107 protein-coding genes (2 of these 107 cut by a window edge) are annotated in these 115,343 nt (G+C 28.0%); 72 read left to right on the top strand and 35 right to left on the bottom strand.

Annotation, left to right across the window (positions count from 1 at the left end):
- A protein-coding gene (locus tag BVAVS116_RS00815; protein WP_006068292.1) for an SH3 domain-containing protein crosses the window boundary here: on the top strand, window positions 1-804 show its final stretch. It extends 1,203 nt beyond the left edge of the window; the window shows 804 of its 2,007 coding nt (coding positions 1,204-2,007); its start codon lies beyond the left edge, outside the window; the stop codon is at window positions 802-804.
- Between the two features lie 47 nt (window positions 805-851).
- Here the strand turns inward: BVAVS116_RS00815 and infA are convergent, their stop codons facing one another.
- The gene (gene infA, locus BVAVS116_RS00810; RefSeq protein ID WP_002556767.1) at window positions 852-1,073 is read right to left on the bottom strand and encodes a translation initiation factor IF-1; all 222 of its coding nucleotides are present in this window, start codon (window positions 1,071-1,073) and stop codon (window positions 852-854) included.
- A gap of 166 nt (window positions 1,074-1,239) precedes the next feature.
- On the opposite strand from infA, the gene BVAVS116_RS00805 reads away from it, so the two are divergent.
- The gene (locus tag BVAVS116_RS00805) at window positions 1,240-1,617 is read left to right on the top strand and encodes a TraR/DksA family transcriptional regulator (protein WP_006068557.1); all 378 of its coding nucleotides are present in this window, start codon (window positions 1,240-1,242) and stop codon (window positions 1,615-1,617) included.
- 11 nt (window positions 1,618-1,628) lie between these two features.
- Here BVAVS116_RS00805 and BVAVS116_RS00800 read toward each other — a convergent pair whose 3' ends face one another.
- Window positions 1,629-2,798, bottom strand: coding sequence for an OmpA family protein (locus BVAVS116_RS00800; RefSeq protein WP_006068677.1), 1,170 nt, complete (start codon window positions 2,796-2,798; stop codon window positions 1,629-1,631).
- A gap of 141 nt (window positions 2,799-2,939) precedes the next feature.
- Here BVAVS116_RS00800 and malQ point away from each other — a divergent pair, with 141 nt between their 5' ends.
- From malQ to BVAVS116_RS00780, 4 genes are all read left to right on the top strand, one after another.
- A complete protein-coding gene (gene malQ, locus BVAVS116_RS00795; protein ID WP_006068716.1) occupies window positions 2,940-4,466 on the top strand; it encodes a 4-alpha-glucanotransferase in 1,527 nt (508 codons plus the stop codon).
- 120 nt (window positions 4,467-4,586) lie between these two features.
- Window positions 4,587-6,431, top strand: a complete 1,845-nt coding sequence (locus BVAVS116_RS00790) for a putative glycoside hydrolase (protein WP_006068836.1) — start codon at window positions 4,587-4,589, stop codon at window positions 6,429-6,431.
- 27 nt (window positions 6,432-6,458) lie between these two features.
- Window positions 6,459-7,445 carry a calcium/sodium antiporter gene (locus tag BVAVS116_RS00785; protein ID WP_006068993.1) on the top strand — a complete coding sequence of 329 codons (987 nt, stop codon included), beginning with the start codon at window positions 6,459-6,461 and terminating at the stop codon, window positions 7,443-7,445.
- Between the two features lie 81 nt (window positions 7,446-7,526).
- Window positions 7,527-9,278, top strand: a complete 1,752-nt coding sequence (locus tag BVAVS116_RS00780; protein WP_006068516.1) for a hypothetical protein — start codon at window positions 7,527-7,529, stop codon at window positions 9,276-9,278.
- Between the two features lie 26 nt (window positions 9,279-9,304).
- Here BVAVS116_RS00780 and BVAVS116_RS06370 read toward each other — a convergent pair whose 3' ends face one another.
- A complete protein-coding gene (locus BVAVS116_RS06370; RefSeq protein WP_006068210.1) occupies window positions 9,305-9,472 on the bottom strand; it encodes a hypothetical protein in 168 nt (55 codons plus the stop codon).
- 78 nt (window positions 9,473-9,550) lie between these two features.
- Here BVAVS116_RS06370 and BVAVS116_RS00775 point away from each other — a divergent pair, with 78 nt between their 5' ends.
- Entirely contained in the window at window positions 9,551-11,152 is a 1,602-nt protein-coding gene (locus tag BVAVS116_RS00775) for a hypothetical protein (protein WP_006068576.1), read from the top strand.
- On the opposite strand, the gene alr is transcribed toward BVAVS116_RS00775, so the two are convergent.
- From alr to BVAVS116_RS00745, 6 genes are all read right to left on the bottom strand, one after another.
- On the bottom strand, window positions 11,144-12,262 hold the full coding sequence (alr, locus tag BVAVS116_RS00770; protein ID WP_095456314.1) for an alanine racemase: 1,119 nt from the start codon (window positions 12,260-12,262) through the stop codon (window positions 11,144-11,146). The two genes, BVAVS116_RS00775 and alr, sit on opposite strands and share 9 nt — an antisense overlap.
- A 48-nt stretch (window positions 12,263-12,310) precedes the next feature.
- Window positions 12,311-12,985 carry a S2/P23 family protein gene (locus BVAVS116_RS00765; RefSeq protein WP_006068909.1) on the bottom strand — a complete coding sequence of 225 codons (675 nt, stop codon included), beginning with the start codon at window positions 12,983-12,985 and terminating at the stop codon, window positions 12,311-12,313.
- Window positions 12,986-13,008: 23 nt separating this feature from the next.
- A complete protein-coding gene (locus BVAVS116_RS00760) occupies window positions 13,009-13,746 on the bottom strand; it encodes a S2/P23 family protein (RefSeq protein WP_006068632.1) in 738 nt (245 codons plus the stop codon).
- Window positions 13,747-13,895: 149 nt separating this feature from the next.
- The gene (locus BVAVS116_RS00755) at window positions 13,896-14,312 is read right to left on the bottom strand and encodes a hypothetical protein (protein ID WP_006068269.1); all 417 of its coding nucleotides are present in this window, start codon (window positions 14,310-14,312) and stop codon (window positions 13,896-13,898) included.
- 3 nt (window positions 14,313-14,315) lie between these two features.
- The gene (locus BVAVS116_RS00750) at window positions 14,316-14,744 is read right to left on the bottom strand and encodes a hypothetical protein (protein ID WP_006068336.1); all 429 of its coding nucleotides are present in this window, start codon (window positions 14,742-14,744) and stop codon (window positions 14,316-14,318) included.
- A 27-nt stretch (window positions 14,745-14,771) separates the two neighbouring features.
- On the bottom strand, window positions 14,772-15,908 hold the full coding sequence (locus BVAVS116_RS00745) for an LIC_12708 family protein (RefSeq protein WP_006068902.1): 1,137 nt from the start codon (window positions 15,906-15,908) through the stop codon (window positions 14,772-14,774).
- Window positions 15,909-15,969: 61 nt separating this feature from the next.
- Between BVAVS116_RS00745 and secA the strand changes: the two genes are divergently transcribed.
- Both secA and BVAVS116_RS00735 read left to right on the top strand, forming a co-directional pair.
- Window positions 15,970-18,669 carry a preprotein translocase subunit SecA gene (secA, locus tag BVAVS116_RS00740; protein WP_006068441.1) on the top strand — a complete coding sequence of 900 codons (2,700 nt, stop codon included), beginning with the start codon at window positions 15,970-15,972 and terminating at the stop codon, window positions 18,667-18,669.
- Window positions 18,670-18,683: 14 nt separating this feature from the next.
- Window positions 18,684-19,295: a superoxide dismutase gene (locus BVAVS116_RS00735; protein WP_006068873.1), complete on the top strand. Its 612-nt coding sequence runs from the start codon at window positions 18,684-18,686 to the stop codon at window positions 19,293-19,295.
- Between the two features lie 25 nt (window positions 19,296-19,320).
- Here the strand turns inward: BVAVS116_RS00735 and nagB are convergent, their stop codons facing one another.
- Both nagB and nagA read right to left on the bottom strand, forming a co-directional pair.
- The gene (gene nagB / locus BVAVS116_RS00730; protein ID WP_006068631.1) at window positions 19,321-20,127 is read right to left on the bottom strand and encodes a glucosamine-6-phosphate deaminase; all 807 of its coding nucleotides are present in this window, start codon (window positions 20,125-20,127) and stop codon (window positions 19,321-19,323) included.
- A gap of 26 nt (window positions 20,128-20,153) precedes the next feature.
- Window positions 20,154-21,359, bottom strand: coding sequence for an N-acetylglucosamine-6-phosphate deacetylase (gene nagA / locus BVAVS116_RS00725; RefSeq protein WP_006068253.1), 1,206 nt, complete (start codon window positions 21,357-21,359; stop codon window positions 20,154-20,156).
- Window positions 21,360-21,514: 155 nt separating this feature from the next.
- On the opposite strand from nagA, the gene fliD reads away from it, so the two are divergent.
- The 5 genes from fliD (at window position 21,515) to BVAVS116_RS00700 (ending at window position 27,735) form a co-directional block, all read left to right on the top strand.
- Window positions 21,515-23,512, top strand: coding sequence for a flagellar filament capping protein FliD (gene fliD, locus BVAVS116_RS00720; RefSeq protein ID WP_006068846.1), 1,998 nt, complete (start codon window positions 21,515-21,517; stop codon window positions 23,510-23,512).
- 137 nt (window positions 23,513-23,649) lie between these two features.
- Window positions 23,650-24,660, top strand: coding sequence for a flagellin FlaB (gene flaB, locus BVAVS116_RS00715; RefSeq protein ID WP_006068485.1), 1,011 nt, complete (start codon window positions 23,650-23,652; stop codon window positions 24,658-24,660).
- Between the two features lie 151 nt (window positions 24,661-24,811).
- Entirely contained in the window at window positions 24,812-25,930 is a 1,119-nt protein-coding gene (locus BVAVS116_RS00710; RefSeq protein WP_006068232.1) for an ATP-binding cassette domain-containing protein, read from the top strand.
- Window positions 25,931-25,936: 6 nt separating this feature from the next.
- Window positions 25,937-26,836 (top strand): ABC transporter permease, encoded by a 900-nt coding sequence (locus BVAVS116_RS00705; RefSeq protein ID WP_006068358.1) that lies wholly within the window; start codon window positions 25,937-25,939, stop codon window positions 26,834-26,836.
- 14 nt (window positions 26,837-26,850) lie between these two features.
- The gene (locus tag BVAVS116_RS00700) at window positions 26,851-27,735 is read left to right on the top strand and encodes a glycine betaine ABC transporter substrate-binding protein (RefSeq protein WP_006068552.1); all 885 of its coding nucleotides are present in this window, start codon (window positions 26,851-26,853) and stop codon (window positions 27,733-27,735) included.
- Here the strand turns inward: BVAVS116_RS00700 and yidD are convergent.
- Window positions 27,724-28,014 carry a membrane protein insertion efficiency factor YidD gene (gene yidD / locus BVAVS116_RS00695; protein WP_051008147.1) on the bottom strand — a complete coding sequence of 97 codons (291 nt, stop codon included), beginning with the start codon at window positions 28,012-28,014 and terminating at the stop codon, window positions 27,724-27,726. The genes BVAVS116_RS00700 and yidD overlap by 12 nt on opposite strands.
- A 188-nt stretch (window positions 28,015-28,202) precedes the next feature.
- Between yidD and BVAVS116_RS00690 the strand changes: the two genes are divergently transcribed.
- The 5 genes from BVAVS116_RS00690 to BVAVS116_RS00670 all read left to right on the top strand — a co-directional run bounded on the left by BVAVS116_RS00690 (window position 28,203) and on the right by BVAVS116_RS00670 (window position 36,364).
- Window positions 28,203-29,378: a TolC family protein gene (locus BVAVS116_RS00690; protein ID WP_051008154.1), complete on the top strand. Its 1,176-nt coding sequence runs from the start codon at window positions 28,203-28,205 to the stop codon at window positions 29,376-29,378.
- Between the two features lie 21 nt (window positions 29,379-29,399).
- Entirely contained in the window at window positions 29,400-30,365 is a 966-nt protein-coding gene (locus tag BVAVS116_RS00685; protein WP_006068231.1) for an efflux RND transporter periplasmic adaptor subunit, read from the top strand.
- Between the two features lie 18 nt (window positions 30,366-30,383).
- Window positions 30,384-33,596 (top strand): efflux RND transporter permease subunit, encoded by a 3,213-nt coding sequence (locus BVAVS116_RS00680; protein ID WP_006068321.1) that lies wholly within the window; start codon window positions 30,384-30,386, stop codon window positions 33,594-33,596.
- A 1-nt stretch (window position 33,597) separates the two neighbouring features.
- The gene (locus BVAVS116_RS00675) at window positions 33,598-33,906 is read left to right on the top strand and encodes a PG0541 family transporter-associated protein (protein ID WP_006068382.1); all 309 of its coding nucleotides are present in this window, start codon (window positions 33,598-33,600) and stop codon (window positions 33,904-33,906) included.
- 565 nt (window positions 33,907-34,471) lie between these two features.
- A complete protein-coding gene (locus BVAVS116_RS00670) occupies window positions 34,472-36,364 on the top strand; it encodes an AMP-binding protein (RefSeq protein WP_006068927.1) in 1,893 nt (630 codons plus the stop codon).
- On the opposite strand, the gene BVAVS116_RS00665 is transcribed toward BVAVS116_RS00670, so the two are convergent.
- Window positions 36,365-38,254, bottom strand: coding sequence for a penicillin-binding protein (locus tag BVAVS116_RS00665; protein WP_006068619.1), 1,890 nt, complete (start codon window positions 38,252-38,254; stop codon window positions 36,365-36,367).
- Window positions 38,255-38,385: 131 nt separating this feature from the next.
- Here BVAVS116_RS00665 and hisS point away from each other — a divergent pair, with 131 nt between their 5' ends.
- Window positions 38,386-39,759: a histidine--tRNA ligase gene (hisS, locus tag BVAVS116_RS00660; protein ID WP_006068637.1), complete on the top strand. Its 1,374-nt coding sequence runs from the start codon at window positions 38,386-38,388 to the stop codon at window positions 39,757-39,759.
- A 44-nt stretch (window positions 39,760-39,803) separates the two neighbouring features.
- Here hisS and BVAVS116_RS00655 read toward each other — a convergent pair whose 3' ends face one another.
- Window positions 39,804-40,931, bottom strand: a complete 1,128-nt coding sequence (locus tag BVAVS116_RS00655; RefSeq protein WP_006068466.1) for a tetratricopeptide repeat protein — start codon at window positions 40,929-40,931, stop codon at window positions 39,804-39,806.
- Window positions 40,932-41,113: 182 nt separating this feature from the next.
- Between BVAVS116_RS00655 and BVAVS116_RS00650 the strand changes: the two genes are divergently transcribed.
- From BVAVS116_RS00650 to rseP, 16 genes are all read left to right on the top strand, one after another.
- Complete coding sequence (locus BVAVS116_RS00650) at window positions 41,114-42,058, top strand: tetratricopeptide repeat protein (protein ID WP_040351326.1); 945 nt, start codon at window positions 41,114-41,116, stop codon at window positions 42,056-42,058.
- A gap of 36 nt (window positions 42,059-42,094) precedes the next feature.
- Entirely contained in the window at window positions 42,095-44,797 is a 2,703-nt protein-coding gene (gene greA / locus BVAVS116_RS00645; RefSeq protein ID WP_006068915.1) for a transcription elongation factor GreA, read from the top strand.
- Window positions 44,798-44,809: 12 nt separating this feature from the next.
- Window positions 44,810-45,904, top strand: coding sequence for a recombinase RecA (gene recA, locus BVAVS116_RS00640; RefSeq protein WP_006068203.1), 1,095 nt, complete (start codon window positions 44,810-44,812; stop codon window positions 45,902-45,904).
- Window positions 45,905-45,918: 14 nt separating this feature from the next.
- Window positions 45,919-46,698 (top strand): hypothetical protein, encoded by a 780-nt coding sequence (locus BVAVS116_RS00635; protein ID WP_006068332.1) that lies wholly within the window; start codon window positions 45,919-45,921, stop codon window positions 46,696-46,698.
- Window positions 46,685-47,434 carry a pseudouridine synthase gene (locus BVAVS116_RS00630; RefSeq protein ID WP_006068608.1) on the top strand — a complete coding sequence of 250 codons (750 nt, stop codon included), beginning with the start codon at window positions 46,685-46,687 and terminating at the stop codon, window positions 47,432-47,434. The genes BVAVS116_RS00635 and BVAVS116_RS00630 overlap by 14 nt, the downstream gene beginning before the upstream one ends.
- Entirely contained in the window at window positions 47,418-48,086 is a 669-nt protein-coding gene (gene cmk / locus BVAVS116_RS00625) for a (d)CMP kinase (protein ID WP_006068690.1), read from the top strand. The genes BVAVS116_RS00630 and cmk overlap by 17 nt, the downstream gene beginning before the upstream one ends.
- A 2-nt stretch (window positions 48,087-48,088) precedes the next feature.
- Window positions 48,089-49,744 (top strand): 30S ribosomal protein S1, encoded by a 1,656-nt coding sequence (locus BVAVS116_RS00620; RefSeq protein ID WP_006068798.1) that lies wholly within the window; start codon window positions 48,089-48,091, stop codon window positions 49,742-49,744.
- A complete protein-coding gene (locus tag BVAVS116_RS00615) occupies window positions 49,744-50,358 on the top strand; it encodes a tetratricopeptide repeat protein (protein WP_006068917.1) in 615 nt (204 codons plus the stop codon). The genes BVAVS116_RS00620 and BVAVS116_RS00615 overlap by 1 nt, the downstream gene beginning before the upstream one ends.
- 93 nt (window positions 50,359-50,451) lie before the next feature.
- A complete protein-coding gene (locus BVAVS116_RS00610; RefSeq protein ID WP_095456327.1) occupies window positions 50,452-51,141 on the top strand; it encodes a hypothetical protein in 690 nt (229 codons plus the stop codon).
- An 18-nt stretch (window positions 51,142-51,159) separates the two neighbouring features.
- Complete coding sequence (locus tag BVAVS116_RS00605) at window positions 51,160-51,438, top strand: hypothetical protein (protein ID WP_006068313.1); 279 nt, start codon at window positions 51,160-51,162, stop codon at window positions 51,436-51,438.
- Window positions 51,439-51,660: 222 nt separating this feature from the next.
- On the top strand, window positions 51,661-52,449 hold the full coding sequence (gene rpsB / locus BVAVS116_RS00600; protein WP_006068431.1) for a 30S ribosomal protein S2: 789 nt from the start codon (window positions 51,661-51,663) through the stop codon (window positions 52,447-52,449).
- Window positions 52,449-53,285, top strand: a complete 837-nt coding sequence (gene tsf / locus BVAVS116_RS00595) for a translation elongation factor Ts (RefSeq protein ID WP_192810716.1) — start codon at window positions 52,449-52,451, stop codon at window positions 53,283-53,285. Before rpsB ends, tsf begins: the two co-directional genes overlap by 1 nt.
- Before the next feature lie 40 nt (window positions 53,286-53,325).
- Window positions 53,326-53,880: a ribosome recycling factor gene (gene frr / locus BVAVS116_RS00590; protein ID WP_006068344.1), complete on the top strand. Its 555-nt coding sequence runs from the start codon at window positions 53,326-53,328 to the stop codon at window positions 53,878-53,880.
- A gap of 4 nt (window positions 53,881-53,884) precedes the next feature.
- Window positions 53,885-54,577 carry a polyprenyl diphosphate synthase gene (gene uppS / locus BVAVS116_RS00585; RefSeq protein ID WP_006068855.1) on the top strand — a complete coding sequence of 231 codons (693 nt, stop codon included), beginning with the start codon at window positions 53,885-53,887 and terminating at the stop codon, window positions 54,575-54,577.
- On the top strand, window positions 54,567-55,424 hold the full coding sequence (locus BVAVS116_RS00580; protein ID WP_192810715.1) for a phosphatidate cytidylyltransferase: 858 nt from the start codon (window positions 54,567-54,569) through the stop codon (window positions 55,422-55,424). Before uppS ends, BVAVS116_RS00580 begins: the two co-directional genes overlap by 11 nt.
- A gap of 18 nt (window positions 55,425-55,442) precedes the next feature.
- On the top strand, window positions 55,443-56,744 hold the full coding sequence (gene rseP / locus BVAVS116_RS00575; RefSeq protein WP_006068699.1) for an RIP metalloprotease RseP: 1,302 nt from the start codon (window positions 55,443-55,445) through the stop codon (window positions 56,742-56,744).
- On the opposite strand, the gene trhA is transcribed toward rseP, so the two are convergent.
- Window positions 56,737-57,441 (bottom strand): PAQR family membrane homeostasis protein TrhA, encoded by a 705-nt coding sequence (gene trhA, locus BVAVS116_RS00570; protein WP_006068224.1) that lies wholly within the window; start codon window positions 57,439-57,441, stop codon window positions 56,737-56,739. The genes rseP and trhA overlap by 8 nt on opposite strands.
- A gap of 203 nt (window positions 57,442-57,644) precedes the next feature.
- Between trhA and BVAVS116_RS00565 the strand changes: the two genes are divergently transcribed.
- From BVAVS116_RS00565 to dnaB, 6 genes are all read left to right on the top strand, one after another.
- A complete protein-coding gene (locus tag BVAVS116_RS00565) occupies window positions 57,645-59,339 on the top strand; it encodes a PTS transporter subunit EIIC (RefSeq protein WP_006068408.1) in 1,695 nt (564 codons plus the stop codon).
- 140 nt (window positions 59,340-59,479) lie between these two features.
- A complete protein-coding gene (rpsF, locus tag BVAVS116_RS00560; RefSeq protein ID WP_006068237.1) occupies window positions 59,480-59,905 on the top strand; it encodes a 30S ribosomal protein S6 in 426 nt (141 codons plus the stop codon).
- An 11-nt stretch (window positions 59,906-59,916) separates the two neighbouring features.
- Entirely contained in the window at window positions 59,917-60,366 is a 450-nt protein-coding gene (locus BVAVS116_RS00555) for a single-stranded DNA-binding protein (protein WP_006068343.1), read from the top strand.
- A 14-nt stretch (window positions 60,367-60,380) separates the two neighbouring features.
- Window positions 60,381-60,671, top strand: a complete 291-nt coding sequence (gene rpsR / locus BVAVS116_RS00550) for a 30S ribosomal protein S18 (RefSeq protein WP_004792283.1) — start codon at window positions 60,381-60,383, stop codon at window positions 60,669-60,671.
- A gap of 15 nt (window positions 60,672-60,686) precedes the next feature.
- On the top strand, window positions 60,687-61,187 hold the full coding sequence (gene rplI, locus BVAVS116_RS00545) for a 50S ribosomal protein L9 (protein WP_006068207.1): 501 nt from the start codon (window positions 60,687-60,689) through the stop codon (window positions 61,185-61,187).
- Window positions 61,188-61,211: 24 nt separating this feature from the next.
- A complete protein-coding gene (gene dnaB / locus BVAVS116_RS00540; RefSeq protein WP_006068775.1) occupies window positions 61,212-62,579 on the top strand; it encodes a replicative DNA helicase in 1,368 nt (455 codons plus the stop codon).
- Between the two features lie 9 nt (window positions 62,580-62,588).
- On the opposite strand, the gene BVAVS116_RS00535 is transcribed toward dnaB, so the two are convergent.
- A complete protein-coding gene (locus BVAVS116_RS00535) occupies window positions 62,589-63,953 on the bottom strand; it encodes a hypothetical protein (RefSeq protein WP_006068493.1) in 1,365 nt (454 codons plus the stop codon).
- Window positions 63,954-64,093: 140 nt separating this feature from the next.
- Here BVAVS116_RS00535 and BVAVS116_RS00530 point away from each other — a divergent pair, with 140 nt between their 5' ends.
- The 7 genes from BVAVS116_RS00530 (at window position 64,094) to BVAVS116_RS00500 (ending at window position 71,517) form a co-directional block, all read left to right on the top strand.
- On the top strand, window positions 64,094-65,287 hold the full coding sequence (locus tag BVAVS116_RS00530) for an acetyl-CoA C-acyltransferase (RefSeq protein ID WP_006068929.1): 1,194 nt from the start codon (window positions 64,094-64,096) through the stop codon (window positions 65,285-65,287).
- 79 nt (window positions 65,288-65,366) lie between these two features.
- Window positions 65,367-66,377 carry a peptidylprolyl isomerase gene (locus BVAVS116_RS00525; protein ID WP_006068801.1) on the top strand — a complete coding sequence of 337 codons (1,011 nt, stop codon included), beginning with the start codon at window positions 65,367-65,369 and terminating at the stop codon, window positions 66,375-66,377.
- Window positions 66,378-66,417: 40 nt separating this feature from the next.
- A complete protein-coding gene (nusB, locus tag BVAVS116_RS00520; protein ID WP_040351358.1) occupies window positions 66,418-66,846 on the top strand; it encodes a transcription antitermination factor NusB in 429 nt (142 codons plus the stop codon).
- A complete protein-coding gene (locus BVAVS116_RS00515; protein ID WP_006068961.1) occupies window positions 66,833-68,500 on the top strand; it encodes a tetratricopeptide repeat protein in 1,668 nt (555 codons plus the stop codon). Before nusB ends, BVAVS116_RS00515 begins: the two co-directional genes overlap by 14 nt.
- The gene (map, locus tag BVAVS116_RS00510; RefSeq protein WP_006068661.1) at window positions 68,493-69,248 is read left to right on the top strand and encodes a type I methionyl aminopeptidase; all 756 of its coding nucleotides are present in this window, start codon (window positions 68,493-68,495) and stop codon (window positions 69,246-69,248) included. Before BVAVS116_RS00515 ends, map begins: the two co-directional genes overlap by 8 nt.
- A 66-nt stretch (window positions 69,249-69,314) precedes the next feature.
- Window positions 69,315-70,742 carry a DegQ family serine endoprotease HtrA gene (gene htrA / locus BVAVS116_RS00505; protein ID WP_006068583.1) on the top strand — a complete coding sequence of 476 codons (1,428 nt, stop codon included), beginning with the start codon at window positions 69,315-69,317 and terminating at the stop codon, window positions 70,740-70,742.
- 181 nt (window positions 70,743-70,923) lie between these two features.
- Complete coding sequence (locus tag BVAVS116_RS00500; RefSeq protein WP_006068415.1) at window positions 70,924-71,517, top strand: phosphoribosyltransferase; 594 nt, start codon at window positions 70,924-70,926, stop codon at window positions 71,515-71,517.
- Here BVAVS116_RS00500 and BVAVS116_RS00495 read toward each other — a convergent pair.
- Complete coding sequence (locus tag BVAVS116_RS00495; RefSeq protein ID WP_006068887.1) at window positions 71,514-72,023, bottom strand: hypothetical protein; 510 nt, start codon at window positions 72,021-72,023, stop codon at window positions 71,514-71,516. The two genes, BVAVS116_RS00500 and BVAVS116_RS00495, sit on opposite strands and share 4 nt — an antisense overlap.
- 22 nt (window positions 72,024-72,045) lie before the next feature.
- Window positions 72,046-73,434 (bottom strand): asparagine--tRNA ligase, encoded by a 1,389-nt coding sequence (asnS, locus tag BVAVS116_RS00490; RefSeq protein WP_006068606.1) that lies wholly within the window; start codon window positions 73,432-73,434, stop codon window positions 72,046-72,048.
- Window positions 73,435-73,597: 163 nt separating this feature from the next.
- Here asnS and murI point away from each other — a divergent pair, with 163 nt between their 5' ends.
- From murI to BVAVS116_RS00420, 14 genes are all read left to right on the top strand, one after another.
- Window positions 73,598-74,380: a glutamate racemase gene (gene murI / locus BVAVS116_RS00485; RefSeq protein WP_006068926.1), complete on the top strand. Its 783-nt coding sequence runs from the start codon at window positions 73,598-73,600 to the stop codon at window positions 74,378-74,380.
- The gene (gene rsgA / locus BVAVS116_RS00480; protein ID WP_006068987.1) at window positions 74,377-75,300 is read left to right on the top strand and encodes a ribosome small subunit-dependent GTPase A; all 924 of its coding nucleotides are present in this window, start codon (window positions 74,377-74,379) and stop codon (window positions 75,298-75,300) included. The genes murI and rsgA overlap by 4 nt, the downstream gene beginning before the upstream one ends.
- On the top strand, window positions 75,290-77,626 hold the full coding sequence (locus tag BVAVS116_RS00475) for an endonuclease MutS2 (protein ID WP_006068539.1): 2,337 nt from the start codon (window positions 75,290-75,292) through the stop codon (window positions 77,624-77,626). Before rsgA ends, BVAVS116_RS00475 begins: the two co-directional genes overlap by 11 nt.
- 5 nt (window positions 77,627-77,631) lie before the next feature.
- Window positions 77,632-78,018 (top strand): hypothetical protein, encoded by a 387-nt coding sequence (locus tag BVAVS116_RS00470; RefSeq protein WP_006068400.1) that lies wholly within the window; start codon window positions 77,632-77,634, stop codon window positions 78,016-78,018.
- A gap of 190 nt (window positions 78,019-78,208) precedes the next feature.
- Complete coding sequence (locus BVAVS116_RS00465; protein ID WP_006068551.1) at window positions 78,209-78,808, top strand: V-type ATP synthase subunit E; 600 nt, start codon at window positions 78,209-78,211, stop codon at window positions 78,806-78,808.
- 9 nt (window positions 78,809-78,817) lie between these two features.
- Window positions 78,818-79,363, top strand: a complete 546-nt coding sequence (locus tag BVAVS116_RS00460) for a hypothetical protein (protein ID WP_006068258.1) — start codon at window positions 78,818-78,820, stop codon at window positions 79,361-79,363.
- Between the two features lie 12 nt (window positions 79,364-79,375).
- The gene (locus BVAVS116_RS00455) at window positions 79,376-81,103 is read left to right on the top strand and encodes a V-type ATP synthase subunit A (RefSeq protein ID WP_006068411.1); all 1,728 of its coding nucleotides are present in this window, start codon (window positions 79,376-79,378) and stop codon (window positions 81,101-81,103) included.
- A 21-nt stretch (window positions 81,104-81,124) separates the two neighbouring features.
- A complete protein-coding gene (locus BVAVS116_RS00450) occupies window positions 81,125-82,429 on the top strand; it encodes a V-type ATP synthase subunit B (protein ID WP_006068708.1) in 1,305 nt (434 codons plus the stop codon).
- Window positions 82,430-82,431: 2 nt separating this feature from the next.
- A complete protein-coding gene (locus tag BVAVS116_RS00445) occupies window positions 82,432-83,028 on the top strand; it encodes a V-type ATP synthase subunit D (RefSeq protein ID WP_006068896.1) in 597 nt (198 codons plus the stop codon).
- A gap of 10 nt (window positions 83,029-83,038) precedes the next feature.
- Complete coding sequence (locus BVAVS116_RS00440) at window positions 83,039-84,865, top strand: V-type ATP synthase subunit I (protein WP_006068933.1); 1,827 nt, start codon at window positions 83,039-83,041, stop codon at window positions 84,863-84,865.
- Window positions 84,866-84,885: 20 nt separating this feature from the next.
- A complete protein-coding gene (locus BVAVS116_RS00435; RefSeq protein WP_004790144.1) occupies window positions 84,886-85,320 on the top strand; it encodes an ATP synthase subunit K in 435 nt (144 codons plus the stop codon).
- Window positions 85,321-85,390: 70 nt separating this feature from the next.
- The gene (locus BVAVS116_RS00430; RefSeq protein ID WP_006068594.1) at window positions 85,391-86,371 is read left to right on the top strand and encodes a hypothetical protein; all 981 of its coding nucleotides are present in this window, start codon (window positions 85,391-85,393) and stop codon (window positions 86,369-86,371) included.
- 3 nt (window positions 86,372-86,374) lie between these two features.
- Complete coding sequence (gene lepA, locus BVAVS116_RS00425) at window positions 86,375-88,201, top strand: translation elongation factor 4 (RefSeq protein ID WP_006068294.1); 1,827 nt, start codon at window positions 86,375-86,377, stop codon at window positions 88,199-88,201.
- A 118-nt stretch (window positions 88,202-88,319) separates the two neighbouring features.
- Window positions 88,320-89,270 carry an L-lactate dehydrogenase gene (locus BVAVS116_RS00420; protein WP_006068353.1) on the top strand — a complete coding sequence of 317 codons (951 nt, stop codon included), beginning with the start codon at window positions 88,320-88,322 and terminating at the stop codon, window positions 89,268-89,270.
- Between the two features lie 29 nt (window positions 89,271-89,299).
- On the opposite strand, the gene BVAVS116_RS00415 is transcribed toward BVAVS116_RS00420, so the two are convergent.
- From BVAVS116_RS00415 to BVAVS116_RS00405, 3 genes are read right to left on the bottom strand one after another with little or no spacing between them, the layout of a single operon-like run.
- Window positions 89,300-90,835 carry a YifB family Mg chelatase-like AAA ATPase gene (locus BVAVS116_RS00415; RefSeq protein WP_006068372.1) on the bottom strand — a complete coding sequence of 512 codons (1,536 nt, stop codon included), beginning with the start codon at window positions 90,833-90,835 and terminating at the stop codon, window positions 89,300-89,302.
- Window positions 90,832-91,260: an iron-sulfur cluster assembly scaffold protein gene (locus BVAVS116_RS00410; protein ID WP_006068259.1), complete on the bottom strand. Its 429-nt coding sequence runs from the start codon at window positions 91,258-91,260 to the stop codon at window positions 90,832-90,834. The genes BVAVS116_RS00415 and BVAVS116_RS00410 overlap by 4 nt, the downstream gene beginning before the upstream one ends.
- A 59-nt stretch (window positions 91,261-91,319) precedes the next feature.
- Window positions 91,320-92,588, bottom strand: coding sequence for a cysteine desulfurase (locus tag BVAVS116_RS00405; protein WP_006068568.1), 1,269 nt, complete (start codon window positions 92,586-92,588; stop codon window positions 91,320-91,322).
- 178 nt (window positions 92,589-92,766) lie between these two features.
- Between BVAVS116_RS00405 and BVAVS116_RS00400 the strand changes: the two genes are divergently transcribed.
- On the top strand, window positions 92,767-93,087 hold the full coding sequence (locus BVAVS116_RS00400) for a hypothetical protein (protein WP_040351356.1): 321 nt from the start codon (window positions 92,767-92,769) through the stop codon (window positions 93,085-93,087).
- Entirely contained in the window at window positions 93,077-94,375 is a 1,299-nt protein-coding gene (locus BVAVS116_RS00395) for a hypothetical protein (RefSeq protein WP_095456313.1), read from the top strand. The genes BVAVS116_RS00400 and BVAVS116_RS00395 overlap by 11 nt, the downstream gene beginning before the upstream one ends.
- 9 nt (window positions 94,376-94,384) lie before the next feature.
- Here the strand turns inward: BVAVS116_RS00395 and BVAVS116_RS00390 are convergent, their stop codons facing one another.
- The 13 genes from BVAVS116_RS00390 to BVAVS116_RS00330 all read right to left on the bottom strand — a co-directional run bounded on the left by BVAVS116_RS00390 (window position 94,385) and on the right by BVAVS116_RS00330 (window position 108,935).
- Window positions 94,385-95,638, bottom strand: a complete 1,254-nt coding sequence (locus BVAVS116_RS00390) for an ABC transporter permease (protein ID WP_006068573.1) — start codon at window positions 95,636-95,638, stop codon at window positions 94,385-94,387.
- Complete coding sequence (locus BVAVS116_RS00385) at window positions 95,635-96,315, bottom strand: ABC transporter ATP-binding protein (protein ID WP_006068306.1); 681 nt, start codon at window positions 96,313-96,315, stop codon at window positions 95,635-95,637. The genes BVAVS116_RS00390 and BVAVS116_RS00385 overlap by 4 nt, the downstream gene beginning before the upstream one ends.
- Window position 96,316: 1 nt before the next feature.
- Window positions 96,317-97,570 (bottom strand): ABC transporter permease, encoded by a 1,254-nt coding sequence (locus BVAVS116_RS00380; RefSeq protein WP_006068856.1) that lies wholly within the window; start codon window positions 97,568-97,570, stop codon window positions 96,317-96,319.
- Entirely contained in the window at window positions 97,571-98,599 is a 1,029-nt protein-coding gene (locus tag BVAVS116_RS00375; RefSeq protein WP_040351325.1) for a hypothetical protein, read from the bottom strand. It lies immediately after the preceding gene.
- Window positions 98,596-99,441: a signal recognition particle-docking protein FtsY gene (gene ftsY, locus BVAVS116_RS00370; protein WP_006068658.1), complete on the bottom strand. Its 846-nt coding sequence runs from the start codon at window positions 99,439-99,441 to the stop codon at window positions 98,596-98,598. The genes BVAVS116_RS00375 and ftsY overlap by 4 nt, the downstream gene beginning before the upstream one ends.
- A 32-nt stretch (window positions 99,442-99,473) precedes the next feature.
- A complete protein-coding gene (locus BVAVS116_RS00365) occupies window positions 99,474-100,883 on the bottom strand; it encodes a hypothetical protein (protein ID WP_006068641.1) in 1,410 nt (469 codons plus the stop codon).
- Window positions 100,865-101,942, bottom strand: a protein-coding gene (prfB, locus tag BVAVS116_RS00360) for a peptide chain release factor 2 (RefSeq protein WP_148271167.1) whose coding sequence is annotated in 2 segments (ribosomal slippage) — window positions 100,865-101,884 and window positions 101,886-101,942 — 1,077 coding nt in all. Because the reading frame shifts where the segments join, the coding sequence is not laid out codon by codon here. Before prfB ends, BVAVS116_RS00365 begins: the two co-directional genes overlap by 19 nt.
- Window positions 101,943-101,957: 15 nt before the next feature.
- Entirely contained in the window at window positions 101,958-102,518 is a 561-nt protein-coding gene (locus tag BVAVS116_RS00355; protein ID WP_006068437.1) for a hypothetical protein, read from the bottom strand.
- Entirely contained in the window at window positions 102,515-104,833 is a 2,319-nt protein-coding gene (locus BVAVS116_RS00350) for an RnfABCDGE type electron transport complex subunit D (RefSeq protein WP_006068728.1), read from the bottom strand. The genes BVAVS116_RS00355 and BVAVS116_RS00350 overlap by 4 nt, the downstream gene beginning before the upstream one ends.
- 7 nt (window positions 104,834-104,840) lie before the next feature.
- Window positions 104,841-106,313 carry a hypothetical protein gene (locus BVAVS116_RS00345; protein WP_006068638.1) on the bottom strand — a complete coding sequence of 491 codons (1,473 nt, stop codon included), beginning with the start codon at window positions 106,311-106,313 and terminating at the stop codon, window positions 104,841-104,843.
- 15 nt (window positions 106,314-106,328) lie between these two features.
- A complete protein-coding gene (locus tag BVAVS116_RS00340; protein WP_006068914.1) occupies window positions 106,329-106,790 on the bottom strand; it encodes a divergent PAP2 family protein in 462 nt (153 codons plus the stop codon).
- Between the two features lie 15 nt (window positions 106,791-106,805).
- On the bottom strand, window positions 106,806-108,044 hold the full coding sequence (locus BVAVS116_RS00335; protein ID WP_006068956.1) for an aminopeptidase: 1,239 nt from the start codon (window positions 108,042-108,044) through the stop codon (window positions 106,806-106,808).
- Window positions 108,045-108,053: 9 nt separating this feature from the next.
- Window positions 108,054-108,935, bottom strand: coding sequence for a Cof-type HAD-IIB family hydrolase (locus tag BVAVS116_RS00330; protein ID WP_006068360.1), 882 nt, complete (start codon window positions 108,933-108,935; stop codon window positions 108,054-108,056).
- A gap of 113 nt (window positions 108,936-109,048) precedes the next feature.
- Between BVAVS116_RS00330 and BVAVS116_RS00325 the strand changes: the two genes are divergently transcribed.
- Genes BVAVS116_RS00325 through BVAVS116_RS00305 form a run of 5 tightly spaced genes read left to right on the top strand, consistent with a single transcriptional unit; the run spans window position 109,049 to window position 114,048 of the window.
- Window positions 109,049-110,827 carry an aminopeptidase P family protein gene (locus BVAVS116_RS00325; protein ID WP_006068293.1) on the top strand — a complete coding sequence of 593 codons (1,779 nt, stop codon included), beginning with the start codon at window positions 109,049-109,051 and terminating at the stop codon, window positions 110,825-110,827.
- Window positions 110,824-111,510 (top strand): hypothetical protein, encoded by a 687-nt coding sequence (locus tag BVAVS116_RS00320; protein WP_006068218.1) that lies wholly within the window; start codon window positions 110,824-110,826, stop codon window positions 111,508-111,510. Before BVAVS116_RS00325 ends, BVAVS116_RS00320 begins: the two co-directional genes overlap by 4 nt.
- Before the next feature lie 36 nt (window positions 111,511-111,546).
- Window positions 111,547-112,044, top strand: coding sequence for a peptide deformylase (def, locus tag BVAVS116_RS00315; RefSeq protein WP_006068440.1), 498 nt, complete (start codon window positions 111,547-111,549; stop codon window positions 112,042-112,044).
- Window positions 112,041-112,991 (top strand): methionyl-tRNA formyltransferase, encoded by a 951-nt coding sequence (fmt, locus tag BVAVS116_RS00310; RefSeq protein ID WP_006068906.1) that lies wholly within the window; start codon window positions 112,041-112,043, stop codon window positions 112,989-112,991. The genes def and fmt overlap by 4 nt, the downstream gene beginning before the upstream one ends.
- Before the next feature lie 49 nt (window positions 112,992-113,040).
- Window positions 113,041-114,048, top strand: coding sequence for a PASTA domain-containing protein (locus BVAVS116_RS00305; protein WP_006069002.1), 1,008 nt, complete (start codon window positions 113,041-113,043; stop codon window positions 114,046-114,048).
- 56 nt (window positions 114,049-114,104) lie between these two features.
- On the opposite strand, the gene BVAVS116_RS00300 is transcribed toward BVAVS116_RS00305, so the two are convergent.
- Complete coding sequence (locus BVAVS116_RS00300; protein ID WP_006068746.1) at window positions 114,105-114,821, bottom strand: 16S rRNA (uracil(1498)-N(3))-methyltransferase; 717 nt, start codon at window positions 114,819-114,821, stop codon at window positions 114,105-114,107.
- Between the two features lie 72 nt (window positions 114,822-114,893).
- Between BVAVS116_RS00300 and trxA the strand changes: the two genes are divergently transcribed.
- Window positions 114,894-115,247 carry a thioredoxin gene (trxA, locus tag BVAVS116_RS00295; protein WP_006068853.1) on the top strand — a complete coding sequence of 118 codons (354 nt, stop codon included), beginning with the start codon at window positions 114,894-114,896 and terminating at the stop codon, window positions 115,245-115,247.
- Window positions 115,248-115,331: 84 nt separating this feature from the next.
- Window positions 115,332-115,343 carry the start of an rRNA maturation RNase YbeY gene (gene ybeY / locus BVAVS116_RS00290; protein WP_006068488.1) on the top strand. It continues 456 nt past the right edge of the window, so only the first 12 of its 468 coding nucleotides appear in the window; the start codon lies at window positions 115,332-115,334; its stop codon lies beyond the right edge, outside the window.

Raw genomic sequence — 115,343 nt, 5'->3', positions numbered from 1 at the left:
TATTATTTACTTTTGATTCCAGGATTTTTATTATCTTTAGCTATTTTAATTAGCTATAAAAAATTTTTTGCAGCATCAAGTTTTGGGCTAGTTATTTTAATATTGGCTGTTGGCATTAGTTTAAATGCTGTAAATGATGGTCTATTGTCAGAAAAAAATATAAATGATTTGATTGAAAATTATAATACTAAAAATTATGATGCTGCACTTATTAAGATTGATAATATTCTTAAAAAATATCCAAATTATTCAGGACTTTGGTTAAACAGAGCTCTTGTTTTGAGTAAAATGGATAGAGATTTTGATGCTATTTATTCAGCTTATAAAGCATTTTTGGCTTCTCCAAATAATGAAGCCCCCTATAAGGTTATTGATTTGATTGAAGCTAAAAATGGAGTTACAGACAGTATTCGTAACAATAGTTTTATTTTTTCTAATATATTTTTTATTATTAGCTTATTTTTGATAAATTTTTTAGTGGTATCTATCTCTTATAGATTTTTAGCAAAAAATTTAAAAAAAATAATTATATTTTTGCTTTTTTCTGCTGTTTGTTTTACTATGTTTGAAACATATTATTTTTATTCTGAGCAACAATCTGAGGTAGGAATAATTAAAGGTGATTTAGTCTCTCTTTATAAAGTTCCTGACAACTTTTCAAGGAGTTGGAGATTTTTAAAGGGGAATGCAAGTGTTTATATCCTTGACAGCAAAGACGATTTTGTTCTTATTGAAACAAGTTATGGACTTCAAGGCTGGATTCACAAGAACTTTGTTGTGTCTTTGAAAGACAATTTAATCTAAAAAGTAAATATTTATAATATTTTAAAATTTTTTAAAAGGGTTTAATTTTATTTTTCTCTGTATACTATTCTACCTTTTGTAAGATCATAAGGGGATAGTTCAACTTTTACTTTATCTCCAGGAACTATTTTTATGAAATGTTTTCGCATTTTGCCAGATAGATGGGCAAGTACAATGTGCTTGTTTTTAAGTTCTACTCTAAACATGGTATTTGGAAGAGATTCTTTTACAATTCCTTCAGTTTCAATAGCTTCTTCTTTAATATTCAAGACAACCTCCATATTTTTCTCTAATAGGATAAATTTTACATGATTAAACATATCATTTCAATTATTCTTTTTAAGAAATAAAAGCATTATTTTTTGTTTACATTATAAAAAATTGTGTATATAATTACACGGAGTTTTTTAAAAATGTAATTTATAGGGAGGTATCATGCAAAAAGCTAGTTCTGAATATGAATTTATTGAAGAAATAAAAAAATTTCTTTCTGCTGAAAAAAAGGAGATATTGGATTCTATTAAGTCTGTAGAAAATAGCAAAAAGGAAATAATTAATAATGATATGTATCCAAAGGATGTTGTTGATATTGCTTTTGATAATATGGATGGAAATAATCTTGAAGCGTTGGGTTTTGTTGAAAAGAAAAAGTTGAATTTAATAAATCAAGCTCTTTATAGAATTTCTCAAAATTCTTATGGCAAGTGCTTGGCTTGTGAAAAAGAGATTGCTAGGGAGAGACTTTTGGCAATTCCTTATGCTTTTTTATGTATTAGTTGTCAGACAAAAAAAGAAAAAAAGAGCAGAAGATGATACATCTTAAGCTAGTTATTTAATATTGTAATTTCTACTCGTCTATTTTTAGCCTTTAATGGGGACGATTTAGGATATTTTGGTTTTTTAGATCCCCATCCTTTAAATAGTATTTGGTCTTTGTTTTTTACTCTCATTTTTATCAAATAATTTCCAATTGCACGAGCCCTTTTTTCAGAGAGTTCGTGCATCTCTTCTTCCAATCCAAAGTGTTCAGTATGTCCTTCTATTAGCAGGTTATTTTTTTTAAATTTTTCAAGAAGCTCGGCTATAATGTCAAGTTTTTTATATTCTTTTTGCAGTATTTGGAATGAGTCAGGATAAAATTCAATATCAAAACTTAAATTAATTCCCTTATTATTTTTTTCAACGTTAATAGATTTTATTTGTTTTTCTTGGAGGTAATGTTCAACTTCAGTTTCAATGAAATTATCATTTGGAAGTTCAATTGAAACTACTCTTCCAAAGGAGTTTCCAATCATTTTAAAATGTTGGTTGTTGTTCTGTGTTATTTCAAATGTATATTCATCGTTGTATTTATATGTATTGCCAATTTCATTATCAAAATAAATTTTTTGGTTTACTTTTTGATAGAAAGAGATGTTTTTTATATTGTATTGTGATTCATAATTTGAGAAAATTATGTGGTAATGTTTACCGTTATGCTCTTCTTTTCCTTTATATTCGTAGTTAACATTAAATTTTACAACGAAATCTTTTATACTTCTATCTATTTTTGACGCTTCTATATATTCTTCTGCAGGATATGTCCATTTTTCATTTATTTTGATAGGTGTTTTTGGAAATCTTGGAATGCCTCTAACAGAGGGTCTTTTTTGATTTGCTCCTATTATATATTCCCCTTGCTTATTTACGCTGAAGGTTTCTTCAAATTCTTCATTTAATAGGTAAGGTTCATTAATATTTTCTCTTTTTAAGATTCTAAAAAAAGCTTTAATTTTTGCAAAGTTTTCTTGTGTGTCTTTTATTTCGCTTGAAATTTGAATATTGGTTGTAGAATTTGAATTATAATGACCGTTGAAATGTATTTCTTGATTATCTGTACCTTCTAATCTAAACTTTGCACCTTTAATGTATTTAAATGCAAACATTTCAGAAGACAAAGCTAAGTTTTGAACTAAAAATAATAGCAACAATGGCATAGCTGCTTTGGTACCCATTAATAGATTCTATCATAAAAGTATTTAATTTATAAATTTTTCTTAAAATTGCTATTTTATATTTTGTTCTTATCTGATATTGATTATAATTTATAGCACAGCGAGCAATTGTTTTAAATTATTAATTAATAGAGGTTTTATATGAAAAATAAAAAAATAAGGATTAATTTAAATTTAAAAAGAAAAAGCGGTATTTTGCTTAACATAAGCTCTTTGCCATCTAAATATGGCATTGGAGATTTGGGCAAGGGAGCTTATAAATTTATAGATTTTTTGTTTGCATCTTCGCAAAGTTATTGGCAAATGTTTGCTTATTCTCCTATTGATTTTACAAGATCCCCTCCTTATTCAATTTTTTCGGCTTTTGCTGGCAATGTTTATTATATTGATCTAGAAGCCCTTGACAAATTTATAGATTCGGATTTGAATCTTTTAAAGGAAAATGAAACTAGATACTCTGATTTAAAAAAATTAAGCTTTAAAGATAAATTTCTTAAAGAAGCTGCTTTAAATTTTATTAATAGAGCTTCGGTTGATGAGGTTAGAAGTTTTGAAAAATTTAAAAAAAAGTCTTCTTATTGGCTTTTAGATTTTGCAAGTTTTGTTGCATTTAAAGAATATTTTTTAAAAGAATCAAAGGATGCTTTTAATGTGCTTTTTAATAGAGGAATTCTTAAAAGAAATGAAAAAGACTTATTTAAATTGAGAAATATTCTTTCAAAAGAGATTAAAATACAAGAGGTATTGCAATATTTCTTTTTTTCACAGTTTCAAGCTTTAAAACGCTATGCAAATGATAAGGGAATTGAGCTAGTTATGAACGTACCTCTTTTTATAGCGTATGATTCTGCTGATGTTTGGGCACATCAAAAATATTTTAAGTTGAGATTTGATGCAAGCAAAGATAAGGTTGCAGGAATTTCTCCAAATTATTTTTTAGAACAAGAGCAAGCTTGGGATAATCCAGCTTATAGCTGGAATGTTTTAAAGAAAGTTAAGTATGAATGGTGGGTAAAAAGGATCGGGATTTTAAGAAAGTATGTAGATGTAATTAAAATTGATCATTTTAGAGGTTTTGTTTCTACTTGGGAAGTTAGTGTTGGTGAGGTTTATGCTTTTAATGGATTGTGGGTAAAGTCACCGGGACGAGATTTTTTTAATTTTATTTTAAGTGAAATTAAAGATTTAAAAATTTGGGTTGAAGATTTTGAAGATGATCTTGAAGATGTTTCAAGACTAAGAGATTTTTTTAATTTTCCAGGAATGAGAATAATGAAGTTTGCCTTTGATTTTGATTCGAGCAATCAGAATCTTCCTCATAATTATATTAAAAATTGTATAGTTTACACAGGAATTAATGATAATGATACAATACGAGAATTTGTTGACTCTTTAGATGATTTGCATAAAAAGTATATTTTTGATTATTTAAATACAAATGAAGATTTTGTTGTTTGGGACATGATAAGAAGTGTTATGAGCAGTGTTTCTGACAATGTAATAGTACCAATGCAAGATTATATTAATTTAGGAGTAAGAGATGAATTTAGGACAAAACCCCCAAAAAGCACTTTAAATAGTTGGATTTTTAGATTATTAGAAAGTGATTTAGATACTACTTTGAGTAAAAATATAAGTTTTATTACAAGGCTTTATGGCAGAGCTTAAGATTTTTAAGAGGAAATTATGTTATAAAATTTCAACATTTTTGAATTTAATTGAGATTCAATTTTTCAAATAAAAATCATTATTATTTAATATTTTTTGATTTGCAAGTATCATATATTAATGTATATGAAAATTTTTATCTATTGGATAGTTATTTTCTCCTTTTTTGTTTTTAAAGTTTTTAGTACATATGCATTAACTGATGAAGAATTTTTTAAAAAATATAGTTTATTTTTTGTCCATAAAGGATTTTTGAGTAAAAACATTAATGGAAAAATAACTAAAGTTCAAGTTAACGGGATAGATTCCAGGTGGATTTACCCTTTTCATAAGCCTGCTCCTAGTCGAATTACTTCTATTTATGAAGATGTTTATTCTTCAAATTCATTGTTGACTACAAGCAATAATCTATACGTTTCTTATGATTATTCAAAAAATTTTAGAAAATTAGTGGGAATTAACAAATTTAACAGTAGTGCATATATTACATCAAGTGCCTTTTCTCAAGGAGAGTATAAGCGTATTGCTATTGGAACTGCGATTCATGGCATTTATATTAGTGTTAATGGAGCTGTTAGTTTTAAAAATTTAAATAGTTTGATTCCACAAATTTATTTAGGTGCAGGGTATTACGACATTATTAGTGCTGTTGAATTTTCAAAAGAAGATATAAATAATTTATATTTTTCTTCTGGAGTTTATGGAGATATTTTTTTAATTAGTCAAAAAAGTGGATTTATGAAAAAAATTTCTTTTCCTTTTAAAAAACAAATAATACGTATTTTAGATTTGTCTAGCAAGAATATGGAAAAAATTTTGGTGAGAACGTATGACAATCATTTTTATTCTTATTTTAATGGGCAATGGGTATTTATTGGAAAATTATCTTTACAAGATCAAGATTTTTTTGAAAAATCACAAAGGATGCAGCTTGCTAAAAATAAAGGGTCTATTTATTTAACAGCATATACATTGCGTAATAACAAGGCAGTTGATAAAAGATTTAAATTTATTAAAGATTCAGGTATGAACGCTGTTGTAATTGATTTTAAAGATGATAATGGTAATTTAACTTATTCTAGTAAACTTTCTTTGCCCAATAAGTTGGGATCTTCTAAAAACTTGATTGATGTTTCTTATATCCTTAAAAAAGCTAGAGAACTTGGAATTTATGTTATTGCTAGATGTGTTGTATTTAAAGATGCAAAATTGTATCATTATGACAATTTTAAGCATGCTCTTTGGAATAAAAGGACCAATAAACCTTGGGCCCATTTTATTAAAAACGTTGATTCTAACGGTCTTGTAAAACATGTGCAAGTAGAGCATTGGGTAGATATTTTTTCTCCTTCTACTTGGGAGTACAACATTTCTATTGCAAAAGAAATACAATCTTTTGGAGTTAATGAAATACAATTCGATTATATTAGATTCCCATCAGATGGTCCTGTATCTCTTGCAACTTCAAGAATAAATAAGTATGAGATGCAACCCGTTGATGCTCTTGAATCTTTTTTGATTATGGCAAGAGAACAGCTTCATATTCCTATTTCTGTTGATATTTATGGGTACAATGGTTGGTTTCCTACTAATAGTATTGGGCAAAATATTGCAATGTTATCAGATTATGTTGACGTTATATCCCCTATGTTTTATCCTTCACATTATACTAATGATTTTTTGTCGAGCAATTCTTATTATACAAAAAGAGCTTATAGAATTTATAAAGAGGGAAGCGATAGAGCATTTATGTTTTCTTTAGATGGGGTTGTCATTAGACCTTATGTACAAGCTTTTTTGTTGGGAAAAGAAAAGTTTGTGGATGACGAGATTTATTTGAAGTATTTAAAGTTTCAGCTTAAAGGGGTCAAAGAGTCATTGAGTAGTGGCTTTAGTCTTTGGAACGCATCTAATGTTTATTATATGGTTAAAGGTAGTTTAAAAGAATATTTAGATTTTTTTTAAATACTGTTTCTTGTAAAGGAGATTTATTTGGAACATTTAATTCAATTTTTTTATGTAGGATTTGGTATTTTTTTATTGTATCTTGGTGGTGATTTACTTTTAAAAAGTTCAGTTGGCATTGCTAATTATTTAAAAGTTCCAACACTTTTAATAGGAGTTACAATAGTATCTTTTTCAACAAGTGCTCCAGAGCTTTTTACAAGTTTAGTGGCGGCTTTTAAGGGTAAAAATGAAATTGTTGTTTCTAATGTGATTGGCAGTAATATTATTAATATGTTACTTGCTCTGCCTTTAGCAGGATTCTTTTTAAGAATTAAGGCAGATTATAAAAGACTTAAACTTTCTTTTATGTTTTTGTTTTTATTAATGTTTCTTCTTTTGTTGCTTTCATTTGATTTTAGATCTTACTCTTTTTTTGCAACACCTTATAATCGTTTCAGCTCATTGAGTATTTTAATTTTGTTTTTATCCTATCTGTTCTTTTTTTATAAAGAAGAAAAAGCGCATGCTGGCTTTGAAAATTCTTTTCATGAAGGTGCAAACAATTTAAATCAGAGTTTAAATTTCATATTTTTAAATACGTTAAGCTTTTTTATTAGTATGTATTTTCTTTATTTGGGGTCGAAATTATTAGTGGATGGGGCTCTTTATATTGCTAATAATGTTTTTAATGTTAGTGAAAAGTTGATTGGGATTATAGTTGTGGCTTTTGGAACAAGTGTTCCCGAGCTTGTTGTATCTCTTTTTGCAATAATTAAAAAAGAATCAGACATTGCATTTGGGAATATTATTGGTAGCAATATTTTTAATATTGGATTTATTTTAGCTAGTAGTAGTTTTTTCAGTCCTATCTTATTGAAAGATATTTATATTTTAGATTTTAGTATAATGGTGTTTATAACTTTAGTTTTATTCTTAGTGGTTAAATTTAAAGGAGTTTTTAGTAGAGGTATTTCTTTAATTTTTCTGCTTTTATATATTTTGTATAATTTAATGCTGTTTAACTTTTATTGATTATGTAATCTTAATTTTAGCTTGTTTAATATATTTTTATGTAATATGCTTTATTATTTTAATGTAATATAAGGGAACAATATGAAAAAATTACCAGAAATTTTTTATATGAGTAGCAAAGAAGTAGATATTTTAATTTCTCAATTAGGAATATCTTCTGATACCCAAAAATCAATTTTGAAAACGATTTTGTCTTATAAAAAGGATGCCATAGATTACTCTTCTTTTATAGAAGAGCATTCTGTAAAAATACGAGGTTTAAAAGGGGAGCTTGATTTTTTATTTCGCAAACTTTATGAAGTTAAAAGAGGAATAATTACTAATAAAATAGCAACGGATGGAGAATTTTTGCCAGATAGCATAATTTTGACCGATGAAGCTAGTTATGATTTTTATTATTATTCTATTGACGATTTATTTTTGAAAACTTATATAGGAATAGAGCTTTTTAGTTCTCTGCTTACTGTTAAGAATATAGAATCTAGTTTATTGGTTTTTCGAAATGAATTTATAGCTATTGCAGATTCAGATATTAACTACAAATTTTTTGAAATAAAATCACAACTGAAAGAAATATTGGTTTGGAAATCATTAATAATTCCATCGAGCAGGGCTTTATATTTTATTGAGTTTGTTAAAAAGATATTTTTTAATATTGCTTCTAATAATATTGTAAAAGATGTTTTCGTTAGAGTAAAAGGATTAAAGCTTGGTGATTATGAAAGGGCTTTAGAAGAAGGTAAGAATGTTATTGGCGCTATTTCTAAGATTCTCTCTGGCATTATTGAAATTAAGGATGAAGTTCTTGGCAAGAAAGGAATCACTTTTTCAAAAAATTATTTTGTTTTTTTGGATTTTCTTAATCTTTTTATTAAAAATGAAAAAGACTTAGAAGAGCTTAAGGCTGTAGAAGCTATTAAAATTGATGAATCTTTAAAAGCAATTGAAAAGACTTTGGAGTTTAAGAAAGGTCCAATTGATACAGGAGAGTTTTTTAGTATTCTAAAAGTTTATTCTGAAGGTCTAAACGATCCTGAAAATTTTTTATTAGTTGCTAATACGTACTTCTTTGAATCTAAAATTCATGATATTTTGCCAAAAATATTTCAAGTAAAAGAAAATTTTTATTTGTACAAACCTTTTGCATATGAATTTTTTCTAGAAGAATATGAAAAGGTTTTACAATTTCTTAATAGTGAATTGAGAGTTAAGATATTTAAAATTCTTAGTTTTGGAGATGATCCTTCTTCTATTTTCACAGAAGAAGGTTTAGAAGAAGTTATCAATAGATTAGTAGTATCTCGGTATATTATGAACGAGTATTGTTTAAAAAATAAAGTCAAATTTCTTGACCTTATTGTTTCTCATTACAGAAGAATTTATAAAACACAAAGTGTTCAAGTTCATATTAAAGATTTAATTAAAGTTGAAGCAGCGAAATATTTTAAGAATAGTAATGAGTTGCTACCTTTATATAAAATATATAAACTTGATTTGTATTCACTTTTGAATGCTGCTTATAAAGATTTGAGTTTGTTTAAAAGAATTGTTTTGTTTTTGACAGGTAAGCATCAAAGTTATAAAGAGGCTTTATCCAGATTGGATTTTAGAGCTGGTTTGAATAGAAGTGGAAGTGGTCTTTTTGATTCAAACGAAAGAGTTAAAAGACAATTGGAAAAAATTAGAAGACAAAGAGAGGAAATAAAAGCACAAGTTAGAAATTCTTTTCCCAAAAAAGGCACAACGCCTAAGCAGGCAGTAAATAAGAACTATACAAAACAGGAACAAGACGAAGCATGGGTCAAATTTGGGGATAGAATACAAAAAAAATAGTGTTTATAAGTAAGTGGATTTATTTGTTAAAATAAATCCCTTGGCTTTCTTGCTGTATTTTTTGAAGTTTGACATTCTGCATAATGTTTTATTTTTCCATTTTCAAATTTTGATTTCATTACAATTTTTCCCCCCCATCGACTTATTAGTTCTTTTGAACCCATTCTTTGCGCGTTTTTAGAAATTTTTGCCATTTTAAAGCTCCTTTTGATGGATTTTTATTGTATAATAAAATCTATCAAAATAAAGTTGATTTATCAAGGAATTTATTCATGTTATTTATAATATTTTTTGTCAGTGCTTCTCTTTTTTCAAAAGAAGTTTACTATAGGTTTGCAGATTATTCTGTTAATTACAACATAGTAGGTAAATATGAGATTACAAAAGAAGAGTCTGAGGAAGAGTATGGATACAAATTTACTTATGATCGCAATAATAATCTTATTTTAGTTGATTATATTGGTAAGCTTAGCATTTTAATGCCTTCTTTTTTTAATGCAAACCAAATTAAAATAGAAAGATCCAGGCACAGTGAAAGGCGCATATTTTTAAATAGGGGACTTGCTTTTAAAAATAACAATGGTGTTTACATTGAACATATAGAGTACATGAGTGATGGCAGGATTAAAAATATTTTTAATTACAATAGATCCAATGAAATGGTTAGGGATAGATATGACGTTTCTTATTATCATTTTTTATACGATAATGAGAGAGAGTTTAGTGTTTACAGATTTAATGAGTCAGGAATTCAAATTAAAGATTTAAATAATGTGTATTTTACAAAGATTACTTATGATCATGGCAAATTTGTTAAAACGGTTTTGTATTACGATGAGAATGGTTACATTGTAAGATCAAAAAATGGTACTTGTGGGTTTAGATTGACTTATGATGCTAATCATAATCTTATTAAAGAGGAATTTCTTGATAATTCAGCTTACGTTGCTTCAAATCCATTCTCAGTAGCTACTAAAATATATCATTATGATGTTGATGGAAAAGTTATTGAGATTTTAAATTATGATATTAATAATAACTTAACTCCTGATGAAAATAATGTAGCAATCTATCGTTATGAATATTATTTTAAAGACAAAGATTGTTATTATAAAGAATATAATTATGACAATAATAATAATTTAACAATCAGTCAAAACGGTTATGCCATGAAGAAAACCATTCTTTATATTCAAAATAATGAAAAAAGGATAATAAACTATAGTAATAAAATTAATAAAAACTATAATAGAGATATTCCAACTGTTTATGAGGAAAAGTATGAAATAATGGATAATTTCAAAGGAATTGCTATTTATAGTTATAAATATGATGATAACTTTTATCTAATAGAAAATATTTTTTTTGATAAAAATTTTAACTTAATAGCTGATGTTAAAGGTGTGATGATTTACAGGTACTCTTACGACAAAGAAGGATTTTTGATTGCTCAAGAACATTTTGGTGGGGATTTTGTTAATCCAATAGATAATTTTGAAGGAGTTTCAAAGTATAAATTTAGTTACGATTCTAATGGCAATATGATTTCAAAGAAAAATTTTTCTAAGGATGGGGTTTTGGTTGCTGATTGTAATTTTGTTTTTGAATATTTATATGAATATGATAAACAAAATAGGCTTATTTCCCAAAAAAATTTTGGCAGCTTAGGACAATTGCAGGACGATATTCATGGAGTTAGTGTTTATAAATATGAGTACAATAAATTTGGAAAAATATCAAAACAGTCAAATCATGGTCCGGATTTAAGATTAAGAGATGATGTTGGGGGATTTTCAATTTATAAGTGGATTTATGATGCTAGGGGCAATTTAATAGATTTTCAAAAATTTGACTCTTTAGGTACTTTAATCTAAGTATTTTTTGTTCTCATATTTTCCTATATTACATAGTAATTCATAATTACTTCTTTTAGAAAACTTACTCATTTTATCTATACTTAATTTTTCTGATACAATTTCTACTTTTGAACCCGTTTTAACTTTTAAGTCTTTGGGGATTTCTACTATTGTTATATTCATGCAAACTTTTCCTCTTATTTTACATTTTTTGTTGTTTATTAGAAAATAAAAATTATTATTTATATTTTGAGGTATTCCATCAAAATATCCAATTGGAATAATGCCCACTTTCATATCCTTTTTGGCTTGAAATATACCCGAATATGAAATTTTTTCACCCTTTTTTACATTTTGAATAAATATTACTTTTGAAAATAAATTTAATACGGGTTTAAAATTTAGAATAGTTTTTTTGTTTTTTGGAAATGGGGAATAACCGTAAAGAATAAGGCCTGGTCTTACCATATTAAATTGTGGGTTTAATTTGTAGTTGAGAATATGGCCTGAATTAGAAATATGAACAAATTTTGGATTTATGTTTTTTTGTTTAAGTGTTTCCAAAAAGAATAAGAATTGTTCTATTTGTTTTTGTGTGGTTTTAAAGTTTTCTGTTGTTGGGAGGTGTGAGCAGACTCCTTCTAGTTCTAGAAATTTTGAATTTTGAATATATGTGGCTATTTCAAGGGCACTATCTATTTTTATTCCATATCTATTCATACCAATATCAATTTTTAAGTGAACTTTTATTTTCTTTTTTTGTAATGCACATTCTTTTTCTATTAAAAATAGATATTCAAAATCAGCAACAAATGGTAATAATTCAAGTTTAATCAAATTTTTAATTTCTTTTTTATCCACTTTAATATACATCAATATTTTTATACTTTTATCAATTTTTTTAAGTTTTTTGGCATCTTCAATATTGGAAAGTCCAAAATAATTTATTTTTTTTGATTTTAAAAATTTAAAGATATTAATAAGTCCGTGGCCATATGCGTCGGCTTTTAAGGTAGCCACTATTTCTTTTTCACCAATTTTATTTTTAATTAAATTTAAGTTATGCTCTAAATTATTTAAATTTATTATTATTGTTTTGTTGCTGATCATTGTTTTATTATCATATATTTAGCTTTCTTAGAGAAGTAAAAATCTTTTTTTCTATTAATTTGTGATTTATTTTATGATGGGTATTGGGAATTTTTTTATTTGGTTGCTTTTAAAATGTAATCTCAATTTTTTTTGGAAATCGTTATATATTTTAGGGTTAATTCTAATTTCATATCTTTTAGTTTCTTTATTTATATTATTTTCTACTGTTATTTTTGCTAAAATATAATGCCAATTGTTATCCTTGTAATATTCTGCAATTGTTTTTGAGAGAGATTCGGGTTTTAATGTGCCAAATGAATAGGCGTCTTTTGAAAGCTCTTTTTTTGATTGTTGCTTTCCACTAGTGAGGATGCTTATATTATTAATAAAATTTCCTTTATCTGGAGTTAAAAATTCTAATTTTGTAATTTTATATTTCCTAGAAGCTTCGTTTGATAGGTCAAACGAAATAATAGCAGAAGATCCAATTTTTGAAAATACATTTATAAATGAATAGCTAACCCCAACGAGTTCTTTTATTGGGGCTCCATTCAAATCTACTAATTCCATGTAAGGCTGACTAACGGCAATATCGACAGATGCAAGTAAAAAACTTTGTTTTAGTTTTTTAATTTTTGTTTTTATATTTTCTTTTACAATATAATTTTCATTCTCGAAGATATTAATTTCGTTTTGAGAAAAAATATTTTTAGCTAGAGAAATAATTATTACAGTTAAAATAAATTTTTTAATGATCATACAATATTTCCTTTTGTTTATATTTATATATCTTCAAATAAATCTCCATTTGTTTCTTTTAAGATGGGATTTTCTTTTAATACTTCTTTTATAAAGTCAATAATTAATTTTGAATTAAGAGAAATTTTATAAATTTCAGTTTTTTGAGTAATCTTGTTTTTAACGGTTAAATTTGCAAGCATATAATTCCAATGACCATTTTGATATGTTAATTGAAAAGCTTTTCTAAGTTCTTCGTCCATCAAGATTCCAAATGGATATGCAGTAACATATCCTTCTTCTTGTGAATTTTCAACAACTAGAAGAGGATTTTTAAGTTCTAGGTTGGAACCAGCTGTGATAAGTTTAATATCCTCAATTTCATATTCTTTGTCTCCATTTTTAGTTGTTTCAAAAAGTATTAATAGTGATGTGAAACTACTATATTCATCATTCATTTTTATAGGAGATAGTATATAAGAATATCCAAATTTGTTTTTAAATTCTGGCATTGCTTGTCCATATTCATCTAAGATTGTCATTGCCTTTGTTTTTATCCAAGTTACGTCACGATTTTCATTTACTACTGGCAATTTTTTATTCAAAATTTTGCCTGATAGTAAATGTAATTTTCCATCGTTTAAGGGCAATTTTTCATTGCTTATTGGTTTTCCAATTTTGCCGTCTTGTTGTACAGGTTGTGGCTTTTTAAAAAAAGCGCAACCCAGCATTAACATAAGCACTGCCATTAATTTTAAACGTTTATGTATTCTAAATAGCATTATATCTTCTTCCTTTATACCATTTATGATTTTTATTGAGAGGTGATTAAAATCATATCATATTAAATTGTAATAATGATATAGAATACTTATGCCAAAGTCAAGTTGCTTTTTAATAGTTTTATTCTTTAAGAATTATATTTGTAATCTTACAATAAAGGTATTTCTGCTGCTAAAAAATGAATTATTCCTATAATGATTGATATAATGCCAATTAACTGTTGATTATTTTCAAGTATTGATTGAAATTTGCCATATTTGTTATTATTTTGAACTTCTGTAGGCAATTTTTGTTTTAAAAACAAGATAAATCCAATTAAAAATAAACTTATAGCTGGAATTAAATTTCCAATTATTGGCAATTTGTAGGGTTTAATTATTTCAAGTGTACTAGTTATTAAAAATAATAATCCAAAAATGTTTTTTACCTTTTTGTTATCGTTTATTAAATTTACAAAATCTTCAAAAATTTTCAAAAATTTTATTTTTTCTATTAATATTGGGAATGCAAGTATTATTCCCCCTAAGATGTTAAGCAAAACAGACATGAAGTATATTTGCATCATATTTTATCCCCTAATTTTTATTCTTTTACTATAAAAAACATTATTATTACCAGTGCTTTTTAGTATTATACTTAATAAACTTTCATTTTGATAGATTATATTAGCATATGTTGTAAAGTTTTTATTGCTTATATAAAGCATATTGCTTTCAATTAATCTGTTATCCAGGTAAATATCTAGCTTAGCTTTTCCCAGGTTAGAGATTTTTTTCGTTTTTATGTTTATTTTTAGGGATAATTTGCCTTTGTCTTGCTTGTAGCTTATTATCATTTTGACATTGTCTTTATTATTTTCGTAATTTTGAACTCTAGGAATTAAAAAAAATTTAAAAAATAAAAGAATTATAACAAAGATTATTCCAATAATGACATGTTTTTTCAATTTTTTTTGGTATTTAATTTCTATTTGTTGATTGCAATCAATCTTTTTCATTAGATTTGCAAATTTAACCTTTTATAATTATAGCTTTAATAACGTATTTAAGTTCCACCAGTAAACACTAACACCAGTTTTTCCGCCATAAAGTATGCTAAGTATTCCATCTTTAGATAAACTTTCAGAGAGAAATATTAAATTCGAAGGCTCAATTAAAGCTATTTGGTCTTTAATTAAACCTTTGTTGTCTAATTTCCATATTAAATTATTAGATAAATTTTTCATATTAGTAGATGCTATTATTTTATCTTTTTGTATTTTTATAATGTTGATAAAGCTTTCTTGTTTATCATCTAATAAGTTTTTAGGAAGAGCAATTTTACTTATTACTTCCAGTTCTTTGTTTTTTTTTAAACTCATTTTATAGATATATTGATCTTTAATTTTAATTCCAAGATCGTTTATGTTTTCATTATCACCAATGTTTTCATAGTAAGTGATCTTTACATAAAGAGTTTTTTTGTTAACTTCAAAAAAAACCTTGTCTATTGAAATATTGTATTTTTTATTTTGGTTGTCTACCATATTTAGTAGGTTGTTATTAACGTAAATTTTATAAAGCGGAGAAAATTCTTTATTATAAGAATATACTATATAGCCTTCGCTATATATTGATATTATTGCAATGTTTCCATTTTCATCAACGTTAACATCGTAAATTTGCGGAAATGGCGTGCCGTTTAAACCTTCCTGGCCCAAAACTTCTACAGACGAGTTTTTGTTTAATATTAGTATTCTCATAAAGTAGGCAATATTTTCTTTTTGATTGAACTTTGATTTTTTATTATTTAGCTTATCTGCAACAATAATAAAATCTTTTAGCGGATATATTGCTTGGATTCCTTCAAAATCTATTTTTTTTATTTTTAAATCGGGGTTTGTTTTAAATATTCCATTTTGATAAGTTTGTATTAGTTTTCCGTATGAGTTAAAAATCATTAATTTATTTGTTTTTATTTCTGCAATGTATACTAGTCCATTGTATGTTTTGATATCAAATTTTGAATTTGTAAATTTGTCATCCAAAGGCATTATTGCGCCAGGAAGTGTTCCAAATGGTATTTTGAATTGTTCTTCTCCCAGTTCGTTTAAAGTTTTAGTGTTACATGATATAATTGCAAAAAATAAGCTGAATGTAAAAGTTTTATAGTGCTTTTTCATATTTTTATATTATTATTTAAAATGACTTTAAGTCAATTATTTAGGAGAATTAATACCTACCATGTTAAAAGCAGTACTTGAGACAACCATTGGCTCAAAAAGTAAAAGAGATTTAAAAGATTATCTTCCAACGTTAAGAAATATTAATAAACTTGAGCGTTGGGCATTATTGTTAAAAGATGAAGATTTTTCAAAAGAGACTGAAAAGCTTAAAAATGAATTAAAATCGGGGAATTCTTTAGAAAATATTTTAGAGCGAGCTTTTACTCTTTCTAGAGAAGCTGCTAGAAGGCGTCTTAAAGAAAGGCCTTATGATGTTCAAATCATTGCAGGACTTGCTCTTCACAAAGGTAAAATAATAGAGATGAAAACAGGAGAAGGAAAAACCCTCTCATCAGTTCAAGCAGCTTATTTGAATAGTTTGACAGGAGATGGGGTTATCATTGTTACTGTTAATGATTACCTTGCTGAGCGTGATTCCAATTGGATGAAGCCGGTTTTTGATCTTTTGGGTGTCAGTGTGGGGGTTGTTCTATCTAATATGGATTATGAGCTAAGAAAGGCTCAATATGCCAAAGATATTACTTATGTTACAAATAATGAACTTGGATTTGATTACTTAAGAGATAATATGCGTTATGACTTGAATGAAAAGTCTTTAAGAAAGTTCAATTATTGTATTATTGATGAGATCGATTCTATTTTGATCGATGAGGCAAGAACCCCTTTAATTATTTCGGGGCCTACTGATGGCAACACCAATGCTTATCTTGAGGTTAATTCTCTTGTATCTTTTTTAAAAGAGTGTTCCAAGGATTCCAAAACAGGTGATTATCCTTTAGAAATAGATGATCTTGATGGTGATTATACTGTTGATGAAAAATCCAAAAGAATTTCTTTTACTGCCAAAGGACTTAATAATCTTGAACAGCTTTTAATCTCTAAAGGCATTATTAGTGGGTCTATGTATACCGATTCAAATTTTAATTATGTTCATTATATGACTCAAGCCTTGAAAGCGCATTTACTTTTTTTAAAAAATAGAGAATATATTGTTGGTGATTCTGGTGTTGAGATTGTAGATGAATTTACTGGTCGAGTTTTAACAGGGCGAAGATATTCTGATGGACTTCATCAAGCTATTGAGGCTAAAGAAGGAGTTAGAGTTGCTAATGAAAATAAGACCATGGCAACCATTACTTTTCAAAATCTATTTAGAATGTTTGATAAAATTTCTGGCATGACGGGTACAGCTGATACAGAAGCTAAGGAGTTTCATAAAATATATAATCTTGATGTAGTTGTAGTTCCAACAAATAGATTGTTAGCTCGAATAGATGAGGATGATACTATTTATTATACGGAAGAATTTAAGTTTAATGCAATTACAGATGAGGTTTATAAAACTTACAAAAAGGGGCAACCGGTTTTAGTGGGAACTGTTTCTATTGAAAAATCTGAGATTTTATCAGCTATGTTTAAAGATAGAGGGATTAAGCATGAGGTTCTTAATGCAAAAAATCATTCTCGAGAAGCATTTATTATTGCTGAAGCTGGAGCAAAACACGCAGTTACAATAGCAACAAATATGGCTGGTCGTGGTACTGATATTAAACTTGGAGGCAATATTGAACACAGGGTTAGAAAAAAAATTGGAACCAATGTAAGCCTTGAAGAATTTCAAGAGGCTGTTAAAAATGAAAGAGAAAATTATTTAAAAGATTATAATGAGGTTAAAAGTCTTGGGGGGCTTTACGTTATTGGTAGTGAACGCCACGAATCAAGGCGAATAGACAATCAACTTCGTGGGCGTAGCGGAAGACAAGGTGATCCTGGGCGTTCAAGATTTTATGTTTCGCTTGAAGATGATTTAATGCGTCTTTTTGCTGGAGACAACCTAAGGTCATTAATGGGCAAGCTTGGAATGGCAACGGGAGAGCCTATTACGCATTCTCTTTTAACTAAATCTTTAATTAATGCCCAAAAAAGAGTAGAAGACAGAAATTTTGAAATTAGAAAACATTTGTTAGAGTATGACGATGTTATTACAAAGCAGAGAGATTTTATTTATGCCCAGAGAAATTCTATTCTTGAAGATACAGCTATTAAGGATCGTATTCTTATTGCTTTAGAAGAATATCTTAGTTTTTTGCTTGAGGGGACAAAAGGCGGCTCAGTTTCAAATGTTTTTTTAAATGAAGTAAATTTAATTTTTGCCTATATGCTTGAAAGTCTTGGCCCTATTGAAAATATTAATTCTCTCGACTTAAAGGCTAAGTTAATGCAAATAGCAAAGGCTAATTTAGACGAGAAGGAAAATTTAATTGGTAGAGATCTTTTTAATGGATTTTTAAGATATGAATATTTGAAAAATATTGATTTTAAATTCCAAGAGCATCTTGCAAATTTAGACTCTTTAAGAGAGGCTGTTTATCTAAGGTCTTATGCTAATAAAAATCCAATTACAGAGTACAAAGAAGAGGGGTTTTCTATATTTAGCGAGCTTATTAAAGATATTAAAGTTTCTACCATAAGGCGAGTTCTTCAGTTAAAATTGGATAGTAATCCTTCTGATTTTAAGTCAGTAAAGAAGTCTAAAAATCTTAATTCAATCCACAAAGAGCTTTCAGAAATTGTTATTAATGAAAATAAAAACGTTTCTAACGTTCAAGTGGTTAGAAGTTCCCCTAAAATAGGTAGAAATGAGCCTTGTTATTGTGGAAGTGGAAAGAAGTATAAAAATTGTCATGGTAAAAGTTAAAACGGGAGGTTTTTATGTTTAAATTGCCAGAACTTGGTTATAATTATGATGCTGTTGAGCCTTATATTGATGCTAAAACTATGGAAATTCATCATAGTAAGCATCATAACGGTTTTGTAATGAACTTGAATTCTATTTTGGAAAAAATGGGAAAAAGCCATTTAAAAGATGTGTCAGACATATTGAAAAATATTCATGATTTTCCAAATGAATTTCAAACTCCAATAAGGAATAATGCTGGGGGCTATTCGAACCATACTTTGTATTTTAGAACTTTAAAGCCAGGAAATAAGAATAATCTTTTAGAAAAGTTTGCAAATGATGTTAATACAACTTTTGGAGGTCTAGATGTTCTTAAGGCTAGCTTGAAAGATACTGCGATGAAAATTTTTGGAAGTGGTTGGGCATGGTTAGTATTGTGTCCTGACAGTGGACTTAAAGTGATTTCAATGCCTAATCAGGATAGTCCTATAATGATGTCTTATAAGCCAATTTTGGGTATTGATGTTTGGGAGCATGCTTATTATCTTAAATATCAAAATAGAAGAATTGAATATGTTGATGCCTTTTTAAAGGCTTTAAATTGGGAAGAAGTTTCTAAAATTTATAATGAAGCTAACAATTAGCTTTTATTTTAAAATGTTAAGTAACTTATTTTAAGTCATTTTTAAAATTTTCTTTTTCTATGTCGTTAAAGTATTCTACTGTTCCTACTTTTAATTCATAAGTTGCATTTTTGTCAGATACTATGATTGCATTTTTATGCAATTGAAGTGCGCTAATTGTCCACATATGATTAACACCTTTTTCAATAGCATGCTTTAATGCTCTTGCTTTGTTATGTCCATTTACTATTATTAAAATTTCTTGTGAATCCAAAATTGTTCCAATTCCAACAGTTAGCGCACTTTTGGGAACTTTGTCCACATTGCCTTCAAAAAATCTTGAATTAGCAATGATTGTATCTTGGGTTAAAGTTTTGATTCTTGTTCTTGATGTTAAAGAGGAGCCCGGTTCGTTAAAAGCAATGTGACCGTCAGGTCCGATTCCACCTACAAAAAGCATGATCCCCCCCAAAGATTTGATTTTTTTTTCATACTCTTCACATTCTTTTTTGAGATTTAAAGCATTTCCATTTAGTATATTTATATTTTCTTTTTTAATATCAATGTGAGAAAAAAAATTTTCCCACATAAATGAATGGTAACTTTTAGGATGATTTTCTTCAATTCCTATGTATTCATCCATGTTGAAAGTTATGACATTTTGAAATGAAATTTTTTTATCTTTATTTAATTTAATTAAATTTTTGTACATGCCGATTGGAGAGCTGCCTGTTGGAAGTCCAAGGACAAACGGCTTTTCTTTTGTTGGAGAAAATTCTTTAATTTTTTGTGCTACATGATTGGCTGCCCACTTTGATATGTCTTCATACGTAGGTCTGATTATTAGTCTCATTGTGATCTCCTTAAAATGGTTTAAAGTTAGAGATTGTTAAAAATTATTTTAGATTCTATCATTGTTAATTTTAGGTTAAAATCTTTATCTAAAACATTGATGTTTGCATCATATCCATGGCATATTAACCCTTTGTTATCAATATTGAGAATTCTTGTTGGATTATAGGAGCTTGCTTGAACAGCATCACTTAAGCTGTATCCGAATTCTACTAAATTTTTAAGACCTTGTATCATTGTAAGTGTTGATCCAGCTATTGTGTTGCTTTTTACGCTGTGGAATAATCCATCTTCTGCAATATAAACTTCATCTCCGTTTGCAATTAATTTTCCAGAAGTTTGAAAATTCGGAGTAAGTCCATCAGTTACAAGCACTATTTTACTTATATCCTTAAGCTTTCTAAGCATTAAAACTAATTTTGGGTGTATATGATGACCATCTGCAATAATTTCACAAGAAACATCACCGTGTATTAATACCGCTCCTATTGCATTTGGATTTCTGTGGTCAAGCTTTGACATTGCGTTGAAAAAATGGGTTGTGTGAAGTATTCCAACTTGAAATCCTTCGATCATATTTTCATATTTTGCGTTTGTGTGTCCTGCTTGAAGGTTTATATTATTTTCAAGGCAAAATATTGCAAGCTCTCTCATGCCTTTAAGCTCAGGAGCAACAGTCATTGTACTTATGTGTGTTTTTTTTTTACCGTTTGATCCTGTAAATATTCCACCAGCTGCGTCTATTAGTTTTTGCATAACTTTAATACTAGGTTCGTGAAGATAAGAAACAGGGTGTGCGCCTCTTTTTTCAGGGGAGAAAAATGGCCCTTCAAGGTGAAGCCCTAGAATCTTAGATCCCTTTTCTTTGCCAATTGCTGCTGTGCAAGCTTTTATTGTTTGAATCATTTCGTCTATTGGTCTTGGATAAAGAGTTGGTAAAAATCCTACTACACCGTATTGTGCTAAATGCTCTGACATTTTAAGTATTGATTCTGTTGAACATTGATCTGTACCGTAACCGTGAAATCCATGAATATGATTGTCGTAAAGTCCAGGAGTTATATAATTGCCTTTTGTATCAATCATTTGGTATTCTCCTAGATCCATTTTTTTAAGCCTGTCAGATGTAACAATATCAAAAATTTTATTATCTTTAATTAGGACTGCTGAATTATCCAGTTTGTCATTTCCAGTTAAAACGGATTTTGAGTTGAATAAGCAAAAATTTGGCATTTTCATGTTCCTTTTAATTTATTTTACTATAAATATTAATCTTTTTAAAAGATTTTGCTTTTTAAAATTTTTATTTTAAAGCTTTTGGATGTTTTGAAGCTTATGTTTTATTTTCAATTTTATTAATGGTATAATGTGCTCTGGAGGGCATTATTATGGCGTCAGGATTTTTTGTTCCTGGACTTGAGAGCAAATATAATACTAAAGAAATTCGTGAATCCATGCTGAAGCCCGATAAGGCCAAAATTGATTCTTCTTCTAAGAAACTTAAATCTTTAGAGCAAGAAAAAAGTGCTTGGCTTTCAATTAATAGGAAAATTTCTACTTTAAATTCTCTTGCAAAAGAAATTACATCACTTAACAGTCCTTTTAATCTAATGTCAGGAAATTCTAGCAATAGCGAAATTTTAACTCTGTCTACTCGATATGGATCCAAGAATGAAACTCACAAGTTAATTGTTGATCAAATATCGTCAGCTGATGTGTTTCTGTCTTCAAACTTTGATCCTAAAAAAATTACAATTCCAGAGGGTGATTATATATTTTTAGTTGGCAAGAAAGAAATTAATGTAAAAAGTAATGGTAACATTGATTTACTTGTTAAGGATATTAATAACAAGGGAAAGGGCTTTTTATCTGCAAAAATAGTAAAAAGTGATAAAAACGGGAATAGTCGTTTTATTTTAGAATCCTTGAAGGAAGGTAAAGATAATAAACTTATTATCAAAGGGGAAGGATTGTCTTTTGCCAAGCAAATTGGCATTTTAAGTGAGCTGAAAACCAATTTTAATCCGATTCTTTCAAATATTGTTGTAAATCAATCTAGTAGTAATAATAGGCTTGCTTTTGAAAATAATAACCTTGTTTTAAATCCACTTTCAGAGATATCGATTGAAATTCCTGAAGATATTGAAATTACATCTAGGAGTAAAATTAAATTTGAAGTTAAGTATTTTGATACAGGCTTGGAAGAGCCTGATAGTAAAATTATTTTTAATCCCGGAGAAGCTACATTTAAGGATGCAAAAGTTGACAGTGAAGATAGTGTGGTTGACCTTGGATCTGATTTAAAAACTCCTTTGGAAAAAAAATATATTCAAATGAATATGGTTAAAATATCTAGCAAGGAAGGTTCTTTAGAGCTTCCCTTAATAAATATTTCGAATAACTTTGAGGAAGTTGAAGTTGATATTGGAGCTCTTTCTAATCTAGAAGAAATAAATATTGAAAATAAAGCAAATAATAAAGTAATTGTGATTAGTAATGTCGAAGTTTTTGATCCAAAAAATAGAGATGGGCATTTGCCAATAAATGCTAAAAGTTTTGCTGAGAATGCAAAAATTAAATTTGATGGAGTAGATGTTGAGAGGGATTCAAATGTTATTAATGATTTAGTTCCGAATGTAACATTAAGTCTAAAAAAAGCTTCAAGTGATGTGGTTGAGGCCAAAGTTGAACCCGATTATGAAGGGATTAAGAGAGTTCTTTTAGATTTTATTGGCGCTTATAATGAAGTTCTTGCTGAGATTAATATTGTAAGTTCCAATGAAGATCAATTTGATAATCAAAAGTCTAATATAGTTGAAGAACTGACTTATCTTAGTGAGTCTCAAAAAGAAGAGGCTTATAAAAATTTAGGCATTCTAAGATCTGAATTTTTATTAAAAAATCTTAAATCTAGACTAGAATCAATAATTTTTAAGCCTTATGTTACTAGTGATCCTAATTTTTCAATAATTAATCAGATGGGAGTGTTTACTAATTCTATTTCTTCTTCTGGTGGGCTTTCTAGATATTTGAGACTTGATGAGAAAAAGTTTGATGAATCAATTCGCAATAACATCGATAATGTTAGAGAACTTTTTTTATTTGACCTAAATGGTGACAGAGTATATGATAATGGGATTGCCAAAATGCTAGGAGATTGTTTGTCGCCTCTTGTGACTTCTGGAGGAGTTATTTATAATAAAATAAAAAATTACGACTTAAAAATTGTTAATCAAAAAAATAAAGTTGAAGATTATAAAAAGAAGTACGATGATAGAGAGAGAAAAGTAGAAGGCGAGCTTAATACCTTAGATTTTACCGTTAAGCGCATGAAAGATCAGGAAAATACATTAAAGGCTTTTGATTTTAATCAAAGAAATAGATAAAATGATTATTTTTACTGCTATTTTTAATGCTATTGCTATCTGTGTTTCTTTTTTTTAATTTTTTGTGCTATTCTTTTTAAAAGGCGAAAGGATTTGCCGAAAATAAATAATTAAACTTTATCATGGAGGAATGATATATGATTATAAATCATAATACATCAGCTATTAATGCTTCAAGAAATAATGGTATTAATGCTGCTAATCTTAGTAAAACTCAAGAGAAGCTTTCTAGTGGGTACAGAATTAATCGAGCTTCTGATGATGCTGCTGGTATGGGGGTTTCTGGTAAAATTAATGCTCAAATAAGAGGTTTATCACAAGCTTCTAGAAACACTTCAAAAGCTATCAATTTTATTCAGACAACAGAAGGGAATTTGAATGAAGTAGAAAAAGTTTTAGTAAGAATGAAAGAATTAGCAGTTCAATCAGGTAACGGCACATATTCAGACTCAGACAGAGGTTCTATACAGATTGAAATAGAGCAACTTACAGACGAAATTAATAGAATTGCTGATCAAGCTCAATATAACCAAATGCACATGTTGTCAAACAAATCTGCTGCTCAAAATGTAAAAACAGCTGAAGAGCTTGGAATGCAACCTGCAAAAATTAACACACCAGCATCACTTTCAGGATCTCAGGCTTCTTGGACCTTAAGAGTTCACGTGGGAGCAAATCAAGATGAGGCGATTGCTGTAAATATTTATGCAGCTAATGTTGCAAATCTGTTTTCTGGTGAGGGAGCTCAAACTGCTCAGGCTACACCTGTTCAAGAAGGTGCTCAACAGGAAGGAGCTCAACAACCAGCACCTGCTACAGCACCTTCTCAAGGTGGAGTTAATTCTCCTGTTAATGTTACAACTACAGTTGATGCTAATACATCACTTGCTAAGATAGAAAATGCTATTAGAATGATAAGCGATCAAAGAGCAAATTTAGGTGCTTTCCAAAATAGACTTGAATCTATAAAGGATAGTACTGAGTATGCTATTGAAAATCTTAAAGCATCTTATGCTCAAATAAAAGATGCTACAATGACAGATGAGGTTGTAGCAGCTACAACTAATAGTATTTTAACACAATCTGCAATGGCAATGATTGCGCAAGCTAATCAAGTTCCCCAATATGTTTTGTCACTGCTTAGATAAAATTTTAATGTAATTAGTATAAATTATTACCAAAAGATCCTTTAAGGGATCTTTTGGTTTTTTATTGCGGATCGGCAAAAATTTAATAATTTTAGTATAATTTATAATAATGTGTTATAAAGTATAATGCAGGCTTATTGAGGAGTTTGCTTTGAGTAGGGTTACTGTTAAAATTAAAGATTGTTATAAAGTATTTTCTTATTATGTTGACAAAAAGCAGATAAGTCAAGCTATAAAAGACTATGAAGGCGGCAAAGATAGAATGCAAATTTACAAAGAATCTTCTATTTTTATTGCAAATGCCAATATTAATCTTAATGTTTATGAAAATGAAATTTTAGTTATTATGGGCATGTCAGGTTGTGGCAAGTCTACTTTAGTTCGATGCTTAAATGGTATTTACAAAATAGATTCAGGATCTATTTTGGTAAATAACATGGAAATGAATGCTATAAATCGAAAAGATCTTTCTAATTTAAGAAAAGATAAATTTGCAATGGTTTTTCAAAACTTTGGACTTTTCCCTCATATGAATGTATTGAGAAATGTTACTTATGGACTTGAGGTTAAGCATGTTCCCAGGAAGATTAGGGAAGAGCGCGCTATTGAGGTATTAAATCTTGTGGGGCTTGAAGATTCAAAATATAAGTATATTAATGAACTTTCTGGAGGGATGAAACAAAGAGTTGGAATAGCAAGAGCATTGGTGGTTAATCCAGATATTCTTTTAATGGATGAAGCTTTTTCGGCACTTGATCCTTTAATTAAAGGAGAAATGCAGGAAGAACTTTTAAGGTTGGTAGCTAAGCTTAAAAAAACAGTTGTGTTTATTACTCACGATTTAATCGAAGCTTTTAAATTAGGTCATAGAATTGCTTTTATGAGAGATGGAAAAATTATTCAAGTTGGCAAACCTTTGGAGATTTTAACCAATCCTAGTACGGATTTTATATCTAATTTTATTAAAAATTTGCCTGTTTTAAATATTTTAAAAATAAAAGATATTTTAAAAGATGATTTTGATTTAAACTCCGGTAGTGATAATGATTTAAATGTTGTTATTAAATATCAAGATGAAAATTTTAGTTTATACAATAAAGTTCTTAATAAAAGATATGATAATCTTATATCTTTAAATTTAGAGCTAAATGATGAAATAAAAAAAATTGTTGAATATTTAAATAAGCAAGATTATTTAATAATAAAAGAAAGAGGAAGTATTGTCGGATATATTAATTTAAATGAAATTTCCGATTTATTGTCAAGATAGGAATTTATGAGTAAAGATTTTTTTATATTAAAAATAGATAATTTTTTTGATTTTTTGGTTGATAATTTTTCAATTTCTGATGGGGTAGGTTTTTCTAAAAGTATAATTTTTTTATATGAAAATTTAAAAGATTTATTTCTTTTTGTTAATCCTATTCTTTTTATTTTGATTGTATGCCTGTTAAGTTTTGTTTTCTTGAAAAAAAGATTAATATTTTTGATTTTGCCCGGATTCTTTTTTATTTTGTATTTTAATCTTTGGGAGGCTTCAATGGATACAATCGCTATTATATTTGTTTCTGTTTTTGTTTCTGTTATTTTGGGAATTCCTATAGGTATTTTTGGGGGATATTTCCCAAGATTTTATGTTTTTTTAAAACCTATTCTAGATTTAATGCAAGCTATGCCTCCATTTATTTATTTGATTCCCGCTATTCCTTTTTTTGGAATGGGTACAGCTTCTGCTATTTTTGCTACAATAATTTTTGCTATGCCTCCTGTTATTAGATATACAAGGTTGGGAATTGTTCAAGTCTCAGATGAAGTAATAGAAGCGGCCAAGTCTTTTGGCAGTAGTAATTTACGTATTCTTTTGCAGGTTCAGCTTCCTCTTTCTCTTCAGAGTATAATTGAAGGTATTAATCAGTCAATAATGATGGCGATATCTATGATAGTAATTGCTGCAATGGTTGGATCGTCCGGTTTGGGTAGGACTGTGATTTACTCTATAGAAAGATTAAATTTTGGTGAAGGGTTAATATCTGGATTAGCAGTTGTTATTATAGCTATTATTTTAGATAGGATTATGCAGTCTATCTTTATTAAATTTAGTTATTTGAATACAGATCATTATGGAGGAAAGAGAGAAAATAAATTTAAAAGATTTTTAGAAATATATAATAAATAAATGGAGGATATTTTATGAACTTTATACATAAATTATTCATTGGATTTTGTATTTTTCTTATTTTTTTGTCTTGTGATGAAAAAAAGAGTTCAAAAAATTTAAAATCGGTAAAAATTGGATATGTAAATTGGGGTGGGGAAACAGCAGCTACAAATGTATTGAAGGTTGTTTTTGAAAAAATGGGTTACAATGCAGAAATATTTTCAGTTACCACATCCGTAATGTATCAATATTTAGCGTCTGGAAAAGTAGATGGTACGGTATCTTCTTGGGTTCCTACAGCTGATAAATTTTATTACGAAAAACTGAAAACAAAATTTGTTGATCTTGGTGCAAATTATGAAGGAACCATTCAGGGGTTTGTGGTGCCAAGTTATGTTCCAATTTCTAGTATTAGTGAGCTTAAGGGTAAAGGGGCTAATTTCAAGAACAAGATGATTGGCATAGATGCTGGTGCGGGAACTCAGATTGTTACAGAACAAGCACTTAATTATTATGGATTAAGTAAAGAGTATGAATTAGTTCCCTCAAGTGAGAGTGTTATGCTTGCAAGTTTAGATTCTTCAATAAAGAGAAACGAGTGGATTTTAGTGCCTTTATGGAAACCTCATTGGGCCTTTTCTAGGTATGATATTAAGTTTCTCGATGATCCTGATTTAATTATGGGGGGGATTGAGAGTGTGCACACTCTTGTTAGACTTGGTCTTGAAAATGATGATATTGATGCATATTATGTTTTTGATCATTTTTATTGGAATGATGATTTAATATTGCCTTTAATGGATAGAAATGATAAAGAGCCTGGCAATGAGTATCGCAATGCAGTTGAATTTGTTGAAAAGAATAAAGAAATTGTAAAAATGTGGGTTCCAGAAAAATATAAGGCTTTATTTGATTAATCTTTTTTGAAATTCTTTTAAAGATGTTGAAATAGGATTGTATTTAGGAATAAAATCATTTCCCCCTTTAAATAATGCATTACACCTTATTATTCTTAGCGTCATTAATATTAAAGCTGTTGGAAAATTGTATTTTTTAAGGCATTCAATTGAATATTTTGAGCAAGTAGGTTTGTATATACATTGTAGTCCAAATACTTTAGAAAAAGTGTTTTGGTAAATTTTTATTAAAAAAATAAGAGTATAATTTAAGATAAAGAAAATCTTGAAAATGTTCATATTTAGAATTGTATTGTATTATAATAATTAATCAAACAGATTGAAAATATTAATTAAGTTTTAAACTTTTAAACTTTTAATTTTTATTATAAAGGTGGTTTCAAATTAAAAAAATTTTTTTGATCTTTGTAATTGTCCCTTTTTCTTTTGCTGAAATTATTCAAATATCACCCGAACAAGCTGTAAATATGGCCTTAGAAAACAGCTTGGATTCAAAAAATGCTTTATATAAGGAAAATATAAAAAAGCTTTATAAAAATAATGCATGGAATGCTTTTGTTCCAAATGTTAACCTTAGCTCGACACTTAGCAGAAATCCTTCTGCTTTAAGCGAGCTTGAGAGAGATTATTGGGGTTTGGGGTTTGGAGTTGCGATTAGTCTTTCTTTGTCACCTTCTGTTTTAAAGAGAATTGAACTTATTATGTTGGAGTATGAAAATGCAAAAATAGAAAGGGAGAGTGCTGTTCGTAATATTAAGCTAAATGTTCTTAAATCTTACAATAAATTAATAGCGCTAAAGAGTACATTGAAAGTTTTTGAGAGTCAAATACAAAATAGTAAACTTAAATTTGAACAAGCTAGAATTGCTTATAACAATGGACTAATATCAGAAATAGATTTTCTTGATGCACAGCTTAAGCATAAAAAATCGCAACCAGATTTAGATGGTCAGATTATTAATTTTGAAAAATCAAAAGAAATTTTCAAATTATTAATAGGATTGGATCCGGATCAAGATTTTGAAATTATTGGAGAATTGCCAGACGAGACAATAGATTTTTCTTTATTTAATGAGGCGTTAAATTTTAATGAATCATTAGAGATTAAAGAGTTAAATATGCGCTTAAAAATGGCAGAGCAACTTATTGGTTCGCTTTGGTTAGATACTTTTTTGCCAACTCTTTCGTTGTCGTTTTCTTATTCTCCTTACAGATCATTTCATGAAAATTCTAAAGGTTTTTCAAGTGGGTTTTTGGCATCTTTTAGCTTGAATTATGGTTTAACTGAAATATTTCCATTTTCAAAAAGTTTCACAAAAATACAAGACAACAACTACCAACTAAAAATATTGCAAAACAATATTGAGAGCAAAATTAGAAATTTAAAATCTAGTATTGTGCAAAAAAGAAAGGATATTAGAAGATATAAAGCGATTCTTGATGCTTCTAAAATTAATGTAGAATTAGCTAATAAAAATTATCAAATGGCATTTAATGCTTTTAATTCCGGTGTCATGGATCTTTCTAAATTGAATGATATTGAGCTTGTTTATAAGCAGAGCGATTTGAAATTCATTGAAGATAAATTAAATTATTCCAATTCTATACTTGAATATAAGGATTTAATAAATTCATTAGATTAAGAAGCATTAAGAGGTATTTTTATGAATTTGATTTTTAATATTAACTTATATTTAAAAAAATATTTTTTACTCTTCTCCTTAGGCTTAGTTTTAATTTTAGTTGCGTGTGTGGGTAAGAATAAGCTAGATGACAAAAATATTAATAAGGAGAAGGAAAGTTCTTATAGATTTCCAGTAATTGCCATAAAAGTCAAAAAGGGAATATTGAGTGATTATTTGTCTTTAAATGGAGATGTAGATACAAAAGTTAAGGCAGATATTTTCCCAGATGCTGCGGGTAAAATAACCTCTTTGCAAATAAAGCTTGGGACTTATGTTCAAAAGGGACAAATAGTTGCAACTCTCGATCCTTCAAGGCCCGGTTCTGTATATTTGAAAAGTCCAGTAAGAGCGCCAATCTCAGGATATATTTTAAATATTAGAAAAAAAATTGGTGAAACGGTTAATCCTCAGTCTAGCATAGCAGTAGTAGGAAGAATAGATGCAAAGCAAATTTTAACTTATGTGTCTGAGAAATACATTTCAAATATTAAAGTTGGAAATGATGCTATTATTGAGGTTGGAGCTTATCCTAATGAAAAGTTTAAAGCTAGAGTTTCAGAGATATCTCCTATTTTAGATTCTAAAAGTCGCACTATTGAGGTATATCTTACACCTATTGGTAGCAATTTAGACAAACTGATTATTGGTATGTTTTCTAAAATTAAACTTATCACTAAACGTTTTAGAGATGTAATTAAGATTCCAAGAGAGGCTGTTGTTGAGAGAGAAGGTAATAATTTTGTATTTAAGCTTGATTTAGAAGGTAAAAGTGTTCAAATGTTACCCGTTAGAGTACTTTTTGAAATAGATAACATTGTAGCTCTTTCAGGTGAGATTAAAGAGAATGATTTAATTGTAGTAGAAGGAATGTCTACTCTTTCTGATGGGACTCTAATAAATTTGGTAGATACAAGAGAAGGTCTTTCGGCTGAAAGCAATATTTAATTTATTGGGAGATGTGTTATGTTGGTAAAGAGAATAGTTGGCAAACCAATAACAATGTTAATTTTATTTTCATTGTTAATGATGATAAGTTTGTATACCTTTTCAAGATTGAAAGTAGACCTTTTGCCTGGAATTGATATTCCTCAAATAAGTATCAACACTGTTTATCCCGGTGCTTCTCCTAGAGAAGTTGAAGAGAGTGTTTCTAGAGTTCTTGAAAGTGGTTTGAGTTCAGTAAAGAATTTAAAAAATATATATAGCAATTCTTCTAAGGGAAATAGCACTGTTTCGCTTGAATTTTATCATGGAACTGATTTGGACTTGGTTCTAAATGAAATTCGAGATGCTCTTGAATTGGTAAAATCCTCATTGCCCAGTAAATCGCAGACACCCAGAATTTTTAGATACAATCTTAAAAATATTCCTGTAATGAATATTATTATTAATTCTGTAAGGCCAATTTCTGAGCTTAAAAGATATGCTGAAGAGATCATTAAACCTGGGCTTGAAAGGCTTGATGGGGTCGCAATTGTTACTGTTAATGGCGGAAGCAAGAAACGTGTTTTAATTGAAGTTTCTCAAAATAGATTAGAGTCTTATGGGCTTTCTTTGTCAAGAATATCTTCGATTATAGCATCTCAAAATTTTGAACTTTCAGCTGGTAATATATTGGAGAACAACTTAGAATATTTGGTTCAAGTGTCTGGAAAATTTAAATCAATTGAAGAGATAGGTAATGTGGTCATAGCTTATAAGATGCCCGACATTTCTTCTGGCATAAATTCATCTGCTATTGAGATAAAACTTAAAGATATTGCTAATATTAAGACCGATTTTGAAGATTTGTCAGAATATGTTGAATATAATGGTTTGCCTTCAATTTCTTTATCGGTTCAAAAACGTAGTGATGCTAATTCTATTGCAGTTTCTAATGTTGTTATGAATGAAATAGAAAAATTTAAATTATCTATGCCTAAAGATATGAGATTGGAAATCACTTATGATAGTACTAATTTTATTAAAGCGTCCATTTCAACTGTTGTAAATTCAGCCTATTTTGGGGCCGTACTAGCAATATTTGTTATTTTTTTCTTTTTAAGAAGCTTTAGAGCCACAATAATTATTGGAATTTCTATTCCAATAGCAATTGTTTTGACCTTTTGTTTAATGTATTTTGTAAATATTTCTCTTAATATTATGAGTCTTGCAGGTCTTGCACTTGGGATTGGAATGGTTGTTGACTGCTCAATTGTTGTAATAGATAATATATACAAATATAGGCAAAAAGGAGCAAAGCTTATTTCATCTTCTATTCTTGGAGCCCAAGAGATGATGCTGCCTATTACATCTTCAACTTTTACTTCTATTTGCGTTTTTGGTCCATTTCTTATTTTCAAATCAGAACTTGGAGTATATGGAGATTTTTTTAAAGACTTTTCATTTACAATTGTTATTTCTTTGGGAGTTTCTCTTTTAGTTGCGATTTTTTTGGTTCCCGTTTTATCAAGTCATTATGTAGGTTTATACACAAGTTTTCAAAAAAATATTAAGAGTTCTTTTATTAGGAAAATTGATGCTTTTTTTGCTAGTATTTATTATTTTCTAGAATTTTTGTATATCAATTTATTAAATATAGTGTTGAATCGTAAATTGATTTTTGGGCTGATTGTTTTTTTTAGTTTTATTGGCAGTCTACTTTTAGGATTATTGCTAGATGTGACAACTTTTGATAGAGGGAAAGACAACTCAATTTTTATTAATTTAAATTTTCCCCATAAAACTAATTTGGAATATGCAAAATTTTATTCTAATAGATTTTTAGAAATTGTAAAAAGTGAAGCTAAAGGATATAAAAGTATTATTTCTACTATGAATGCCGAAAGAATAACCTTTAATGTATTGTTTCCTCTTAAGGAAGAGTCAAGAGACAAGTTGATTAAAAGTATAGATTACGATGCTATTAAGTATAAAATTATGAATCGTATTGGGAATCTTTATCCCGAATTTAATATTGAGTCTTCCAGTGGTAATGCTTTGGGTGGTGGAGATTCTATTAAAATTAAAATTTCAGCAAATGATTTTGAATATATAAAAGATTATGGAAAAACTTTAGTTTCTATGTTGAAAAAGGAAATTCCGGAACTTGTAAATCCAAGACTTAGTGTAAGTGATTTTCAACTTCAAATTAGTGTTGAGATAGATAGAGCACTAGCTTACAATTATGGTATTGACATGAATACCATTTTAAATGAGTTAAAGGCCAATGTTAATGGTGTTGTTGCTGGGCAATATGTAGAAAATGGACTTAATTATGATATTGTTCTTAAGCTTGATAGAATGGATGTTAAAAATTTAAAAGATTTGGAAAAAATATTTATTACAAGTCCATCTGGAGTTAAGATTCCTTTTTCATCAATAGCCACATTTGAAAAAACCAATAAAGAGGAATCTATTTACAGAGAAAATCAAGCTTTGACTATTTATCTTAATGCGGGCATTTCTCCAGATGATAATTTAACTCAAGTCACTGCAAAAGTTATAGATTTTGTTAATAATAAGGTCCCCCATAAAGAAGGAACAGTGCTTAAGGTTGAAGGAGAATATAATGAATTTTCAAATATTATGAATCAGTTTAAAATAATCATTATTATGGCTATTATTGTTGTGTTTGGTATTATGGCTTCTCAATTTGAATCTTTTTTAAAGCCCTTTATTATTATTTTTACAATTCCTTTAACGACAATAGGGGTTGTACTCATACATTTTTTTGCAGGAGAAAAACTTTCTATTTTTGCTGCGATTGGAATGCTTATGCTTGTTGGTGTTGTTGTTAATACGGGAATTGTTCTTGTAGACTATACCGGTTTATTGATCAAGAGAGGGTTTGGCCTAAGAGAAGCAATTATTGAATCTTGCCGCTCAAGATTTAGACCAATTTTAATGTCTTCTTTGACTTCAATAATAGGACTTATTCCAATGGCATTTTCTAGTGGGAGTGGGAATGAGCTTTTAAAGCCGATCGCATTCACTTTTATTGGCGGAATGACAGCTAGTACATTTCTTACTTTGTTTTTTATTCCTATGCTTTTTGAAATTTTTTCCAATATTGTTTCAAGTTTCAAGCTTAGGTTAAAAAGAGTGGCGTCTAATGTAGATGTTGAAAAATCATTCGAAATTAATAATTCAACTAAAAGTAGTTATGATAATCTATTTGAAGAAGATAGGGATTGATATGACTAAATTTTATAGATATAGGATTGAAATAATTTCTAACTTATCTTTAGAGCTTGATGTTCTTGAATGTATGGAAAAAGTAGAACAAGAGCTAGGAGAGCCTATATATTATTCTAAGATAGAAAATGTTTATGGAAAGGGCAAGAAAGGGGAAAAACATGGCAATGGTGTTTGGCCTGAAGAAAATTTTATTCTGATTATTTATACTTCCAATCAATCTATTGTTAATAGATTGAAGGATATTGTAGATCATTTGAATCATTCTTACCCCACAGAGGGGATTAATTTTTTTGTTTTGAAAAATTAATGCTTAAGGATAAAATTTTATGTGCTGTTTTGGGTAGTAAATTTTTGAATAATAGAAATTATGTTTTAAGATTTGGGCATAAAAATATAAGTTTTAAAAGAGGCTTAATATTTGCTGCTAGGTTTGGAAAAATTTTTACCTAAAAAAATATTCTATTTATCCAAGAATATTTAATGGTTTTTTGAAGCATTAATGCGAAAAAATTATATTTCTTGTATTACTAAAAAAATAAGGAGGTTCTTCAAAAAGAGTGACTGATTATCTTAAAGGTGATAAAATAAATCCTAATAATAACATTGTTTTTATATTTATGAAAATAATTTGATGTTTTAGGTATTTTTAGGAAAAATATTATTTGTGAAAACATTAAAACGGAAATTTATTTTTAGATTCCGAATTAATTTTTATTAAGTATTTTTAAACTTTGTTTTGATTTTTTAAGTTTTTATTTTTGTTAGCTTTCTGTATGTTTTTTGCAGTAGGAGGCTTTGTAAATAATTTTTTATGAATTTATGGTTAATAATGGTATAATAAACCATGTTAATTTCGTTAAAAGGAGGATTGTATGTCAATAGCAAAGGCATTCTTTGAAGTGGCTGATCAACAAAAGGATAAGATTGCTCAAATATATAAAGTTTGCAATGGATATGCCCATGTTACTTATGGCGACTTAAAAAACAATGTTTTAAAGCTTGCTTCCTTTTTAAAGTCAATAAATGTTAAACATCAAGATAAAATATTTATTTGCTCTGAAAATAGGGCCGAGTGGGCTGTGATAGATTTTGCAATTTTATCTTTGGGTGCCGTTGATATTCCAAAAGGCTCTGATGTTACTCTTTTTGAAGCTGAAATTATTTTTAACTCTGTTCTTCCATGTGTAGTTATTTTAGAAAATTTAAATCTTCTTGATATGTTTGTTCAAATTCAATTCACAGTAAAACCTATATTTATTATTATTGAAAATTTAAACAAAGAAGATAGACTAAAGTATAGTGATTTTGAAATTTATACTTATAGCGATTGTATTTCATTTGGAGACAATTTAAGAAAAGATTCAGAAATTATTGACATTGCAAGTAAAGTTGATTCTAATGATATGGCAACAATAATATATACTTCTGGAACAACAGGTCATCCAAAAGGGGTAATGCTTAGTCATGCTAACCTTCTTTATCAAGTTTCTAGTTTTAGTTTAATGGTTGATACGCAATTGGGTCAAATATTTATGTGCATTTTGCCAATTTGGCATTCCTTTCAAAGATCTTTTTCTTACAATATTTTTCTCAAGGGTATGGTTTGTTTATTTTCTACCATTGTTCCAAGGGCAATGCTTGATGACATTAAAAATATTAATCCCCATTATATTGCAGCTGTTCCTAGGCTTTGGATTGCAATAAGGCAAAATATTTACAAAGAAGTTTCTAAGAAGCCGTTTATTTCTAGAATAATCTTCCATTTTTTTATCAAATTGGCATTTCTTAATGATATTTGCTATAGAGCGGTAATGGGGTTTTATCCGGACAGTGGGTTTAGTTTGTTTTTCCCTATAAAGAAAATTTTGGGAATGTTTGGGTTAATCTTCTTATTTCCTTTTAAAGCTTTGGGAAATATTTTAATTTTTAATAAAATAAATAAAATCTTAGGCAATAATTTTGTTGTTGGAATTACTGGTGGTGGGAGTATGCCTATATCTGTTGTTAGATTTTTTAATGCAATTGGTATTGAACTTGCTAACGCTTATGGATTGACAGAAACTTCTCCCGGAGTGGCTTCTAATAAGCATAAAAAAGTGATTATTGGAACTTGTGGTAAAATTTTGCCTGGAACTGTTGCTGAGATTAGAGATGCTGATGGAAATAAACTTAAAAAGCCTGGAAAGGGAATTTTGTTTGTAAAAGGACCTCAAGTAATGCTTGGATATTATAAGGATAGAGAGGCAACTTGCAGGATTATTGGTTCTGATGGTTTTTTAAATACGGGTGATATTGTAAAATTATCTAAGGACAATGTTGTTCAAATTATTGGTCGAGAAAAAGATACAATTGTTTTGAATAATGGGGAGAATGTTGAGCCTGCTCCAATTGAGATTAAGCTTGAAGAATCAATATTAATAGAAAAGGCGGTTGTTGTAGGGCAAGATCAAAAATTTTTAGGCGCTCTTATTCTTCCAAATTTTGAAGAAATAAATAAATATCTAGAAAGTGTTGGGCAAAAAATTTTTGATGCTAGTAATAGACGTCAAATTATTGCAAATAATATTGTTCTTAAGGCTATAAATGATGAAATAAAAAAATTAATCAATAGAACTAATGGATTTAAACCTTTTGAGCAGATATTAAAGTTTACTCTTTTAGAAAAACCATTTGAAGTTGGGAAAGAGATGTCAATTAAAATGGATATTAAACGAAACTATATTTTAAATTTTTATAAAAATGAAATTAAAAATTTATTTATCTGATTATTTTAAATATAATTCAAGCTCTGCTATATCTTCTAATTTTGTATTGGGGGATATGCTTTGCTTGTAAACAAATCCGTCGCCATTTATTTTTATTTTTATAGTATTTTTATAGTATTTTAGTATGTCTATTATTTCTCTTTTGGAAAGGTTTATAAAATTTGGTAAGTGTGTGTCGTTTTTATAATTAGCGGTGATTTTAGGGATCTTGATTTTTGATGGCATTTTGATTTTTTTATATGCGCTTGTATTTTGTTGGTATTCAATAAATTCTATTATTTCTTTTGCCATTGGAGCTGCTATTCTTGTTCCATATATTATTTTTTTTGGATATCTGTACACAATATAAATAATATATTTTGGTTGTTCTGTGGGGTATATTGCCAAGATAGAGGATGTATAGTCTTCTTCTGAGTATTTGCCTGTTTTTTTGTCAATAGCTTGCGATGTTCCGCTTTTTGCAGAAATGTCAAGATTTTTAATTTTAAGATTTGGAATTCCACCCTTATTTACAACTTCTCTCATCATTTTTAAAACTTTTTGTGCTGAATTTTTTGATATTACTCTTTTTATTTCTTCTTTATCAAATTCTTTAATGCTTTCTTCTTTATTGTTGCTTATTTTTTTTATTATTCTAGGTTTTAACATTATTCCATTGTTGCCTAGTATGCTTGCAGCTTGTAATATTTGAACTGCTGATACCCCTATTTCTTGTCCAAATCCAATTGTAGCTTTGCTTCGTCCTGACCATTTTGAATAATGATTCAAGAGCCCTTTTGTTTCTCCAGGAAATGGAAATCCAACTTTTTTCCCAAATCCAAAATCTAAAAGTTTTTTGTAAAAGTATTCATTGCTAACTTTGTCAGTAATGTAAGCTATTCCTACATTTGATGAATAAATTAAAATCTCTGTAGAGTCGATATATTTATAGGGAGGATTTAAGGTTTTGATTGTAATTTTCTCTCCCGATGGAAATTGTTTTTGATATATTCCGTTGTCTAAAAATTTTTCTTCTAAATTTAATTTTCCACTTTCTAATATTATTGCAACTGTAAAAATTTTATTGATGCTTCCAGGTTCATAGGTTAACGAAGAAGAAAGGTTTTTTCGTATTTCTTCAGGATATTCAGAATAAAAGTTTGCATCATATTGAGGAAATTGAACCATGGACAATATTTCCCCATTTTGGGAGTTCATTACTAAAGTAATTAAACTTTCAGGATTATTTTCTTCAAAGTATTTTTTAGCTATTTTGCTTACACCTTGTTGTATATTCATGTCTATTGTTAAGTAGATGTTGTTTGTTTCTAATTCTTCATTTAGAAATTGTTGTTTGGTTTTATCTTTTCCTAATATACTATTTAGAGAAAATTCAATGCCCTCAAGGCCAAGATTATCTGTTCCTACAAAGCCTGTAATATTACTTGTAGTATTACGAAAAGGATAAATTCTTGTGTAATCAGGATATAAAGCAATGTTTGAGAGCCTGCCTTCGGCTTGAATTCTTTTGATTAAATCCGATTCTTCCCTTTTTATTTTTCTTTTTATATATAAAAATCCTTTATTGGAAGAGAGCTTTTCCTTCAAAATTCTTGAATCAATTTGGAGTATTGCGCCAAGAGTTTCAGATGTGCTGACAATATTTTCTATTTTTTGAGGATTTGTTCCGATTGAGTAGGATTTTGAAGAGAATGCTATTGGTTTGCCATTTCTATCATAAATTGTCCCTCTTCTGGCAATATCATTTGACTTTAAAGATATCATGTTATCTGGAGTGTTGTTAAAGACCATTAGTGTGAAATATTTGTAAATAGTTAGCAAAGTTATACCCAAAAATATTGTTAATATTGTTTTTATTCGATAATTGTTATTAAGCATCCTTTTGGTCATGAATTTTGGACCTCTTAAATTATTTTATGACTATATGAAATAAAAAATTATTCATTTTTTTTTGTATCTATATTATTATATGTTATTATATTCTGAAAAAGTAGATACTATATAGCAGAGGGCATAATGTAATGGATATTAAAACTTTAAAAGGCTTTAAAGATTATTTGCCTAAGGATTCTTTGATTCGAATTCATATTGTTAGGCAGATATTTAGCATTCTTAATTCTTATAATTTTGATTTAATAGATACTCCGGTCCTTGAATATTCAGAGTTGCTTTTAAAAAAGGGTGGGGATGAGGCTGAAAAGCAAATTTATAGGTTTAAAGACAATGGGGGTAGAGATGTTTCCATGCGATTTGATTTAACCGTTCCTTTTGCTAGATTTATTGCCACAAATATTTCTAGTTTAAAATTTCCTTTCAGACGTTCTCAATTTGGAAAAGTTTTCAGAGGAGAAAATTCTCAAAAGGGTAGATACAGAGAATTTATGCAATTCGATTTTGATATAGTTGGAGAGGATAGTTTTAGAGGTGATGCCGAAATTCTTTCTGTTGTGTATTATGGACTTGAAGAGATTTTTTTAAATTTTATAGAAGGCATTAATAAAAAATTTATTATCCATTATTCTCATCTTGGTATATTAAATTCTTTTTTTGAACAGTTAGGAATTAAAGAAAAATCCCTTTTTATTTTAAGAAATATTGACAAAATAGATAGAATAGGAATTGATAAGGTTAAAGAGGAATTGCTTCTTGAGATCGAAGAAGAAGCTGTAGATTTAATCTTAAGTTTAATGGATTTGCAAGGTACTTTTAAAGATAAAATACAAACCTTAAAAAGTATTTTGGGCGATAACAACGAATCTATTAAGAGAGTAGAAGATGTTTTCAAGCATCTTAGTTTATTGAAAATTCAGGATTCTTTTAACTTAAATCTTAAAATAGCTCGTGGGCTTGATTATTATACAGGGATTGTTTTTGAATCTGAGGTATTTGGTAGTAATATGGGTAGTGTTTGTAGTGGGGGAAGATATGATAATTTAGTTTCTTCGTTCTCAAACTCTATTCAAAAGGTTTCAGGAGTTGGGGGATCTTTTGGTGTTGACAGAATAAAGGATATAATTGATCTTGAAAAGTTTAGTTATATTAAAATATTTGTAACTAAGGCCAGATCTAAAGTTTTAATTGTAAACTTAGATAGTGCTTTGCAAAATTATTATTATGAACTTGCTACTAGGTTTAGGAATCATGATTATTCTAAAATTAAAAATATTTCTTGTGAAGTGTATTTTAAAAATAAAAATGGTAAAAACATTAAAGAGCAAATAGAATATGCTTTAAGTAAAGAGATAAGATTTTTAGTTTTTGTTGGTCAAGAAGAATACAAAGAAAATAAAATGAAAGTAAGAGATTTGACAAAAAAAGAAGAGTTGCTACTTACTTTTGAGGAGTCAATAAATCTTATCAAGTGTAATGAAAAGTTGCTGTGCACCCCTTTTTAATCTTGAATGTTGATTGTATTGAAAATTTTGGAAAGATATTAGTATTAATTTGCATTTCTATCTATTTTTCTAATTGTTATTGCATTTAAGGTAAGTTTATTCTTTTTATATTCTATTTGTCCAAGTATTTCAACATTGTCTTTAAAATCAATATCGATATCAAAGGTTGTTTTTGTTGGGATAATTCCTGAAAGTACATTTTTATTGTATCCTACATAAAAGTCGAATTGAATTATATTGTCTTTTTTTTCGACATTATTTACTACGCCTTCCCATTTTACATATACGTTTGAATAGATTGATGGATCTTTTTTAATATCTTTTAAGCTTAGGTATTCATTAAAGCTAATAAAATCTGGTCTTGAGATAAAACTTGCAAGGTTTTTGGCTTTTAGTTTTATGGATTCTGATGCATTTGAATTTAATATTTTATTTATTTCTACTCTTGCAAAATTATCTTTTCCTGTTTTTAAATAAACTTTTATTTTTTCAAAAGAATTTTTAATTTCTTCGCTGGTTAGTATTAATATAAATTGACCCTCTTCATTTTTTATTTTTTCTTTGTTATTTATTTTAATGTCGTCAATGTAAGCAGCAATATTGTTTAAATTTTTGTTTATTTCTGCTTTTCGATTTGTAGATATTGTTATTTTTTGTTCATAAAAAATAAAATAGATTGCTAACATTGAAATAAATACAATTCCCCCAATAGCAATTATTATGATTAGCTTTGTTAGATTTTTATTAGGTATTGTTTTAATTATTGGAAACAATTTTTCATATAGATTGCTATTTTTTAAAAAAACAGATCCTTTGATTGGATTTTTTCGAATAATTTCAAGAGACAGCTCTGATCGATCTACTTCTTGATTTTCTTCTATCATTTTAAGCCATATCTGAATAGCTTTTTCTTCTTTACCTTGGCTTACTAAAAGTATAGCAATAGCTTGTTTTATATTTGGTTCGCTAGGGTTTAAAGTGTAAGCTTTTTTAAGATATGTTTGAGCATTGCCAAGGTTCCCAACACGAAGATAAGACATTCCTAAGACATAGTGATACAAATAGTAATTTTTATAGAAAAAAATTTCTTTTTCTAGAAGCTTTATTGCTTGTGAATATTTTTTTGAATTATAGTAATAAATAGCCTTGTTAATAATTTTATTAGGTTCCATATAGATAGAATTTGACCCCACAATTTTCTTTTTAATATTATAATATTAGATTTTATTTTAAAAGGATAATAAATAGAATATTGTTATTTTGCTTTAAGTTCTTGTTTGACTAAAAATTGATAAATGATATAATTACAATAAGTGTAACGGGGGTTTTTGTATATTTTTAAAATGGTGGGGATGTGTCATCAGAAAGAGTCGTTGAATTGATCAAAGAGATTTATTTAGATTTTAGAAAAGGCAATTTTAAAGAGGCTTTAGTAAAATCCGAAGAAGCTCATTCTCTTGATTTTGATAATATTGAAATTTTAACAGCTTTGAAAAGCTCTGTGTATTGGAATGGCCAAGTTGAAAGTCTTGATAGAATAGGTCAAGATTATGAAAAGGCAGAATTTTTAATAAGAGAGTGGAATAGTTTTGCAGGTCGATATTTGAAAAAAATGGGTTGTAATTTTTTGCAAGGTCGTAATTCTATAAAATATTTTGTATTTCAGACTTGTCTTTACATATATAAAAATATATACAAACTGCATCCAGAAAATTTGGATCTTTTAATAAAAATTGCTAAGTCTTATAAGGGTATGGGAAATTACGAGAGGGCAATTAATGTCTTTTTGCAAATATTAGGAGATGCTAAAGAAAACTCAGATGTTGTTGCAGAGCTTGCTGATTCTTATGCACTTATTGATGAAATTAAAGAAGCTAAAGTCTTGTTCAGAGAGGCTTTTTTTATCAATCCTCAAAAGATAGATATATATTCTCTTGAGTCTGATATGATTTTAAGATTAATAGATCTTATTAAGTCTGACAGAAACATTTCAGATGATCTTATAAAAGAATGGATTCCTGTTTATGGTTCTCTTAATGGTGTTTTTAATGTTAAAAGAGAATTAAGGCCTATAGAACTTGGACAGCTAAAGCAGTCTGTTTACAGTTTGCGCAATGAACTTAAAGAAAAGTCTTATAGATCAATAAATGAGAGCATATTACTTCCAAGGCTTATTAATAAGTATTTTTGGCTTATTGATCATTATGTAAGGATAAAAGAGGATAGAGCTCGCATTGATGAGATTTTGTTATACATAAAAGAAATAGACTTGGGAATTTATCAACAGTATGTAAATTAGTTGCTTGACACTAAAAATCAATGTTAGGAGAGTTTAATGTCTAATGTTACCATAGAAAAATTAGATAGTATTTTGCAAGAAGATAAATGGACAAGAATAGTTGTTAATAACTATTCTCTTGCTAAAATAAAAGAATTGGATGATTTGATAGATAATATAATTGATGAAGGGTTAACAGAGGATGTGCTTGATATTTGTGGCAAACATTTAAAGGATGTTAAAAAAAGTATAGCAGGTCTTTATATTTCTGGAATGCTTATATATAGTAGGCGCCCTTTAAATGATATGAATTTGCTTGCTGTTATTGATTTATTTTCTCAAAATTTAAAATGGACTCTTGTTGAGCATATATGTAATGAAATGCTTTTTATTTCTGAAAATAAGCACGCTCTTTATACTCTTGCAAAAATATATGCCCAAAATAATGAAAATGATAAGCTTCCAAGTATTTGGACTAGAATTGTTGAAGCAGATATTAATGATACTGTGTTTGTAAGACAACTTGCTACTTATTATGAAACTGTTGATTTGCAAAAATCAATTTTTTATTTTAGAAAGGCTATTTATCGTTTTATTGATAAAAAACAAATGTCAGGAATTAGAGAAGTATGGGCAAAGCTTATTCATTATGTCTCAGATGATTTTGATTCTTTTTTACTTATTTTACAAAAAATTGAAAAAGATCTTGGATTTAAAAAGGCTATAGTTCTTTATGAAGATTTATTTGATCATTATTCTTTGACTGATAATATTGATGAAACAATAGAAATTTTAAAAGGTATTTTAAAACTTGACAATAAAAATCATAAAGCAAGAGAAAATTTAGTTAAATTTTTAAGAGAAAGATATAAAGATGTAAAGAATATTGAGGATTATCTTGTAAAGTCTGATATTGAAAACTTAGATAAAAATTTTGTTGACGTATATTCAGATTTTGAAAAATATTTGTTTTTTGCAAAAGGCAACTTTGTTTATCATCAGACTTGGTCTGTTGGAATAGTAAGGGATGTAAATGATCATGGCATTACTGTTGATTTTGTTTCCAAAAGGGGTCATTTTATTGGCTTTGATATGGCAATGTCGGCTCTTTCTCCCCTTAGCAGAGAGGATATTAGGGTATTAAAGGCTATAACACCCAAAGAGGAACTTGCAGATAGAGTGAAAAAAGATATTGAGTGGGCTATAAAAGTTATTATAAAAAGTTATAAAGCCATTGATTTAAAGGGAATAAAAAAAGAGTTAGTGCCAAGCTTGATGACTCAAAGTTCATGGAATTCATGGAGCTTGAAAGCAAAGCAAATTTTAAAGGATAACCCCCATTTTGTTATGGATTCTGGGAAGCTTGATTGTTATGTATATAATGAGAGATCTTCCAATTTGAATGAAAAAATGTATGATAAATTTAAAATTGAGAAAGATTTTTATAAAAGATACGAGATATTTATAAACTATTGTAATGTTAAAGGAATTGTTAAGGATTTACATATTGAAGAAGAGATGCTCAACTATTTTTTAATTTATGTTAACAATTTTACAAAGGTTGATCATCATGTTATAAGTTCTTACGTTATTCTTAAATCTTTAGGTAATTTTTCTGAAGAGTTGTCATCAAAAGTTAATATAGAAAAAAATGTTAATTTGGAATCCCTTTTAAAGGAGTATCCAAAAGGAATAGTAGATCTTTTTGATTCAATTTTGAATGCAGAAATTAAAAAAGAATTGGTTATTTTAATTAAAAAAGAACTTAGTAATTGGATTTTGTACTATAAGGAACTTTTTCCTCATTCTGTTAATAAGAAATTGGTTGAATCACTTTACAAAGAAGATCCTAAAGAAGTGGGAAAATTATTTAATTATGTTATAAAAAATTATAAGATCTATAAAGATGCTTATATTTGGATTTTGAAGCACTATAAAACCTATTCTATTGAGCTGAGTTATTCGGATTCGGATCTTTTAGCTAATTTGATTAAGATTTTAACAGATAGTGTTATTAAAATTAATAATAAAAATAATTCTGTTGCAAGTAAAAGAATTTATAAAATGGTAATTAATCTTTTAGTTAAAGATGAATATCTTAAATCGGTCTTGGGGTATGTTAAAGATGAAGAGCTTGCAAAGAGAGTTTATATGACCTGTTTTTATGTAAAAGATTTTCCGCCAAAGGATCTTTTAGAGATTAAATCTATAATAAGGCAATTATTTGATTCAGTTGAGTTTGAAGATGAAAAAATGCAACTTACAGGCGAGAGAATGGAAATTGGATTTTTAACCATATTAAGCTCTTTGAATAAAAAGCAAAAAGAGCTTAAATATTTAAAGGAAGTTGAAATTCCAGAAAATTCAAAAGAAATTGGGAAAGCTCGTGAACTTGGTGATTTAAAAGAAAATGCTGAATATCATTCTGCTAAGGAAAAACAACAGTTTTTGACAAAAAGATTAAACTCTTTAATGTTGGAAATAGAGAATGCAAAAGTTATAGATACTAAAGATCTTCAAAGTTCTGTTGTTGGTTTTGGGACTAAGGTTATCATTTTAAATGAGGCTACAGGTAAAGATGAATCTTATTTAATACTTGGACCCTGGGAATCAAACCCTGATGAAGGCATTATTTCATATAAATCACCTTTTGGAGAAAATTTACTTGATTCTAAGGAAGGAGATAGTCTCAATTTTGTTATAAATAATACTAATTTTAGATATTTTGTAAAAAAAATAGAGCCCATAAAATTTAGCTAGGAAAAATTAAGAATGTCAAAGTTAAAGGAAAAAAGAGAAAAGGTTGTTAGTATAGAGAGAGCAAACAAAGAGGAAGCTATTGAACTTGCAAGAGTTCAAATAGAAAAAACTTTTGGAAAAGGAAGTCTTATTAAGATGGGAGAATCTCCTGTTGGAAAAGGCATAATTAGCATATCAAGTGGATCTATTGTGTTAGATGAAGCTCTTGGTATTGGTGGATATCCTAGAGGTCGCATAATAGAAATCTTTGGTCCTGAGTCGTCTGGTAAGACTACTTTGACTCTTCAAGCGATTGCTGAGGTTCAAAAAGAAGGTGGTATAGCTGCTTTTATTGATGCTGAGCATGCTCTTGATCCTGTTTATGCAAAAGCTTTGGGAGTTAATGTTGCAGAACTTTGGCTTAGTCAGCCTGACACCGGAGAGCAAGCTCTTGAGATTGCTGAGCATTTAATCAGAAGCGGTGGTATTGATTTGATAGTAGTTGATTCTGTAGCAGCTTTAACCCCTAAATTAGAGATAGATGGAGAAATGGGAGATTCTCAGATTGGTCTTCAAGCTAGGCTAATGAGTAAGGCGCTTCGAAAGATTACGGGTATACTTTCTAAATCTAATACTTGCATTATGTTTATCAATCAAATAAGAATGAGGATTGGTATTATGTTTGGCAATCCTGAGACTACTACTGGTGGTCATGCTTTAAAGTTTTATGCATCTCTTAGACTTGAGGTTAGAAAAATCGAACAAGTAACCAGATCAGGCTCAAGTGATGACGTTATTGGCAATAAGATTAGAGTTAAGATTGTGAAAAATAAGGTTGCCCCACCTTTTCGTAAGGTAGAATTAGTAATTTATTTTGGGAAAGGTATTTCAAGAGAAGCTGGTATTTTAGATGCTGCTATTAAACATAATTTAATACAAAAAACAGGGTCTTGGTATTCATTAGGAGATAATAAGTTGGGACAGGGGAGAGAGAGTGTTATTGAATATCTTAGCAAAGAAGTAGAACTTACAAATGATTTGGACAAGAGGCTTAGAAAAATAATTTTTAATAATTTTGATAAAGAAAATGTTAATTCTATTGAATTTAAGGAAAATGAATATGAGTAGTAGGGAAAGTTTAAATGTCAGAATTAAGTAGCTATTCCATCAGTCTTGATAATTTTACAGGTGGAATAGAGCTTTTTTTTGAATATGTTAACATGAATAGACGTGTCTTAAGAACTTTAAGTTTAAATCAAATAATTGAAGAGTTCATAAATGTTTCAAGCGATCTTAATATAAGTATTAGGGGACTTATTGATTTTTTTTATCTTGCTAACAATTTATTTTATTGGAAAACTCAAATTTTATTTCCATTAAAGCTTGAATACAAAGATAAAGTAGAACGCAAAATTGTAGAAAAGTTAATAGTTCATAGCAAGAATAGAGAAAATGAAAAATTACAATTAAATCAAATAAAGAATTTTAAATTTTATGACTCAAAAATGATTGAAGATTTTATTTTTGGCTATAGTGGTAATTTTGTTAAAAATATTAATACTATTGCTAATGATAAAAATAAAAATAAAAATAAAAATAAAAATTTAAAGAGAAGGCCTAGTGTATTGAAGAAAAAAGTTATTAATAAAAATTTTTTGTGCAATAAAAAATTTAAGGCTATTTGTAATAAATATGAATTGAAAATTTTTGAGAAAAAAATGAAAATTATTTCTATTTTAAATAAAGAGAGTAGTGTAATTTTTGATTCTCTTTTAGATTTTAATGCTGATAATTATTCTTTTGAGAGATTTTCTTATTTTTTAGTATCTCTTGAGTGTAATATGCTTAATATTGTGAATTTAGGATATCTAAATAATAAATTAGTATTGTATCGAGGTTGTAAAATTAATGATTGCACTTAAAACCCCTAGAGTTCAAGTGTTTTTAGCTGAAAAGGGAGTAGGGTCAAGAAGGTTTTGCGAAGAGTTGATAAAAAAGAAGCTCGTAAGAGTTAATGGCTCTATTGCTAAGCTTGGTGATAAAGTAGCTTTAGGGGACAGAATAACTTATAAGAAACAGATTTATGTTTTTACAGACTTTCAAAGTAAAAGTAAAATTTATCTGGCTCTTAACAAGCCTAAAAATTATTTATGTTCCAATTTTGATGTTAATGGAAGAAAGTTAGCAATATCTTTAGTCCAGCCTTTGTTTAAAGAGCGTATATTTTCAATTGGTAGGCTTGATTTTAAAAGCTCTGGACTTTTATTATTCACTAATGATGGTAAATTTGCAAATTATATTATTCATCCAAAAGGAAAAGTTGAAAGAGAATATATTATTGAATCAAAAAAAGATATTGATGAAAATTTGCTTATTTCTTTTAAGTCGGGTATAAAGATAAAAAAAGAATTTTTTAAATTAAAATCTTATGAAATTTTAAATAAAAATTCTGCTAGATTGATTTTAGATGAGGGGAAAAATAGAGAAATAAGAAAAGTGTTTTTAAGCAAAAATGTTTTTTTAAAAAAAATTCATAGAATTAGAATTGGCAATATTAATTTGGATAGTTTAAGGGAAGGTCAAGTAAAAATTGTTCCTTTAGTTAAGATAAATAAGTTGAAATCCAGGTTGGAGAATTCAAATGATAATAGCAATTGATGGACCTTCGGCATCAGGAAAAAGTTCAATTGCAAGAGAGCTTGGTGTAAAACTGGGCTATAAATTTATAAGCTCTGGTTATCTTTATAGGATAATAACTTTAATTGCCCAAAGATCTTCCATGAGTAGTAGCTGCGATTTTATTAGCGAGAATAGACTTTTGAATTTAATTCTTGAGAATGATATAAGTTTTAATAATTCCAGCTTTTTGCTTAATGGAGAGAATGTTGAAAATCAAATTTTAAACGATAAGATTGATTTTCAAGTTTCTTTTTATTCTTCTTATATTGGAATAAGAAATATTGTGAATAAAAAGTTAAGAGAGATTGTTAAATTTAGCGATGATAATTATATAATAGAAGGTAGAGATATTACTACTATTGTTTTTCCAGAATCTGAATTCAAAATATATCTTGATGCTTCCGTTAAAGTTAGAGCTTTGAGGCGATATAAGCAAAGAAATGGGAATGAAACTTTAGAAGAATTAGAGCGTACTCTAGAAATAAGAGATAATGTTGACAAGAGAAAACAATATGGTAAATTAAAATTATCAAAAGGGGTTTTTTACCTTGATACAAGCTACAAAGGATTAGACGATGTATGTAATATTATAATAGAAAAGTTTAATTTGAAAAAAGTAAGAGAGAGGTGAGAATGGAAAATCAAAAAGATTTACAAGAAAATTATTTGAAAGTACTTGAAAGAGTAGAGCTTGGAAGTCGTGTTTCTGGTACTATTGTTAATATTATGAAGGATTATGTTCTAGTAGATATTGGTTATAAATCAGAAGGCTTTATCAAGATTGAAGAATTTGAAAATATTCCCAAAATTGGTGATAAACTTGAAGCAATTGTTGTAAGAATAGGTGGAGAATTAGGTCTGATTTTAAGTGTTGAAAAACTTGAATCTTTAAATTTCCAAGATAAAGTAAATGAATATATTCAAAATAAAAAAATAATCAAAGGTAAAGTTTTGGCTGAACTTTCGAATGGTTATAAGATTCAAATTAATGAAAATGTTTCTGGCTTTATGCCTTTTTATTTAAGCTCTAAATCTAAGGATGAGAAATTAAAAAGAGGTCTTATTGTTGAATTTTATATTCTTGAAGCAAGTGAATCGGACGGTTTGAGGCTTATTCTTGATAGGCGTACTTTAGAAAGAGAAAGAGAGCTTGTTAAGAGAATAGAGCTAGTAAGTTCTTACAATGAAGAAGATGTGGTTGATGGCGTGGTTGATCGTATTACAGAATATGGTGCAATTGTAAAAATTAAAAATTTTGTTACAGGAATTTTACATAAAAGAAATATTGCCTTTAATCAAGTTGAAAATATTGAAGATTTTGTTAGAGTTGGCGATAAGTTAAAGTTGAAAATTATTAAAATAAATCCACAAACAGGCAAAATGGAATTGTCTCTTAAGGCCTTAAAGGCAAATCCTTGGGATTCTGTAGATGTTAAATATAAAATTGATAGCATTGTAAAAGGGAAAGTTGTAAAAATTTTACCCTTTGGAGCTGTTATTGAGCTTGACAGCGAATTGTCGGGGTTTTTGCATATAAGTAATTTTTCTTGGATAAGAGTAATAAAGAGTCCTCAAGAATTAATAAAGCTTGGTCAGATAGTAGAAGTTAAGATTTTAGAGATAGACAAAGAAAATCAAAGAATATCACTGGGTATTAAACAGATCAATGAGAATCCTTGGGAGAGATTAACTGAGAAATATCCTATTGGAAAGGTTATTCAAGGTGTTGTTACTAATATTACAAAAACGGGTGCTTTTGTAAATATTGAAGAAGGTATAGATGCTTATGTGAGTAAGTTTGATATTTCTTGGCTTGAAGAGATTGATCCTGAAGAATATTTCAAGATAGGCGATTTAGTGAATGGGAAAGTACTTGAGGTTGACAGACGTAAGAGAAATGTTAGATTAGGAATCAAGCAGTTAGAAGAGAGCCCTTGGGAAGATTTTTCTAAAAGCTATAAAAAAGGTGATGCTATTGAGGTTGAGATTGTAGAGAAAAAGTCAAAAGGCTTTCAAGTAAGAGTTTATAATAAAATAATGGGATTTATTAGTAAAATTCAACTAGGAGATACAAAAGAATCTAGTTTAGAAACTTTTGAAAAATTAAACATTGGAGATAAGCTTAAAGTGGTAATAACAAGTATTGATTCTAAAGACAAATCGGTGTTGCTTTCTTATCGGGAGTATGAAAATCAAAGATCAAGAGAAGAGATTTCTTCTTATTTATTTAAGGGCAATGATGAGGAATCTTATAAGCCATTTGAAAATTTGCTAAAGAGGGATGAATAATGGCTAAGAATGGTCTTTTAGTTTTTTTTATTGCTATTATTTTTGTGTTTGTATCTATTGTTGTTGTTGTTTTTTATAATTCTTTAGGCAAAGATTATGTAAAGAGTGGTGGAGAAATAGTAGAAAATCTTGAAAAGGATTTACATGACTATTTAAAAGAAAATGATGCTAAAGAGAGAGAAAAAATATCTCTTAAGATAAAGGAACTTATTTCAAAGGAAAAAGAAATTTCATCTTATTTTATTTCAAGGTTTTATTTAGCTAGAGCTATTTACTTGCAAAGTCAAGCACAGTATGATGAGGCTATTAAAGATTTGGATATTGTTATTAAGGCAAAAGGTATTGAAAGCGAAATTGCTTTTATTAATAAAGCTGCAGTTTATGAAAAAATGGGATTAAAAGAAGATGCTTTATTGGTTTATGAGGATCTTATTAATAGTACCAGTTTAGGTTTTTTAAAGGTGAGAGCTCTTTTGAGTAAGGCAGTATTGATAGAGGAAAAAGATAAAGATCTTGCTTTAAAAGTGTATGAAGAGATTGTTAAATTTCCTTATGAAAATAATTTATATATAAATATAGCAAATAATAAAATTTTAGAACTTAAGCAAAATTAATTTGTATTTTTGGAGGGAGGTTTTATAATTTTTTTTATCTTATATTTTATATTGTGCCTAGAGTTTTTTGGATGTGGTCTTGATAATGTTTTAATACTTCCTTCGCCAGAAAAGATTGATAATCGAATTTCTAGAGATTCTTTAGCCTTTTTTTTGCCGGCAGGCTATTTTTCTAATCAAGCAGCTGAAAATCTAAGGGGTTTTGATATATATTATAAGTTTTATCCAGAAGGCGCTAATTATCATATAAGTAGTTTTCGAAAAAGCGTGGAAAAAGATTTTGAAGCTTTAAAGGGTGTTTTTGACAATGTTAGTGCATTTAATAATAGAGGGTTTTATAAAATAAATTTGAGCTCTAATACTTATTCGGGTAAACCTGTTTTTAGATTAAATAAAGAGTGGGTCGATAGAAAATTGCCTTTATATTTTGAAATAAATTTTGGAGAATTAAGAAAAAATGTTCCTGGTGAGGCTTTTATTATTGTAAGAAATGGAAGTACTTCTTCGTCTCCCGTGATTCTTGAGAAGAAAAACATATATAGGTCCTACATTGACAAAGGGGAATATATAGGTTTTTCAAAATCTATTAAAAAGTCTAATTTTTTAGACAAAGATAAAAGACCAATTGATCTAAAGCATATAAATGACGATTTTTTTACAAAAGATATTGCCCCCAAATATAATTTGGCAATTTTTGTTATGGGTGTAGGCAGTATTGTTGACGATGCTTACAGTGTTCTTATCGATCTTGGGGATTTATCGGGATTTAGTTTATCTGACTAGTTAGTTTTAGGGGGAATTATGATAGTATTTTTTTCTCATTTAATTTTAACAAACATTGTTATTTCTTTTTTAGTAAGCTTTTTTGTTATGTTTTTAAATATATTGAATTTTAAGTTTGTAGTAGTTTATTTAATAAGTTTTTTAGGTGGCATTGTATTTTTATTTTTTATTCCTTTTTTCTATTCTGATTATTATGAAAGGCAAATAGATCTAGTTCTTTATTTATTTCCTATTTTAGGTTCAGTTGTTTTAATAGGTTTGATTAAATTCTCTGAAAGAAATAAGAACGATTTGTAAAAGAATGATTTTTAAAAGAATTAGGTAGAGTTATATATCAACTTAGCTTTTAGTATTTTTTATTAATGTGGTTTGTTGATAATTTTATTAAAGAGAAAGATGTTTGTTTTGATTTAGTGGACTTATTAATTGGATTGTTTTATTATATTCATATAAAAGATTGTATAATTTCCGCTATGTGTTGTCATAGTGAGTAAAAGAGAAGGATAATAGGAGGTTGATTTGGCAATTATTACGATGAAGAGCTTATTGGAAGCTGGGGTACATTTTGGTCATCAGGTAAAAAGGCTTGATCCTAGAATGAAAAGATTTATTTTTTCTGAGAGAAATGAAATACATATATTAGATCTTCAAAAAACTTTACAGGGGATTAAAGATTCTTATGAGCTTGTTCAAAGGGTGATAAAGGATGGTAAAAAGGTACTTTTTATTGGGACCAAAAAGCAAGCTAGTGAGATAATTGAACAAGAAGCAAGAAGAAGTGATATGCCATATGTTAACAATAGATGGCTTGGGGGTATGCTTTCTAATTTTAATACAATTAGAAAATCTGTTCAAAAATTAAAAAAGCTAGAAAAGATGGAAGTTGATGGAACTTTTGATATGATAAGTAAGAAAGAGATTTCACAACTCAATCGTGAAAAATTAAAATTAGCTAAAAATTTAACAGGTATCAAAGACATGGAGACACTTCCAGGTGCTATTTTTATCATTGATCCTAAGCGAGAACAAATAGCTATTAATGAGGCTAGAAAATTAAAAATTCCTATTATTTCTGTGGTTGATACAAATTGTAATCCGGATGTTATTGATTGCCCAATTCCCGGCAATGATGATGCTATTCGTTCTGTTGCTTTGTTTACCAAAATAATATCTGATGCTATTTTAGAAAGTGATAAAGAGGTCGGTATTCAAATAATTGAAAATTTGAATGAAGAAGATTTGATGAAAGAAATTGAAATTAAAAATGATAAAAGTGATTCTATTGAAGAGGGAGAGAGTAATTTATGATCATTATTAGTCCTCAAGATGTAAAAAAGCTTAGAGAAGAAACTAATGCTGGTTTTGGAGATTGTAAAAAAGCGTTGTCTGCTGCTGGTGGAGACTTTGAATTGGCTAAAAAAAAACTTAGAGAAATGGGAATTGCATCTGCCGAGAAAAGACTTGATCGAGACGCAAAAGAAGGCAGAGTATTCTCATATTCAAACAATATTCATGCTGGACTTTTACTTGTTTCTTGTGAAACAGACTTTGTTGCTTTAAATCATAATTTTGTTAATTTGGGCAATTCTTTAATTAAAGAATTAGTAGAGAACGGAAGAAATTCTTTAACTACTTCTCAAGAGTCAGAGCTTAAAAATTTAGCAGCTACGATAAAAGAAAATATTCAGGTTAAAAAAATTTTTATTACCGAAATTCAATCTAATGAATTTGTAAAAATTTATTTGCATGGTGAACAATCTAAGATAGGCGTTTTAGTTAAATTGAAAGTAGATGATTTTTCTAAAACTGAAGATAAAATTTTACAAAATTTTGCTATGGATTTGGCTTTGCATGTGGCTGCGTTTGCTCCTATTTATTTGAGAAGTGATAATGTTTGTCCAAGTTATATTAAAGAGCAAGAAGAAATATTTGCTAAACAATTAGAATTTAGTGGTAAGTCAGAAAGCATAGTCAAAGGTATAGTTGCTGGAAAAGTAAAAAAACATCTTGCTGAAATTTCTCTTCTTGAACAAAGTTTTGTAAAAAATGATAAAATCACTGTTAGGGAAATGTTGGAAGAAATTTCAAAAGCAATTTCAAGCAAGGTAGAAATAGTTGAGTTTAAGTATTTAGGAATAGGGTAGATAATGATGTACTGCTTTTTATCAGCAAGGAGGAGTTTATATGGAAGATTATAAGGCTTTTCTAGATGAAAAGATGAGCAAAGTTCTTTTATCGCTTGATAATGAATATAAAACTTTAAGAACAGGTAGAATTAGTAGTAATATTTTTGATAAAATTTTTATTCAATACCATGGCCAAAGAACGCCTATAACTCAAGTGTCAAGTATTAGAATTCCTGAAGCAAGGCTTGTTGTCATTCAACCTTGGGATAAAAGTATATTGAATAAGATAGAACAAGCCATACTTAATTCTGACCTTTCTATGAACCCCTCAAGTGATGGTTCGGTTATTAGAATTAAGGTTCCAGCTTTAACTAGCGAAAGACGGCAAGATATTGTAAAGCATGCTAAAAAAATAGCGGAGGAACATAAAATTTCAACTAGAAATATACGACAGGATTTAAACAATAAGGTTAAAAAGCAAGAAAAAGAATCAGAAATAACAGAGGACAGTTTAAAAAGAATTTTAGATGATATTCAGAAATCCACAGATATTTATATTAAAAAGATAGATACGATTTTAGAATCTAAAATTCAAGAAATAATGGAAGTTTAAAACCGTGAATAAAAATTCTCTTCCAAGGCACGTTGGAATCATCATGGATGGCAATAGAAGGTGGGCTTTAGGTAAGGGATTGTCTTTTTTGGAAGGTTATAAAGAAGGTCTTAAAAGAGCAAAAGAAATAGTTAAACATTCTTTAAAGGTAGGTATCAAATATTTATCCTTTTATGTATTTTCTACTGAAAATTGGAAAAGAAATGATTGTGAAATAGAAAAGTTAATGTTTTTAATTGCTAGCTATTTGAGAGCCGAATTTAATTTTTACAAAAAAAATGGGATAAAAATAATAGTTTCAGGAGATATTGATTCTTTAAGTGAAGAAGTAAAAAGTTCTATAAAAGATTCTACTAGTTTTTCTAAAAATTTTAACAACCTTATTTTAAATTTAGCAATTAATTATGGGGGTCGCAATGAAATACTTAGAGCTATTAAAAAATTTGTTTCAAGCGATTTTGATTTAGAGTCTTTAGATGAAAATACTTTTTCCAATTTTTTGGATAATCCAGAACTGCCCGATCTTGATCTTTTAATACGTACAGGTGGAAATATTAGAATAAGTAATTTTTTCTTATGGAGGATCGCTTATTCTGAATTAATTTTTTCAAATGTTTTGTGGCCTGAATATTATGGCAATGAGTATAGTAAAGATTTGGAATGTTTTCAATTTAGAATAAGAAATTTTGGGAGATGATTTATTGAGTAAGGTTACTAGATTCACTTTTTTTGCAAGGTTGGGAACATTTTTATTTTTTGTTCCTTTAATTTTATTTTTAATATTTTTAGATTTTAAAAATTATTTATTTCTTAATGTTTTAATTTTTATATTTAGTGGTTTTGCTGCAAAAGAAGTTAATGATTTATTAAGATTTAAATCGTCAGGACTTTCAGGCATATTATCTTTTTTTTTAGGGATTGTGCCCCCAATTTTAACGTATATTCATTTTAATGTTTTTTATTTAGGCATGAATGTGGTATATTACTTGGTTATAGCATTAGTGTTTAGTAATTGGATTGTTAATTTGGTTTTTATCAAAGAACATGAGATTGGAAATTTTTTGTCTCAAGCAACGTCAATACTTTTTATACTTATATATCCCGGTGTATTAATGTCTTTTATAGTTTCTATTACAACTTTGCCCAAGGCCCCATTTTTAATGTTAATACTTTTTGCTATGGTAAGTGGAAACGATACTTTTGCATATCTTTTTGGATATTTTTTGGGTAAAAACAGCTATCGTCCCACTATTATTAGTCCAAATAAAACATTAATGGGTTTTTTTGGGGGTATTTTGTTTTCTGTGTTTACTGCTATATTTGCGGTAGTTTTTAGATTAATAAATTTAAGCTATGGAGAATCTATTATTTTGGGCATTTTGATTGGAGTTTTCACCATTATTGGTGATTTATTTGAATCTGGATTAAAACGAAGTGCTGGAGTAAAAGATTCTGGAAAAATCATTCCTGGTAGAGGTGGGGCTCTTGACTCGATTGACTCTTTTCTTTTGACGGGTCCCATATTTTATTTATACTTATCTTAGTGATTTTTGGAGGAAATTATGTATATTCTTTTTAGTGTACTTGCTCTTAGTTTTATAATATTTATTCATGAGCTGGGGCACTTTTTATTTGCTAAACTTTTTAAAGTTAAGGTTGAAGCTTTTTCTGTGGGCATAGGTCCTAGCATATTAAAGTTTAAAATTAATAATACTGAGTATAGACTTTCACCGATCCTTTTAGGAGGATATTGCAAACTTAAAGGATTTGATCACTTAGAAAAAGAACTTAAGGCAAATAAAGAATTAGAAGCAGATAAAGATTCTTTGTTTGGAATTTCGCATTTTAAAAAAATTTTAATATATTTTGCAGGCCCTTTGTTTAATTTGATCTTTTCATTTATTGTTTTCATTTTTATAAGCATGATGGGTGTTACATATTTCGATCATCCTTCAAAGATTAATATTTTAAATAAAAATTCTTTTTTGAAAGATAAATTTAGAGATGGCGATGTCATATTAAAGGTTAATAATAAAAAAATTGAATATTTTTCTGATTTGAAAAATATTATTCCGGAGGAAAGATCCACAGTTACATTTGATGTTTTAAGGGAAAAAGAAAATATTTCTTTTGAAAAGACTGTTAATTTGCAAGATTTTTTAAAAGAAATTGGCCCTTGGATTGACCTTGTGGTAGCAGATGTAGTTTTAAATTCTCCTGCTGAGATTGCGGGAATGAAATCGGGTGACCAAATAATTAGCATTGATAATATTTTTTTGAAAAATAAGAGAGATTTAGATGATTTGCTTAAGAATTTAAATTCGGATGTTGTGGAGATTAAGTTTGCTAGGAATGGAGAAATTTTTTCTTCAAAATTAGTATTTCAGGATAAAAATAAAATTATCGGCATATATTTTTCACCACCTTTAAAAAGGATAATTAAAGTAGAGAATGTTTCAAGTGCTGTTAAAAATTCTTTTTTTAAGGTTGTAAATGCTTTGCAAGATATTTTATATTCTATTTTTTTATTGATAACAAATTTTTTAAATACTTCTAAGAGTGTATCAGGCCCTGTTGGAATTGTAAACATTCTCTCTTCATCATATTCTTTAGGGATATTGTATTGGATTAATAGTATTTCTTTTTTAAGCTTGATTCTTGCTGGTATGAATCTGTTTTTTATTTTAATACCTGTTTTTGATGGAGGACAAATTTTTATAACCTTTATTGAACTTTTACGTGGAAAAAGATTTAAGGCCAAAACCATTTATTCTTTTTATAGCTTTGGTATTTTTTTGGCGCTGTTTCTTTTTGGCTTAGGCCTTTTTAACGATTTGAAGGGTCTTTTACATATATTTAATTAAAATTAGAAATATATTTTAGCATGAGCCAAAAGTGAGATACTGATCCTATTATTATCAATATATGAAATACATCATGCATTTTCATGTTGATTTTTGGGTTAAATTTTTTACTTAAAATGTATACTATTCCGCCTATTGTATATACGATTCCACCAAAAACTAGCCAAAAAAATCCTTTTCCATTAAGAGCCTTATAAATGGGTTTAATTTTAAAAAGTATGATCCATCCCATGATTATAAATATAGATCCATTAAACCACCCAGGGCTATTTGTAAATATTGCTTTAAAAATGATTCCTATTATAGCTAGACCCCATACTATACATAAGATTATTAGTCCTGATTTGTTTGGTACAAGAATTGCGCATGCAGGAGTATATGTTCCTGCTATTAGAATAAATATTGAAATATGATCAAATTTTCTAAATATTTTTTTTATCTTGCTTCCTTTCGGAAATATGTGGTAAAGAGTGCTCATTGCATATAATAGAGTTGTTGAAAATCCATAAATAAAGAATACAAGTATATGTAAATCTTTTTTCTTAAGAGCGGATATTGTAATAAGAATTGTTGTTCCAATTATAGACAAAATAATTCCAAAAAGGTGGGATATAGAACTAAAAAGTTCATTTTTTGGTATTTTACTTGTGTTAACATCACTTAATGAGTAATTTTTAAGTTTGGTTTCTGTAAGCACAATTTTGCCTCCGTTTAATCATTTATTTATGAAAAATATATAATACATTACTTTAATTGTAAGTTTTTCTCAAGATTAAATTAAATCTTAAATGAATTATTAAATCTTATTATTTGGTTTGTTTTATAAGTAAAGTTTTTTTTTGCAAAAAAAGCTTTATAATAGATAGTGTTTGCTTGAATTAGCATTGGGAGAGGCTTAGCATGATTAATTTTATTAAAATAATTAACTTTTCAAGTTTGCAAAAATTTTCTAAAGCACTACGAGTGCCTATTTCTGTTTTACCAGTTTCATGTTTATTGATTGGTATTGGATCTGTATTTTCAAATTCTTCTAATATTGTTTATGTTGATAAATTTTTTTTTCAAGATATTTTAGGCCTAATGAAGGCTATAGGCAATGCTATTCTTCTCAATATGCCTTTAATTTTTTCTATTGGAATTTCTATTGGGGTTGCAAGAATAGGACAAGGAACAGCTGCTTTAGCAGGCCTTATTGGTTATTTGACATTTAATATTACTGAAAATTATTTTATTGAGACTTTCTCAGGGCTTGTTGAAGCAGATGCAATGTCTTCTATGGGGCGCATAAATTTTTTGGGCGTTCAAACTTTAAATACGGGAATTGCAGGATCTTTAGTGGTAGGTCTTGTAGTTGGTTATTTGCATAACAAATTTTATAACATAAAGCTTCCAAAGCCTTTTATTTTTTTTTCAGAGTGCCATTTTGTGCCTGTAGTAATAATTATGCCTTTTTGCGTTATTTTGGCTATATTTTTTTGTTTGATTTGGTCAAGTTTTGACAAATTAATTGCATCTTTAGGTATTTTTGTTTTTAGATTTGATTATTTAGGCAGTTTTCTTTATGGATTTTTAAATAGGCTGTTATTGCCTTTGGGATTGCATTCTATTTTATCTTTTCCCTTTGAATTTACTTCTTTAGGGGGAGTGGAAATGATTAATGGTGAGACATTTAGAGGTCTTAAGAATATATTTTACGCTCAGTTGATAGACCCATCACTTAGTAAATTTTCATCAGGCTTTGCTAAGATTAGTAGTGGATTTTATATCTCTATTATGTTTGGACTGCCTGGAGCGGCGTTAGGAGTTTACAAGGGAATTGTTCATGAAGATAAAAGTAAGGTTGCAGCTCTTCTTTTTTCTGGAGCTTTGACAGCTTTTTTGACAGGAATAACTGAACCTTTAGAATTTTTATTTATTTTCACAGCGCCATTACTTTATTTTGTTCATTCCATTTATTCGGGACTTGCATTGTTGCTTGCTAATTTTTTTGATGTTACGATTGGCAGTACTTTTTCTAATGGGTTTTTAGATTTTTTTATGTTTGGAATACTTCAAGGGAATTCTAAGACAAATTGGATTAATGTTGTGCCTTTAGGAGTAATCTTTTTTGCCCTTTATTATTTTACTTTTAGTTGGCTTTATAGATATTTTGATTTTCAGATATTTGTTGCAGACGATCCATTTTTTGAAGGTCAAGAAGGCAAGCTAGAGAGCCTTGGGATTGCGCATCTTTTAATTCAAGGTCTTGGCGGATTTGATAATATTACAAAGCTTGATGTTTGTTCTACAAGGTTGCATATAGATGTTGTTAATACTGAGCTTGTTGATAATAATTTACTTAAAGAGGCCGGGGTTTTAAAGATAGGGTTTGTTAATGGCAAGGTGCAGCTTTTTTATGGTTCTAATGCATATTATATTAAAAAGGCTATTGATACCTATTCTCCAAAAAGTCTTTTTGAGACTAGTGTTATGGTTGCGGTTGATAATGTAAAAAAGGGCTTTAAGACTTATGTTGATATGAGAGAAGACAAAAAACTTGAGAAGCAAGGCAAGTTGGGAAAAACCTATAAGCTTAGCGAATCAGAAGAAGATTAAGGTTGAGATTATTTTTTAATTACTTCTTTTGCGTTATAAATAAAGTTTTTCTTGTTGAAAAAAATTAATCTCTTTTATATACTAACTAGTAACCTTTGTTGCAAATTTTGTAATGCGATAGACCATAAGGAGTTTTAATAATGATTAAAAGATATGAGGCATGTTTTTTGTTTAAAAGTGAAGAAATTGAGTATAAAGGTTCTTTAGAAGAGGTTAAAAAATCTTTAGAATTTTTTGGTGCAACTGATATTGTTAGTAATTTTATTGGGGAGAGAGCCTTAGAATATCCTATCAAAAAGCAAGCTAGAGGTCGTTACGAAATAATAGAATTTAGTATGGAAGGTAATAATTTAAAAGAACTTGAATCAAGGCTTAAGTTAATTAAAAATTTGCTTAGGTATATGATTTTGGTCAAAATAGTTAGAAAAATCAATACTAAAAAAATTAAAAGAAGAAATTTTAGGGAATTTAGAGACAATATTGACAAAGACAAAGACAGTCTTAAAGGTGGTTCTAAAATTGAAACACCAACAGACTCTGAAAACTCAGATATTCAGGGAAAATAAGAGGGTTTTTAATGGCTGATATTAATTCATTAGTATTATCTGGTAGACTTACAAGAGATTCTGAGCTTTCTTATACAGAAAGTGGTATGGCTGTTCTTAGGTTTTCTTTAGCTAATAATAGAAGAATGAAGAAAAATGATGAATGGATTGATTATCCACAATATTTTGATTGTGTTATTTTTTCAAAAAGAGCCGAAAGTCTTAATGAGTATTTAAAAAAGGGTAAACAAGTTGTAGTAAGTGGATCTCTTAAATATGAAAGTTGGCAAGATAGGAATACGGGCGATAAGAAAAGTAAAGTGAATATATTTGTAGATAATTTACAAATGTTTAGTTCAGGTTCTAATACTTTTCAAATGCAAGATTCAGATATTAATAGTTTGTCAAGCTATAAAAAAGAAGATGCAAGTAAAGATGTTGATATTGTTGATGATAAATTTAGCGAAGATATACCTTTTTAATGGAGTTTAAGTTTATGTATAAAGATAGAGATGTAAATCAAAGAGATTCAAGATTTGAAAATCAGCAAGATGGTTTCAAAAAAAATTCAAATTTTAGATTTTTTAAGAGAAAGTCATGTAAATTTTGTGATTCTGGCAAGCATCCTGATTATAAAGATTTTGATTTTCTTAAAAAGTTTATTACCGAGCAAGGTAAAATTTTACCTAAAAGAATTACTGGAACTTCTGCTAAGCATCAAAGACGTTTGGCATTAGAAATTAAGCGGGCAAGATATATGGCCTTGTTGCCTTTTGTAAAAAAATAGTTGTTTGGGGTAATTATGAAAGTTATATTAAAGGAAGATTTTATTAACCTTGGAAGAGAGGGAGATACCGTAGAAGTAAAAGATGGATTTGCAAGAAATTATTTACTACCCAAAGGTTTTGCAGTTTTTTCAAATAAACATAATGTTGAAATTTTTAATCAAAAAAGAAGGTCAATATTAAAAAAGCAAGAGGCAAAAAAACAAGTTGCCAATGATCTGAAATCTAAGCTTGATCTTGTTAAATTAGAATTTTTTATGAAATCTAATGATTCTGGCAAATTGTTTCATAGCATTAACAGTTTGAATATTGCTGATGAACTTTTTAAACTTGGTTTTGATATAGAGAGAAAAAAAATAGATATACATCATGGAACTTTAAAGACTTTTGGAACTTATGATGTGACAATTAAGCTTTATGAAGGCATTAGTTCTATTATTAAAGTAGAGATAAAAAAAGAAAAAAAACAAGAGGATAAAAAGTCTTTAAATAAAAAGTTAAATAAGGTAGATGAGTAATCTGGAAGAGAAAGGGTGTAGTTTGTGGCTTTAGCAGCTTTTTCGAATTCTGCACTTCTTTTTAATGATGGTGCAGAAAAAGCGGTAATTTCTAGTATATTTTATAATTCAGATAAATTAGAGCAAATTGCTTTTCATGTGAGAGCTGATGATTTTTACAATGAGACCCACAAGTTGATTTTCAAAGCAATGGTTTCGCTTTATGAAAAAAGAGAAAATATTGACCCTATTACTGTTTTTGAAGAAGTGTCTAAGAACATCCCAAAAACACAGCTTTTGGTTAAAAAAGATTTAATTAATTTGCCAGATTATTTAGATTCACTTTCAGTTTATTTGCCAACAGATAGAACTATAAATGTTTATGCAAAAATTGTAAAAGAACAGAGTGTTCGTAGAAGCATTTTAAATGTTTCTAAAGAACTTAATGATTATATCAATGATTCTACGAAAACTATTAATGAGATTGTTGAAGAATCTCAACAAAAGATTCTTTCAATTGAGTTGGATTATTCTAGTAAAAACCTCTATCATGCTAAAGTTATTGCAGAACGTGTTCATAATGAGATATATGAACGTAGTATGAAAAAAAAGGAAGCAAATTTTGGCATTCCAAGTGGATTTAAAAAGGTCGACTCTCTTATTGGAGGTTTTAGAAATAGCGATTTTATTATAGTTGGTGCTCGCCCTAGTATTGGTAAAACGGCATTTGCTTTAAATATTGCGTCTGCTATAGCATTGAGAAAAGAAGGAAAGAAAAAAGTAGGATTTTTTTCGCTTGAAATGACAGCGGATGCTTTAATAAAAAGAATAATATCGTCTCAATCTTGTATTGATAGCTTTAAAGTTCAAAATAGTATTTTATCTGGACAAGAAATAAAATCATTAAATGATATTGTAAATGAGATTAGTGATTCTGAGCTTTATATTGAAGATACTCCAAATATTAGTTTACTAACTTTAGCAACTCAAGCTAGAAAGCTTAAGCGATTTTATAGTATAGATATAATATTTGTTGATTATATCAGTCTGATTTCTTTTGAAACAAAAAATCTTCCAAGGCATGAACAAGTTGCTTCGATTAGTAAATCTCTCAAAGAGCTTGCTAGAGAGCTTGAAATTCCTATTGTTGCATTATCTCAGCTTACAAGAGATACAGAGGGGCGTGAACCTAATCTTGCTAGTCTAAGGGAATCGGGAGCATTAGAGCAAGATGCTGATATTGTAATTTTACTTCATAGAGATAAAGATTTTAAATTTGAGTCTTCTACTGAGATAGAACCAATAGAAACTAAGGTTATTGTAGCAAAACATAGAAATGGTCCTACAGGTAGGGCAGATATATTATTTTTACCGCACATTACTAAGTTTGTTAACAAAGACCACCATTATTGATTAATGTTGTTATTTAATGATTACTCCAATTCCTAAATAATTAAAGTTAATAGAATGTTTTTCTAATTTTTTTTCATCCAGGCTATAGGCTAGAGGAACATAACTGATTTTTGAATATATTTTGAAAGCATACTCGGTGTTTTGGTATTTTAGCATTTTGAACAAAAATCCCAATTCGTTTTCAATTCCAGCTTGAAGAACGTTGTTTATTCTTATTGGTCTGAAGATGCTTTTAATATCTCGGTTATTTTGATTATAGGCAAAAAATAAACCCGAAATGATGTAAGGATTGAATGTTCTTTGGGGTAAAAATTCATACATGATTCCCGACGATAATCGATTTGTAAAACTATTAGTTTCATTATAATTGGTGTAATAATTTGTTGATAATGAAAAGTAATGGTTGATGTTTTCAGTTATTTTATAAAATATTAAATTTCTTATTTTAAATGGAATCATAATATCAAATCCAAAGTAAAAATTATTACTTACAATATTAAATTCATTTTTCGATTCTGATATTTTCATGTATTCTTCAGGTGTAATGATTATTCCAAATCCTCCAACACTTAAGAAATTTTCTTTGGTTGAAAAATTTTTAATATTTAAATTATTTGTTATGAAAAAATTTTTAGAGTAAAATTGATAATTTATTCCAATTCCTGTTTCTGCTTCTTGTATTTTTGAATATGTTTTAAGGCTGTTAATTTGATTTTGAATTTGTGTGTAAAATTTTATATCAAATCCAATATTTTCATTTTTCAAGGTAATTCCAATACTATTTTTGATAAAATAATCTGCAAAATAAGATAAATCCATATAATTTTCTAAATTTAAAAACCTCATGTAAGAATAATTTAGAGCAAAGCTTAGAAATCCTCTGTAATTGTAGCTATCATAGCTTTTTATACTTGGAATTGGACGGTGTTGATTTAAGATGAGGTGAATTATGCTTTGCATTAAGTGCCCTCCCCAGTCTCCAAATAATAAGTTTTTAATTCCAATCCCCAAGTCTATTTCTCCGAAATTTTTTCCATTAATTAGCAATAAAATTGGAAAGTAATACATGAAACCTATTTCAATTAAGTCTGTTCTACTAATTAAAGATTTTGGCGAGTCTTTATAGCCTCTGAAAGTTAACATATGTGCTTCTAAATTTACTATAAAATTGTATTTTGAAGTGTAGGTAAAAATTAAAGAACCACTTCTTGAGTCATCAAAAAAATCGCTTAATGAAAATCCAAATCCATCATTTAGTATTTCAAAATAATACTTATCAACACCTTCATTTTTATATTGGATTGAATGATTATAAGAGTAAGCCTTTAAAGTAGAAATTATAAATATTATGAATATTATTTTTTTAAAACGCACTACAAAATTATAACACTTTAGCTTTTTTATTAAACAATTTAGGTTAAGTAGTTTACTTTTTTTATTTAATAAACTTAGTTTTTATAGCTAGCTATTGTATAATTCAATGAAGCTTGCTAAGACTTTAAGGAGTAGTTGTAATGAAAAAGGTAGCTATTATTGATGGACTTAGAACACCTAATGCCAAATTTGGAGGTTCTTTTAGGGGTTTAAATATTATTGATGAATCTTCAAAAGTTGTTAAAGCTTTACTTGGAAGAAATAAGTTATGCAAAGTGGATGAGGTTATTATTGGAAATGTAATATCTGCGGGACTTGGTCAAAATGTTGCAAGGCAAATTGCTTTAAAGTCTGGTTTGGGCGACAGTGTGCCTGCATTTAGTGTTAACAAAGTTTGTGGTTCTGGTCTTAAAGCTTTGGAGCTTGCATTTAATTCTATTGTTCTTGGAGACAATGATATTGTTTTAGCTGGAGGAGTGGAAGATTTGACCAATTCTCCTTATTTATTACCCAGAAAGATTAGATTTGATGGTCTTAAATTTGGTAATTTTGGACTTGAAGATTCAATCCAAAAAGATGCCTTAATAGATTCTTTAAATTTTATTTCCATGGGACTTACAGCTGAAAATCTTTCAGAAAAATATAAAATAACAAGAGAGATGCAAGATGCATTTGCATATAATTCTCATTTAAAGGCATTAAAGGCAAGAGAACTTGGATATTTTGAAGATGAAATTTATCCTTTGACTGTTTTTGATAAAAAGACTAATTCTAGTAGAGTTGTCTCAAGTGATGAAGAAATAAGAGATAATTTAACTCTAAATAAGCTAGCATCTCTTAATCCTGTTTTTAAAGAATCCGGCACAATAACCGCTGGAAATTCTTCTAGTTTGAATGATGGGGCTTGTTTTTTGATTTTAGCAAATGAGGATAAAGTAAAAAGCTTAGAGGTAAAGCCATTAGCTTATATTGGAGGATTTAAAAGTGTGGGGCTTGATCCGCTTTATATGGGTTTTGGAGCTTATGTTGCTATTGAAGGTATTATTAGTAAATTAAATTTAAATCCTAGAGAAATAGATTTGATTGAGGTGAATGAGGCATTTGCAGCTCAAGCATTAAGTGTTGAAAAGACTTTGTTTAAAAAATACAATATAACTAGCGATATTATTAATGTAAATGGCGGAGCTATTGCTTTGGGGCATCCATTTGCAGTTAGTGGTTCAAGAATTTTATTAACACTTTCTCGTTCTATGAAAATGAAAAATAAAACAAAAGGAATAGCATCTGTTTGTATTGGTGGCGGGCAAGGAATTTCTAGTTTTTTGTATAGATGAAAATATTTTATTAACTAGATTTAAATGTAAAATTTTGTTAAATTAGTGTGTAAGTGATTCTTTAATAAGAGGTTATGTTATGAAGAGTTTTTTATTTTTGATAATATTAGGAACTGTAGGGATTAACTCTTTTGCCCAAAATACTCCCGTTGCTATTATTAATTTATATAAAAATGAAATTATTACTAAAACCGGTTTTGACTCTAAGGTTGATATATTTAAAAAGACCCAAGGACGAGATTTGACTGTTGCTGAGAAAAAGCAAGTTTTGCAAGTTTTAATAGCAGATGTTCTTTTTAGTCAAGAGGCTTCAAAACAAGGAATTAAAATTTCAGATGATGAGGTTATGCAAACAATTAGAACTCAATTTGGACTTGTAAATCTTACTGATGAGCAAATAAAGCAGATGATAGAAAAACAAGGTACAAATTGGGGAGAGCTTTTGTCTTCAATGAAAAGATCTCTGTCTTCTCAAAAACTTGTTTTAAAGCAAGCTCAGCCTAAGTTTTCTGAAGTCAAAACTCCTAGCGAGAAAGAAATTATTGAGTATTATGAGGCCAATAAAACTAAATTTGTAAATCCCGATATTGCAAGAGTTAGTCATGTATTTTTTTCTACTAAAGATAAAAAAAGATCAGATGTTTTAGATCAAGCAAAAAATATTTTAAGCCAAATAAGATCAAAAAAAATTACTTTTGAAGAAGCTGTAAGAAAATATTCAAATGATGAGTCTTCTAAAGCCAAAAATGGAGATCTTGGTTTTTTGTCAAGGGGCGATCAAAATGCTCAAAATCTTCTTGGGGCTGATTTTATGAAAGAGGTTTTTAATTTTAATAAGGGCGATATATCTTCGCCTATTGCTTCAAAGGAAGGATTTCATATTATTAAAGTTACGGAAAAATATGCTCAGAGATTTTTAGGCTTGAATGATAAAGTATCGCCTACTACAGATTTGATTGTTAAAGATGCAATAAGAAATAACATGATTAATGTTCAACAACAGCAAATTGTTGTTCAAGTGCAGCAAGATGTGTATGGTAAGCTTAATAAGTCTGCAAATATACAAATTTTGGATTCTAGTCTAAAATAAAACATATTTTTATTTAGATAATTTTTTGGGTATGGATTTAATGCATGAAGTTAGAGTTTTGGCTTTTCAAAAGATTTATAGTATCGATATTAATCAAAGCGCAATGGACGACATTTTTGATATTTTTAATATTGAGGATAAAGGGTTAGATATAGAAAATGAATCTATTAAGTCGTTTTATTCTTCTTTAGTAAATGGTACCTTTAATAATTTAGAACATATTGATAACTTGATTAGAGATATTTCTTTGAATTGGTCCTTAGATCGAATGGATAAGGTTGATCTTGCAATACTTAGAATGGGCGTCTATTCTTTGAAGTTCCAAAATTTTGAAAATTCAAAGCGTGCTGTAATTGATGAGGCAATTTTGATTGCCAAAAAATATGGCAGTAAAAACTCTTACAAATTTATAAATGGCATACTTGATGCTTTATTGAAAAATATGGAGAATTGTATTGAAAAAAAATAAAACTTTAGTGTTCATTTTATTATTCTTATTAACGGGTTTTTTAGGTGGTTTTTATTTCTATTTCAATCCCAATATTTTATATTTTTTTAAGGGTGAAAAAGATTTTAGCAAGCTTATTATAGAAATTGATTTTTATATTGATAGAAAAAAATTTGCTGGTGCTAAAAAAGCAATACAATTTTCATCATATTATGCTAATACTGAATTTAAATGGCTAGCTCTTATTAAAAGGGCTAAGGTTTGGGCTTTAAATACGGGCGACTTTCGTCTTATGGGGGATATAGTAGATCTTAGTGTTAAAGCTTTGCCGGGTAATTTGAAGCTGAGAGCTTTAGAAGTTTATTCTAAACTTAAAATTGGGTCTTTAAAAGACGCTTACAAAATTGCAAATAACTATCTTTTAGATAGTGAAGAATATCGGGGTCTTTATAATGAAGTTTTTATTAAAAATTTAAGTGCAGATAATCAGATTTTAGATTTTAATAAATTTATTGATAAAATCTATAGAGAAAAGGATGCTAGTGTTTTTGAAGAGATCGGTTTAAACCTTAAAAATAATGCATTTTTAGTAAATGCAATGCTTTTGTATATAGAGAAAAAAAACATGGAGGCTGCCAAGCGCATACTTTCTAAAATTAAAGAAGACAAAAACTTTTTCAAAGAGCTTGCATATATTTCTTACAATCTTAATGATTTAGATTTTACAATTTCCAATCTTAAGTTCATTGAAAATGGAAATGACCCCACTTTACTTTTTTTGCTTGCTGATGCTTATTTTAAAAAAGGAGATGTTAAGAATGCTAAAAATGAATATTTAAAGCTTTATACAAAATTTCCTGATTATAATGTTCTTGTTTATTTAAATCTTGCACTTATAGCTAATAATGAAAATGATTCTAAAAGAGCAATTTCTTATTTAAATAAGGCTAATGAGGTATTTAAAGACAATAAGATAATAAGTTATTATTTAGCAAACATCTACTTTAGAATTAAAAATTATTCTAAAGCTAATGAAATTATAGCTAATTACAAAGAAGATCCTTTATTTTTTAAAATTTATTTTGCATTAAATTATGCAAATTCTGAGTATGAGGCAAAAAAATCTTATTTGTGGCGAATATTTTACAAAACAGAGTACAATTCTAATATTGCTCAATTTTTGGCTTGGAATTTGTTGCTTTATTCAGATTTAAAGGACTTGGATTTATTTTTTAGAATTTATAGTTTTTCTGAGAATAAGCAAGATTGGTATGATTTTTATAAATTTTATTATTATTTTCTTAAAAGAGATTTTATTAGTGCAAAAAGGGTAATTCTTGATAATAAAGCTCAAAAATATATGTTTGGAAGTTATTATAATCTTGGAGTTTTGAGCTTTTCTGAAAAAAATTATAAAGAAGCAGAAAGATATTTTAATGAAGTCATATCTTTATTACCTAGCAGTTTTTATGATAAAGATGCTAGTACTCGTTATGAGCTTGAACTTGTATCAAGAATTTACTTAAAGCAAGGTATTAATTATCTTTATTTGGGTAAAATGGAAAAAGGCAAAGAAGCTATTTTAGCTTCTTATTCTTTTTACGAAACTGATGAAGGAAGGCTTTATAAAAATATGATAGATACACTTAGAGAAAGGAAGTTAAATTTTGACTAAACTGAGATTGAAATCTAAAGATGAGATTAAAAAAATAAAAGCTTCAGCTAGCTTGTTAGCGCTTACTTTGTTAGAAGTCGAAAGAAATATTGTTCCTGGTATTAGCACCAAGGAACTTGATTTGATAGCCTATGATTTTATTATTAAAAATAGAGCTAAGCCCGCTTTTAAAGGATATCATGGGTTTAAGGGTACTATTTGTGCATCTGTTAATGAAGAGGTTATTCACGGTATTCCCGGAAAAAGAAAGCTAGCTGATGGAGATATTGTTAGTATTGATTGTGGAGTTATTCTTGATGGGTTTTATAGCGATATGGCAAAGACTTTTAAAGTGGGAAATGTGGATTCTAGTATCGACAAACTTTTAGAAGTTACAAATACTGCACTTTACAAAGGCATTGCTGAGATGAAAGTGGGAAATAGAATTTTAAATATATCAAAAGCAATAGAAGAATATATAAAACCATTTGGTTTTGGAATAGTTAGAGAATATACGGGGCATGGTGTTGGATTTCAACTTCACGAAGAACCAAGTGTGCCAAATTATTATGCCCCTTTTTTTAAAAATATTAGAATTCAAGAGGGTATGGTTTTGGCTATTGAGCCTATGGTAAACTTAAAAGGGCATAAGGTTTCAATAAAAAGTGATGGTTGGACTGTTTTTGCATCTGATCTTAGTTATTCTGCACATTTTGAACACACTGTTGCTGTTGTTGATGGATTGCCTTTAATTTTAAGTGAGGTTTAAATTTTAAATTAATCAAATATTAAAATTTTGTTTATAAAATTAAGTAATTATTTGGAGGTTATAAAAGTGGAAAAAAAGTTTTTTTCTGGATTTATTCTCAGTTTTTTGGCTTTGGGTATTGGGTTTTTTATTGGAATGCATTATTTAGATTCTAATAGAAGTAACATTGTTTTTGCAGAGGAAAAAGACAATACAGTACAAGCTTTGCAAGATTCTTTTAGAGAAGTTTCCAAGAAAATTTTACCATCGTCTGTAGAAGTTCATGCAACAGGGGTAATTAAGCAGAGTTTCCCTATTCCATTTTTCTTTTTTGATATGCCAGAATTTGATTCTGAGAGAAAAAGCAATTGGGCAGGGTCTGGAGTAATAATTGGTAGAGATTCCCAAAAAAAATCATTATTTTATGTGGTTACAAATAGTCATGTAGTAGATAAGGCAACCGAACTTGAAGTTGTATCTTATGATAAGAAAAAGCACAAGGCTAAGTTAATTGGCAAAGATGAAAAAAAAGATATTGCTCTTATTAGCTTTGAAAGTGATGATGCAACTATTAAAGTAGCTGATCTTGGAGATAGTGATAAGCTTGAAATAGGCGATTGGGTTATGGCAGTAGGTAGTCCTTTCCAATTTAGTTTTACAGTTACAGCGGGTATTGTAAGTGGATTGCAACGTTCTGCAAATCCTAATTTACAATCAAGAAATTTATTTATTCAAACTGATGCTGCAATCAACAGAGGTAATTCAGGCGGTCCTCTTGTAAATATAAAAGGCGAAGTTATTGGAATTAACGCTTGGATAGCTTCAAATTCTGGTGGAAATATTGGGTTAGGTTTTGCAATTCCTGTTAACAATATTAAAAGTACTGTAGATTTTTTCCTTAAAGGTAAAAAAATTGAATCAGCATGGCTTGGAATTTCTTTTTATCCGTTAAAGACAAGAGATTCTGAAGTGCTAAAAAGCTTAGGAGTTGAAGGTAGTGATGTTTCAGCGGCAATTATTGCCTCTCTTTATCCAGGTTCACCTGCTATTAAGTCAGGGCTTAGAGCGGGCGACATTATTGTGAAGGTTAATGGGGTTTCCATGAGTGTGTTTCAAGACGTCACATCATATATTAGTGATTTTTATGCTGGTGAGAAAGTAAATGTAGAAGTTTTAAGGGGGGGTAATGTCAAAAAAAATATTGAGATTACTCTTGCTGTTAGACCTAAGGATAAAGAACTTTCTTCTTCAAAAATGCTTCCAGGCTTTGTTGTGTATCCATTAGTTGAGGATATTAAAGCTCAGCTTAATTTAAGAAATTGGATTAAAGGTGTTGTTGTTGATTATATTGATAAAAATTTAGCATCAAGTATTAAGATGAAATCAGGAGATGTAATTATTTCTGTAAATTCAAAAAGTGTTTCTAATTTAAGAGAATTTTATGATGCTCTTGAGATTGGAAAAAATACTTATAAAATTTTAAGAGGAAACGATTCTTTTAAAATTTCGTTTTAGTAAATTTTAGTTTTGGGTTAAGAGTTTGATCTTAACCCTTTTTTGTTTTATGTATAATTTGTTAAGCTTTGTTTTAGATTGTAATGTATTTATTTTGTGCAAATATTTGTGTATTTATTTTTTGAATAAAATTTTTAATCAAAATAAAATTTATTGTTATAGAAAGGAATAAGTTTGAATTATGAAAAAATATGTTTCTTATGAGGAGATAAGAATTAATGGGTTTAAGCTTGCTTATAAAATTTATAAAGATGGTTTTATTCCAGATATTATGTATGTCTCTTTGAGGGGAGGGGCCTATCTTGGTAATATTATTAGCGAATTTTTTAAATTTGTAAAAGTAGATAAACCTCTTTTATATGCGGCTGTTGTTGCTAGATCTTATGATATTTTTAATGAGCAAAAAAAAATAATGATAGATGGTTGGACTTATGATCCAAAATATTTAAGGGCAGGCGATAAAGTTTTATTTGTTGATGATATTTTTGATACAGGTCGTACTATTGTTTATTTAAGAGGTGAAGTTTTAAAAAAGGGTATAGATAATAAAAATGTTAAAATAGCAGTTTATGATTATAAGGATCATGGATTTGTAGATTATATTCCCGATTATTATGTTAATAAATATTCTAGCCAAGAAGAATTAAATACGTGGATTCATTATGGAAATCATGAGTTGACAGGATTGAATGAAAGTGAATATAAGAATAGTTTTAAATATATAGATGATGAGCTTAATGAGGTTTTAAAGTTTTTGGCAAAAAATAAATCTTAATTATTGTCCTCTATATATTCTATTAAAGTATATCCTTTTGTTTTTAATATTTTAATTATTATTCCTAGGTTATCCTTTAATATTGGGCCGATTAGCGCATGAGTTTTTTCATTTTTAACTGAAAATTTATTAATATTTGTAATTGCCTCAAAGTTATCATTTTGATAGCTAGGATAAACTTTAACATAATGATTTGTTATATAACCCCCATTATTTGCAGTTTTTTGATTGATGTTATTGTTTAAATTCCTGTCAGGGTAATTAATTTTTTTTGATTTTTGTATGTATATATTGGAATTTGTATTTTTTGTATCTTTTAAAATCGATTCTTTTTGGGTATTTTTGAGGTTTGAATTTGGAGCGTAAGTCTTAGATTTCTTTTTTATTTTTGTTTCTACGTTTGAAAATAATTCTAATTTATTGTTGAATTTTTCATCTTTTACTGGAAATATTCTTGTTGCAAAAAGAAAGAGTAATATTAATCCGTAGAGTTTTGTTAATCTCATTTCCTTGTTTCCTTTCTGTTGATTAAAAATAAAGGTTTTTAGGAGTCCTTGGGAATGGTATTGAATCTCTTATATTAGATATTCCTGTTGAGTATTGTACCAATCTTTCAAGTCCAAGTCCAAAACCAGAATGAGGAGTGGAGCCAAATCTTCTTAGATCAAGATACCAGTTTAGATGCTCAATGTTTAGATTTAATTCTTTTATTCTATTTTCTAATTTTTGTAAGTTATCTTCTCTTTCGCTTCCTCCTATAATCTCTCCAATTCTTGGAACAAGTATGTCCATTCCTTTAACGGTTTTATTGTCTTTGTTTATTTTCATGTAAAATGCTTTGAAATTTTTTGGATAATCAATAATCACTACTGGTTTTTTAAAAGTCTCTTCTGTTAAGTATCTCTCGTGATCTGTTTGCAAATCTATTCCCCAGTAAGGTTTTATTTCAAAATTTTTTTTTGATTTTTCAAGAATTTCAATTGCTTTAGTATAGGTAATAACCTCAAAATTTGAATTTATTACGTTTTCTAGTTTTTTAATTAAACCTTTTTCAATGTAATTTTCTAAAAAATCCATATCTTGCGAGCATTCGTTTAAAATTGAACTTAAAAGATATTTTAAAAGATTTTCTGCTAGGATAATATTGTCGTTAAGTTTGTAAAAAGCCATTTCTGGTTCTATCATCCAAAATTCTGAAGCGTGACGTGTGGTGTTGGAATTTTCTGCTCTAAATGTTGGGCCAAATGTATATATTTTAGATAAAGCCATTGCGTATGCTTCTCCGTGCAATTGACCGGTGACTGAGAGGAAAGCCTCTTTTCCAAAAAAATCGTCTTTAAAATCAATATTGCTAAGTGAATTGTTTGGTTTATTAAATTTTAGTGTGGAAACTCTAAACATTTCCCCCGCACCTTCCCCATCATTTGATGTAATTATTGGTGTGTTAATATAAAAAAACCCATTTTTTTGAAAATATTCATGAATTTTGTATGAAATTTTATTTCTTACCCTAGCAATAGCTCCAAATGTATTGGTTCGTATTCTTAAATGAGGTATTTCTCTTAAAAATTCAAAAGTATGTCTTTTTTTTTGTAATGGATAAGTTTTTGGATCTGTATCTCCGATTACATTAAAACTATATGTTTTTATTTCATAATTTTGTCCTTTTGCAGGACTTTCTACTAATAGGCCCGTTAACGATATACTTGCCCCTGTTGTTAGTTTTTTTAGGTCTTTTTCACTAAATTGATTTTCTTCTTCGTTTATTACAGCTTGAATGCCCTTAAGTGTTGAGCCATCATTAATTTCTATAAATCCAATCTTACCATTACTTCTTGTAGTTCTGATCCAACCGTTTATTGTAACATTACTGTTTAAAATTGGATTTTCTAAAATATCTTTAATGCTTGCAAACATTTTATTTATCATCCTAAATACTTATTAATATTGTTAAATCAATTTTATTATAGCTTAAAACTTTTTTTAAAAAAAACATTCAACAATTTTTATTTTTTTAATTCTTGAAATTAACCTTATTAATATTTATACTTTACTTTTTAGAGGTGATTATTATTTTGTAATGAAAAATTTCAAAGAAGTAATAATTGTTTTTGATTCGGGAATAGGGGGACTTTCTTATTTTAAATATATTAAAAGTAAAATAGAGGGTTACCAATATGTTTATGTTGCCGATAATAAAAATTTTCCTTATGGAGAAAAGAGCTCAGACTATCTTTTACAATCAGTTTTGTTTTTAATTGAGAAACTTAAAAAAATCTATAATATTATCGCATTAGTTTTGGCTTGCAATACAATTTCTGTTAGTGTATACAATAAGTTAAATTTTGTTTTTCCGGTGATCTATACTTTGCCAGAGGTAAGTTCAGTTTCAGAGCTTGCTTTAAAAAAAGTTCTTTTGATAGCAACAAATACTACCCTTGAAAGCAAATTTGTTAAGGATCAAGTAAATATACATGATGACTTGATTGTAAAAGCTGCTGGCGAGCTTGTTAATTTTGTTGAATATGGGGAAAAGTTCAGAAAAGACGCTCTTAGATGTTTGGAAGCTTTAAAATTTGAAGTTGTACACACCGGTAGAGAAATTGTTTTTCTTGGGTGTACCCATTATTTGCATCTTAAGGCAATGATAGAAGATTTTTTAAAAATTCCTGTTTATGAAAATCGTGAATTAGTGGTGCAAAGCCTTATTAGATCAATAAATTTTTTTGAATGTAAAGGTAACTATCATAAAAATGATGTTAATTTTGTAGATGAGTTTTACTTAACTAAAAATGAAAATTTGACTTTTTATCAAAATTTTTGCAAAAAATATAATCTCCACTTTAAAGGAATGATAATTTGAATTATCTTGAATTTGAAGTTATTTGGGGAGTTAATAATATATATTCTGTTTTAGAACTTAGTAGTAAATTAATTTATGAAGGAATTTTTAAAGGTAAGGTATTAGAAACAGGTTGTAAAGAGTACAGTCCTTTAGTTCCAGGAGATATAGTCTTGGGGTATATTTATGGTTCTCGCAAGGTATATATTGATAAGCGGTTAAACAGGAAAAATATTCTTTGGCGTTATAACAAAAAAGCAGATCTTAGACAAACAATTGTTTCTAATATTGATAATGTTTTGATTATAAATTCTGCCAACTTTCCTGAGATGAAAAATTTTTTTATTGACAGAGTTATTGTTGTTGCAGAAGAGCAAGACATTGTTCCCGTTATTGTTATTAATAAAATTGATAAAGGAATAAGCCAAAGGGTTGAAGAATTTTCTGAAATTTATAAAAATCTAGGATACAAGGTTTTAAAAACTTCCGTTAAAACTTTTGAGGGCATTAAGGAAATAAAAGAGGTTTTAAGAAATTCAAGAACTTCTTTTATTGGCCAATCTGGTGTTGGTAAATCTTCTTTAATAAATTTGATTGATTCAAGAGCTTCGCAATCAGTAAATGAAATTTCAAATAGGTATTCTAGAGGAAAACATACTACTGTTTATTCAATATCATTTCATTCTGAGAGCGGAATAATAGTTGATACTCCCGGAATAAAAGAGTTTGGAGTTGAAACATTGCCTTTTGAGAATCTTAAGTATTATTTTAAAGAGTTTGAAAATTTTGCTAGTTTTTGTAAATATAAATCTTGCTTACATGTTTGCGAACCCGGTTGTTTTGTTATGAGTTCTTTAGGTAATGGTATTTCTAAGCTTAGATACGAAAGCTATTTAAAGATTTTATCAGAGCTTAAAAATTATAAAAATTATGCAAGATAAATATTTAAAAAATATTGATTTTTATGAAATTTTATCTTTAGTATCTGAATACGTTTCTAATCCGGACACTGTTAATTTACTAAATAATCAAAAAATATTAAAAACAAGAGAAAGTTTAGAGAAAATGTTTTCCTTTGTAAATCTCATTAGAATGCTTTTTGAGAGTTGTAAAGGATATCCAAACTCTTTTATAAATAGCTTGGAATATTCCATGTCATTGTTATCAAAAGAAAATTCAAGAGTTTCTATTGAAGATTTAAGAGATATTGTAGGGTTTTTAGATGAAGTTTTGAAAATAAATTTATTTTTGCATAAAAATAGTGATACCAAACATTTTGATGTTCAAATTTTAACCGATTTATTATTTTTAAGTCCAGAGTTAAAAAAATTGCTTAGTGAATTGAAAGAATATATAGATTTCGATGCTCTTGAATTGAAAAGTGGCGTTATAAAAGAATATGATTCGGTTGAATTTGAAATTAAAAATTTAAATAGACGAGTTGAAAATCAGATAAAAAGAATAATTAGCTTAAATATAGAATATTTGGCTTCTAATTTTGTTTATTATAAATCGAATAAACATACTCTTGCTCTTAAGTCTAATTTTAAAGGTAAAATTAAGGGAAATATTATTTCTGTTTCGTCATCAGGTGAAACGTTTTATATTGAACCAAATGATATTGTAAATGATAATAATAGGTTAAATTATTTGAATTTAGAAAAAAAAAGAATAATTTTAAAAATTTTACAGAATCTTTCTGGTAAAGTTCATAGCAACATTGTTCTTTTAGATAATCTTTATAATAATTTTTTGTATTATGATTCTTTAAAAGCACGAGCAATTTATGGAATCAAAACTAAAGGAATATTTCCTGAGATCTCAGATGTATTAAATATTTTTGATGCACATCATCCTTTGTTAAAGGATCCAAAGGTAATAACTTTTACTCCTGCTGAAAGTCGTGTTGTAATTATTACTGGACCTAATGCTGGTGGAAAAACGGTAACTTTAAAGACAATTGGGCTACTTAGTGCAATGTTCCAATTTGGGATTCCTATTGTTGTTGGTGAGTCTAGTACTTTTAAAATTTTTGATAACATTTTTATTGACATTGGCGATGAGCAGTCAATTTCTAATTCTCTTTCAACTTTTTCAAGTCATATGAGTAATATTTCCTATATTTTAAAACATGCTACAAAAAATAGTCTTGTAATATTTGATGAATTTTGCTCAGGAACAGACATTGATCAAGGGCAGGCGCTTGCTATTTCAATTCTTGAATATTTAATTGATATTAATTCTTATGTTTTAATATCAACTCATTATAATGCTCTTAAATATTTTGCATATACTCATGAGGGCGTTGTTAATGCTTCTATGCGTATGGATTTAGAGACAATGCAACCCAATTATAATTTAATTTTTTCTATTCCTGGTGAAAGTTATGCGTTTAATGTTGCTAGTAAGGTTTTGATTGACAGTAGTATAGTAATTCGTGCTAATGAAATTTATTCATCCCAAAAAACAGAAGTTAATAAAATTTTAGAAAGATTAATAGAGAAAGAGAAAAATTTACTTTCAATTAAAGAAAGCATGGATAAAAAATTAATCCAAATAGAATTGCAAGAAAAAGAAATAGAAAATATTTATCAAAATCTTTTATTAAAAGAAAAAAATATTGAAATAGAGCTTTTAAATGAGCAGAATGAATTTTTAAAAAATTCAAGAAAAATTTTGGAAAATTTAGTTAGGGAAATAAAAGAGGGTAATATTGATGTTTCAAAAAATAAAGCTTTTATATCAGATTTGGAAAAAAATTTAGATCTCAAGTTAAATAAAGTAGATTCTCTTAACAATAAGAGAAATATGTTGAGAGATTTTAAAATAGGTGACAGGGTTAGAATAGTTAATTCTAATGCGAAAGGAAGAATAGTTGGGATGTCTAAAAAGAAGATTATTGTTAATGTGGGTGCTTTTAATGTTAGCGTTTCTAGCTCAGAGATATCTTTGGAGAACGTTATAGACCAGAAAAAAGAAGGTGGTAAAAATTTTAGCTTCTCAATTGATTATAATAAGGAAAGCCCGTTAAGTTTTACCGTTGATATTAGGGGTATGAGGGCTGTTGATGCTCTAGACTTTTTGAATAAGAAAATAGATAATATTATATTAAATGGCATTAATAAATTCGAGATTATTCATGGAAAAGGGGAGGGTCATCTTATGAGGGAAGTTCACAAATTGTTAAAAGAGTTGAAGTTTGTTAAAAAATATTATTTTGCTCATCCTAGTGATGGGGGGGCTGGAAAAACTATAGTTGAGATTTAATTTAAGTGAATATAGAAAAATTTAATGAATTTGAAAATGTATTGTTTCACATTTGTCTTGATGTTGATTTTGTGCTTGAAGATGAATTTGGTAGTTCGTACGATATTCATCCCAATAGACCTTTTAGGGGCAAGGCTGCAAACGGCCTATTGGATGGTCTTTTTAGTGTTACAACAACTTTTACATCAGGCTATGGATCTAAGTTTGGAAGGGGTTATTTGATTATTATTGAAATATTAACTTTAAATTTTGTTGATAGTGAATTTTGGGATAAGATAAATAGAAGAGGTATTGAAATCTTTAGAGAGGGGCTTAAAAATAAATTTCCAAGTAAAAATCTCGATATAGTGCTTGATGGTAATGTTTATAAAATTGTTGGCCCATTTTTTTAATGGTTGTATTATTTCTATTAATTGAGAATAAATATACTTTTTCAAAAAAAGTATTAGTGTGCTAATTTGATATACCTCATTAATATTATTAAATTTTTGGTATTAAGAATTTATTGTATGCTTTTTTAAAGTTTTGTTTACTAATAAGTGTTAAGTTAGTATTTGATGTTATATGTGTCAAGGAGTTTTAATGCAATTTGAAGTAAAGGATCTGATAAATAAAATTAAAAAAGATGGTCTTGAAGAAGCCGAGAGAGTATCTAATGATATTATTTTGAAGGCTAAAAGAGAGGCAGAAGAAATAGTTGCTAAAGCAGAAGAAGCTGCTAGAGTATTAAAGGCAAAATCAGAAAAAGAGGTTAATGACTATAAAAGTCATGCTCTTGAAGCTTCTAGGCAAGCAATCAGAGACTTAATTATTGGCGTTGAGAAGAATCTTAAATCTCTTTTTGAAAATACTCTAAAAGATAATGTGACGGAAGTTTTTAGTGATAATAATTTCTTAGCAGAGCTTATAATTAAAATAACGGATTCTTGGCTTAAAGAAGAAAAATTAGTTATTCAATTAAATGAATCTGATTTTTCTAGCTTAGAACAGATATTAAGACTAAAACTTAAAAATAAGCTTAAAGAAGGAATAGAAATTAAGCCTTTTAAAGGTATAAATAAAGGTTTTAAGATTCAAAAAAAGAATATTGGTTTGTATTATGATTTTTCAGTGGAAACTATTGCAGACATTCTTTTTGATTATCTTAATCCAAGATTTAAGGAAGTTATAAAAGTGGTCTAGGAGACTTTTGTGTTGGATTCATATTATTATGTTTTATCTTCTTTACCTTATATTGATTTAAAATCTTTAAAAGATTATAACGTTTCAGATTTTTTAAGTAATGTCGAAATTTCTTTAAGCAAAAAAGACTTCAATTTTTTAAAAGGGTTGCTAGAATTTAGGGTAGATAAGGGTAAATCAAGATCTGTTGATCTTTTTCTTGATTTTGAAGATACAATAAGATATACACTTGCAGCTTTAAGGGCAGAAAAGTTTGGGCTATCTAAGGATATTTATATAGAATCTTCTTATTTCTCTAGTTATTATCTGAATATTTTGAAAAATATTTGCTTAAAAGAAAATTCTTTTGAAATAGAATTGGGTTTTGACCTTCTTAAGTGGCAATTTTTGACTGATCTTGAAGTTGGGCATGAATTTGATTTTGAGAAAGTAATAATTTACTTTTTAAAGTTAAGGTTATTTTTAAGACATAATTTATTTAAAGAAAAACTGGGTATTCAAAATTTTGACAATATTTGTCAAAATTTAATTGATAAAACCAATCAAAAAGTTTAGAAAAGGAATTTTATGAGGACAAAAGGAAAAGTCGTTGGAGTGAATGGAAACTTAGTTACTATTGAAGTAGAAGGTTCAGTTTCTATGAATGAAGTTTTATTTGTAAAAACCGCTGGTAAAAATTTAAAAGCAGAAGTAATTCGTATTAGGGGCAATGAAGTTGATGCACAAGTTTTTGAATTGACAAAAGGGATATCTGTTGGAGATGAAGTTGAATTTACGGATAAGCTCTTAACAGTTGAATTAGGACCAGGTCTTTTAACTCAAGTGTATGATGGACTTCAAAATCCTTTGCCTGAACTGGCTATTCAATGTGGATTTTTTTTAGAAAGGGGGGTATATTTAAGGCCCTTGAATAAAGATAAAAAATGGAATTTTAAAAAAACCTCCAAAGTTGGAGACGTTGTTATTGCAGGAGATTTTTTAGGTTTTGTAATTGAAGGAACTGTCCATCATCAAATAATGGTTCCATTTTATAAAAGAGATTCTTATAAAATTGTGGAAATTGTAAGTGATGGTGACTATTCGATTGATGATCGAATTGCTGTAATCGAAGATGATTCTGGTATGAGACATAATATTACAATGTCTTTTCATTGGCCTGTTAAAATTCCTATTACTAATTATAAAGAGAGACTTATTCCTAGTGAACCTATGTTGACTCAAACTAGAATTATAGATACATTTTTTCCAGTTGCTAAAGGGGGAACTTTTTGCATTCCAGGCCCTTTTGGAGCTGGAAAAACGGTTCTTCAGCAGGTTACAAGTCGAAATGCTGATGTTGATGTAGTGATTATTGCAGCCTGTGGTGAACGAGCAGGAGAAGTTGTAGAAACTCTTAAGGAGTTTCCCGAGTTGACAGATCCCAAAACAGGTAAATCTTTAATGGATAGGACTTGTATTATTTGTAATACATCTTCAATGCCAGTTGCAGCTAGAGAAGCCTCTGTTTATACCGCTATTACTATTGGTGAATATTATAGACAGATGGGCCTTGATATTCTTCTTTTGGCAGATTCAACTTCAAGATGGGCTCAAGCTATGAGAGAAATGTCTGGTCGTCTTGAAGAAATTCCTGGTGAGGAGGCTTTTCCAGCTTATCTTGAGTCTGTTATTGCTTCCTTTTATGAAAGGGCAGGCATTGTAGTTCTTAATAATGGTGACATTGGATCTGTAACAGTTGGTGGTTCTGTAAGCCCTGCTGGTGGTAATTTCGAAGAGCCAGTTACTCAAGCAACTTTAAAGGTTGTTGGAGCATTTCATGGACTTACAAGAGAAAGGTCTGATGCTAGAAAATTTCCAGCTATTAGCCCTCTTGAATCTTGGAGCAAATATAAAGGTGTTATTGATTCTAAAAAGACAGAATATGCAAGATCTTTTTTAGTAAAAGGTAACGAAATTAATCAAATGATGAAAGTTGTTGGGGAAGAGGGCATAAGTAATAGTGATTTTTTAATTTATTTGAAATCTGAACTGCTTGATTCATGCTATTTACAACAAAATTCATTTGATTCTATTGATGCTGCTGTTAATTCAGAGCGTCAAAATTATATGTTTGATATAGTTTATAACATTCTTAAGACTGACTTTGAATTTTCCGATAAGCTTCAAGCAAGAGATTTCATAAATGAATTAAGACAAAATCTTTTAGACATGAATCTTTCTTCTTTTAAAGATTATAAATTTAATAAATTGGAGCTCACCTTGAGTGAGTTGGTAAATTTTAAAAAGGTAATTTAGGGGGTTTGGAGAAATATATATATGAAAAGAGTCTATAGTAAAATAGAGTCTATAGCAGGCAATGTAATAACTGTTACAGCTCAAGGTATTAAGTACGGTGAGCTTGCTATTGTGAAAGCAAAAGATACAAGTTCTCTAGCCGAAGTAATTAAACTTGATCGAGAAAAAGTTTCTCTTCAAGTTTATGGAGGTACAAGAGGTGTTTCCACGTCAGATGAGATAAAGTTTTTAGGGCATTCAATGCAAGTTTCATTTTCTGACAATTTGTTAGGTAGAATTTTTGATGGTTCTGGAAATCCTAGAGATGGAGGTCCTTCTCTTGATGATAGTTTGATTGAAATTGGAGGACCATCTGCAAATCCCACAAAACGCATTGTTCCTAGAAATATGATAAGGACAGGGCTTCCAATGATAGATGTTTTTAACACTCTTGTTGAATCTCAAAAATTACCAATCTTTTCTGTTTCTGGCGAGCCTTATAATGAGCTTCTTGTGAGAATTGCACTTCAAGCAGAGGTTGATTTGATAATTCTTGGTGGAATGGGACTGAAGCATGATGATTATTTAACTTTTAAAGATTCTTTAGAAAAAGGAGGTGCCTTAAGTAGAGCAATTTTTTTTGTTCATACTGCTAACGATTCTGTTGTTGAATCTTTAACTGTTCCTGATATTTCGCTTTCTGTTGCTGAAAAGTTTGCCCTAAAGGGTAAAAAAGTTTTAGTGCTTCTTACAGACATGACAAATTTTGCTGATGCAATGAAAGAAATATCTATAACGATGGAACAAGTACCTTCTAACAGAGGGTATCCTGGAGATTTATATTCTCAGCTTGCATATCGTTATGAGAAAGCTATTGATTTTGAAGGTGCAGGGTCGGTTACAATACTTACGGTTACAACTATGCCGGGTGATGATGTTACTCATCCTGTTCCTGATAATACTGGGTATATAACAGAAGGTCAGTACTATTTAAAGGGCGGCAGAATAGAACCTTTCGGATCGCTTTCAAGACTTAAGCAAATGGTAAATAACAAGACTAGAGACGATCACAGGACTATAATGGATTCAATGATTAAACTTTATGCATCTTCAAAAGAGTCTGTAGAAAAGAAGGCTATGGGATTTAATATGACCAAGTGGGATGAAAAATTGCTTAAGTATAGCAACATGTTTGAAAGTAAGATGATGGATTTATCTGTTAATATTCCCTTAGAAGAGGCTTTGGATTTGGGTTGGGACATTCTTGCTAGTTGTTTTAGTCCAAAAGAAACAGGAATAAAAACAGACCTTATTGAAAAATATTGGCCTAAGAAAGAGACCTATTGATTATGCCTAAAATTAAATTGACCAAAAATGATCTTAAAAAGCAAAAAGATGAACTTAAAATGTTTAAAAGATATTTGCCTACTTTGCAGCTTAAGAAACAACAGCTTTATATGGAAATTGTTAGAATTGAAAATGCTTACAGAATTAAAAATCTTGAGCAACAAAAACTTAAAGATAGTATTTTTAATTGGATTTCTCTTTTTAGCGAAAAATTTCCTTTTGAAAGTTGGATTCAAGTAAAAACAGTGGTCAAAAAGTCTGTAAATATTGCAGGTGTTGCAATTCCTATATTTGATTATATTGAATATGAAAATATAAAGCACGATTTGCTTTATACTCCTTATTGGGTGGATAAGGGGATTGAAATTCTCAAAATTGTGATTCAAATTGATGTAGAGCTTAAAATTTTAAAAAAACAGATTGATTTGCTTTCAAAAGAATTTCGAGTAACATCTCAGAGAGTTAATTTATTTGAGAAAGTTATGATACCAACAGCTAAGGCTAATATAAAAAAAATTAATGTGTATCTTGGAGATCAGCAAACTGCAGCTGTTGTAAGAGGTAAAATTGCTAAGTCTAGTTTGATGAAAAAAAAATAGGAACAAGCTTATGATTGTAAAAATGAAAAAAGTTTTACTTTTGACTTTATCAAAATATAAAAAAGAATCATTGGAGATTTTAAGAGATTTTGGAGTAGTTCATATTAATTCTTGCAATAAAAATTCAGATTCTTTAAAAAAAAGCATTGATAATCGGCGAATTTTAATACAAGCTTTTTCGTTACTTAAAGAAGATGGGGGTGTTAAGGCTTTGAAGTCTTCTAATGGAAATTTTTTAGATATTGCAAAAAGCATAGTCAATTTAGGCAATGAGATCAAAGAATTTCAAGACATTAAACGATCTTTACTACATGAAAAGAATTTGATTTCAGTTTGGGGAAATTTTTCTTTAGAATATATTAACAAATTGAAAGAATCTAACATTTATATTAACTTTTTTAAAATCCAAAAAAGTGAATATAAAAATTTATTAAGAGACCCTAATGTTAATGTGTTTTTGATTAAAAATGTAAAAAACACTTCTTATTTTGTTAGTGTAGGTGAGTTTGAGCAAAAAATTGAAATTGCTGATGAATTTAAGTTTAATTTTGATCTTGATTATATTAATAATAAGTTGAAAGTTGTTGATGAGATTCTAGATCAAAAATTGACCCAAATTTCTCTTTTTAATAAATACATTGATATTTTAAGAGATGAGATAAAAAATTACGATCAAATTGTAGAGTTTGAGCAGGTTTTAGCTGATATGCAAACCGATTTTGAAGATTTTTCGTATATTACGGGATTTGTTCCAGCTGAAAGTCAAGAATCTCTTAAAAGTTCAATTTTAAAAGCAGGTTTTGCAGTGCAATTTGCAGATCCTGAAGAAAATGATATTATTCCAACTTATATAAAAAGGAAAGGAATTGCCAATTTAGCTACACCTATTTTTAATATTTTAGAAACAATTCCTGGATATAAAGAAAGGGATATAAGTTTTATTTTTATGTTATTTTTCTTTGTGTTTTTTGGTATGATAATAGGTGATGCGGCTTATGGAGTGATATTTTTTTTGATAGGAATTTTGCTTAGCTTGAGTTTTATTCTTAAAGGGAAGCCTTTAACTTCATTTCATGGGTTAATATTTTATCTTAGTGTATCATCGATACTTTATGGTTCTATGACTGGGACTTGGTTTGGTAGTCCTTTAATTCTTGAAATGTTTCCTATTTTGAATTCATTTAAAGTTAGTTATTTGACAGATAAAAATAGTATGCAAAATATTATCTTTATCTGCTTTTCAATAGGAGTTTTGCAAATTTCATTGGCTCATGCTTGGAATTTTTTCAGGCAAGTAAAAGAAAAGCCCCATATTCATTCAATTGCACAGATTGGTTGGCTCATAGGTATAGTTGGTCTTTATTACCTTGTTTTGAATTTAATACTTGGCCAATTTCGATTTCCTATGTATAATGCTGTTTATAATACAATATATTTTGGCATTGCACTTGTATTTATTTTTGGAAAGCAAGATGGTTCGAATTTTTTTAAGTGTATATTGAAAAGTTTTGGAGGTATTATAGAGCAATTTTTAACCACCGTGTCAGGATTTGCAGATATAATATCTTATATTAGACTTTTTGCAGTTGGACTTGCTGGACTTTCAATCTCAGCAAGTTTTAATGCCATGTCAATGCCTTTGTTAAAATCTTCTAATATTGGTCTTATAGTAGTTGGAATTATTGTTATACTTTTTGGGCATGTTTTAAATATAATGTTATCTTTACTTTCAGTAATTGTTCATGGAGTAAGGCTTAATATGCTTGAATTTTCAAACCATTTAGGGCAAGAATGGAGTGGATATGCTTATAAGCCTTTTAAAAAAATAAAAAAATAAAATAAAAAAAAGGAGTACTTATGGATATAGGTTTAATAGGAGTTAATTCAGCTTTGACAATCTCAGCAATAGGTTCTGCGTTGGGCATGGGAGCAGCAGGTAGTGCTGCTATTGGAGCATGGAAGAGATGTTATATGCAAGGAAAGCCAGCACCATTTTTATTGATTGTTTTTGTTTCAGCACCATTGACTCAAATAATATATGGATATATTTTAATGAACACGTTATATGAGGTAATGATGCAGACAAATCCATGGTTGTTACTTGGAGCTGGTCTTGGCGGTGGGTTTGCGATTGCTGTTTCTGGATTTGCTCAAGGTAAAGCAGCAGCAGGCGCTTGTGATGCTTTTTCTGAGACTGGGAAAGGATTTGCTACATACCTACTAGTTTTAGGATTAATAGAATCTGTTGCTCTTTTTGTAATGGTATTTTTAATGATATTCAAGTTTGTTTAATTTTGATTATTGTTTTTTTTAACATTAAATTTTCTCGTAATTTATGAGTTAATTTAATATATTTGTTATTATGAGAAATTGGATTTTATTGTTTTTTGCTCTGCCTTTTTCTATTTTTTTGAATTCTTCAAGTAATAAAAATTTTCCGTATTGGATTTTACTTGAAAAAGGTAGGCAATTTCTTTATTCTAAATCTGAGTTTAGTAAGTCTAATCTTACGCATGCTATTAATTATTTGCAGGAAGCTTTACTTAGAAAAGGTGTTTATCCCGAAGCTAGTTATTATTTGTCCGTAGCTTATGGGATGTCTGGAAATGCTGTTCTTGAAAAATTAAACCTTTACAAGTCTTTCGAAGACAAAGATTATTTACTAGATAAATCTTTTGAAAAAAAAATACTTTTTTCTTTAGCCAAAATGGCCGAACTTGAGAATAATTATGTTGATACAATTGATTATTTAAACGAAATATTAAATAAGTTTTCAACTAAAAAAGATTATTATAGTTATCATGATTATGCTCAAAATGAAAATAACATATTAAACGATAAATTTAATGTTTCATTTTATTTGACTTCTTATTTAAAACAAGTAAGAGGGGCTTTTGGTATTGATTTTACTTTTAATCTTTACAGATTTAAGAACTACAATGTTATCGATACTCATCAATTATTGTCAAAAGTTTATTTACGCCTAAAGGCTTACAAACTTTCAATTACTCATGGACTTATAGCTGTAGTAGGGATTTTAACAAGAATGTATGATTATGTTTGTTATTATGAACCTGTGTATCAGTTTAAAAATTTAAGGTCTTTTGTTCAAAAAATTAATGAATATAAGGCAATAAAAAATGCTTTTGAATCTACAGATTTTTGGGAAATAGTTTATAATGTTGCTGTTGCTACTTATGCATATTCTAATGGCAATTATAAATTTAGGGCAATAGATACTTGGAAATTAATAGTGGATCTTGCACCAAGATTTTCTCCTTATATTGCTAAATCACGAAGTCAAATTAAAAATTCTGTATTTAAAAAAAAGGTAAATTTTTAAATCTTGATTTGTGGTTCAGGGGGAGCAAGTATTAGTATTCGTAAGAAAAATTTTTGCATTATTGCACACATTGATCATGGTAAATCAACATTAGCTGATCGATTTATTCAAAAGGCTAAAATAATATCTGATCGTGATTTTAAAAGTCAAATGCTTGACAGTATGGAGATTGAGCGAGAAAGAGGAATTACAATAAAAAGTCAAGCAGTAACAATTACTTATAAAAGTAATGACGGCAATCTTTATGAATTAAATTTTGTAGATACTCCAGGTCATGTTGATTTTTCTTATGAAGTATCAAGAGCAATTTCATCTTGTGAAGGTGCTCTTTTATTAATTGATGCAAGTCAGGGAATACAAGCTCAGACAGTTTCTAATTTTTATATGGCTTTTGAGCATGATTTAGAAATTATTCCTGTTATTAATAAAATAGATCTTCCAAATGCTAATATTGACTTTGTAAAAAAGCAAATAAAAAATGATTTAGGATTAAATGAAGAAATTGCTATTTTGATTTCTGCTAAGAATGGAATAGGAATTGATGACTTGCTTGAAGCTATTTGTAAGTATGTGCCATCTCCTAAAGGAAATATTAAGGATCCATTAAGGGCATTAATTTTTGATTCACATTACGATTCTTATAGAGGAGTTATTGTTCACTTTAGGATTTTCGAAGGACAAATAAAGACAGGTGATAAGATTAGGTTAATGCATACTGATAGTGAATATTTAATTGAGGAGATTGGAGTTTTTAAAATATCACTTGAAAGAAAAGATAGACTAGAAGTAGGAGATGTTGGATATTTTATTGCAGGAATTAAAAATATATCAGATGTGAAAATTGGAGATACAGTAACTCTTTGTGATTTTCCTGCATTATCTCCCCTTGAGGGATTTAAAGAAGTTAAGCCTGTAGTGTTTTCTTCGGTGTATCCTGTTGATGCTAATCAATATGATGATCTTTTAAAGGCAATGGATAGATTAAAACTTAATGATGCGTCGTTAACATTTGAAAAGGATTCATCGGCAGCTCTTGGGCATGGTTTTAAGTGTGGATTTCTTGGTCTTTTGCATTTAGAGGTTATTCAAGAACGCATTGAGCGTGAATTTGATTTAAATGTGATATTGACTTCTCCTTCTGTTAGATACAAAATAATTCCTAAAAAGGGAGAATCTTATTTTATTGAAAGTCCCGAACAATTTCCTGGAAATGAAGCTATTGAAAGTATTCTTGAGCCTTATATTAGGGCTAATATTATTGTTCCTACAGAATTTTTAGGAAATATTATGAGTGTGTGTTTGTTGAAAAGAGGAGTGCAGACAAACTTAATTTATCTTGATACTAAGCGTGTTGAGCTTATTTATAAAATGCCTCTTTCTGAAATCCTTTTTGATTTTTATGATAAGATTAAATCTGTGAGTCGTGGATATGCTTCTTTTGATTATGAACTTTTAGATTATGAATATACAGATTTAGTAAGATTAGATATATTAGTCAATGGGGATAGGGTTGATGCACTGTCTCAATTGGTTTTTAAAGATAGTGCAAGAACTAAAGCCATTGGGATTTGTAAAAAATTGAAAGATGAAATAGCAAGACAACAATTCAAAATAGCTATTCAAGGTGCTATTGGCTCTAATGTTATTGCTCGAGAAACAATATCTCCTGTTAGAAAAGATGTTACTGCTAAGTGTTATGGTGGTGATATTACTCGTAAGCGAAAACTTTTGGAAAAGCAGAAAGAAGGTAAAAAGCGAATGAAGATGGTAGGAAATGTTGAGATTCCACAAAGTGCTTTTCTTGCAGTTTTGAAATCTAATGATAATTAAATGTGTTTTTAATTTTTAAAGACTTTTGTTGGCAAAGCTCTTAGAAATGCGATAAAATATTTTTATCATTGATTATTTAAAATTAGTTATATTTAGTTTAAATTTATATGGAGTTTTTATGCTTAAATCTAATAAAGTTGTTCTTATTGGAGCTGGTGGGGTGGGTTCAAGCTTTGCTTATGCTTTGACAATAGACAATTCGCTTGTACATGAACTTGTAATTATTGATGTTAATGAAAATAAAGCAAAAGGTGAGGTTATGGACCTTAATCATGGCCAAATGTTTTTAAAAAAGAATATTAATGTATCGTTTGGATCTTACAAAGATTGTGTTAATGCAGATATTGTTGTAATTACAGCGGGACTTAATCAAAAACCTGGTGAAACAAGGCTTGATTTGGTTGATAAAAATTCTAAAATTTTTAAAGATATTGTAACTAATATTGTAGCTAGTGGGTTTGATGGTATTTTTGTCATTGCAAGTAACCCTGTAGATATTATGACTTATGTTACAATGAAATATTCTAAATTTCCTATTCATAAGGTTATTGGTACTGGTACTATTCTTGATACTTCAAGACTTAGATATTTTTTAAGTGATCGTTTTAACGTGAACACTCAAAATATACATTCATATATTATGGGTGAGCATGGTGATAGTTCTTTTGCTACTTGGGATGAAACAAAAATAGCAATGAAGCCTTTATCAGAATACCTTTCTGAAGGCAAAATAACTGATCAGGAGCTTGATGAAATTCATAAAAAGGTTGTTAATGCTGCTTATGATGTAATTAAGTTTAAGGGAGCAACCTATTATGCTATTGGGCTTGGTATTAAGAATATTGTAAATGCAATAATTGGAGATCAAAATATTATTCTGCCAATATCTTCTTATATTAATGGTCAGTATGGGGGATCAATTAAAGATATTTACATTGGAGCACCTGCTATAGTTTGTAAAGAAGGAGTTAAAGAAGTTTTAAACTTTAAAATAAGTCCTAAAGAGCTTGAGAAGTTTAACAATTCAGCTAATCAGCTTAAAAGCTATATTGATAAAATAGAATTTTAGTTTTAAGACCCCAAATATTTTAGGGGTTTTTATTTTTCAAGCATATTTTCTCCGTTTTTTCTATGTTCAATTGCTTCAAGTAAGGCTTCTCTTGAAATATTTTTTTCTTCCTTTAAATCGGAGATTGTTCTTGCAATTTTTAGTATTGAATGTGTTGCTCTTGAAGATATGTTGAGTTTGTTTAGAATGTAAATTAAATCATTTTTTAAGATTGCACTTAATTCGCAAAATTTTTCAATGTGATCGGAATTAAGATCGGAGTTTTTATTTATGTTTGCAAAATTTTTGTATCTTATATTTTGAATATTTCTTGCTTTTATTATTCTTTTTTTTATTTCGCTTGAACTTTCGCTTGTTTCGCTGAGTAATTTTTCATTATTAATTGCTCTTGTTGGGACTCTAATATCAATTCTATCAAGCATTGCAGCTCCGAGTTTTTTCCAATAATTTGAAATTTCTTGTTGTGAGCAAAAACAATCTGTATTTTTTTTGCCAAGATTTCCACAAGGGCAAAGATTCATTGCAAGCATTAGTTGGAAATTGGCGGGGTATTTGAATAACTTAGAACTTGCTCTTGAGATTGAAATTGATTTGTCTTCAATAGGTTCACGTAAAGATTGTAAGATGGATTTTTTAAATTCTAAAGCTTCATCTAGAAATAATATTCCATTATGGGCAAGAGACACTTCTCCAGGTAAGGGATTTGGACCTCCTCCAATTATTCCTTCTTTACTAGCAGTATGGTGAGGATTCCTAAAAGGTCTTTGTTTTATTATTTTTCTGTCTATTAATTTTCCCGATATTGACCATATTCTATTTGTTTCTATCAGCTCTTTGTTTGTAAGTGGAGGTAGAATAGATTGGGCGCACTTAATACTAAGTGTTTTACCGCTTCCAGGTGGACCAAATAACATTATGTTATGTCCCCCGGCAATTGCTATTTCAATTGCTCTTTTTGCTCTTTGTTGTCCTTTTATATTTTTAAAGTCATAATCTAAAATACAATCTTGTTCGATTTTTGGCTGTGGTTTAATGTTTGTTCTTGGGGGAAGTATATTGTCGTTTAATTGTTCTATTATTTTTACACTTTCTTTTAAATCTTTAACACCCCAAATATTCAAGCCGTCTATTAGGAGAGCTTCTTCTAAATTTTCAAAGGGAACTATTGCAAATTTTATTTCCTTTTCTTTGGCAAGAGCAATGGCTGGCAAAACCGCTTTTATTGATCTTATTTTGCCATCTAATTGTAATTCTCCCAATACTAAGATTTCTAAATTCTCATTATTTTTGCTTTCTTGGATTTTAATAATGCTAATAGCAATCGAAAGGTCAAAAGCTGTTCCAAGCTTTTTAATTCCAGCTGGTGCAAGGTTTATTAATATTCTATCTTTGAGAAGATGAAAATTTGAATTCTTGATAGCTGATTTTACTCTTTCTCTTGATTCTTTAATTTCGCTTCCAGCAAGCCCTACGATATCAATTCCAGAAATTCCTTTTTTAATATCTATTTCAATCTCAATTAGTTCTCCTTCATATCCGATTGATGAGTGTGAATAGATTTTCATCTAATAATTCTCCTTAGAGGCTTGTAGTTTTCCAAACTATCTTTTAATGATTTGTACGGCAATAAAAAACAATCTTTTCTATTTGTATTTGTAAATATGTTAAAAATTTTTAAACTTGCATCAATTTCATCTAGATTTGTAAAATCACCGTTTATCACTTTTTGCACTAAGTTTAGGATTTCGGGTTTTGGTTTATTATTGCACAATTTGTTTAAAGCGTTGGCGCTTGCAAGTAAAATCATACATCCAGATGCATGATGTTTAAAATTAAATTTTTCGTTATTTGCTTCTATTGTTTGGAATAAAATTTGATCCCCACATTTAGATTGATGTTTGAAATTTTGGGTTTTTTCTACTTCATTTATTATGTAATTATTTACTTTACTAAGCTTTAATAGTTTTTTTTTAGTTTCTTCAGTGAGCATAATTTAATTCTATTTTCTTTGATTTATTAAATCAATAATAAAAGATATTATGAAAATTTTTACGAGAGCTCTTTTATTACTTTTTTTAACCCCAATACGAAAATATCAATTTCTTCTTGTGTATTGTAAAAATAAAAGCTAGCTCTTAAAAGATGGTTTTTATTTAAATTTTCTGGAAAAAATGCTACATAGGAGCAAGTTTTTCCAGCTCTAGTTGCTATTCCCATTGTATCTAAATAGGTTTCAATATCGTGTGAATGAATATTTTTTACGGTAAATGATATTATTGAATTTCTTTTAAGATTTGTATTTAATAAGAACTCGACTTCATCAAGTTCTTGTAATTTTTTTACGCCATATTCGATTAATTGCTGATCATGTTCTAAAATAAAATCCATAGAAATATTATTGATATATTTTATTGCTTCTTTAAGTCCAATAATTCCCGCAATATTTGGGGTTCCCGATTCAAATTTATTAGGAGCATCGAATGATTTAAATTTAATTTTTTTATTTTCTATGAATATTTCTTCTACAGTATTTCCTCCTAATTTTGAGCTATTAAGCTTTTCAGCCATATTATTTGAAATATATAAAATTCCTATTCCTGTTGGAGCAAGCATTTTATGTCCAGAAAATACCAAAAAGTCACAGCCAATTTTTTTAACATCTATTTTTATATGAGGCGCCATTTGTGCAGCATCTATAAAAAGACTTATATTGTATTTTTTTGCGATTTTCCCAATAGATTCTAAATCATTAATGGTTCCCAAAGTATTATTTATTCCTGAAATACTTATGAGTTTTGTTTTTTCTGTAATAAGTTTTTCAATTTCTTCAGGGGTAATAATTCCCATTTCATTGAATTTAGCAAGCTTAATTGTTAGATTGGATAATTTTGCAAGATTTGCCCATGGCAGCAAATTACTATTATGTTCAAGAGTTGTAAGAATAATTTCATCTTTTTTTTTAAAGTATTTTGAGTAAAAAAATGAGTTTGCTATGATGTTAATTCCATCTGTAGTTCCAGAGGTAAATATTATATTTTTTGCAGATTCTGCATTAATGAAATTTTTTACAAGTTCTCTTGTTTTTTCTATTGTTATGCTAGATTGAATTGCAAATTTGTGACCGCTTCTATGTACATTTGCGTTGTAATTTTCATAATATTCTATGCTAGAGTAAATTACTTTTTTGGGTTTTTGCGAAGTTGCTGCATTGTCAAAATAAATTATATGCTTATTGTTAAATTTTTTATTTAAAATAGGAAAATCTTTTCTTAAAAACTTGACCTTTTCAGCGTTGCTTTTTATTTGTTTAAAGTCCATAATCCTTACAAGTTCCTTTGTTTTAATTTTTAGTTTTAATAATTATATCATTATTTTTTATTTCACAAAAAAATTTAAAATGATTATTAATTAATAATCATTTTTTTTAAATTAGAATTTATTTTTGTATGGATTTTGTTTATTGGCTATGTTTTTTGATTATGATATACTCGTTTATATGAAAGAAGTAATTTATAGGTTTGAAAAAGTTGAAGATTATAAATTGGTTCCTGTTAACAATATTTATGGGAATGTAACTAGCACGGGAGAGATTTTTTGTGATCTTGTTTTCGAGTCTACAGAGATTTCTGAAGAGATTGCTTACACAAAAACCAAAGAAGGTGTTTTAGAAGAGGCTTCAAAAGAATTAAAACGTGGAGAAGAGGGAAAAATAGTATTAATTAACTCTTTTATAGGAATTTCTATTACTAAGACTACTGCCAGAAATATTGCTTATTGGCTTTTAAAAAAAGTTGATGAATTAGAAGATAATGAATAGTAAAACGTCTGAAGATAGAATTAAGATTTATTTATCAAAACTTAGGAAGCATAGAAATAAAATTTTAACCAAAAAGAGTATTAAAAATATTATTGAAATATCAGGTATTTCTGATAATGATATTGAAAATATAGAACTTCATTTTAAAAGATCTTATACTCGAGTTAAAAGATTTTTTGATATGGGTAGGGTAGATGTTGCTTTTAGAGAGCTTGAATCTATTTATTTTTATTCTCTTCACGATAAATCGATGTTTAGTTCATTTTTTTTTCTTTTTAAAGAGATTACTGATAAGGTAAATACTAAAGAATCTAAAAAAAAAATGATTCATGTGAGTTTACAAGCAAAAGAATTTGGAATAAAAAACGATTTAGATTTAATCAACTATTATGAATTTAAAAAATCCAAGAACAGAATGTTAATATTAGCTTTGAGTTCTATCTTGATATTTTTTATTTCTTTGATCACTTACAGATCTTTTCAGAGTTTCATTGGTTTAAATGGGAATGGTAAAATGGCTTTAAAAGAAAAATTTACCCCTTCTTTTACATTACAAGGTCTTCCTCCTATTACTATGGCTACTGATTTAGTAGTTGAAGCTGCTAATCTTATTTCATATCCCAAAGACTTATATTACATAGAAATAGAGGACGCTAAAGTTTTAGTGTTTGAAGATGCACATTTGTATCAGCTTAAAGCAGGGGTTGTCTCAACAACGCATCCTGTTAAAAAGATTTCTTATAGAGTTACAGTTTATGATGATCTTGGCAAATCTGTGTTTAACCAAGTTTTTGACAAAGAAAGTGATTTTGCTGCAAAATGGGGTAAAAATGTTTATATTCCAATTGATGTTATATCAAGCATACCAAGAGCTATTGATGTTAATCCTAAAAAAATAGTATTAGATATTATTGAGATTGATTTTTTTGAGAATGTTGGTGATAAAATTGGTGTAGATCTTGACTCAGATTCTTTTATATTAAAATTTAAATATATTGGAAGTTATTTTAAAGAATCTTTTGGGATTTGTAAGGTAAATACTGTGATAGAAGTTTTCAATTCTTCAAAAGATGTTATTAAAAATTTGGAGATTGAAATTGGGTATATTGATAAGGAAGATAGAATTATTAGGTCTTTGAGACGTAAATTAATCTCTTCTGCAAATTCTTTTTTAAAATCTAAATCTAAACAGAGTTTCACAATTAGTACGATTTTCCCAAGTGAAATTTATCCCACTATTGAAAAGGATTTTTCATCTATTAAAATTTATAATGTTCTGATTAAATAGAGCTTTAAACTATCTTAAAATTTCTTTTTCTTTTAAATTTGAGATAATGCTAAGCGGAATCAGTGTGGTTAAAATGGTTATTAACATATATAAGCCAAGAAGTATTAAGTTAAAGCTCAGGCTTAAATTTATTTGAAATTCCGATACGTAGTATTCTGAGTTTAATATTTCAGAATTTTCTTCTCCAAATATTTTTAAAAATAGGTTTAAAACATTATCAACAAAGTTTATTAAATAGGATATTTTAAGTGTTAAATAATTTCCAATTATTATTCCAATTCCACAAAAGGTAGTGCTTAATGTGAGCGATATCAAAAGAAATATTATTTTTATGTTTAAATTATTCATTCCAATTGATTTTAGTATTGCAATTTTCTTTTTATTTTCAAAAATAAGCATTGAAAGAGACGAAGACATATTGATGCTTGCAAATATTATAATCAAAGCCATAATGAATATTAAAAGTTTTTTACTTATATCTAGATTATTATATTTATTTAAGTAAAGCTCATAGAATGTTTTTGTTTGGAATTCTTGAAATTCAGTTTCTAAATTTTGTTTCAAGATTTCATTGGTTTTTATGGAATTGGAATTTGTTTTAAGTCCAATTATGCTTTTTGAAAACTTTTTTGACATTAAATTTTCATTTTCAAAAGAAATTAACACTAAATTATTATCAATATCTTTTAGCCCGGTTTCAATTATTCCTGAGATATTAAACTTTTTTATTCTGGGCATTATTTTATTGTTTTTTGTATTTGGAATCAAAATCTCAATTTTTTCATTGAGATTTAAATTAAGTTTATTTTTTATTTGATTTGAAATGAGTATAGAATCCTTTTTTAAATTTTTAGTACCTTTTATTAATTTTATTGATTTGTTTTCCAATATGAATTCGTTTTCTATTGCTCTTATTAGTACACCTTGTTTTTTATTATTTCCAATAATTCCATAAGTTCTTTTTTCAAAAAAATAATTTAAATCTTTGTAATTATATTTTTTTTCAAATGAGTTTAATCTGTCTTTTAGGTAATGAGTTTTATTTGTGTCGTTGTATTCTATTTGTATGGAAAATCCCTCACTTTCAATATATTTATTAATAGTAGAAGTCATAATATTGCTAGACATATAGTAAACAATAATTAATGGAATCATCACTAAACTTAATGATATTCCAGAACCCATTAAAGCTATTTTATTTGTTGAATTTTTAAAAATTATATAAGCAATTTTTGTAATTTCTTTTAGTTTTAAAAGCATCATAGTTTTTTTAATGTCCTATCTTTGAATTCATATTTTGAATCTGCTTTGTTTGCAAATTGAGGGTTATGACTAACTAGTATTAATGTTTTTTTAAAATTTTTTGCGGTATTGATAAGTAGATTTTCTACGGTTTTAGCTGTGCTTAAGTCTAAATTTCCTGTAGGTTCATCACATAAGATTATATTAGGTTCATTGATTAACGCTCTAGCAATAGCGACCCTTTGTGATTCGCCTCCCGAGAGTTCTGAAGGGTAATGATTTGCTCTGTTTTCTATGTCTAGTATTTTCATTAGCTCTAAAGCTTTTTTATTTATTGTTTCTTTTGTTTCTTGGCCCAAGATAATTTTGGGTAAAATTATATTTTCAATTACACTGAACTCATTTATTAAATTATAGTTTTGAAATACTAAACCTATTTGTCTGTTTTTATATAAACTTAATGTTTTTTCATTTGCATTTTTCAAAGATATTCCACACGATATTATCTCTCCAGAATCTATTTTATCAATTCCTGAAATCATATTAAAAAGAGTTGATTTTCCACAACCACTTTTTCCTTGAATTGAAATAAATTCACCTTTTGTTACAGTTAAGTTTAAATTTTCTATTACTTGAATTTTTGTTTTATTTTTTTTGTATGCTTTGCAAAGATTTTTTATAATTAATATATTTTCCATTTTACGATCCATTTATAGTTTCAATGTTTTTTTGACTTCCAATTTTTTTTGTTGCTTTAACGCTTGAATATATTGTGGAAAAGCATGCAAAGCAGAAAGTAAATGCTAAATCGCTTAAAAATAATTTAGGAGTAATTATATTTTTTACTATTTGTATTTTAATGCCATCTATTTCTAAGGCCAATGTTTGATTTAAAAAATTTATTAAAGTGTTTACCAGATTGTCAATTATTTTTAAAATTTCATTTATATTTAAGGAAATTGAAATTCCTAGTATCAAGCCAAGAAGTCCTCCTATAGTGCAGATTATTACTGAGTGAATAAAAAAAATTTGCTTTATTTTGTTTATTCTAAGTCCCATGGCTAATAGTATCAAAATAGCTTTATTTTTATTTATTATTATTCTTTTTTGTAGATAATATGCATTAACGGCAATAACAATGAAAATACTTGTTAAGATAATTAACATTGTATTTCGTTCTATTTTTAATGCTTTATAGAATTCTTTATTGTATTCATTCCAAGTTTTTACTTTAATTTTTGGATTAATAGTTTTGATCTTTTTAATTAATTTGTTACTTGGATTTAATTTTTTTGTTTTTATTTGGTAATTAATGCTAGAATTATGCAAAAGTTTATTTTTAATGAAATAGTCTATATTCATAAAAATTAAAGTTTCATTTATTTTTGCATAATTACTTTTGAAAATTGATTTTATTTTAAATTTTTTTATATCATTTTCTAATGAGATAATGTTTTTTATTTCATCGGTGATTATTAATTCTAGGGTGTCATTTTCGAATAGGTTGAAATTGTAGGAGAGTATATTTCCAATAATGATCTCATTGTTTTTAAGATCCAGTTCAGCTTTTTCAAGTCCTGTAAATGAAATAAAATTTTGGTCTTTCTTGAGATCTGTAATATCAACTGCAAGGATGTTTAAAATAGTTGGATAGTAATAATTTTGAATTCCAATGCCTTGTGTTTCGTATATTTTATTTATATGTTTTATTCCTTCAATATTTTTAATTTCTTTGATTTCTTCTTGAGTAAGTTCGTTTTCTATTTTTAAATTTCCACTTTCTACATTTGTAATGCTAAGAAAAAAGTCATTTTGAAAACCATTCATGATTGATATTGTTAGGATAATTATTATTTCGCCTAAGGCAATGCTTAATATTATTACAATTGTAAGGGCTAGGCTATTTTTTTCTTCTAGTATTAATTTTTTAAGCAAAAAATTTCTTATATTCATTTAATTTGTTCCTATTGGTTTTTCTTCAATGACTTTTCCATTTTTGTGTTTTACTCTAAGAGCGGGTTTTTTATTGTAGTAAATTTCTTCTTCATATTCATTATCATTGTGGTATTCGGTTTTTAGATAAATTATATCGTTTTCATAAATTTTTTTGCTTTTTAATTGATTGTCTTGGTTATATTCGTATTCAATTTTAGTATTGGTGTATTGGTCTTTATCCTTTTCTTTAGTGTTTTGAAAAATTATCATATCAGATGAGTTGTATTGAAAATCATTTGTTTTTATAAGTTCATTATTTTTATATGTTTCTTCTTTAATTATGTTGTTTCCTTGATAGGTAGATATGATTTTTGTATTTTCTTCTTCAAAGATATTTACTGTTTTTTGTTCATCTAGATATTGGATTTTTTCTTTGGATTTTATTTTATTATTAACAATTATTATACCGTTTGAATTTCTTTTTTTGTCATCATATTTTATTACTTTTGTTGTTGATTTTTTGATGTCAAAATATGTAGATTTTATGTCGCCATTAATTCCATAGTTCCAAATTTGAAAATTTGATCCTGTTATTTTTAGTAATTTACCATTTTCGTCTTTAGAATAATATATTAATTTTGGTTTTTGGTTTATTGTTTTTAAGTTTTTGTATATTAAGTTGCCGTTTTCATAAAAGTAATTTGCTGTTTCAAGAATTTTTCCTTTGTTATCATATTCAATTTCTTGTATTTTGTTATATAAATTGTCGTAAACTTCTTCTTTTCTTTTTATATCTTTTGTATCGTAATATGTAATTTTTCTTGTGTTTTCTATGATTTGAATTGTTTTGTATTTTATTAAATCAGTTTCTTTATATAAGTAGAGTTTTTCGGTATCATCAGTAGAATGATACTCAATGTAAAACCCCGTTTTTGGTTTTTCGTTTAATTTTTGGTATTTATTGAAAAATGCATCAGATGCAAAATAGCTTTTTGCATAAATAATTTGTGGTATAAATAAAAGAAGTGTCAATCGGTTTTTTTTCATAGTAATTTATTAAGATATTCATTGATATCAAATTCTTTAATGTCTTCTAGTTTTTCTCCAAATGTAGTAAAGTATATAGGCTTTTTAAGAATTTTTGAAATATTTATTAGTGTACCTGCTCTGGAGGATGAATCAAGTTTAGTGATTATTATTCCATCTATTTCTATTGCGTTATTAAAAATTTCTGCTTGGTTGTTTGTATTTTTTCCAATAGTAGAATCGATTACAAGTATTTTTTGATAATTGATGTTGGTGTTTTTTATTTGCTTTAATATTACATTGTTTATCTTTTGAAGCTCTTTTATTAAATTTTCTTTATTTTGCAATCTTCCAGCTGTGTCAATAATTAATGCGTCGTAATTTTTAAGCTTAGCGCTTGATATGCTGTCGAATATGACAGCTGATGGATCGCTTCCTTGGTTTTGAGATATTATTCTGATTCCAATTTGTTTTCCATAAATTTTCATTTGTTCAATTGCAGCTGCTCTGAATGTATCAGCAGCCGATATTAATATATTTTTGCCTTCATTTTTTAATTTATTTGCAAGTTTTGCTATGCTTGATGTTTTCCCAATTCCATTTATTCCAACTATTAACAAAATGTTTAATTTGTTATTTTCTAGAGTAAATTTTTTTGTGTTAATATAATTACTTAAAAGTTCTTTTAGTTTTTCAATAATAATTTCTTCGTTTTTATTTTTTTCTTTTGTTAATTTGTTTATTATTTCTATTACAATTTCATTATTGATGTCTGATTCTAATAGAATTTCTTCTAAGTTTTCAATAACATTTTCTTGTTGATTACTTTTAAATAAATTTTTTATTTTTTCTAAAATGCCCAAAAGCCTGTTCTCCTGTTTATTAATTGTTAAATCTATTCTCCCAGATTTGCCTCTTTAATATATTCTACTAAATGAGTTATTAATGAAATAAAGCTACCAATAGTTAAAGTGATGCCTGCTCCAAATAGAAATGTTGCAGTCATTTGTTCTGCTTTTGCCATATAAACATCTTCAGCCGCTAATCTTTTATTGATAAAGTGATTTCCAGTTATTTTATAAAGTGTATCTGCATTGTTGTGTAATGTTCCTGCAAAAATGGTTCCTATTGTGCTTAATGTGAAAATAGCCAGATTGACATAAAATTTATCTCTTGCATTGCTAACTCTATTTTTGCTGGTTTTTATCATTTCTATTTCTACTTTATCTTCTTCCTTATTTATTAGCTTAAATCTATCTCTATATCCGTTAGATTTAAGCAAAATGATGTCTTGACTTTCTGGTTTTTCAATTTCAATTGGGGTTTCTCCTATAAATATACCTTTTTTAAAAACTTTAGATTTTACATTACTTGTAATTGCTACTTTTTTAGAGATTGTTCTTTTTAAATCAATATTTAATATTATTGAATCTGCATTTTTAACCTTTTTTTTAATAGAGTGATTTTCAAAATTTGTACTTGTAATTTGTATTTCAATTTCTTTGTTTGGGATTTTAGAAATGTCAAAAATATTATCGTAATAGATTCCTTTTGAAACAAATTTTTCATTTATGTAGATTTTTGCATCCGGGTTGTTTTTGACGTTAATATTGATTTTTAAAAATTCTCTACCCAATATTTCTTTTAAACTGTGCTTTGTTATTTTATCTGCAATTTCATTAATAGAGGATGATGTTTTAAATACTGCTTTTTCAGTCTCAATTTTTTCAGGGGTGATATTGCTGATTTCTAGCAAATAATAATTTTCTATTTTTTTCAGGTCAATATAGTTAATAAAAAATAATTCTTCTCTTATGAAAAATTCTTTGTTTAAATTTGATATGTTTGTTTGTTCTTCAATTTTTTTGTATTTTACTTTTAGTTTGTTTAAATTATTGAAATATTCTGCAAATTTTTTTTGTTTGCTGTTAATATTTTGAATGTCTTTTTTAAGCTCATCAATTTTGGTTTTGGTTTTATGCTTTTCTTTTGCGGTTATTATATTTTGAATTTTTTTTTTATCCATTTCTTTTTTTAATTTACTAATTTCAAGTTCTGTTTTTATTATATCTTGATTTATATAAATATCTTCAATGATATTCTTGTCAGCATTGTTTACAATATGTTCTGTTATTTTATCGTAGACTTTGTTCAATTGTTTTTCAATTCCTTTTTTAAGGTCAATATTTTCTGTTTTTGTATTAATGATATAGGAAAAGTTGTAAATTATATTGCTTTGAGAATTTATTTTGTGTATTGTAAATATTAGTAAGGGTATTACTAGCGTTAGTTTAAGCTTTTCCATTTTAAATACTCTTCTATGAAATTGTCTATATTGCCGTCCATAACCGAAGTGGTGTTTGAATTTTCAAATTTTGTTCTGTGATCTTTTACCAAATTGTAAGGTTGAAATACATAAGACCTTATTTGGTTTCCCCAAGAAATTTCTTTTTTTGTGTCTTGCTTGGATTTATTTTTTTCGTCTTCTTTATTCTTATAGTATTCGTAAAGTCTTGATTTTAAAACTTTCATTGCCATTTCTTTGTTTTTGTGCTGACTTCGGTCGCTTTGAGATTGAGTTACTATTCCTGTTTCAATGTGAGTTATTCTTACAGCAGAGGATGTTTTGTTGACGTGTTGTCCTCCGGCTCCTGATGCTCTGTATGTATCTATTCTTATATCTTCTGGTTTGATTATTATTTCTATTTTTTCATCAATAACAGGGTCAACAAATACTGATGCAAAAGAGGTATGTCTTTTTTTAGCAGCATCAAATGGAGAAATTCTTATAAGACGATGTATTCCGACTTCGCTTTTTAAAAGTCCATAAGCATACTCACCTTTGATTTCTATTGTAACAGACTTTATTCCACCTTCTGCTTCAAGTAAATCAATAAGTTCTGTTTTATATTTTTTCCTCTCAACATATCTTGAATACATTCTGTAAAGCATTGCAACCCAATCGCATGCTTCAGTTCCCCCAGCACCAGAATGAATAGTTAAAAACGCGCCGTTTGCATCAAGCTCTTCTTTAAAGTAAGAAATTGTGAGCAAATCTTTGTACTGTTTTTCAAGTATATTAAATTCGATTTCCAAGCTGCTAATATCTTTTTCATTTTCAATAATTTCGCACAGATCGCCTAAGTCTTTAATTTTGTTGATTAACTCTTCCCACGGATCAATTTTGTTTCTTAAGATACTTTGAGCTTTAATAACTTTTTGGGCTCTTTTAGGATCATTCCAAAAATTTTTCTGGTTTATTTCTTTTTCATATTTTTCAATTTTAGCTTGAATTTCTTTTTTGTCAAAGCTTCCTCCAAATATCTTCGGCTTGTTTAAACAATGTATTTATTTTTTCTTTCATTTTTATTTCTCACTATTATTGATTGTGTATTAATATAATTATATTTGGAATTAAAGATAAAATAAACATTATAAAAAAATATATTGGTTCGTTTTCTAATATTTCGATTTTAGGGTTTTTATCAAAGTTTTTTTTAATCGATGTTATTAAGATTAAAGCTATTAGTATGCCAAGTGCAGACAAAATAATCATTTCTAATCCTTCAAAAAATCCGTTGTTTTTATCAAGTGCAAAAAATGTTATTGCAATTAAGCTGCTATTTGAAAGCATGAAATCGTTTGAATAATTTGATTTTTTATTGTAAATAATAAATATATCATTTAATACTTTAAATGATAATATCAGCACGTAAATTAAAATTACATAAAAAATTGGTATTAAGAACAATAAATTGTTCTTTGCAATCAGTTTATAAAGATAAAATAATATTGAATATATTAATAAAGAGGTAATTGTTATTATTATGTATTTTTTTATTAAGATTGCATTATTTTTTATTTTTATATCCTCAAATCCAATGAAGTGTATTAAAGTTAAGTTGTTAATAATTAAGTATGTAATCAAATTATTAGTCATAGTTTTATTATATCCTTTTCATTCTCGAGAGGAATTTTGAGTGCTTTTTCTTTATTTGTTTTCAAAAAATGCATTATTTTTTTAATTTTTAAGGTTAAACTATATTTTTTTATTAAATTTGAGCTTGCTTGTAAGATAAAAATTGATATTATGACCGATAAAGTTTCAAAAGGAATATAGCTTAATGTTAAAAAGTATATAGATGCCAATAGTGATCCGTAAAGTATTTGCTCAAATTTGAAGTGAGGTGTTATTTGTACTTCTGTAGCTATTGTAAATATTAAGAGCATTGGTATTGGAGAAATAAGTAACGTCAACATATCTGAACTGATGTGGCTTAGTATTCCTATATTATGTGCTATGTACGAGATTGTCATTAAGCTTATATAGAATGACAATGGTATTAATTTATTAATTATATATTTGCCAACTATTAATAAGAGTCCAAAGTAAAGTAAGATAGGAGATATTTTTTTTTCATTATTAACTCCCAAAAGACTTTCAATATGAAATCTTGTCACAATTATGTTGAAAACGGAAAAAATGTTTTTATTTACAAAATTTTCAATTGCATCGATTTTTTTATTTTCATATCTTGTTAAGGTATTCAAACTTTTTAAATTTTTTATGCTTGGATTTGTTTTAATTATTTCGTTCCAGGTTGGAATTATTGATATTGAGTTTTTAAGCCCTTCTTGATAGTTTTGCTTAAAACTTATTGGAAAATTTAATACAAAAAACATAAAAGAAATTAGTATAGGATTTGCTAAAAATGCTGATAGCCTGAAAAAGTAAAAAAATACTAAAAAAGTAAATAATAAGGATGTTATTTTTAGTGTAATTCCTAAATTTAAAGGCAATATAATGCTTATTATTAAGGCATTGTAAACAAAAAAAGACAAACATTTGTAATTAATTTTTAGCATTATTGGTATATAGATTGCTATGCTAATAAATATTAACAGCAAAGTGTCTGTCATAAATTTTGTGTTGTTTAGGAAAGAAAATATTAAACTGGGCAATAATGATAATATGATAGTAAAGTATATATCTTTTAAGTTGTTTTCAGTGTATATTATTCCATTTATTAGATTTTCATTTAGAATTTTACCTTTAATTTCTTTTTTAACTTTATTTATTTCTTCTTCTACTTCTTTATCTGTATATTTAAATATTTTTAATTTGTTGTTATCATTTATTTTTTCATTCTTTAAGTATGAAAAAATAATATTTTCCATTTGCAATGGTGAAAAACTGGGTATAAATAATTCTCTAACTTTGTCATATATTGACTTTTTCTTTAATATGGTGATGCTATAAACATCCCTTGTTATTGGTATGTTTAATGTTTTGATTTTTATTTGGTTGGCTGGGTTGTTTAAAAAAATTTCATATTTTTTTGTATCAATTTTTTCGTTTATTATTTGGCTGAAAGAGGTTCCAATTTTTACTTTCAGTATTCTACTTTTTATTTTTTTATTTCCATTTATGGCTACAAATTTTTCTTTATAAGGATTGTTATTTTTTATAGCAAGATTTGTGTTATATAGATCTTCAATATTTACTAATAAAATATTATTATGAGGATTTATATCATCTTTTGTATTTTTACTGTTGTATAAAAAGTGCATTATCATTTCGTGATTTGTATAAGGATATGCATTTTCTAAATATTTAATTTGTATTTTTCTGTTTTTAAAAATATTTAATTTGTCCAATTCTTTTTTCAGTTCGTCTTTATTTGATATTATTGTTATTTCTTTGAATTTAAATATTTTGTCGATTATTTGGAATCCCGAAAGAATTTCTTCTAATTTTTCTGCCATCAATGCTTCTGAAATATTTGTAAACGCATCTTTTCCATTTGTTAATAAAATCATTTTGTCTATTTTTTTACATTTGTTTATGAATTGAAATAAAGAATTTTCGTTAAACCAAGGGATTCCCAGTTGAATTAATTTTTCTAGGGTTTTTTCTCTTGAAATTTCATCTTCAATTGCGGTTTTTTCGGTTTTTATTTTTCCTTGAAATTTGATTAATGCAGATTTTAATTTTTTCCCATCTGGAAAGTTGGCTGTGTATATTTTTTCTACTATTCCAGATATTGGAGAGTATGTGTACAGTTCTATGTTTGAATTTTTTGATAAAATTTGATTTTCTTCTATTTTTTGTTTTTCAATTATGTATATTATGGATTTTGAATTTTCTACTTCAAGGGGTATTAGTGCATATTCAGGTATTTGAATCTCGTCAATGCTTACTTCATATTTATTATATTTTTTTAAAATTGTTTTTACTTTTTCTAAGTCTAGCATTAGTTATTTATCCTTGAATGTATTTTCTATAGGTTTTTTCATTTATGTTTAAAAGAATTGTAAATCTTATTGCTTTAAATAGGAATAGCAATACAAAGAAAGGCAATGAGAATAAGAAGAGCATTTTGTAATTTTTTTTATCCGTGTTGATATTATTTTTGTTTTCTTTATATATTAGGATTGGGTTTTTATTTTTTAAAAACAGACTTGCAAGATCTTTTTTGAGCGTTTCATCAATAAATGATTTGTCTACTTCGTAAACAGTTTTAGGATTAATTTCTATCTTGTCATTTTTGATTTCAAAGTGATTTTCTTTTATATTTTTAGGAATTTTTCCATATTTAGCGTTAAAATTGTATTTTAGTTCGTTTTGATAAAGAATATGGGATAGGTATCCTACAATGTTGGGCATTTCTTTGTTATATCCTAGCATTATATAAATATTGTTAGGATTTAAATAATCAAAATAATTTAATTTTTTACTGTAAAGATAGTTTATGTTTTTATGAAAATTTAGCATATAGCTTGAATAAGCGAATGGCATTAATGAGAGTGTAAATAGCAGTAAATGTATTGTTATTTTTGATTTTAAAGCTTTTTTTTCTTCTTTTTTTCTCTCTTTAATTTCGATCGGGAATAAGAATGTATCTTTAAAATTGCTTTCTGTTTTGATCCAGCTGAAAATTAAAAAAATGCAAAGGGCTGGTATTGCAGCAAATACAATAAAAGTAGGATCAATATTTGTAGTAAAAAAGGTTATTATTGTAATGAAATACAGAGTTGTAAATATAAAGAAAAATAATAAGTGTTTTATTTTTGTTATTAGTGTTAAAAAATTTATTTCTTTTAGATATATTTTATTGTAATTTTTGTTAAAATTATTGATTACTGAAAATAACAAATAAGAGAGAACTGTAAATGGATAAAAATACAATATTTCTTTACTTATTATAAAAATAAGAGATGAAATTAGTAGAAAAATTAAAGTAAATATAGAATTTGCTGGGTCTAAAAAAATTAATAAAATTATTATGATTAAAAATATTATGCTTGAAATAAAATTAATTTTTGTTTTGTAGTCAAGAGAATGCATGTCAACATTAATATTGAGATCTTTTTTTAATTTTTTAAAATCTATAGTTTTGAATCTGTTTTCAACATAAAGAAGTTTTTTATGTTCTGTGTTGAAAAGATTGGGGAGTTTTTTTAAAAATATATTTTTCCTTAGGTCAAGATTGTTAAGTTTGTTCGTCTCATATATTGTGATTTTTTTATTTTCAGGAAAGTCTAAAATGTCAATTTTTGTTGTGTATTCTGAGATTGTTTTGTACCCCAGTGAATTTATATATTCATTAGCATTTTTTAGATCGGTTTCATTTGTAAAGTATAAGGGTTTGTAATCTCCAAATTGAGCGATATTGCAGGAACTTATAAGTGGTATTGTTGTAATTAAACACAAAAAACTTAAAAAACGCACCATTTATTTTTTCCTATGTTATAAATAGCACACAATATATGCAGAGACTATCCCTATTATTATGCCCGTTAGAACCTCTTTCTTTTTATGTCCTTTGACCACTTTTATTTTTGTTGTGTCAATTTTTATTTCTTTTTTTAATTTTTCTGATAATGCATTCAAATATTCTGCTTGAACCCCAGACATATATCTTACGCCGAAAGAATCTCTTATTGTAATAAGGGCAAAGGCAAGAGCTATTATAAAATTTGTACCTATTCCTTCAGTTAGTGCAATTGAAGTTGAAAGAGCAGTAACTGTTGATGAATGACTGCTTGGCATGCCCCCTGTTTCTAAAAAAATTTTTTTTAAAAGATGTGCTGGAGTTAGTTTTAACTTTCTTGTTTTTACGGTTTGGATACCATATTTAATTACTTGCGCAGAAATTCCTGATACAAGACAAGATAAAAAAAGATCATTGGTAAGCAATGCCATTATCATTATTAAGTCTCCTTTTTATATTGCAAATTTGCCAGCTTTTATTATTGTGTATTCTTTTCCATTTTTGTCTACTCCAATGACATTTAAGTCGTCGCTTCCGATCATTAAATCTGTGTGTATTAATGAAACGTTGCATCCGTAATTTAGTTTATCAGTGTCGGTTTTTAAATCTTCTTCGTTGCTTAAACAAGATGGATATGCAGCCCCTAGTGCTATGTGGCAACTTGCATTCTCATCGTATAATGTGCTGTAAAAAATAAGATTGCTTTGATAAATAGGAGAACTGCTGTCAACTAGCGCCACTTCTCCTATATATTTTGCTTGTATGTCGGTTTCGATGTGTGATTTTAATATTTCTTTTTGTTTCTCATCATCACAGCCAAAGTCAGCAACTTTTCCATTTTCGAATTTCAACCATATTCCAGATATTAGTGTTCCAAGCACCATTACAGGGCGAGTGGCATACACAATTCCTTTTGTTTTTTTGTAGTTTGGAGTTGTAAAAACTTCTTCTGTTGGCATGTTGGCGTTAAATTCTATTTCTGTCCCTTTGATTTTTTCGCTTCCGCCTGTCCATAGAGAAGTTTCAAGCAGATATACTTCCAAGTTTGTTTTTTCGTTTTTAAAAATTACCTTTTCTAGGTTAAGTTCATTTAATATTTTACATCTTTTGTGAAGTTTTTTTCCATGGGATTCCCATTCTTCTATTGGATTTTCATTGTCAAGTAACAGTATTTTCTTTTGTATTTTGAAAAATTCTTCTAAAGTTTTACTTTCTTCTTTTTTATTTAAAACTTTGGAAGCCCATTTTGGACCTGGCGAACAAATAACACACCAAGCTATTTCGTTGCTCATTATTGCTTGCGATAAAGTTTTGCTTGCCAGACTTAAGGCTTTTTGGTAAATTGACATTTTTTGACCAATGCTTTCTTTTAAGTCTTCAAAATTTTCTGTATCATCTACGCTTATTCTTGCCCATTTATCTTGAACCATTTCTTCTAAAAAGGCCTTTTCGGCATTTGGAAGAAATTCTAAGCTTTCTTTTTGTGAAAATTTTAATCTTGATTTTAAAATATCAATGTCTTTAATATTTAGCTTGACATATTTAGCCCCGTGTTCATAAGCTTTTTTTGCTAGTATCCTCAAAAAATTGTAATTTTCGATTGATCCTTGAATTAAAACACACTGATTTTTTTGTAAATTAATTCCTTTTAAAATTACAAGTTCTGCATATTTTATTAAATCTTTCTCCATTTATTCCTCCTAAATAGGTTCTTCTAAAACATTCTCATTAATGTAATTTGCAACAGCTTCTTCATCATTTGTTCCTATTACTTCTAAGTAAGGCAGTATTTCTTTTAATCTATAATTTGCATTTCCCATTAGTAATCCCTTTTTTACATTTTTTAGCATATCTGTATCATTAAATCCATCTCCAAAAGCTATGGTTTCGCTTAAATCAATATTGATAGTTTTAAGAACTTCTTTTAATGCATTTCCTTTTGAGACTTTATGATCTACAATTTCTAATGAATTTGGAGTAGAAAGGTATGCATTTATTTCTCCCTTGCATTTCTCTAAAATCATCATTTCATATTCTATTAGGCTTTCTTCTTTGCCAGCTAATATTATTTTTGCAACATTTTCAAAATTTTTAAGCTCGCTAAAGTCTTTAATCTCTTGAATTTTGCTGATTGGGCTGACTATTTCATGTCCGATGATATTGGATTCTTTTTTAAGCTTTTGGCATTGATTAATTGCAATTTTAGTCTTGATGTCAATATTTAATTGGTCGTCGTGTTGATCTGCTTTATGTAAAAAATGAGGTATGTGACTAAACTTCTTTTCTCTTAAATTTAAAATCTTCTTTACCACTTCAGGAGATAAATTATGACTTTTTATTAATTTCCATTCTTGGTTGTAAACTTTTGCTCCGTTTAATGTAATGAAAAATGCAACTTGCAGTTGATCTATTTTTTTTGTAATTTGAGTGATTTCATTTTTACTTCTTCCTGTTGCTATTATGAATTTCTTTTTTTCTTTTGTTAATTTTTTAATCACAAGTTCTGTAAAGGCTCCAACATAGCTTTTTGATAGTAAAAGAGTGCCATCAAGATCAGAGGCAACCGCTTTGATATTTTTCATATTTTATCCTTTAGGAGTTAATTTCAAGCTAAATTATATCAAATAATTTTTTTTTTTTAAATTGATAATTATTTGGTATACTAGTATTAGTAGACTGTATAAAGGGGATTTTTTTGAATATTAATAAAAGGTTAGCTTTGCTTAGAGATTATATGGGGAAAAATGGAGTTGATGCTTATTTGGTAGCAGGTTATGATCCTCATTTTAGTGAATATTCTCATGAAAGGTATAATACTCGTGAGTTTATTACAGGCTTTTCTGGTAGCTTTGGTATTGTAATTGTATCATTATCTAAAGCTGTTCTGTTTACAGATGGTAGGTATTTTTTACAGGCCGATCAAGAACTCAAGGGAACTGAAGTTGAATTAATAAAGCTTGGAGTAAAAGGATCCCCCGATATTTTTACGTATATAAATTTGAATTTTCAAGGATTAAAGCTTGGAATTTACTCTGATGAGAGCAGCATAAAGTTTTATAAAGAGCTGTCTGAAAAATGTAAAAATACATATATCAAGGTTTTAAATCAGGATCTAATTGATTTAATTTGGGAATCTAGACCCCAACTTGAGTTTAATCATATAGTTGAATTGGTTGATGCTGAGAAAAATAATAAAAGATCTAAAAAAATCGAATCTATTTATTTAATTTTAGAAAAGAATTTTGCAGATTTTTATGTTGTTGCTGCTCTTGATGAGATTGCTTGGGTATTGAATTTAAGAGGATCAGATGTTAAAAAATCAGCATTATTTTATTCTTTTCTTTTAATATCTAGGAATAAGGACAAGAAAAACGTTCTTTTTATTGATCCAAAAAAACTTGATTCTAGTGTTAAAGAAATGCTTGAAATGGAAAATTTTGAAATAGAGTCCTACAGTAATTTTTACTGTTTTCTGGATCTAATAAAGCATGAAGGTAAATTTTTTGTTTCATTTTATACTAATGTTAGGGTCTTAAAAGTTCTTGGTGAGGCTAATATTATTTTAGGAGAAAGCATTATAGGCAATCTTAAGGCAGTAAAAACTGATTATGAACTTCTTAAGATGAAAGAAGCACATGTTATTGATGCTATTGGCTTGATTAAATTTTTACGTAAATTTAAAAGTTTAAGTAATGTTGAATTGGCTGAATTAGATGAAATGGACATTGCTGATATGCTTTTGCATTTTAGAAAATTAAATAAAAATTTTTTTAGCTCTAGCTTTGATTCAATAGTTGGTTTTAAAGAAAATGGAGCTCTTCCGCACTATAAGCCTAAAAAGGGCAAAAAAATGAATTCCAATGGTCTTCTTTTGATTGATTCTGGGGGTTCGTATTTTGGACTTGGTACGACAGACGTTACAAGAGTTTTTTTAATAGGGAATGCTTCTGGCGAAGAAAAGCATGACTATACTTTGGTTCTTAAGGCTTTCATTAGCCTTGCTTCTTTAAAGTTTCCATATGGATCTTCCGGGGCTTTTCTTGATGGAATTTGTAGATTGCCGCTTTTAAAAAATGAATTGAATTTTATTCATGGCACAGGACATGGCGTTGGATTTTTTCTTAATGTTCATGAACTTCCAGTTTCGATTAGTCCCAATTCTAGTTATTCGTTTAAAGGATCTGAGGTGGCTTCAATTGAACCCGGACTTTATCGAACATTTAGTCATGGCATAAGGATTGAAAATTTAGTTTTTGTAAAGCAGGCTTTTATAAATGATTTTGGATCTTTTTTAGAGTTTGAGAATTTAACTCTTGTTCCTTTTGAAAAAGAATTAATAGTAAAAGAAATGCTCTCAGAAGATGAGTTAAATTATATTAATAATTATCATGAATGTGTATTTTTAACTTTAAAAGAGCATTTTAATGATGAAGGGGATTTGGAATTTTTAGCAAAGCTGACAAGTAAAATATGAGATTTATAATAGCATTTTTAATGATTTTAAATCAAGGATTTTTAGACTTGTTTTCTTTGCCGGGAGACATTATTTTTGAGAATTCTTATGAGATTGCAATTAAAAAGGCTCAAGAATTTGGTAAAAATGTTTTAATTTTGGTTGGCAGAGATATTAAAGAAAATCTAATAAAAGATTTTTTAAATTCTTTTAAAAATGATGAAATTATTCACACAGTATCTAGAAAGAATGTTTTTTTAGTTATTGACAAGGATAATAAAATTTTTAAGAAAATTAATCTACAAAAAAGCCCAACTATTTTTTTTGTAGATTCTAAGAATGAGCAAATAAAGGCAGCTTATGCGGGAACTGCTTTGAGCAGTATTCAATTTGATAAGAATTTTTTGAGCTATGTCATGGGTACTATAAAATCAACAGGTGTTCTAGAAAAGCAAAAAAATTATGAAATCAATACTATTGATGAGAGGACCTTTTTTTATAAAACATTAAAAGGTGATTGGCGATTAAAGTTTAATGGTAAAGACAGAAAGCTTGTTCTTTTTGATACAGATCTTAAAGAATTTTTAGTTTTTAAAGATATTGATGAAAACAAGCTTTATGCTGTTCCTAAGTCCAGGATTGGTAATATTTATTTTTCATTATTGGGAAATGAGGAGTGGAAGTTTTTTGGAAGAATAAAATAAATGTCTTTTTGTATTTGAAAAAGGGGATGAGTTTTTATGGAAATGGTATTTTATCCAAATGATTTGCTTCGTGTTAAGACAAAGCAAATTAATAATATTGATGATAAAATTAGAGATTATGCAAAAAAGATGATAGAATTGATGGATATTAGCGGTGGAGTTGGACTTGCTGCTCCCCAGGTAGGCCTTGATTTGTCACTTTTTGTAGTTAGAGAGAATAAAATGGCAAGGCCTTTGGTTTTTATTAATCCTTTAATTACAGAGACTTCTTATGAGCTTAATTCTTACAGAGAAGGATGTTTAAGTATTCCGGGAGTTTATTATGATTTAATGAGGCCTAAGGCTATTGTGGTAAGTTTTTATGACGAGAATGGAAAATCTTTTACTATAGAAAATTCTGATTTTTTAGCAAGAATTATTCAGCATGAAATGGATCATTTGAATGGAGTTCTTTTTATTGATTACTACGAAGAAAGGATAAAAAATAAATTGTTAAAGCCTTATATGAGAGAAAGAGGTCTTAAGGCAAAATGAGAATATTTTTTGTAAGCTCTTCTTCTATTGCTTTAGAAGTTTTTAAAGAGATTGTAAAGCATTATGAAGTGGTAGGAGTTTTAACCTTGCCAGATAAACCTAAAGGCAGGGGACAAAAGTTAAGTCAAAATGTAATAAAGATGGAGGCTATTGCTAGAGATATTAAAGTTTTTGATCCCCTGGTTCTTGATGATAATATATTAAATTTAATTAGAGCTTTAAATCCAGATTTAATGTTAGTTTTTTCTTATGGCAAGATATTTAAAAAAGAATTTTTGGATATCTTCCCAAAGGGGTGTATCAATGTTCATCCTTCTCTTTTGCCCAAATATAGAGGTGTTTCTCCGATTCAATCTGCAATTTTAAATGGTGACTCTGTTAGCGGTATTACTATTCAGAGTATGGCTTTGGAAATGGATAGTGGAAATATTTTAGTGCAAAAGAATTTTAAAATAAGATCTTATGATACAAGTTATGATATTTCAAAGCTTGTTTCAAATCTTAGTCCAAGTCTTGTGTTAGAAGCTTTGAAAAAAATTAGCAAAGGGTTTTTGGGAATTCCTCAAAAATCTAGCGAAGCTACTTTTTGTTCTTTTTTTAAAAAAGAAACGGGATTTATAGATTTTAATCTAAGTGCATTTGAGATTAAAAACAGGATTAATGCATGCAATCCTTGGCCACTTGTGAGAGCTAAGCTTGATTATAACGAAGTTATTTTTCATCGCGCCGATTTTTTAAAAATAGATTTATATAAAGAGAGAAAAGTAGGAGAAATTGTTGATTTTAATCCCGAAAGAGGATTATTTGTTAATACCAGAGAGGGGATTCTTTTGCTTTTAGAAATTCAAAGACCCGGAAGAAGGGTTTTGGATTTTAAGTCTTTTTATAATGGTAGTAGTAGGCAGTTAATAGGACAAGTGTTTTCTTCAATAGGAGGGATATATTAGCTTTAATAATAATGATAATCTAAAAAATAAGTTTTCTAATAAAGAGGAATTGTTTAAAAATAAATCAGATCTGATTCAGAGTGACAAAGATTATAATAATGAAATGCCAATTTTGCCTAAAACTACAATCAAGGCATTACTTTTAGTTATTTTTGGATCTTTAATTATTTCTTTTGCAATTTTCTTTATGGTTTTAGAAAATAAGGAGATTACAGTTGTTCCAAATCTTTATTCTCTTACTATTGAAGATGCTATTATTGAATTGCAGAGAAAAGATTTGATTCCGCACATTGAATTTAAATTTTCTTCAAGTGCTCTTGACAAGGGGAAGGTGATAGAACAGGGTCTAAAACCAGGAACTGTTTTAAGGCATGGCAATAAGGTTATAATTTTCATTAGCAAAGGGGCTATAATAAATAAAGTTGATAGTTTTATTGGTAAAAATATTGACGATGTTATCATTAATTTAAAGGCTAGTTCTTTTGGTAATTCTAAATTACTTTACCATATTGTTGAACCTCTTGAGGTTGAGAGTGAATTGCCAAAAGGTATAATAATTCGTCAAAATCCATTGCCAGGTAGTCAAATATCAAGTTTAACCGATCTTCAATTTTTAGTTAGTAAGGGTAAAGATCGTTTGGACAAACATGTTAAAAATTATGTTGGAATTTATTATAAAGATGCTATTGCCTCTCTTTTGGGTGATAATATTAACTTTGATATTGATTTGGCAAATACGGATGATTTTGGAAATATTGTTTTGCAGTCTATTCCGGCTGGAACTAAAATAAATGAATCAGATAAAATTTTAATTACTATTGCAAAGCCCAAGGTTGACAATAATATTGTTTTTGGAATTTTGACTTATAAATTAAAACAACATCCATCTTATGTTGATATATCCGTTAGGTTAAAAGGTTTGGGTGGTGAAAATTCTTTGATTTATTCCTTTAAGTCGAAAGGGGGGCTTATTAAATTGCCCTATGAGGTTTATAAAGGTTCTATGATTGAACTTTATATTTATGATAAGCTTATCAATCAAACAGTTGTAAATTGATTGTGTTTGAACAGATTGACTTAAAATAATACAATAAAAAAATTTTTAACATAAAATCATATATTAATTAGTTTTGATACAGTGATAATAGATGCAGCAATTATGGCTGTTTCTGTTCTTAGAATATTTGAAGATATGTTGTAAGGGGAAAAATTATATTGTGTTATTAATTGTTTTTCTTTTTCTGTAAACCCCCTTTCGGGTCCTACAATAATGGTTGCATTGTTTATTTGTTCTATATCAATTAAGTTCTTTTTGCTATTTTTTTCAAGCAATATTTTTATTTCAAAATTTTCTTGTTTAATATATTGAAGACTGTCTTTTAAATTTTTCATAATTTTTATTTTGGGCAAGTACGTTACTCCCCCTTGCATTGCTCCTGCTATTAAATGTTTTTCGTAATCATTGTTTTTAAAGATTTTAGAATTTAAATATGATTTTTCAGTAAGCTCAGTGTTAAAAAAAATTATTTCGTATATTCCAATGCTAGCAAGTTCTTTTATAATTCTTCTGGCAACAATTGGTCTTATCATTCCAATTAGTACATTTAATTTTTTGAGTTTATTAGATTCTTCTATTTTAAAGATTTTTTTGAAAAATAGTTTTTTATCTTTTTTGTAAATGCAATGGTAAATATTTTTTTCCCCAAGAATGCCAAATTTAAATTTATCATTCTCTTTTAATTTTAAGATTTTAACAAGATGTTCTGCTCTAGCGTCATTTAGTGAAATTCCTGTTTTAAATTCATTAAAAGTTATTAACATTAGATTCATTTGTTATAATTCCTTATTATTAATATTGTATTTGTGATATAATTTTAAGTCGATAGGGGGGCATGTAAATGTATGGCTATTTCGTTAACCAAACAAGATTTTGTTAATAAAGTTTTTGATTATAAGAATAATAAAGAATGGAATTTTAAAGGCGAAAGGCCTGCAATAATTGATTTTTATGCTGATTGGTGTGGTCCATGTAAAATGCTTTCTCCAATTTTTGAAAAACTTTCTAAAAAATACGTCAATAGTATTGATTTTTACAAAGTAGATACAGATAAAGAGCAAGATATTGCTTCTGCGCTTGGAGTGCAAAGTCTTCCAACTATTCTTTTTATTCCTGTTGATGGCAAACCAAAGGTTTCTGTTGGATTTTTGCAAGAAGATGCTTTTGAGAATATAATTAAGGATTTTTTTGGTTTTTAGTTTTCAAAATAAAATAATTTAATTGCTGTAGTAATTAATGCATATTTGTAAGTTATATATGGATTATTTTAAGGTATAGTTAATTTGTCCAAATCC

Source organism: Borreliella valaisiana VS116 (assembly GCF_000170955.2).
In the GTDB taxonomy this organism is placed as follows: domain Bacteria; phylum Spirochaetota; class Spirochaetia; order Borreliales; family Borreliaceae; genus Borreliella; species Borreliella valaisiana.
Note: the sequence above shows the minus strand (reverse complement) of the source record. Positions and strands in the feature narration are given on the sequence as shown.

What these genes read in the sequence shown, in the direction of transcription:
- BVAVS116_RS00805 (WP_006068557.1), top strand. Translation starts at nt 1,240, where the DNA reads ATGCAAAAAGCTAGTTCTGAATATGAATTTATTGAAGAAATAAAAAAA.
- BVAVS116_RS00800 (WP_006068677.1), bottom strand. Translation starts at nt 2,798, where the DNA reads ATGGGTACCAAAGCAGCTATGCCATTGTTGCTATTATTTTTAGTTCAA.
- malQ (WP_006068716.1), top strand. Translation starts at nt 2,940, where the DNA reads ATGAAAAATAAAAAAATAAGGATTAATTTAAATTTAAAAAGAAAAAGC.
- BVAVS116_RS00790 (WP_006068836.1), top strand. Translation starts at nt 4,587, where the DNA reads ATGTATATGAAAATTTTTATCTATTGGATAGTTATTTTCTCCTTTTTT.
- BVAVS116_RS00780 (WP_006068516.1), top strand. Translation starts at nt 7,527, where the DNA reads ATGAAAAAATTACCAGAAATTTTTTATATGAGTAGCAAAGAAGTAGAT.
- BVAVS116_RS06370 (WP_006068210.1), bottom strand. Translation starts at nt 9,472, where the DNA reads ATGGCAAAAATTTCTAAAAACGCGCAAAGAATGGGTTCAAAAGAACTA.
- BVAVS116_RS00775 (WP_006068576.1), top strand. Translation starts at nt 9,551, where the DNA reads ATGTTATTTATAATATTTTTTGTCAGTGCTTCTCTTTTTTCAAAAGAA.
- BVAVS116_RS00765 (WP_006068909.1), bottom strand. Translation starts at nt 12,985, where the DNA reads ATGATCATTAAAAAATTTATTTTAACTGTAATAATTATTTCTCTAGCT.
- BVAVS116_RS00760 (WP_006068632.1), bottom strand. Translation starts at nt 13,746, where the DNA reads ATGCTATTTAGAATACATAAACGTTTAAAATTAATGGCAGTGCTTATG.
- BVAVS116_RS00755 (WP_006068269.1), bottom strand. Translation starts at nt 14,312, where the DNA reads ATGATGCAAATATACTTCATGTCTGTTTTGCTTAACATCTTAGGGGGA.
- BVAVS116_RS00750 (WP_006068336.1), bottom strand. Translation starts at nt 14,744, where the DNA reads ATGAAAAAGATTGATTGCAATCAACAAATAGAAATTAAATACCAAAAA.
- BVAVS116_RS00745 (WP_006068902.1), bottom strand. Translation starts at nt 15,908, where the DNA reads ATGAAAAAGCACTATAAAACTTTTACATTCAGCTTATTTTTTGCAATT.
- secA (WP_006068441.1), top strand. Translation starts at nt 15,970, where the DNA reads ATGTTAAAAGCAGTACTTGAGACAACCATTGGCTCAAAAAGTAAAAGA.
- BVAVS116_RS00735 (WP_006068873.1), top strand. Translation starts at nt 18,684, where the DNA reads ATGTTTAAATTGCCAGAACTTGGTTATAATTATGATGCTGTTGAGCCT.
- nagB (WP_006068631.1), bottom strand. Translation starts at nt 20,127, where the DNA reads ATGAGACTAATAATCAGACCTACGTATGAAGACATATCAAAGTGGGCA.
- nagA (WP_006068253.1), bottom strand. Translation starts at nt 21,359, where the DNA reads ATGCCAAATTTTTGCTTATTCAACTCAAAATCCGTTTTAACTGGAAAT.
- fliD (WP_006068846.1), top strand. Translation starts at nt 21,515, where the DNA reads ATGGCGTCAGGATTTTTTGTTCCTGGACTTGAGAGCAAATATAATACT.
- flaB (WP_006068485.1), top strand. Translation starts at nt 23,650, where the DNA reads ATGATTATAAATCATAATACATCAGCTATTAATGCTTCAAGAAATAAT.
- BVAVS116_RS00705 (WP_006068358.1), top strand. Translation starts at nt 25,937, where the DNA reads ATGAGTAAAGATTTTTTTATATTAAAAATAGATAATTTTTTTGATTTT.
- BVAVS116_RS00700 (WP_006068552.1), top strand. Translation starts at nt 26,851, where the DNA reads ATGAACTTTATACATAAATTATTCATTGGATTTTGTATTTTTCTTATT.
- yidD (WP_051008147.1), bottom strand. Translation starts at nt 28,014, where the DNA reads ATGAACATTTTCAAGATTTTCTTTATCTTAAATTATACTCTTATTTTT.
- BVAVS116_RS00690 (WP_051008154.1), top strand. Translation starts at nt 28,203, where the DNA reads ATGGCCTTAGAAAACAGCTTGGATTCAAAAAATGCTTTATATAAGGAA.
- BVAVS116_RS00685 (WP_006068231.1), top strand. Translation starts at nt 29,400, where the DNA reads ATGAATTTGATTTTTAATATTAACTTATATTTAAAAAAATATTTTTTA.
- BVAVS116_RS00680 (WP_006068321.1), top strand. Translation starts at nt 30,384, where the DNA reads ATGTTGGTAAAGAGAATAGTTGGCAAACCAATAACAATGTTAATTTTA.
- BVAVS116_RS00675 (WP_006068382.1), top strand. Translation starts at nt 33,598, where the DNA reads ATGACTAAATTTTATAGATATAGGATTGAAATAATTTCTAACTTATCT.
- BVAVS116_RS00670 (WP_006068927.1), top strand. Translation starts at nt 34,472, where the DNA reads ATGTCAATAGCAAAGGCATTCTTTGAAGTGGCTGATCAACAAAAGGAT.
- BVAVS116_RS00665 (WP_006068619.1), bottom strand. Translation starts at nt 38,254, where the DNA reads ATGACCAAAAGGATGCTTAATAACAATTATCGAATAAAAACAATATTA.
- hisS (WP_006068637.1), top strand. Translation starts at nt 38,386, where the DNA reads ATGGATATTAAAACTTTAAAAGGCTTTAAAGATTATTTGCCTAAGGAT.
- BVAVS116_RS00655 (WP_006068466.1), bottom strand. Translation starts at nt 40,931, where the DNA reads ATGGAACCTAATAAAATTATTAACAAGGCTATTTATTACTATAATTCA.
- greA (WP_006068915.1), top strand. Translation starts at nt 42,095, where the DNA reads ATGTCTAATGTTACCATAGAAAAATTAGATAGTATTTTGCAAGAAGAT.
- recA (WP_006068203.1), top strand. Translation starts at nt 44,810, where the DNA reads ATGTCAAAGTTAAAGGAAAAAAGAGAAAAGGTTGTTAGTATAGAGAGA.
- BVAVS116_RS00635 (WP_006068332.1), top strand. Translation starts at nt 45,919, where the DNA reads ATGTCAGAATTAAGTAGCTATTCCATCAGTCTTGATAATTTTACAGGT.
- BVAVS116_RS00630 (WP_006068608.1), top strand. Translation starts at nt 46,685, where the DNA reads ATGATTGCACTTAAAACCCCTAGAGTTCAAGTGTTTTTAGCTGAAAAG.
- cmk (WP_006068690.1), top strand. Translation starts at nt 47,418, where the DNA reads ATGATAATAGCAATTGATGGACCTTCGGCATCAGGAAAAAGTTCAATT.
- BVAVS116_RS00620 (WP_006068798.1), top strand. Translation starts at nt 48,089, where the DNA reads ATGGAAAATCAAAAAGATTTACAAGAAAATTATTTGAAAGTACTTGAA.
- BVAVS116_RS00615 (WP_006068917.1), top strand. Translation starts at nt 49,744, where the DNA reads ATGGCTAAGAATGGTCTTTTAGTTTTTTTTATTGCTATTATTTTTGTG.
- BVAVS116_RS00605 (WP_006068313.1), top strand. Translation starts at nt 51,160, where the DNA reads ATGATAGTATTTTTTTCTCATTTAATTTTAACAAACATTGTTATTTCT.
- frr (WP_006068344.1), top strand. Translation starts at nt 53,326, where the DNA reads ATGGAAGATTATAAGGCTTTTCTAGATGAAAAGATGAGCAAAGTTCTT.
- rseP (WP_006068699.1), top strand. Translation starts at nt 55,443, where the DNA reads ATGTATATTCTTTTTAGTGTACTTGCTCTTAGTTTTATAATATTTATT.
- BVAVS116_RS00565 (WP_006068408.1), top strand. Translation starts at nt 57,645, where the DNA reads ATGATTAATTTTATTAAAATAATTAACTTTTCAAGTTTGCAAAAATTT.
- rpsF (WP_006068237.1), top strand. Translation starts at nt 59,480, where the DNA reads ATGATTAAAAGATATGAGGCATGTTTTTTGTTTAAAAGTGAAGAAATT.
- BVAVS116_RS00555 (WP_006068343.1), top strand. Translation starts at nt 59,917, where the DNA reads ATGGCTGATATTAATTCATTAGTATTATCTGGTAGACTTACAAGAGAT.
- rpsR (WP_004792283.1), top strand. Translation starts at nt 60,381, where the DNA reads ATGTATAAAGATAGAGATGTAAATCAAAGAGATTCAAGATTTGAAAAT.
- rplI (WP_006068207.1), top strand. Translation starts at nt 60,687, where the DNA reads ATGAAAGTTATATTAAAGGAAGATTTTATTAACCTTGGAAGAGAGGGA.
- BVAVS116_RS00530 (WP_006068929.1), top strand. Translation starts at nt 64,094, where the DNA reads ATGAAAAAGGTAGCTATTATTGATGGACTTAGAACACCTAATGCCAAA.
- BVAVS116_RS00525 (WP_006068801.1), top strand. Translation starts at nt 65,367, where the DNA reads ATGAAGAGTTTTTTATTTTTGATAATATTAGGAACTGTAGGGATTAAC.
- nusB (WP_040351358.1), top strand. Translation starts at nt 66,418, where the DNA reads ATGCATGAAGTTAGAGTTTTGGCTTTTCAAAAGATTTATAGTATCGAT.
- BVAVS116_RS00500 (WP_006068415.1), top strand. Translation starts at nt 70,924, where the DNA reads ATGAAAAAATATGTTTCTTATGAGGAGATAAGAATTAATGGGTTTAAG.
- BVAVS116_RS00495 (WP_006068887.1), bottom strand. Translation starts at nt 72,023, where the DNA reads ATGAGATTAACAAAACTCTACGGATTAATATTACTCTTTCTTTTTGCA.
- asnS (WP_006068606.1), bottom strand. Translation starts at nt 73,434, where the DNA reads ATGTTTGCAAGCATTAAAGATATTTTAGAAAATCCAATTTTAAACAGT.
- murI (WP_006068926.1), top strand. Translation starts at nt 73,598, where the DNA reads ATGAAAAATTTCAAAGAAGTAATAATTGTTTTTGATTCGGGAATAGGG.
- BVAVS116_RS00475 (WP_006068539.1), top strand. Translation starts at nt 75,290, where the DNA reads ATGCAAGATAAATATTTAAAAAATATTGATTTTTATGAAATTTTATCT.
- BVAVS116_RS00465 (WP_006068551.1), top strand. Translation starts at nt 78,209, where the DNA reads ATGCAATTTGAAGTAAAGGATCTGATAAATAAAATTAAAAAAGATGGT.
- BVAVS116_RS00455 (WP_006068411.1), top strand. Translation starts at nt 79,376, where the DNA reads ATGAGGACAAAAGGAAAAGTCGTTGGAGTGAATGGAAACTTAGTTACT.
- BVAVS116_RS00450 (WP_006068708.1), top strand. Translation starts at nt 81,125, where the DNA reads ATGAAAAGAGTCTATAGTAAAATAGAGTCTATAGCAGGCAATGTAATA.
- BVAVS116_RS00445 (WP_006068896.1), top strand. Translation starts at nt 82,432, where the DNA reads ATGCCTAAAATTAAATTGACCAAAAATGATCTTAAAAAGCAAAAAGAT.
- BVAVS116_RS00440 (WP_006068933.1), top strand. Translation starts at nt 83,039, where the DNA reads ATGATTGTAAAAATGAAAAAAGTTTTACTTTTGACTTTATCAAAATAT.
- BVAVS116_RS00435 (WP_004790144.1), top strand. Translation starts at nt 84,886, where the DNA reads ATGGATATAGGTTTAATAGGAGTTAATTCAGCTTTGACAATCTCAGCA.
- BVAVS116_RS00430 (WP_006068594.1), top strand. Translation starts at nt 85,391, where the DNA reads ATGAGAAATTGGATTTTATTGTTTTTTGCTCTGCCTTTTTCTATTTTT.
- BVAVS116_RS00420 (WP_006068353.1), top strand. Translation starts at nt 88,320, where the DNA reads ATGCTTAAATCTAATAAAGTTGTTCTTATTGGAGCTGGTGGGGTGGGT.
- BVAVS116_RS00415 (WP_006068372.1), bottom strand. Translation starts at nt 90,835, where the DNA reads ATGAAAATCTATTCACACTCATCAATCGGATATGAAGGAGAACTAATT.
- BVAVS116_RS00410 (WP_006068259.1), bottom strand. Translation starts at nt 91,260, where the DNA reads ATGCTCACTGAAGAAACTAAAAAAAAACTATTAAAGCTTAGTAAAGTA.
- BVAVS116_RS00405 (WP_006068568.1), bottom strand. Translation starts at nt 92,588, where the DNA reads ATGGACTTTAAACAAATAAAAAGCAACGCTGAAAAGGTCAAGTTTTTA.
- BVAVS116_RS00400 (WP_040351356.1), top strand. Translation starts at nt 92,767, where the DNA reads ATGAAAGAAGTAATTTATAGGTTTGAAAAAGTTGAAGATTATAAATTG.
- BVAVS116_RS00390 (WP_006068573.1), bottom strand. Translation starts at nt 95,638, where the DNA reads ATGATGCTTTTAAAACTAAAAGAAATTACAAAAATTGCTTATATAATT.
- BVAVS116_RS00385 (WP_006068306.1), bottom strand. Translation starts at nt 96,315, where the DNA reads ATGGAAAATATATTAATTATAAAAAATCTTTGCAAAGCATACAAAAAA.
- BVAVS116_RS00380 (WP_006068856.1), bottom strand. Translation starts at nt 97,570, where the DNA reads ATGAATATAAGAAATTTTTTGCTTAAAAAATTAATACTAGAAGAAAAA.
- BVAVS116_RS00375 (WP_040351325.1), bottom strand. Translation starts at nt 98,599, where the DNA reads ATGAAAAAAAACCGATTGACACTTCTTTTATTTATACCACAAATTATT.
- BVAVS116_RS00365 (WP_006068641.1), bottom strand. Translation starts at nt 100,883, where the DNA reads ATGGAAAAGCTTAAACTAACGCTAGTAATACCCTTACTAATATTTACA.
- BVAVS116_RS00355 (WP_006068437.1), bottom strand. Translation starts at nt 102,518, where the DNA reads ATGACTAATAATTTGATTACATACTTAATTATTAACAACTTAACTTTA.
- BVAVS116_RS00350 (WP_006068728.1), bottom strand. Translation starts at nt 104,833, where the DNA reads ATGCTAGACTTAGAAAAAGTAAAAACAATTTTAAAAAAATATAATAAA.
- BVAVS116_RS00345 (WP_006068638.1), bottom strand. Translation starts at nt 106,313, where the DNA reads ATGGTGCGTTTTTTAAGTTTTTTGTGTTTAATTACAACAATACCACTT.
- BVAVS116_RS00340 (WP_006068914.1), bottom strand. Translation starts at nt 106,790, where the DNA reads ATGATAATGGCATTGCTTACCAATGATCTTTTTTTATCTTGTCTTGTA.
- BVAVS116_RS00335 (WP_006068956.1), bottom strand. Translation starts at nt 108,044, where the DNA reads ATGGAGAAAGATTTAATAAAATATGCAGAACTTGTAATTTTAAAAGGA.
- BVAVS116_RS00330 (WP_006068360.1), bottom strand. Translation starts at nt 108,935, where the DNA reads ATGAAAAATATCAAAGCGGTTGCCTCTGATCTTGATGGCACTCTTTTA.
- BVAVS116_RS00320 (WP_006068218.1), top strand. Translation starts at nt 110,824, where the DNA reads ATGAGATTTATAATAGCATTTTTAATGATTTTAAATCAAGGATTTTTA.
- def (WP_006068440.1), top strand. Translation starts at nt 111,547, where the DNA reads ATGGAAATGGTATTTTATCCAAATGATTTGCTTCGTGTTAAGACAAAG.
- fmt (WP_006068906.1), top strand. Translation starts at nt 112,041, where the DNA reads ATGAGAATATTTTTTGTAAGCTCTTCTTCTATTGCTTTAGAAGTTTTT.
- BVAVS116_RS00300 (WP_006068746.1), bottom strand. Translation starts at nt 114,821, where the DNA reads ATGAATCTAATGTTAATAACTTTTAATGAATTTAAAACAGGAATTTCA.
- trxA (WP_006068853.1), top strand. Translation starts at nt 114,894, where the DNA reads ATGGCTATTTCGTTAACCAAACAAGATTTTGTTAATAAAGTTTTTGAT.